This window comes from Vibrio sp. MA40-2 (assembly GCF_047302445.1).
Lineage (GTDB): Bacteria > Pseudomonadota > Gammaproteobacteria > Enterobacterales > Vibrionaceae > Vibrio.
Genome location: NZ_CP178628.1, coordinates 346027 through 461369 on the forward strand (window position 1 = coordinate 346027; position 115343 = coordinate 461369).

103 protein-coding genes, 4 tRNA genes, 3 rRNA genes and 1 other annotated feature (2 of these 111 only partly in view) are annotated in these 115343 nt (G+C 39.8%); of the genes, 32 read left to right on the forward strand and 78 right to left on the reverse strand.

Annotation, left to right across the window (positions count from 1 at the left end; all coding sequences use genetic code 11):
- Both ACLKML_RS09035 and ACLKML_RS09040 read left to right on the forward strand, forming a co-directional pair.
- On the forward strand, positions 1-552 hold the 3' portion of the coding sequence (locus ACLKML_RS09035; protein ID WP_413285058.1) for an MATE family efflux transporter. Its footprint begins 801 nt before the window's first position; 552 of the gene's 1353 nt are visible here — the last part of the coding sequence; its start codon lies beyond the left edge, outside the window; it ends in the stop codon at positions 550-552.
- 132 nt (positions 553-684) lie between these two features.
- A complete protein-coding gene (locus ACLKML_RS09040; protein ID WP_413285059.1) occupies positions 685-1632 on the forward strand; it encodes a LysR family transcriptional regulator in 948 nt (315 codons plus the stop codon).
- A gap of 168 nt (positions 1633-1800) precedes the next feature.
- Here ACLKML_RS09040 and ACLKML_RS09045 read toward each other — a convergent pair whose 3' ends face one another.
- On the reverse strand, positions 1801-2397 hold the full coding sequence (locus tag ACLKML_RS09045) for a DUF2913 family protein (protein ID WP_413285060.1): 597 nt from the start codon (positions 2395-2397) through the stop codon (positions 1801-1803).
- A gap of 367 nt (positions 2398-2764) precedes the next feature.
- Between ACLKML_RS09045 and ACLKML_RS09050 the strand changes: the two genes are divergently transcribed.
- On the forward strand, positions 2765-3289 hold the full coding sequence (locus tag ACLKML_RS09050; RefSeq protein WP_413285061.1) for a GGDEF domain-containing protein: 525 nt from the start codon (positions 2765-2767) through the stop codon (positions 3287-3289).
- A 339-nt stretch (positions 3290-3628) separates the two neighbouring features.
- Positions 3629-3838 carry a hypothetical protein gene (locus ACLKML_RS09055; RefSeq protein ID WP_413285062.1) on the forward strand — a complete coding sequence of 70 codons (210 nt, stop codon included), beginning with the start codon at positions 3629-3631 and terminating at the stop codon, positions 3836-3838.
- Between the two features lie 110 nt (positions 3839-3948).
- Here ACLKML_RS09055 and ACLKML_RS09060 read toward each other — a convergent pair whose 3' ends face one another.
- The 3 genes from ACLKML_RS09060 to ACLKML_RS09070 form a co-directional block, all read right to left on the reverse strand.
- The gene (locus ACLKML_RS09060; RefSeq protein ID WP_413285063.1) at positions 3949-4419 is read right to left on the reverse strand and encodes a GNAT family N-acetyltransferase; all 471 of its coding nucleotides are present in this window, start codon (positions 4417-4419) and stop codon (positions 3949-3951) included.
- Between the two features lie 102 nt (positions 4420-4521).
- The gene (locus ACLKML_RS09065; protein WP_413285064.1) at positions 4522-5142 is read right to left on the reverse strand and encodes a hypothetical protein; all 621 of its coding nucleotides are present in this window, start codon (positions 5140-5142) and stop codon (positions 4522-4524) included.
- A 189-nt stretch (positions 5143-5331) separates the two neighbouring features.
- A complete protein-coding gene (locus tag ACLKML_RS09070) occupies positions 5332-6414 on the reverse strand; it encodes an IS110 family transposase (protein ID WP_413282512.1) in 1083 nt (360 codons plus the stop codon).
- Between the two features lie 429 nt (positions 6415-6843).
- Between ACLKML_RS09070 and ACLKML_RS09075 the strand changes: the two genes are divergently transcribed.
- Positions 6844-7551, forward strand: a complete 708-nt coding sequence (locus tag ACLKML_RS09075) for a DNA/RNA non-specific endonuclease (protein ID WP_413285065.1) — start codon at positions 6844-6846, stop codon at positions 7549-7551.
- A gap of 120 nt (positions 7552-7671) precedes the next feature.
- On the opposite strand, the gene ACLKML_RS09080 is transcribed toward ACLKML_RS09075, so the two are convergent.
- Entirely contained in the window at positions 7672-8586 is a 915-nt protein-coding gene (locus tag ACLKML_RS09080; protein WP_413285066.1) for a dienelactone hydrolase family protein, read from the reverse strand.
- A gap of 128 nt (positions 8587-8714) precedes the next feature.
- Positions 8715-9125, reverse strand: coding sequence for a PaaI family thioesterase (locus ACLKML_RS09085; protein WP_413285067.1), 411 nt, complete (start codon positions 9123-9125; stop codon positions 8715-8717).
- 142 nt (positions 9126-9267) lie between these two features.
- Here ACLKML_RS09085 and ACLKML_RS09090 point away from each other — a divergent pair, with 142 nt between their 5' ends.
- The 3 genes from ACLKML_RS09090 to nqrM are packed head-to-tail and all read left to right on the forward strand — an operon-like array spanning position 9268 to position 10237.
- The gene (locus ACLKML_RS09090; protein ID WP_413285068.1) at positions 9268-9558 is read left to right on the forward strand and encodes a DUF134 domain-containing protein; all 291 of its coding nucleotides are present in this window, start codon (positions 9268-9270) and stop codon (positions 9556-9558) included.
- Positions 9555-10031, forward strand: a complete 477-nt coding sequence (locus tag ACLKML_RS09095) for a NifB/NifX family molybdenum-iron cluster-binding protein (RefSeq protein ID WP_413285069.1) — start codon at positions 9555-9557, stop codon at positions 10029-10031. The genes ACLKML_RS09090 and ACLKML_RS09095 overlap by 4 nt, the downstream gene beginning before the upstream one ends.
- Before the next feature lie 8 nt (positions 10032-10039).
- A complete protein-coding gene (nqrM, locus tag ACLKML_RS09100) occupies positions 10040-10237 on the forward strand; it encodes a (Na+)-NQR maturation NqrM (protein ID WP_413285070.1) in 198 nt (65 codons plus the stop codon).
- Between the two features lie 73 nt (positions 10238-10310).
- Here nqrM and ACLKML_RS09105 read toward each other — a convergent pair whose 3' ends face one another.
- The 3 genes from ACLKML_RS09105 to guaB form a co-directional block, all read right to left on the reverse strand.
- Entirely contained in the window at positions 10311-10919 is a 609-nt protein-coding gene (locus tag ACLKML_RS09105; RefSeq protein ID WP_413285071.1) for an acetate uptake transporter, read from the reverse strand.
- Positions 10920-11111: 192 nt separating this feature from the next.
- Positions 11112-12689 carry a glutamine-hydrolyzing GMP synthase gene (gene guaA / locus ACLKML_RS09110; protein WP_413285072.1) on the reverse strand — a complete coding sequence of 526 codons (1578 nt, stop codon included), beginning with the start codon at positions 12687-12689 and terminating at the stop codon, positions 11112-11114.
- A gap of 106 nt (positions 12690-12795) precedes the next feature.
- Positions 12796-14259 carry an IMP dehydrogenase gene (guaB, locus tag ACLKML_RS09115; protein WP_413285073.1) on the reverse strand — a complete coding sequence of 488 codons (1464 nt, stop codon included), beginning with the start codon at positions 14257-14259 and terminating at the stop codon, positions 12796-12798.
- Positions 14260-14490: 231 nt separating this feature from the next.
- Here guaB and xseA point away from each other — a divergent pair, with 231 nt between their 5' ends.
- Positions 14491-15822, forward strand: a complete 1332-nt coding sequence (gene xseA / locus ACLKML_RS09120) for an exodeoxyribonuclease VII large subunit (protein ID WP_413285074.1) — start codon at positions 14491-14493, stop codon at positions 15820-15822.
- A gap of 34 nt (positions 15823-15856) precedes the next feature.
- Here xseA and ACLKML_RS09125 read toward each other — a convergent pair whose 3' ends face one another.
- The 20 genes from ACLKML_RS09125 to trmJ all read right to left on the reverse strand — a co-directional run bounded on the left by ACLKML_RS09125 (position 15857) and on the right by trmJ (position 34089).
- Positions 15857-16087 carry a zinc ribbon domain-containing protein gene (locus ACLKML_RS09125; protein WP_413285075.1) on the reverse strand — a complete coding sequence of 77 codons (231 nt, stop codon included), beginning with the start codon at positions 16085-16087 and terminating at the stop codon, positions 15857-15859.
- Between the two features lie 371 nt (positions 16088-16458).
- Positions 16459-17946 carry a ribosome biogenesis GTPase Der gene (der, locus tag ACLKML_RS09130; protein WP_413285076.1) on the reverse strand — a complete coding sequence of 496 codons (1488 nt, stop codon included), beginning with the start codon at positions 17944-17946 and terminating at the stop codon, positions 16459-16461.
- Positions 17947-18156: 210 nt separating this feature from the next.
- Complete coding sequence (gene bamB, locus ACLKML_RS09135) at positions 18157-19314, reverse strand: outer membrane protein assembly factor BamB (protein WP_413285077.1); 1158 nt, start codon at positions 19312-19314, stop codon at positions 18157-18159.
- Between the two features lie 11 nt (positions 19315-19325).
- The gene (locus tag ACLKML_RS09140) at positions 19326-19940 is read right to left on the reverse strand and encodes a YfgM family protein (protein ID WP_413285078.1); all 615 of its coding nucleotides are present in this window, start codon (positions 19938-19940) and stop codon (positions 19326-19328) included.
- Positions 19941-19951: 11 nt separating this feature from the next.
- Positions 19952-21220 (reverse strand): histidine--tRNA ligase, encoded by a 1269-nt coding sequence (gene hisS, locus ACLKML_RS09145; RefSeq protein ID WP_413285079.1) that lies wholly within the window; start codon positions 21218-21220, stop codon positions 19952-19954.
- A gap of 25 nt (positions 21221-21245) precedes the next feature.
- A complete protein-coding gene (gene ispG / locus ACLKML_RS09150) occupies positions 21246-22370 on the reverse strand; it encodes a flavodoxin-dependent (E)-4-hydroxy-3-methylbut-2-enyl-diphosphate synthase (RefSeq protein WP_413285080.1) in 1125 nt (374 codons plus the stop codon).
- Position 22371: 1 nt separating this feature from the next.
- On the reverse strand, positions 22372-23361 hold the full coding sequence (gene rodZ, locus ACLKML_RS09155; RefSeq protein ID WP_413285081.1) for a cytoskeleton protein RodZ: 990 nt from the start codon (positions 23359-23361) through the stop codon (positions 22372-22374).
- A 13-nt stretch (positions 23362-23374) separates the two neighbouring features.
- Positions 23375-24106: a type IV pilus biogenesis/stability protein PilW gene (gene pilW / locus ACLKML_RS09160; protein WP_413285082.1), complete on the reverse strand. Its 732-nt coding sequence runs from the start codon at positions 24104-24106 to the stop codon at positions 23375-23377.
- A 59-nt stretch (positions 24107-24165) separates the two neighbouring features.
- Complete coding sequence (locus ACLKML_RS09165) at positions 24166-25284, reverse strand: bifunctional tRNA (adenosine(37)-C2)-methyltransferase TrmG/ribosomal RNA large subunit methyltransferase RlmN (protein ID WP_413285083.1); 1119 nt, start codon at positions 25282-25284, stop codon at positions 24166-24168.
- 177 nt (positions 25285-25461) lie between these two features.
- Positions 25462-25896, reverse strand: a complete 435-nt coding sequence (gene ndk / locus ACLKML_RS09170; protein WP_413285084.1) for a nucleoside-diphosphate kinase — start codon at positions 25894-25896, stop codon at positions 25462-25464.
- A 148-nt stretch (positions 25897-26044) separates the two neighbouring features.
- Positions 26045-27337: an aminopeptidase PepB gene (pepB, locus tag ACLKML_RS09175; RefSeq protein ID WP_413285085.1), complete on the reverse strand. Its 1293-nt coding sequence runs from the start codon at positions 27335-27337 to the stop codon at positions 26045-26047.
- Positions 27338-27606: 269 nt separating this feature from the next.
- Positions 27607-27801, reverse strand: a complete 195-nt coding sequence (iscX, locus tag ACLKML_RS09180; RefSeq protein ID WP_413285086.1) for a Fe-S cluster assembly protein IscX — start codon at positions 27799-27801, stop codon at positions 27607-27609.
- Between the two features lie 33 nt (positions 27802-27834).
- A complete protein-coding gene (gene fdx / locus ACLKML_RS09185) occupies positions 27835-28173 on the reverse strand; it encodes an ISC system 2Fe-2S type ferredoxin (protein WP_413285087.1) in 339 nt (112 codons plus the stop codon).
- 38 nt (positions 28174-28211) lie between these two features.
- Positions 28212-30062, reverse strand: a complete 1851-nt coding sequence (gene hscA / locus ACLKML_RS09190; protein WP_413285088.1) for a Fe-S protein assembly chaperone HscA — start codon at positions 30060-30062, stop codon at positions 28212-28214.
- Between the two features lie 26 nt (positions 30063-30088).
- Positions 30089-30592 carry a co-chaperone HscB gene (hscB, locus tag ACLKML_RS09195; RefSeq protein ID WP_413285089.1) on the reverse strand — a complete coding sequence of 168 codons (504 nt, stop codon included), beginning with the start codon at positions 30590-30592 and terminating at the stop codon, positions 30089-30091.
- Between the two features lie 47 nt (positions 30593-30639).
- Positions 30640-30963, reverse strand: coding sequence for an iron-sulfur cluster assembly protein IscA (iscA, locus tag ACLKML_RS09200; RefSeq protein ID WP_317717740.1), 324 nt, complete (start codon positions 30961-30963; stop codon positions 30640-30642).
- Positions 30964-31072: 109 nt separating this feature from the next.
- Positions 31073-31456: a Fe-S cluster assembly scaffold IscU gene (iscU, locus tag ACLKML_RS09205; RefSeq protein WP_413285090.1), complete on the reverse strand. Its 384-nt coding sequence runs from the start codon at positions 31454-31456 to the stop codon at positions 31073-31075.
- Between the two features lie 33 nt (positions 31457-31489).
- Complete coding sequence (locus ACLKML_RS09210; RefSeq protein WP_413285091.1) at positions 31490-32704, reverse strand: IscS subfamily cysteine desulfurase; 1215 nt, start codon at positions 32702-32704, stop codon at positions 31490-31492.
- Between the two features lie 25 nt (positions 32705-32729).
- Positions 32730-33239: a Fe-S cluster assembly transcriptional regulator IscR gene (gene iscR, locus ACLKML_RS09215; protein ID WP_413285092.1), complete on the reverse strand. Its 510-nt coding sequence runs from the start codon at positions 33237-33239 to the stop codon at positions 32730-32732.
- A gap of 121 nt (positions 33240-33360) precedes the next feature.
- Positions 33361-34089 (reverse strand): tRNA (cytosine(32)/uridine(32)-2'-O)-methyltransferase TrmJ, encoded by a 729-nt coding sequence (gene trmJ, locus ACLKML_RS09220; protein WP_413285093.1) that lies wholly within the window; start codon positions 34087-34089, stop codon positions 33361-33363.
- Positions 34090-34282: 193 nt separating this feature from the next.
- On the opposite strand from trmJ, the gene suhB reads away from it, so the two are divergent.
- Entirely contained in the window at positions 34283-35086 is an 804-nt protein-coding gene (gene suhB / locus ACLKML_RS09225; protein ID WP_413285094.1) for an inositol-1-monophosphatase, read from the forward strand.
- A gap of 459 nt (positions 35087-35545) precedes the next feature.
- The gene (locus tag ACLKML_RS09230) at positions 35546-35920 is read left to right on the forward strand and encodes a hypothetical protein (RefSeq protein ID WP_413285095.1); all 375 of its coding nucleotides are present in this window, start codon (positions 35546-35548) and stop codon (positions 35918-35920) included.
- A 98-nt stretch (positions 35921-36018) separates the two neighbouring features.
- Here the strand turns inward: ACLKML_RS09230 and secF are convergent, their stop codons facing one another.
- The 5 genes from secF to queA all read right to left on the reverse strand — a co-directional run bounded on the left by secF (position 36019) and on the right by queA (position 41611).
- Complete coding sequence (secF, locus tag ACLKML_RS09235; RefSeq protein WP_413285096.1) at positions 36019-36966, reverse strand: protein translocase subunit SecF; 948 nt, start codon at positions 36964-36966, stop codon at positions 36019-36021.
- Between the two features lie 9 nt (positions 36967-36975).
- Positions 36976-38832, reverse strand: coding sequence for a protein translocase subunit SecD (secD, locus tag ACLKML_RS09240; protein ID WP_413285097.1), 1857 nt, complete (start codon positions 38830-38832; stop codon positions 36976-36978).
- A gap of 21 nt (positions 38833-38853) precedes the next feature.
- Positions 38854-39189 carry a preprotein translocase subunit YajC gene (gene yajC / locus ACLKML_RS09245; protein ID WP_317717749.1) on the reverse strand — a complete coding sequence of 112 codons (336 nt, stop codon included), beginning with the start codon at positions 39187-39189 and terminating at the stop codon, positions 38854-38856.
- A gap of 167 nt (positions 39190-39356) precedes the next feature.
- A complete protein-coding gene (tgt, locus tag ACLKML_RS09250) occupies positions 39357-40481 on the reverse strand; it encodes a tRNA guanosine(34) transglycosylase Tgt (RefSeq protein ID WP_413285098.1) in 1125 nt (374 codons plus the stop codon).
- Between the two features lie 80 nt (positions 40482-40561).
- The gene (gene queA / locus ACLKML_RS09255) at positions 40562-41611 is read right to left on the reverse strand and encodes a tRNA preQ1(34) S-adenosylmethionine ribosyltransferase-isomerase QueA (RefSeq protein ID WP_413285099.1); all 1050 of its coding nucleotides are present in this window, start codon (positions 41609-41611) and stop codon (positions 40562-40564) included.
- Between the two features lie 288 nt (positions 41612-41899).
- Here queA and ACLKML_RS09260 point away from each other — a divergent pair, with 288 nt between their 5' ends.
- A complete protein-coding gene (locus ACLKML_RS09260) occupies positions 41900-42382 on the forward strand; it encodes a CBS domain-containing protein (protein ID WP_413285100.1) in 483 nt (160 codons plus the stop codon).
- Positions 42383-42469: 87 nt separating this feature from the next.
- Here ACLKML_RS09260 and ACLKML_RS09265 read toward each other — a convergent pair whose 3' ends face one another.
- Positions 42470-44698, reverse strand: coding sequence for a malate synthase G (locus tag ACLKML_RS09265; protein WP_413285101.1), 2229 nt, complete (start codon positions 44696-44698; stop codon positions 42470-42472).
- Positions 44699-44827: 129 nt separating this feature from the next.
- Complete coding sequence (locus ACLKML_RS09270) at positions 44828-45781, reverse strand: LysR family transcriptional regulator (RefSeq protein WP_413285102.1); 954 nt, start codon at positions 45779-45781, stop codon at positions 44828-44830.
- Between the two features lie 135 nt (positions 45782-45916).
- On the opposite strand from ACLKML_RS09270, the gene ACLKML_RS09275 reads away from it, so the two are divergent.
- Positions 45917-47515, forward strand: coding sequence for an isocitrate lyase (locus ACLKML_RS09275; RefSeq protein WP_413285103.1), 1599 nt, complete (start codon positions 45917-45919; stop codon positions 47513-47515).
- A 183-nt stretch (positions 47516-47698) separates the two neighbouring features.
- Complete coding sequence (locus ACLKML_RS09280) at positions 47699-48262, forward strand: hypothetical protein (RefSeq protein WP_413285104.1); 564 nt, start codon at positions 47699-47701, stop codon at positions 48260-48262.
- Positions 48263-48428: 166 nt separating this feature from the next.
- Here the strand turns inward: ACLKML_RS09280 and ACLKML_RS09285 are convergent, their stop codons facing one another.
- Positions 48429-49334 carry a hydrogen peroxide-inducible genes activator gene (locus tag ACLKML_RS09285; RefSeq protein WP_317717757.1) on the reverse strand — a complete coding sequence of 302 codons (906 nt, stop codon included), beginning with the start codon at positions 49332-49334 and terminating at the stop codon, positions 48429-48431.
- 218 nt (positions 49335-49552) lie between these two features.
- Here ACLKML_RS09285 and ACLKML_RS09290 point away from each other — a divergent pair, with 218 nt between their 5' ends.
- Positions 49553-50161 (forward strand): peroxiredoxin C, encoded by a 609-nt coding sequence (locus ACLKML_RS09290; RefSeq protein WP_317717758.1) that lies wholly within the window; start codon positions 49553-49555, stop codon positions 50159-50161.
- A gap of 223 nt (positions 50162-50384) precedes the next feature.
- Complete coding sequence (locus tag ACLKML_RS09295; protein ID WP_413285105.1) at positions 50385-51131, forward strand: copper homeostasis protein CutC; 747 nt, start codon at positions 50385-50387, stop codon at positions 51129-51131.
- Positions 51132-51159: 28 nt separating this feature from the next.
- Here the strand turns inward: ACLKML_RS09295 and ACLKML_RS09300 are convergent, their stop codons facing one another.
- The 11 genes from ACLKML_RS09300 to ACLKML_RS09350 all read right to left on the reverse strand — a co-directional run bounded on the left by ACLKML_RS09300 (position 51160) and on the right by ACLKML_RS09350 (position 62329).
- Entirely contained in the window at positions 51160-52326 is a 1167-nt protein-coding gene (locus ACLKML_RS09300; protein ID WP_413285106.1) for a glutathionylspermidine synthase family protein, read from the reverse strand.
- A gap of 3 nt (positions 52327-52329) precedes the next feature.
- Complete coding sequence (locus ACLKML_RS09305; RefSeq protein WP_317717762.1) at positions 52330-52950, reverse strand: DUF1190 family protein; 621 nt, start codon at positions 52948-52950, stop codon at positions 52330-52332.
- Between the two features lie 16 nt (positions 52951-52966).
- Positions 52967-53383, reverse strand: a complete 417-nt coding sequence (locus ACLKML_RS09310; protein WP_317717763.1) for a DUF350 domain-containing protein — start codon at positions 53381-53383, stop codon at positions 52967-52969.
- 38 nt (positions 53384-53421) lie between these two features.
- Positions 53422-54051, reverse strand: coding sequence for a YjfK family protein (locus tag ACLKML_RS09315; protein WP_413285107.1), 630 nt, complete (start codon positions 54049-54051; stop codon positions 53422-53424).
- Positions 54052-54059: 8 nt separating this feature from the next.
- Positions 54060-55088 (reverse strand): potassium channel family protein, encoded by a 1029-nt coding sequence (locus ACLKML_RS09320; RefSeq protein WP_413285108.1) that lies wholly within the window; start codon positions 55086-55088, stop codon positions 54060-54062.
- A 291-nt stretch (positions 55089-55379) separates the two neighbouring features.
- Entirely contained in the window at positions 55380-56063 is a 684-nt protein-coding gene (locus tag ACLKML_RS09325; protein WP_413285109.1) for a PspA/IM30 family protein, read from the reverse strand.
- Positions 56060-56461, reverse strand: a complete 402-nt coding sequence (locus ACLKML_RS09330; protein WP_413285110.1) for a DUF2170 family protein — start codon at positions 56459-56461, stop codon at positions 56060-56062. Before ACLKML_RS09330 ends, ACLKML_RS09325 begins: the two co-directional genes overlap by 4 nt.
- A 305-nt stretch (positions 56462-56766) precedes the next feature.
- The gene (gene phoU / locus ACLKML_RS09335; protein ID WP_413285111.1) at positions 56767-57465 is read right to left on the reverse strand and encodes a phosphate signaling complex protein PhoU; all 699 of its coding nucleotides are present in this window, start codon (positions 57463-57465) and stop codon (positions 56767-56769) included.
- A gap of 128 nt (positions 57466-57593) precedes the next feature.
- A complete protein-coding gene (gene pstB / locus ACLKML_RS09340) occupies positions 57594-58430 on the reverse strand; it encodes a phosphate ABC transporter ATP-binding protein PstB (RefSeq protein WP_413285112.1) in 837 nt (278 codons plus the stop codon).
- A gap of 2 nt (positions 58431-58432) precedes the next feature.
- Positions 58433-60079, reverse strand: coding sequence for a phosphate ABC transporter permease PstA (pstA, locus tag ACLKML_RS09345; RefSeq protein WP_413285113.1), 1647 nt, complete (start codon positions 60077-60079; stop codon positions 58433-58435).
- Between the two features lie 27 nt (positions 60080-60106).
- Positions 60107-62329 (reverse strand): ABC transporter permease subunit, encoded by a 2223-nt coding sequence (locus tag ACLKML_RS09350; RefSeq protein WP_413285114.1) that lies wholly within the window; start codon positions 62327-62329, stop codon positions 60107-60109.
- A gap of 216 nt (positions 62330-62545) precedes the next feature.
- Here ACLKML_RS09350 and ppk1 point away from each other — a divergent pair, with 216 nt between their 5' ends.
- Both ppk1 and ppx read left to right on the forward strand, forming a co-directional pair.
- Positions 62546-64648, forward strand: a complete 2103-nt coding sequence (gene ppk1, locus ACLKML_RS09355) for a polyphosphate kinase 1 (protein WP_413285115.1) — start codon at positions 62546-62548, stop codon at positions 64646-64648.
- A complete protein-coding gene (gene ppx, locus ACLKML_RS09360; RefSeq protein WP_317717773.1) occupies positions 64641-66152 on the forward strand; it encodes an exopolyphosphatase in 1512 nt (503 codons plus the stop codon). Before ppk1 ends, ppx begins: the two co-directional genes overlap by 8 nt.
- Positions 66153-66162: 10 nt before the next feature.
- Here the strand turns inward: ppx and ACLKML_RS09365 are convergent, their stop codons facing one another.
- Genes ACLKML_RS09365 through phoB form a run of 3 tightly spaced genes read right to left on the reverse strand, consistent with a single transcriptional unit; the run spans position 66163 to position 69157 of the window.
- On the reverse strand, positions 66163-67119 hold the full coding sequence (locus tag ACLKML_RS09365; RefSeq protein ID WP_413285116.1) for a PstS family phosphate ABC transporter substrate-binding protein: 957 nt from the start codon (positions 67117-67119) through the stop codon (positions 66163-66165).
- On the reverse strand, positions 67120-68433 hold the full coding sequence (gene phoR / locus ACLKML_RS09370; RefSeq protein WP_413285117.1) for a phosphate regulon sensor histidine kinase PhoR: 1314 nt from the start codon (positions 68431-68433) through the stop codon (positions 67120-67122).
- Positions 68434-68467: 34 nt separating this feature from the next.
- Entirely contained in the window at positions 68468-69157 is a 690-nt protein-coding gene (gene phoB, locus ACLKML_RS09375) for a phosphate regulon transcriptional regulator PhoB (RefSeq protein WP_317717776.1), read from the reverse strand.
- Positions 69158-69368: 211 nt separating this feature from the next.
- On the opposite strand from phoB, the gene rdgC reads away from it, so the two are divergent.
- The 4 genes from rdgC (at position 69369) to ACLKML_RS09395 (ending at position 72754) form a co-directional block, all read left to right on the forward strand.
- Positions 69369-70286 (forward strand): recombination-associated protein RdgC, encoded by a 918-nt coding sequence (rdgC, locus tag ACLKML_RS09380; protein WP_413285118.1) that lies wholly within the window; start codon positions 69369-69371, stop codon positions 70284-70286.
- A 270-nt stretch (positions 70287-70556) separates the two neighbouring features.
- A complete protein-coding gene (gene yegQ, locus ACLKML_RS09385) occupies positions 70557-71915 on the forward strand; it encodes a tRNA 5-hydroxyuridine modification protein YegQ (protein WP_413285119.1) in 1359 nt (452 codons plus the stop codon).
- A 187-nt stretch (positions 71916-72102) separates the two neighbouring features.
- Positions 72103-72339 carry a hypothetical protein gene (locus ACLKML_RS09390; RefSeq protein WP_317717779.1) on the forward strand — a complete coding sequence of 79 codons (237 nt, stop codon included), beginning with the start codon at positions 72103-72105 and terminating at the stop codon, positions 72337-72339.
- Positions 72340-72499: 160 nt separating this feature from the next.
- Positions 72500-72754, forward strand: coding sequence for a YfhL family 4Fe-4S dicluster ferredoxin (locus ACLKML_RS09395; protein WP_317717780.1), 255 nt, complete (start codon positions 72500-72502; stop codon positions 72752-72754).
- 350 nt (positions 72755-73104) lie between these two features.
- Here the strand turns inward: ACLKML_RS09395 and ACLKML_RS09400 are convergent, their stop codons facing one another.
- The 11 genes from ACLKML_RS09400 to rluD all read right to left on the reverse strand — a co-directional run bounded on the left by ACLKML_RS09400 (position 73105) and on the right by rluD (position 84622).
- Positions 73105-73455, reverse strand: a complete 351-nt coding sequence (locus tag ACLKML_RS09400; protein WP_413285120.1) for a putative quinol monooxygenase — start codon at positions 73453-73455, stop codon at positions 73105-73107.
- 96 nt (positions 73456-73551) lie between these two features.
- Positions 73552-73628 (reverse strand) — tRNA-Trp (locus ACLKML_RS09405).
- A 33-nt stretch (positions 73629-73661) separates the two neighbouring features.
- Positions 73662-73738: transfer RNA gene (locus tag ACLKML_RS09410), tRNA-Asp, on the reverse strand.
- 92 nt (positions 73739-73830) lie between these two features.
- A 5S ribosomal RNA gene (gene rrf, locus ACLKML_RS09415) occupies positions 73831-73946 on the reverse strand.
- A gap of 295 nt (positions 73947-74241) precedes the next feature.
- Positions 74242-77131 (reverse strand): 23S ribosomal RNA (locus ACLKML_RS09420).
- Between the two features lie 482 nt (positions 77132-77613).
- Positions 77614-77689 (reverse strand) — tRNA-Ala (locus tag ACLKML_RS09425).
- A gap of 119 nt (positions 77690-77808) precedes the next feature.
- Positions 77809-77885 (reverse strand) — tRNA-Ile (locus ACLKML_RS09430).
- Between the two features lie 103 nt (positions 77886-77988).
- A 16S ribosomal RNA gene (locus tag ACLKML_RS09435) occupies positions 77989-79529 on the reverse strand.
- The 16S, 23S and 5S rRNA genes sit together here with 4 tRNA genes alongside, the layout of an rRNA operon.
- A 688-nt stretch (positions 79530-80217) precedes the next feature.
- On the reverse strand, positions 80218-82791 hold the full coding sequence (gene clpB, locus ACLKML_RS09440; protein ID WP_413285121.1) for an ATP-dependent chaperone ClpB: 2574 nt from the start codon (positions 82789-82791) through the stop codon (positions 80218-80220).
- Positions 82792-82888: 97 nt separating this feature from the next.
- The gene (pgeF, locus tag ACLKML_RS09445) at positions 82889-83647 is read right to left on the reverse strand and encodes a peptidoglycan editing factor PgeF (RefSeq protein WP_413285122.1); all 759 of its coding nucleotides are present in this window, start codon (positions 83645-83647) and stop codon (positions 82889-82891) included.
- Positions 83648-84622 (reverse strand): 23S rRNA pseudouridine(1911/1915/1917) synthase RluD, encoded by a 975-nt coding sequence (gene rluD / locus ACLKML_RS09450; RefSeq protein ID WP_413285123.1) that lies wholly within the window; start codon positions 84620-84622, stop codon positions 83648-83650.
- Positions 84623-84827: 205 nt separating this feature from the next.
- On the opposite strand from rluD, the gene bamD reads away from it, so the two are divergent.
- The 4 genes from bamD to yjjX all read left to right on the forward strand — a co-directional run bounded on the left by bamD (position 84828) and on the right by yjjX (position 88281).
- Positions 84828-85553 (forward strand): outer membrane protein assembly factor BamD, encoded by a 726-nt coding sequence (bamD, locus tag ACLKML_RS09455; protein ID WP_413285124.1) that lies wholly within the window; start codon positions 84828-84830, stop codon positions 85551-85553.
- Positions 85554-85943: 390 nt separating this feature from the next.
- Complete coding sequence (gene hpf, locus ACLKML_RS09460; protein WP_413285125.1) at positions 85944-86288, forward strand: ribosome hibernation-promoting factor, HPF/YfiA family; 345 nt, start codon at positions 85944-85946, stop codon at positions 86286-86288.
- 118 nt (positions 86289-86406) lie between these two features.
- Positions 86407-86544 (forward strand) — a sequence feature (Phe leader region).
- 21 nt (positions 86545-86565) lie between these two features.
- A complete protein-coding gene (gene pheA, locus ACLKML_RS09465; RefSeq protein ID WP_413285126.1) occupies positions 86566-87744 on the forward strand; it encodes a prephenate dehydratase in 1179 nt (392 codons plus the stop codon).
- A gap of 9 nt (positions 87745-87753) precedes the next feature.
- Positions 87754-88281, forward strand: a complete 528-nt coding sequence (gene yjjX / locus ACLKML_RS09470; RefSeq protein ID WP_413285127.1) for an inosine/xanthosine triphosphatase — start codon at positions 87754-87756, stop codon at positions 88279-88281.
- Between the two features lie 127 nt (positions 88282-88408).
- Here the strand turns inward: yjjX and trpR are convergent, their stop codons facing one another.
- Both trpR and sltY read right to left on the reverse strand, forming a co-directional pair.
- Positions 88409-88729: a trp operon repressor gene (gene trpR, locus ACLKML_RS09475; protein WP_413285128.1), complete on the reverse strand. Its 321-nt coding sequence runs from the start codon at positions 88727-88729 to the stop codon at positions 88409-88411.
- A gap of 61 nt (positions 88730-88790) precedes the next feature.
- Complete coding sequence (gene sltY, locus ACLKML_RS09480; protein WP_413285129.1) at positions 88791-90740, reverse strand: murein transglycosylase; 1950 nt, start codon at positions 90738-90740, stop codon at positions 88791-88793.
- 218 nt (positions 90741-90958) lie between these two features.
- Between sltY and ettA the strand changes: the two genes are divergently transcribed.
- The 3 genes from ettA to ACLKML_RS09495 all read left to right on the forward strand — a co-directional run bounded on the left by ettA (position 90959) and on the right by ACLKML_RS09495 (position 94213).
- Positions 90959-92626, forward strand: coding sequence for an energy-dependent translational throttle protein EttA (gene ettA / locus ACLKML_RS09485; protein ID WP_413285130.1), 1668 nt, complete (start codon positions 90959-90961; stop codon positions 92624-92626).
- A 155-nt stretch (positions 92627-92781) separates the two neighbouring features.
- Positions 92782-93150, forward strand: coding sequence for a PilZ domain-containing protein (locus ACLKML_RS09490; RefSeq protein ID WP_413285131.1), 369 nt, complete (start codon positions 92782-92784; stop codon positions 93148-93150).
- Positions 93151-93154: 4 nt separating this feature from the next.
- A complete protein-coding gene (locus ACLKML_RS09495) occupies positions 93155-94213 on the forward strand; it encodes a peptidoglycan DD-metalloendopeptidase family protein (protein ID WP_413285132.1) in 1059 nt (352 codons plus the stop codon).
- Between the two features lie 67 nt (positions 94214-94280).
- On the opposite strand, the gene ACLKML_RS09500 is transcribed toward ACLKML_RS09495, so the two are convergent.
- The 3 genes from ACLKML_RS09500 to erpA form a co-directional block, all read right to left on the reverse strand.
- Complete coding sequence (locus ACLKML_RS09500; RefSeq protein WP_413285133.1) at positions 94281-97385, reverse strand: efflux RND transporter permease subunit; 3105 nt, start codon at positions 97383-97385, stop codon at positions 94281-94283.
- 15 nt (positions 97386-97400) lie between these two features.
- A complete protein-coding gene (locus tag ACLKML_RS09505) occupies positions 97401-98603 on the reverse strand; it encodes an efflux RND transporter periplasmic adaptor subunit (RefSeq protein WP_413285134.1) in 1203 nt (400 codons plus the stop codon).
- A 199-nt stretch (positions 98604-98802) separates the two neighbouring features.
- A complete protein-coding gene (gene erpA, locus ACLKML_RS09510; protein ID WP_317717668.1) occupies positions 98803-99144 on the reverse strand; it encodes an iron-sulfur cluster insertion protein ErpA in 342 nt (113 codons plus the stop codon).
- Positions 99145-99527: 383 nt separating this feature from the next.
- On the opposite strand from erpA, the gene hemL reads away from it, so the two are divergent.
- The 3 genes from hemL (at position 99528) to rsmC (ending at position 103311) form a co-directional block, all read left to right on the forward strand.
- Complete coding sequence (hemL, locus tag ACLKML_RS09515; RefSeq protein ID WP_413285135.1) at positions 99528-100811, forward strand: glutamate-1-semialdehyde 2,1-aminomutase; 1284 nt, start codon at positions 99528-99530, stop codon at positions 100809-100811.
- A 242-nt stretch (positions 100812-101053) separates the two neighbouring features.
- A complete protein-coding gene (locus tag ACLKML_RS09520) occupies positions 101054-102139 on the forward strand; it encodes an AI-2E family transporter (protein WP_413285136.1) in 1086 nt (361 codons plus the stop codon).
- A gap of 137 nt (positions 102140-102276) precedes the next feature.
- On the forward strand, positions 102277-103311 hold the full coding sequence (rsmC, locus tag ACLKML_RS09525; RefSeq protein ID WP_413285137.1) for a 16S rRNA (guanine(1207)-N(2))-methyltransferase RsmC: 1035 nt from the start codon (positions 102277-102279) through the stop codon (positions 103309-103311).
- Positions 103312-103458: 147 nt separating this feature from the next.
- Here rsmC and ACLKML_RS09530 read toward each other — a convergent pair whose 3' ends face one another.
- From ACLKML_RS09530 to ACLKML_RS09580, 11 genes are all read right to left on the reverse strand, one after another.
- Positions 103459-103740, reverse strand: coding sequence for a D-fructose-6-phosphate amidotransferase (locus ACLKML_RS09530; RefSeq protein ID WP_413285138.1), 282 nt, complete (start codon positions 103738-103740; stop codon positions 103459-103461).
- A 448-nt stretch (positions 103741-104188) separates the two neighbouring features.
- Positions 104189-105220 carry an ABC transporter ATP-binding protein gene (locus tag ACLKML_RS09535; protein WP_413285139.1) on the reverse strand — a complete coding sequence of 344 codons (1032 nt, stop codon included), beginning with the start codon at positions 105218-105220 and terminating at the stop codon, positions 104189-104191.
- Positions 105220-106845 carry an ABC transporter permease gene (locus ACLKML_RS09540; protein WP_413285140.1) on the reverse strand — a complete coding sequence of 542 codons (1626 nt, stop codon included), beginning with the start codon at positions 106843-106845 and terminating at the stop codon, positions 105220-105222. The genes ACLKML_RS09535 and ACLKML_RS09540 overlap by 1 nt, the downstream gene beginning before the upstream one ends.
- Positions 106846-106959: 114 nt before the next feature.
- A complete protein-coding gene (locus ACLKML_RS09545) occupies positions 106960-107973 on the reverse strand; it encodes a Fe(3+) ABC transporter substrate-binding protein (RefSeq protein WP_317717661.1) in 1014 nt (337 codons plus the stop codon).
- Positions 107974-108163: 190 nt separating this feature from the next.
- The gene (locus ACLKML_RS09550) at positions 108164-109393 is read right to left on the reverse strand and encodes an ammonium transporter (protein ID WP_317717660.1); all 1230 of its coding nucleotides are present in this window, start codon (positions 109391-109393) and stop codon (positions 108164-108166) included.
- An 18-nt stretch (positions 109394-109411) separates the two neighbouring features.
- Positions 109412-109750, reverse strand: coding sequence for a P-II family nitrogen regulator (gene glnK, locus ACLKML_RS09555; protein WP_317717659.1), 339 nt, complete (start codon positions 109748-109750; stop codon positions 109412-109414).
- 264 nt (positions 109751-110014) lie between these two features.
- A complete protein-coding gene (locus ACLKML_RS09560; RefSeq protein ID WP_413285141.1) occupies positions 110015-110383 on the reverse strand; it encodes a YacL family protein in 369 nt (122 codons plus the stop codon).
- Between the two features lie 142 nt (positions 110384-110525).
- Positions 110526-112040, reverse strand: coding sequence for a lysine--tRNA ligase (gene lysS, locus ACLKML_RS09565; RefSeq protein WP_413285142.1), 1515 nt, complete (start codon positions 112038-112040; stop codon positions 110526-110528).
- Between the two features lie 23 nt (positions 112041-112063).
- Positions 112064-113162 (reverse strand): peptide chain release factor 2 gene (gene prfB, locus ACLKML_RS09570; protein WP_413285143.1). Its coding sequence is split into 2 segments (ribosomal slippage): positions 112064-113086 and positions 113088-113162, totalling 1098 coding nucleotides; the frame shifts between segments, so codons are not numbered across the junction.
- 93 nt (positions 113163-113255) lie between these two features.
- Entirely contained in the window at positions 113256-114992 is a 1737-nt protein-coding gene (gene recJ / locus ACLKML_RS09575; RefSeq protein WP_413285144.1) for a single-stranded-DNA-specific exonuclease RecJ, read from the reverse strand.
- A gap of 104 nt (positions 114993-115096) precedes the next feature.
- A protein-coding gene (locus tag ACLKML_RS09580) for a thioredoxin fold domain-containing protein (protein WP_413285145.1) crosses the window boundary here: on the reverse strand, positions 115097-115343 show its 3' end. It continues 575 nt past the right edge of the window; the window shows 247 of its 822 coding nt (coding positions 576-822); its start codon lies off the right edge, out of view — the gene reads right to left on this strand; its stop codon occupies positions 115097-115099.

The window sequence follows — 115343 nt, forward strand, 5'->3', positions numbered from 1 at the left end:
ACCAGTGTTGCGTTTTGGACTTTACTCTCTCGTATAGAAATGTTCGCGCTGGTATTTTCGCTCTCTTTAACTATGTCGGTGCCACCTCTGGTTGGCCGTTACATTGGTGAAAATAAAATCGAAAAAGTCACACAACTGGTGTTTAGTTCCGCTGCTATTGTGGTTATTTATCACTTAATCATCGCGGTGATATTAGCTATTAGTGCACCTTATATCGCTAATCTTCTCACTACAGATACACGACTAAGTGACTCTTTATCCTATGCCTTAATTTTCGTACCCTTAAGCTACGGGCCGCTTGGACTCTGCATGCTTATTGTGTCGGTATTTAACGCATTGTGTGAACCTAGAAAAGCACTAGTTTTGTCTTCACTACGTTTATTTGTGTTTTATATTCCAGCAACATTTATTGGTGTGTCTATTGGTGGGATAGAAAACGTATTGTGGGCGGTATTTGTCGCTAACATTCTGGCGGGATCCACTGCGTGGTTTATGTTTTATCAACGCACAAACCAATTTAAAAAAACCGTTGAGTACTGTGTTACCAGTTGATTAGCGTACCACCAGTTAAGTGACGACTAGGTTATTCTTTTTAACTAACAAAAATTTCTACATTTGTTAGATCTTATTAAGCAAAACAAAGGTATCATAAGCCCATAGTATTCATTGCGCAGGGTCCTACTTATGGATATGGCAACTCGGTTAGGTTTATTTTTGGATGTTGTAAACCATGGTTCTTTTGCTAGAGCCGCAGATTTACGTAATCTCGATCGTTCCGTCTTATCGAAACAAATCAAAGTATTAGAAGATGATTTAGGAATTCGATTACTTAATCGTTCTACTCGTTCACTTTCATTAACCGATGCTGGGACTGAAATCCTTAAACAAGCAGAATCAGTACGAAATTTACTGTCTGATACGCAACGGATTGCCGAGTCATATCATTCTCAGCCAAAGGGACAAATAAAGATTACTGGCCCTACACCATTTGGGTACCTTTATTTAACTCAAGCGGTTAATAATTTTATGAAAAAATATCCAGATGTTCATATCAGTCTTCATTTAGACGATCGACGTTCCGATATTATTGGAGAACAATACGATATTGCATTTAGGGTAGGTGTTTTATCTGATTCCAATCTCATCGCTAAAAAAATCGCCAATAACCCTATCGCTATTTTGGCTTCTCAATCCTTTATCGAAAAATATGGCGAACCGAAAACGCCAGAAGAACTCATGCAACTTCCTGCGATTATTTATAATAATGGCGAAGTTACCCGCAATAAAATTGATTTTTGCCAATCTCCTGGTTGTGAAACCATGAGTACTTATACGATGAAAGGTAAATATAAAGTAAACCAAGCTAGAGCGATTTTATCGGCAGCTCAAGCTGGAGTGGGATATGCGGTTGTGCCATTATTTACTTTGGAAAAAAACATTAAAGAGCTAGGGCTTATCCCCTTACTTACACACTATAAAATGCCTAAAACTTATGGACAAATTCATGCGATTTATCCACATAGAAATCAAACACCTATCGTAAAATTATTCATCGAATCAGTACAAGAAATCATTGGAAAGCCTCCTATTTGGGAGAACTATATCGATGATTATACTTCCATGTACAAATAATCATGAACTCATGTACAAATAGCTCAATGAGATAAAAGTCACATAGGACTATAACGATTACTCTATTAGCGCTTTAAGAATATGCCAAAAACGGATTGTCATCGTAGACAATCCGTTTTTAACAACAGCCCAATTTTTGGCTACCATTCTATTTTCGGCAGCAATGAGTTACTTCACATAAAACTCTATACGAATATACTTATCATCTTCATAAAGTATCCGATAAGTAAAAATCGGAGAACTAAACACTCCTTCTAAGAAAGAAGAGCGCTTAGCTGTCGGTAGCCTAGCTAAAAACTCGATAGGTAATAAAAGCTTACCAGCATTCGAGAAGTGACTATTTAAATCGTTAGATAAAACGGCTATAAAAATTTCGCTGTAATCTAAATCCAACTCTTGTGCGCTGGAAAGCATAACGGTTAAGCCTAAATTACGCTCCATTCTTCTAATTAACAGAAGATACTCTTCTAGATGAGTAGGCAGTGAATCGGCTTGGTAATTGGCTAGTTCAGTGAAAATAGTCTCTAGATCGACTTGAGTTTTTTTGAACTGATTTAGCAACGTTTTTAACTTTTTCTTTAATCGTCTATAACGGCTATTTTTACTTTGCTTATTTAACCAAATTTGCAGCAAATCGTTTTTTTTCTGTGAAGAGAGCCGAACTTTAGCATCAAGTTGCTGAAATTCGATATAAAGAAGCGCACTCAGTGCGAGTTCTTTTACTAAAATTTTTGATTTATCTTCAGGTGATAGGAGTACTTTCAATGCTTATACTTATTCCTAGTCATGCCACAATAGTAGCAGCGGTTTTACTGGATCATAACGGTGGCTATAATAAAGATCTTGCTCACAATAAACAATCCTCATTATTATTTCTATAATTCATGTCATTCATCATAATTTAGCTATATCAGTCAACCCAGATTCGGATCCTAGAAAAATCAATTAATAAGCTCGCTGTAGCTTATACTCTAAATCGTTGACTCAACAGAAATAAATACTAACTTACATCGTTAGATATTGGTCAAAAATGAGAAATTAATGATTATTTTCAAATAATTAGTATTCAGGTGATTACATACTCTATTTTCTAGCTACTATTATAAATAGTATGCACAAAAGGATGAAACAAATGACAAAGATTAGTGACGCCTCTTCGGTAGACAGCAAGGTTCAATTATCAGGATTATATGACCCTTTAACCGAACTTTACAACAAACCTTTATTTATTCAGGTGATGGAATCATTGCTGCGCATATCGATACGTCAAAGGATGCCTGTTTCTCTTGTTATCGCCTGCATTGACCACTACTCAGAATTAAGAGAAAAATACGGTTTGCCGCAAGCACATCATTTAATAAAAAGTGGGGCTGATACAATAAAGTCGTTATCAAGAGATAGTGATATTCTTGCGCACTTTGAAGAAAACCAATTTGCTCTACTGCTATATAACTGCAACCAACATAATGCGATCAAAGTAACAGAAAGATTATGCTCTGAGATTGAAAGTAACTTATCAATTAATGACGAGAAAATAACATTCAATGTTGGCCTATCAACATTCGGTGAGACAAACGACGGTAACAATAAAACAGCAAAACAAATCGCTGAAGAACTCATTTCAGGTGCTTTACAGGACCTTAACGTTCAAGAATGAAGCAAGGCTATCATCAATAATCGGGTTGATTAATGCTGAACCGTAACTTGACGAAACAGCCAAGTATAACTATTGTTTTGTTAGTATCCTGATTTTAACAGTGTAATGGCTTTAACAGTATTATCGTTTAATGAGGACTGTCGTTTGGTTAACTACGCCAATCGTGTTTAGTTAGTAATGAGTGAAAAATCAACGAATTACTAATGTGTAGGCAATCAACTAATAAAGATATCAGTTCACAAGGATTCCGTCGAACACAAAATATTTATAATAGATCACTAAGTATTATTGATAACAAGTCAGTAGGTATTAAATTTCTTTGGAAGTGAGGTACTGGTTATGCTTAAGGATGTCATCGATCGAGTCAATCGAGCCCGAATAAAAGCTCAAAATAATTCACACTTTCAACATGCGGCCAAACAACATGCCAAGGCAATAGAGTCGCAAGAAGCCCCTCCAGTTTCACTAAAAACCACAAAGAATAAAAACAAACCTAAATCATTAGCGGATGTGTATAAACCTTATTTTGAGACCGACACGCAACATTAGACCTCCCCTTTGTCAGTCTGTGGGTTAGCATTTGTCTAGCCCATTTTTTTGCCTTTTAATCTTTTTCCTCTCTATTAATAGGACATTAAGGAGAGGGTTCCAAATTAATATTAGGGAAATGTTAGACACATAATGTGTTGTGGTCCAGCGCTACCTTCTAAATAAAGGCCTTCTTTTTCTATGAAACCGCCTTTAAGGTAGCAGTTTTTTGCGTTTGTATTTTTACAATTAACCGTTAAATACACATCTGATTTGTTTGGATAAGTTGATGGGAGATAATGACTTAAAGCCAAAATCGCAGCGCTTCCATAGCCCATTGCTTGAAAATTTTTCCCAATAAAATAGCCACGTAAGCCCAAACTATCGTGCTGAGCAAACTGATATTGTTCGCTGTAAACCGTATCAATCAAAAAGAAACCGACTACCCTTTCTTTAACTACGATCACGTGAGGATGAATCGAACCATTAACATTGGCTAGAATATCCTCTAAGCTGCCAACAAACTTCAATTGCTGTTCGGTAACACTAAGTGCATCAAGTTGTTCTGTATGTTCTAATTTCAGTTTTTCAATCGTGATCACAGGTACTATTTACCCTTAAATAGAAAAGTTATTTATTGTTGAGCATAACAATAATTTGATAAATATCCTCTTAATAAATTGAATTTTAAAGTGATTATTTTATCAAAGATGCTTGATATAACTTTTTTCTTGTTCATCCATCAATTCAAAACCAACCTTAAGTAAGTACTCTTCATGATTCGCTATAGTTGCATGAGCTTTTAGGGTTTTTACCCCTCTATTTTTGATGACTTCAGGGTTCGATTGATAATAATAATCTGCCAACTTAAAATCACGATACTCTGGTGTTACATAATCAACCAGAACCAGCAATTCTCCTTCCGTATTCAGATTTCCTACTAGCACACCCGCAATATTGTTATTTCTTAACATATAAAACGCAGTATCTGCCATTTTTAATTTTTCTAATGATGTTTGTTGCTCAATTTCATTCTTATAAGTAGAAATAAAGTAATCAAAATATTCCGAATTAACCACTGCACTAATTAAGGTAAATTGTTCTTTGGTTGTTTTTATTTTCCATAAAAAATAAACATTAATTCCAGCGATCCCTATGTTCATAAACATAGTTGGATAAGAATCTATAAAATATGCAAATAGTGCAAATAAGACGCAGCCTATAAAATTGATGACTCTGAGCTTGATAATCGACGTCATCGTCAACGAAACTAACACAACTAAAGAGGCTAAATAGCCAAACCATTCTATCCAGTCAAAATTCATTCTTATTTTCCATCCATCTGTTTTTTATAAGTATCGCTCTTTGTAAACATAGCATTTATAACCAACGTTAAGTTAACAACCTACTAGAGCAAAAGTGATAAGTGTAGCCAATATCATCAATTCAACAGGTTCTGTCTATCTTATGGTTGACCAACCAAGCTATAACTACCTTAGATGCCCTTCTAAGTGTCAAGAAGTAATTTGGACTGCATTAATCAACATATTTCTCTTTTTAAGAAGATAGTAAATTTCTCTTGCAATATATCTTTTCAAGCATCGCAACGCTTCCATTTTTGATAACCCGTCACCTACGCGCTTTTTAATATATTCTTGTGAACGCTTTTCGATACGAAGTCTGCCAATCGCAATTATATGAAGTGCACTGTTTGCCGCTCTATCTCCACCTCTATTCAATCGGTGTCGGTTAGTTTTACCTGATGAAGCAGGAATAGGGCTAACTCCACAGAGAGCAGCAAAACTCGATTCTGATCGCAGTCTCTCTGGGTTATCACCTAACGTGATCAGTAGCTGCGCCGCCGATTCATATCCCACTGCCGTTTGTTCAATTAATTGTGGTGCTAATGTTTCGACAATTGTTGCAATCATTTTATCTAAATCAGCAATCTCATCATGAAGTTCGATATATCTTCGAGCAAGAGATTTTAAAGTTATTCTATACGCAGTGCTAATGTCTCTGTAATTGGTTAAGTCAGGGCGGGTAGATGCAAGTGTACGGATTAAGCTCATTCGAGTCATATGCCTAAGGGTGTCACGTAACTCATCTGGAGCAGATACAATACTTGTTCTTATCATTTGTAAAGCTACTGTTCGAGCCGATACCGCACTTTTTCGACAACTTTTTAGGACTCTAAGAGATTCTACCATTCCATCTCTTGTTTTTGGTGTAACTGTTCTCAATTTGCTAAAAGCAGCATGTGCCGCATTTTCAGCATCTAATGAGTCATCTTTTCCTCGTTTACGACGGTCAGATTTGTCTGGTGCGGTAACCTCTAACACTTCAATCCCACTGCTTTGCATGTATCGTAGTAAACCAAGGCCATATGTACCTGAGCATTCAATTCCGATCCGTGAAACACGGCCAAATGATGACATCCACATAAGCATTTTTTTATATCCATGCCTAGTTGTTGGAAAGCTTTCGGTAGATAGTACTTGATTTAACTCATTTACAACGGCAGCGACATGTATATCCTTGTGAGTATCGACTCCCCCAACAATACATTCACGATCTATTTTGTTAATTTTATTCATGACTTCTCTCCATTGTTTCATTCGTTATGGACGAGAGCACTGAACCTAACATTTGGACATGACAGTAATGAGGTATTTAGCAGGCCCTTCTTGAGTCACAAATATAGGCGAGGTTGCCCTCACCAAGCAATGATATTAGACAATCGACAGATCCAAGGAATGACACATAATTGGTCGATCAGAGTGAGGGTCAGAAAGCCTAATACATTGTTGGTACCATGTTTCAAGCATGAACCATTAATGAATGATTGCCACCGTGAAACAAAGCAGTGACATTATTACTATCTGAGTGAAAATTACCATTGATACCGTACGAATAACCACTAAACTAATGAATATAATCTAACTCAGTAATTAATTTTTATAATGAATACCACCACTTTACTATTTTTAACTCTTTTATCTTTCTCTGCCGTTCAAGCGCATGCTATGACGAAAATAGAAAGTCCTCACTGTCCGGTAGGTTGTCCAGAAATTCAAATTGATGGTAATAGTATGATATTTGAACGTCTGTATGCTTTATCTCATAATCCTACAACTAAATTTGCAGATTGGGTCGCCTATGAAGTTGATGTGCAGAATTTTGGGACACACACCAATCGAAATTGGAGCAATCAACCTTTGTTATCCGAAGAGGAAAGACTAGAGGAAAAAGATTACAAAAACGCTTATAAGCAATTAAAAACCGATAGAGGGCATCAAGTTCCATTGGCTAGCTTTACGGGTAATAAGTATTGGTATACCTTAAATTACCTGAGCAATATAACACCGCAATCAAGCCTTCTAAACCAAAATGCATGGCAAGAGCTAGAATCGAGAGTGAGAGAAAAGGTGCAGTTTCGCGATTCATTATTTGTGATAAGTGGTCCTATTTATTCTGATGATTCAATGACTCTTCCAGCAGCCGATGAACCTCATAAGGTACCGTCTGCTTACTATAAAATAGTCTATAAACCGAATAAAAACTTAACTGAAGGAGCGGCAGCAGTGTTCGTTATGGCCCAAGATACGCCTAAAGATACCGATTTTTGTTCGACCAAAACTACGTTGAGTAATTTAAAACAGAAGCTGCCATATGCGCTACCAGAAACGCTAATCGATAGTAATAAAACAGCACAACGTTTGGGTTGCGATTGACGTATCACTGGCTTTATAAAATAGCTAACTTTTTGTAATATATATGGTTTTTAGATAAATCAAGCCATCAGTGTAACTGATGGCTTAAACAGTATCTATTTTACTAATGCAATAAAACCGTTACGCTAGATGTTCATTAAAGAATGCTAACGTTCTTTCCCACGCAAGCTCCGCTTCTTTTTCTACATATCGACCAGTGGAATCATTATGGAAACCATGATTGGCTCCAGTGTAGATATGAGCCATATAATCAGCTTTATTGGCCTTCAATACTTTCTCATATTCCGGCCAAGTAGCATTAACTCTTTTGTCGAGTTCTGCAAACTGCAGTAATAACGGACCTTTTACGTTCTCTTGAATAGTGTCTGCCGCGGGAGTGCCATAAAATGGCACGCCAGCATCGAGTTGTTCAGGAATGGTCGCAGCCAACATGTTAACGACATATCCACCATAGCAAAAACCAACCGCACCTAATTTACCAGAGCTAAGCTCATGCGACTTTAAAAATTGTGCTGCGGCAATAAAATCTTCTTCCAGTTTTCTTTTATCCATACTTTTTTGCATGACCCGACCGGCATCATCATTACCCGGATAACCCCCTAATGGATAAAGGCCATCTGGAGCAAAAGCAATAAAGCCCTTCGCCGCTAATCTTCGTGCTACATCTTCAATATATGGGTTAAGGCCACGATTTTCATGTATAACCAGCACTACCGGAGCCGTGCCTTCTAACCCTTTAGGTACAACAAGGTACCCTTGACAATCGCCGTGTCCTTTAGGAGAAGAAAAGTTAACATATGAACCAGTGATCAAGGGATCATTAAAAGAAATTTGTTCTGCATTTGCATAGTTAGGTAACAAAGCGCTGGTTAATACTGTCATAGTAAAGCCAAGTGCCACTAATCCTCCAAGACGAGACATAAACTCTCTACGGTCAATTAAGCCATGTGCATACTCGTCATACCAATCAAATGCTTCTTGAGGTATTGGTCTTGAAACAGTTTGATCATTTTTTACTGCATTTAATGTATCCATACTCACTTGTCTCCCTTTATGGAATATTGACTTAATTAACTGTAGTACGTTAATTAACACCCGATGGATCATTTTTTTAACAATTTTAGCTTACAATTAATATTATAATGAGAATTATTTACATTACTTTACATTTTGACGGTTAGAAATTTGGCATTAGCCCGAACAAGTTCATTGCCATTACAATAAATATGGCTCACTAATTTTTGCATACCTCTACGTTCAGAAAGAATAGAAGCATCAACCAGAAGTGTTTGATTTATAGGCACAGGGCGAATAAATCTAACCGTTAATTCAGCCGTCATAGCTTGTATATTTTGCGCAAATAAACATTGCGTCATAGCGCCATCGACTAAAGTACTAATAATTCCACCATGTAATTGATTTTCATATCCTTGATATGACTCACCCAGCTTTATTTCTGCTGAAACCCGGGTGTTTTCATGACGAATAAACTGCATTTTCAATGACATTGGATTCAAATTCGACTCACTACATACAATGCAATGGCGATGACTTTCTGGTTTGATAATTTTCATTTTCTGTCTTCATTATTGCTGTCTAATTAAAGGTAATTCCTTCCGTTATTTATAGCATATGCCAAAAACTTTAACCATAACATTATTGGCATATGCCAATAATTAAAGTATAGTGACCATGAAACTCAGTTAAGGAGACATTATGGCCAGACCCAAAAAATGCCGACGCATTTGTGGGCGACCAGCACACAGCTGCTTTAAACCCAATGGCATACCACTTAAAAACTTAAAAAAGGTTGAAATACTAGCTGAAGAGTTTGAAGCGATACGACTAGCTGACTACGAAAACATGAGTCAACAAGAAGCAGCAGACCAAATGGGAGTTTCAAGGCAGACTTTTGGCAACATCATTAATCGAGCAAGATTTAAAGTTGCTTCTGGTCTAATAGAAGGTAATGCACTTGTTCTTGATGATAAGGAGTCTGAACAATGATCTACGCCATTCCACACAGCAGAGATTGCGTCGCTAACCACTTTATGAAAGCGAAACAGTTTGTGTTTTTAAATGAACAAAGCCAATTTATCAAAAATATAGACAACCCTGCAGCAGAAGCAGGATGTTCTTGCCATGAAAAGAAGGCAACAATATCACGACTTAAAGAAATGCAGACTGATGCGATTATTGTACGAAATATTGGAGAACGAGCTCTAGGGAAATTACTAAAATCAGGGATTCGTGTTTTTAAGCTAACGCAAAAAACATCGATATCAATGGCGCTTAACAGCCCGATGATTGAGTTAACCAGCGCTTCTTCTGGTCGTCCATCCCAGAATCACTTGAAAAAAGGAAAGTGTTCTGGTCATTCTGGTCATTCTGGTCATTCTGGTGGATGCTGTGGTCAACATGAGAAGAAAGATACATTGATGGGCTCCATTTCATCACTTTCTCCACTCAAAAAACGCTAGGTGAGATAATGACCACTATATTTATTACTTTTGGTGTATTTCTTATTGTTATCTTGTTGATGGCAATAGGCGTTATTTTGAATAAAAAGACGATACAAGGAAGTTGCGGCGGTTTGAATAATGTCGGTGTGGAAAAAGTTTGTGACTGTGAAGAGGTATGTGACGAACATAAGCTATATCAGATTTCTGAGCCAAGTGAGAGATAGACTAGCATCAATAAAAAAGGCTTTAGTTAATAACTAAAGCCTTTAAAATACATTATATTTCTTAATCTTAGAATTAAGCTGTCGCTTGTTTACCAACAGGTGCTTCTTCTTTAGTTCGACCGATTAGAGGTTTTCCTACCGGCATCACTTCACGACCAAACTCTGCATTAAGAACTTGCGCCATAGCAAAGTAAATAGCGCTAGCGCCAACGAAAATACCTTCGAAACCAGCAATCGTTCCAATAAAATGGCTACCAGTAAAATCACGGAGTGCAAGTAGAGCAAATAGAATGGTTAATGATCCAAAAACTACTTGCTTAGCAGTAGGGTAACAAAGTGAACCAACAAACATAAAGCCAGTGAAGATAGCCCATAATGTTAGATACCATCCCATAAATCCTTCTGGGCTAGCCGTTAAACCCATTTCAGGCATTACAATCAAACCCACTAATGTAAGCCAAAATAGGCCATAAGAAGTGAATGCTGTCGTACCAAAAGTATCACCACGTTTGAAGCACATGATGCCAACGATTACTTGGCCAAGACCACCATAGAAAATACCCATAGCAAGGATCATTGAATCAATTGGGAAAAAACCTGCATTGTGGATATTCAATAGAATAGTTGTCATACCGAAGCCCATTAAACCTAATGGTGCTGGGTTAGCTAATTTTGTAGACATTTGGTCTTAACCTTATCAAAAATAGTTTAAAAAATTACAAATAGTTGAAGTCGGCGCATGTTAGATGAAATATTGTTCAGGTTCAACTGTTATTCGACTTAAAAACCAATAATGTCAATTATTCTGATAAAAAAAAGCCAGCATCTTCATGCTGACTTTAAGGTAGTCTATAAATTAGAAATAATTACGGTTTTATTCCCACTCTATTGTTGCTGGCGGTTTACCTGATATGTCATAAACAACACGAGATATACCATCCACTTCATTAATGATGCGGTTAGATACTTTACCTAAGAAATCGTAAGGTAAATGTGCCCAATGCGCGGTCATAAAGTCGATTGTTTCAACCGCTCGAAGCGAAACCACCCAGTCGTATTTACGTCCATCGCCCATAACACCAACAGAGCGTACAGGAAGAAAAACGGTAAAGGCTTGAGAAACTTTATGATAAAGATCCGCTTCATGAAGCTCTTCAATAAAGATAGCATCGGCACGGCGCAAAAGATCACAGTACTCTTTCTTAATTTCACCAAGCACACGAACACCTAAACCAGGTCCAGGGAAAGGATGACGGTATAGCATGTTGTATGGAAGACCAAGTTCTAAACCTATTTTACGTACTTCATCTTTAAACAACTCACGTAATGGTTCAACTAGGCCCATTTCCATATCATCAGGAAGGCCACCAACGTTATGATGCGATTTAATCACATGTGCTTTGCCAGTTTTAGAAGCGGCAGATTCAATAACATCAGGGTAAATAGTCCCTTGCGCTAGCCATTTCGCGTTTTTCAATTTCTTCGATTCTTCATCAAATACATTGATAAATTCGTGACCGATAATTTTGCGTTTTTTCTCAGGGTCAACTTCACCAGCTAACGCGCTAAGGAAGCGTTCTTCCGCTTCAATTTTGATGATATTTAATCCGAAATGATCACCAAACATGTCCATAACTTGCTGACCTTCATCCAAGCGTAGCAAACCATTATCAACAAACACACATGTTAACTTATCACCAACAGCACGTTGAACTAACATAGCAACAACAGAAGAATCGACTCCTCCGGATAATGCTAAGATGATTTCATCATCTCCAACTTGTTGCTTAATTTGTGCAACCGCATTATCGATAATAGATTGAGGTGTCCAAAGCTTTTCACAGCCACATATGTTAAGAACAAAATTCTCTAACATACGTAACCCTTGACGAGTGTGAGTGACTTCTGGATGAAACTGAACACCGTAGAACTTTTTCTCTTCGTTTGCCATTGCAGCAAATGGGCAGGTATCGGTTTCTGCTACTTTGCTAAAATCAGACGGAATAGCGACAACTTTATCACCGTGGCTCATCCATACGTCTAATAATGGCGCGCCATCTTCCGCAATCGCATCTTCAATATTTTTGAATAGCTCGCAGTCATCAATAACTTTAACTTGGGCATAACCAAACTCACGCTCATCGGAACCAGCAACGTTGCCACCTAATTGCTCAGACATGGTTTGCATACCGTAGCAAACACCAAATACTGGTACGCCAGCTTCAAACACATACTGAGGCGCTCTTGGAGAGTTTGCCTCTGTTACACTTTCTGGACCACCAGAAAGAATAATACCATTTGGAGCGAACTCACGGATATCCGCTTCATCCACATCCCAACTCCATAACTCACAGTAAACGCCAATTTCACGGATACGACGAGCAATAAGCTGTGTATATTGAGAACCAAAATCTAAGATCAAAATTCGTTGATCATGAATGTTTTTTGTCATTTTCTCTTCTCAAAATAGGTTAATGTAATAACTTATTGGTAAATCATTTGTCACACAACAACAATATGCTGAAAACACAATATTGTTGTTGATCATTCAGCAAAAATTAGCCTAAACGGTAATTTGGTGCTTCTTTAGTAATCTGTACATCATGAACATGAGATTCTTTCATTCCTGCGCCAGAAATTCGAACAAATTCAGCTTTGGTACGCATATCTTCAATCGTTGCAGAACCGGTTAAGCCCATACTTGAACGCAATCCACCCATTTGTTGATGGACTATCTCTTTTAAACGGCCTTTATAAGCTATGCGTCCTTCAATACCTTCTGGTACCAATTTATCGGCAGCGTTGTCTGTTTGGAAATAGCGGTCAGAGGAACCTTGTGACATCGCTCCTAATGAGCCCATGCCGCGATAGGATTTATATGAACGACCTTGATAAAGAATGATCTCGCCCGGCGCTTCTTCCGTTCCTGCCAACATCGACCCAACCATAACACAAGATGCGCCCGCAACAATCGCTTTACAAATATCACCAGAAAAACGAATACCACCATCAGCAATAACTGGAATACCATATTGATCGGCGACTTCAACCGCATCAGAAATAGCAGTAACCTGAGGAACCCCTACACCAGTAACAATACGGGTAGTACAAATTGAACCAGGGCCAATTCCTACTTTAACCGCACTAACACCAGCGTCGATAAGAGCTTTGGCACCTGCGCCTGTAGCAACATTACCACCTACAATTTCAAGGTCTGGATGAGCAGCACGTGTTTCACGAATACGCTCAAGTACTCCTTCTGAATGACCATGAGAGGAATCAATAAGAAGTACATCTACACCAGCTTCAACTAATGCAGCAACGCGTTCTTCATTACCGGCCCCTGCACCAATCGCTGCACCGACACGTAAACGACCTTTATCATCTTTACAAGCATTCGGTTTGCGTTCTGCTTTGTGAAAATCTTTAGCAGTAATCATTCCGGTTAACTGAAACGCATCATTTACGACTAATACTTTTTCGACCCGAGCTTTGTGCATTTGCTCTTGAACTTCTTCAGGAGACGCGCCCTCTTTTACCGTTGCTAGACGAGCTTTAGGTGTCATTACTTGGTCAACTGTTTTGGTTAAATCAGTAACAAAGCGAATGTCTCGTCCAGTAATAATACCAACTAATTCATTGTTATCTGCTACGACTGGGTAACCTGCAAAGCCGTTCTTTTCTGTTAGAGCAAGGACGTCAGCGATGGTATTGGTTGGTTTTACTGTAACTGGGTGAGAAACCACACCTGCTTCAAAGATTTTAACCAAACGAACTTGTTCAGCTTGCGCTTCAATAGACATATTTTTGTGGATGAAACCGATGCCGCCTTCTTGGGCTAAGGCTATAGCAAGCCGAGCTTCAGTAACGGTATCCATAGATGCCGATAGCATTGGAATATTCAGCGAAATATTTTTAGTTAACTTAGTGCGAAGGTCCGCTGTATTAGGAAGAACTGTTGAATGTGCAGGAACGAGTAATACATCGTCAAAGGTAAGTGCTTCTTTTGCTATTCGTAGCATTGCAATATCTCTCAACTATGGTTTAAAAACCGAGGTTAAAACGAAAAATTCACCCTTATCGTTTCGCATAATAAGGATGAATCAAATTTGTATCTAAATTGATATTGCAGACGGATTATACGCAGGACGCAATCGTTTCGCTACACATTTTTTCATTTTTTATTTGCATTAACCCCCTTGCTATGTATTATATTGGCGCTAATTTCCATAATCACGTTCTGTGGTATCACTTTGCCTTTACAAACTAACCAAAATATCTTCACCGTTTCCCGATTAAATGCAGAAGTTCGGCTATTGCTGGAAAATGAAATGGGCATCGTTTGGTTGGTTGGTGAAATTTCTAATTTTTCGGCACCCGTTTCGGGGCACTGGTACTTAACCCTTAAAGATTCTAGAGCACAAGTAAAATGTGCCATGTTTCGTGGTAATAATCGTCGCGTAATCTTCAAACCTTGCAACGGTAATCAAGTATTAGTTAAAGCTCGTCTATCGCTTTATGAACCTCGTGGTGATTATCAGCTAATCATCGAAAGTATGCAGCCTGAGGGTGATGGTAGACTACAGCAAGAATTTGAAAAATTGAAAATGCAGCTGGCAGCGGAAGGCTTATTTGCACAATCGTTGAAAAAGCCATTACCGGAGAACCCGAAGACCGTCGGTATCATTACGTCGAAAACCGGTGCCGCGCTATATGATATTCTTGATGTACTAAAACGTAGAGATCCAAATTTACCCGTTGTTGTTTATCCTACTACGGTTCAAGGTGAGTCTTCTGCATTTGAAATCGCTCAAGCAATAGGACGAGCGAATTCAAGAGAGGAATGTGACGTCTTGATAGTCGGTCGTGGCGGCGGTTCTTTAGAAGATCTTTGGTGCTTCAATCACGAAGTACTAGCCCGAACTATTGCCGCTAGTCACATTCCTATTATTAGTGCGGTAGGCCATGAGGTTGACGTTACCATTGCTGATTTTGTTGCAGATGTTCGTGCGCCAACCCCTTCCGCAGCGGCTGAATTAGTTAGTAGAGATCAAAGTCATAAACAACAGGCGATTTTATCTCGGACTAATCGCCTAATACACACAATGGAAACGGCATTGTCTAAACGACAATACCGATTACAGCAGCTAACACATGGGCTAGAAAAACAGCATCCTAACTATCATCTGCAGCTACAGAGTCAGCGATTAGATGATCTTGAATCTCGATTGATAAAAATAACTCAGCAGCAAGTTAGCGCTAAACGATATAAGGTTGATAACTTAAATTATCGATTACAACTGAATTCGCCGGATATTCAGTTGAGTAAGCAACGTCACTCGTTAGCTCAAGCCGAACAAAAACTTATTGATGCCATTAATAAAAAAATGATGATCTCTAAGCATAGTTTGGCTCTTTATGCCGAAAAACTAGATACGGTTAGCCCTCTTGCTACGCTTAAACGTGGTTATTCAATTAGTAAAGATGCATCAGGAAAAATAATCAACCATACTTCAGCGATTAAAAAAGGTGATCAAATGATTACTCAAGTTGTAGACGGAACTATCACTTCTACCGTTAATTGAGTATCGAATTTACTTGATATTAGTACAATGAAAACTAATTTTGTTGGTGAAATTCGATTCGAACCGCAGACTTAGATTTCATTTCATTACAAGTATTACAAAAATAACTCACTGAACCACACGCTTGTAATTTTTCCAACTCAGCCTCACAACTAGGGCAGAATGCGAGTTTACTATAGGTAATGTTGCATTCTGTGCATTGATAAGATCCAGCATCCCATTGCAATTCGCTATTACATGTTGGACATGAATTTTTAACAGTCATCTTGTTTACTCCCATTCTACAAATAACAATGCTCGATAATTCAATCTCTCAGATTAAAGATCATCGCCTGATCTTCCGCTTAATCAAATTTGATCAGCGATCTACCTAATTAAGAACATAAATATACACACAACCCGAAAGCATAAGTTACATATCCTGTTTTTGGATTTACTGCAGTTTAATATTCTGAACCATAACATTTAAACACCAAGATCTCAGCATTTTAAAAACCAGATCGGTTCAGAAGACTAATCCAAATTCATTAAACAGTAACTTAATATAAAACAGAATATTTTGCATTGTTCCGCTTATATTTAGTAATAAAATACCAATATTTGATAATAAAAAAGCGCCTTATTTGGCGCTTTTTCTTATCTCTTTCTATTTTTCATCATTCCAACAACGCGACTTCTTTTGCGTTCTTGTGATAATGTCATCTTATTTGTTTTGCCTTCAAACGGGTTATCACTATTTTGGAACTGGATGCGAATTGGTGTCCCCATAATCTCTAATGAACGACGATAGTAATTCATTAAATAACGTTTGTAAGAATCTGGTAACTCTTTAACTTGGTTGCCATGAATTACAACGATAGGTGGGTTGTAACCACCAGCATGGGCATATTTTAACTTAACTCGACGGCCACGAACTAAAGGTGGCTGGTGATCATCTGTTGCCATTTTCATAACACGGGTTAAAACCGATGTACCTACTCGCGTTGTGGCTGACTTATACGCTTCTTGAACGGATTCAAACAGATGACCAACACCAGTGCCGTGTAGCGCCGAAATAAAGTGAATACGAGCAAAATCCACAAAGCCTAAGCGGCGGTCCAACTCTTTTTTCACATGTTCTTTTATATCAGAGTCAAGGCCATCCCATTTATTGACTGCGATAACAATTGACCGTCCAGCATTAAGAGCAAAACCAAGTAAACTCAAATCTTGATCGGATATATTTTCACGTGCGTCTATAATCAGCAAGACAACATTAGCATCTTCAACTGCTTTTAACGTTTTAACCACAGAAAATTTTTCTACTGTTTCATTGATACGTTTACGACGACGAACACCTGCCGTGTCGATTAACACATACTCTCGTTCATCACGCTTCATAGGAATGTAGATAGAATCACGAGTCGTACCTGGCATGTCATAAACGACAACCCGCTCTTCACCTAAAATTCGATTAGTTAAGGTAGACTTACCGACATTAGGACGACCTATAATAGCCAATTTTATTGGTTGGTCTTGTAAACGCTTAAATTCTTGTTCTGCTTCTTCTTCGGTATATTCAAGTTTTTCTTCGTCGTCATCAACAACGTCAGTTAAATCTTCTATTTCACCTTTTTGAGTTTCTAGCAGTGCTTCGGCAAAAGGATTTAATGCGAGCTCAATTAAGCTGGTTACGCCTCGCCCATGTGAAGCGGCAATTTGATACATATGTTCCATACCAAGTTGCCAAAATTCTGCACTAGCAGCGTCTGCATCAACTCCATCCACTTTGTTTACAACCAACATAGCTGGTTTTTCTATTTTTCGTAGATGATGCGCAATAGCTTCATCTGAAACCGTTAACCCTGCGCGACCGTCAACCATAAATAGCACCACATCAGCTTCATCAATTGCTGCCAAAGATTGCTCTGCCATTTTGGTTTCAACACCTTCTTCAGTGCCGTCAATACCACCGGTATCAATAACGATGAATTCATGCTCTCCAAGTTTAGCTTGCCCATACTTTCTATCCCGAGTAAGCCCAGGAAAGTCAGCAACAAGCGCATCTCTTGTGCGTGTTAATCGATTAAACAAGGTAGACTTGCCTACATTTGGACGCCCAACAAGAGCAACAACAGGAATCATAACAACCTCTAGAAAAACATTTTATTATGTAGTTATAGGTAAATATTTCATCACTTACCTATAACTACACATAATAAAACAAAAAATATTTAAGGAAATACATACAACTATTTCATTAAATACACTATTTACTTCAACAAAACGGCTCCTAACCGCAAAGTCAGGAGCCGACTGTGAATTCTATCACACTTTTATAAATTCAGTTAAGAACTAGTCGATCTTTAACTTGCTCACTTTACCGTCACGAGTGGTAATCAAGTAACCGTCTTCTACCTCAATCGGCCCAACAGCAAAGCCACTATCGTCAACTAATTGCTGAGAAATAAACTCACCTGTGTCTGGATCTAACCAGTGTAAATAACCTTCAGAGTCACCAAAAACCAAATAGCCATTAATTATAGCTGGAGCAGTAAGCAATCGGTTTTCCAATAACTTATTGGTCCATATTTCTGTGCCACTGCGAGCATCAACTGCGGCAATATGATCGTTTTCAGTCACTAAAAATAGACGAACCCCATCCGTCGCCATATCTAAAGATGACGAGTAGTTTCTTTTCCACGTTGCGGATCCTGATCTTAAATCAATAGCAACAAGCTGACCATTAAATCCAACGGTATATAACATACCACCTAGAATTATAGGTGAAGAATCAACATCGACTAGTCTATCTATCTCTGTTGCGCCTTTCGGTATTCCAATCGGCTGCTGCCAAATAAGCTGACCTTTAGCAACAATGGCGGCTGCCAAACGTCCATTTGCCGTTCCCCAAAAAACCCCACCAGAAACGGTAGACGGAGAACTACTCCCTCTTAAGGTTAAATTCGGGACTTCGGTACTGATTGTCCAAACTTGTTCGCCAGTTTCAGCATCTAAAGCTTCCAACATACCTCTACTAGTATGAACAAGGACCATATTATCTTCTGTAGTGGGTTTCGAGAGCACTTCCCCTACTACCTCTTGACGCCATTTTACTTCACCCGTTTCTTCATCGAGTGCAATAACTTCACCGTTTTCTGAGCCAATAAAAAGCTGACCATAAGAAGCCGTCAATCCACCAGACAGGCGGGCAATGACATCACTTTCCAGATCGATTTTCCACACGGTGCTGCCACTGTTTGGATCAAGGGCTTTAACTTCACCATCACGACTTGCCACAAAAATTTTATCGTAAGCAAATACTGGTTGTAATTTAGAGAAATATTGCCCTGCTCCACTACCAATGCTAGAAGACCAATCACTAGCCGGTGTGAACTGGCTTGTGACCACTGGAACAGGTGCCATTATGACGGTATCTTCTTCACTAGAACATGCTGCAAGGCCAGCAAGAATAAATGAACTAAACACCACTCGGCTAAGCATCTTCTTCATAGCTTCAGCCCTTATTTGGCAAGATCATCCAGTTTAAATTGAATGTCTTGGCTAGCGTCACTTGCTTGTTGTGCTTGTGTATACGCACTGTAAGCGCCTTCTTTATCACCTTTAGTAAGAAGAATATCTCCTTTCAGTTCAGCGACTCTTCCTACCCATGCACTTGAATTTAACGTATCTAATGTAGAAATAGCATCGTCAAACTGTTCATTCTGTGCCTGAATACGAGCAATTCGGAAATTGATTAAAGGTGCGATAACGTTATCTTTTGTATTAGCTTTAGCCCATTGTAATTGCTGTAACGCTGGATCGAATTCTCCAGCATCAACTTGCACTTTGGCTAACTGTAACGCCGCTAGAACAGCATATTCTGTATCTGGGTTCGATTGAATAAATTGCTCAGCTTGCTGTGTAGCAGCTTGACCGTCAGTTGATAAAAGCTCGATAACCTGAGCATAATCATTGGATGCAGCTTCTTTTGCGTCAATGACTGAATCTTGATAAAAGCGCCAGCCAAATAACCCACCAAGACCGAGAACGCCTCCTAATATGACGGCTTTACCGTTGTCTCTCCACCAATCTTTAATGGCTAGAACTTGATCTTCTTCACTATCGTACAATTCCACTTTTTATCCTCTTAAACCAAATCTTTTAGTTGAGACGCGACGTCTGACTGGGAAACGGTAATTTGCTCTCCACCAGAGAGATTTTTTACCACTACGGTGTTTTCTGCTACTTCATTCTCACCTAACACCAACGCAATTGCAGCACCAACTTTATCTGCACGCTTGAATTGTTTCTTAAAATTACCCCCACCGAAGTGAGTCATAATGCGTAAACCAGGTACAACTTCTCGTAACTGTTCGGCTAATTTTATTCCGGCAACCATGGTACCTTCACCAGCGGTTACTAGGTAGACGTCTACACTACGGCGTACATCGGTTAAATTTAACGTATCGATAAGCAGAACAAGGCGTTCTAATCCCATCGCAAAACCCACACCAGGCGTAGGTTTTCCGCCTAATTGTTCGACTAGACCGTCATAGCGACCACCACCACAAACGGTACCTTGAGACCCTAGGCTCTCTGTCACCCATTCAAACACCGTGCGGTTATAGTAATCTAAACCTCGCACTAAACGTTCATTAACTTGGTATTCGATTCCCGCAGCATCGAGAAGTTCACATAAGCCAGAAAAATGTTGCACCGAATCGTCATCTAAGAATGAAGATAATTTAGGTGCATCACCTAATATGGCTTGTACTTCAGGATTTTTTGTATCCAAAACACGCAATGGGTTAGTGTACATACGACGTTTACAGTCGGCATCCAGCACATCTTCGTGCTGTTGTAGGTAGGCAACTAGTGCATCGCGATAGTTCGCTCTAGCATCAAGTGACCCAATTGAGTTCAATTCTAATCTAACATGCTCTGCAATACCTAACTCTCGCCAGAGACGCGCTGTCATCATGATCAACTCAGCATCAACATCGGGACCGTTAAGACCAAATACTTCAACGCCTACTTGATGAAATTGACGATAACGACCTTTTTGCGGGCGCTCATGCCTAAACATAGGTCCCATATACCAAAGGCGTTGCTCTTGGTTATATAGTAAACCGTTTTCAATACCGGCTCTGACACAACCAGCCGTTCCTTCTGGGCGTAAGGTTAAACTGTCACCATTTCTGTCTTCAAAGGTATACATCTCCTTTTCGACCACATCAGTCACTTCACCAATCGCTCGACTAAACAGATGTGTTTGCTCAACGATAGGCATTCGTACTTCGTTATAACCGTAAGCACTGATAACTTGTTTTACTGTCCCTTCTACTTTTTGCCAAAGTGGTGAGTCAGTTGGGAGGCAATCGTTCATACCTCTAATTGCTTGAATTGTTTTAGCCACTGTTTTTTACCGTAAATCGTTGAGGTTAATTGCTTTCAATATGTTGTACATCAATACGCTTATCTGCGTCTAAAATAGAGGCTTTGGCGCGGATCTTCGCTTCTAAATTATCGATAAGATCATTGTTGTCTATACGTTCTTTGGTTCGTTTGCCATCTTCATAGAAAGCACTTTTTCTTGAACTACCAGCTAAACCTAAATGAGAAACCTCGGCCTCTCCTGGCCCATTTACCACACAACCGATAAGAGAAACATCCATTGCGGTAGTTACATCTTCTAATCTTTGTTCAAGGGCATTAACCGTTGCAATAACGTCGAACTCTTGTCTAGAGCAAGTAGGACACGCAATAAAGTTAATTCCTCTGGAACGAATTCGTAAAGATTTCAGAATGTCGAAACCAACTTTGATTTCTTCTATTGGATCAGCGGCAAGTGATATACGTAACGTATCACCAATACCTTCAGAAAGTAGTAAACCTAACCCAACCGCTGACTTAACTGAACCAGCTCTGGCTCCACCGGCTTCTGTAATACCAAGGTGTAATGGCTGATCAATTTTCTTCGCGAGTAAACGATAGGAATCAACCGCTAAAAAAACATCTGATGCCTTTACACTCACTTTAAACTGATCAAAATTGAGTCTATCGAGAATATCAACGTGACGCATAGCCGATTCGACTAATGCTTCAGGGGTTGGCTCACGGTATTTCTCTTGAATATCTTTTTCAAGTGAACCGCCATTCACACCAATACGGATGGGTATATTCTTATCGCGTGCGCAATCCACCACGGAACGAATTCTATTTTCGTTGCCAATATTACCGGGATTAATGCGTAAACAATCGACGCCGTATTCGGCCACTTTAAGAGCGATTCGATAATCGAAATGAATGTCAGCGACGAGAGGAATAGAGACTTGCTGTTTTATTTGTTTAAACGCTTCAGCAGCCTCCATAGTTGGTACTGAGACACGAACAATGTCTGCGCCAACCGTTTTCAGCGCATTAATCTGAGCGACAGTCGCCTCGATATCAGTTGTTCGGGTGTTTGTCATCGACTGCACAGCAATAGGTGCACCGTCACCAATTGGGACGTTGCCCACGTATATTCTTGTCGATGAGCGACGTTTAATAGGAGATTCGTGTTGCATATTAGCTTCTAGGTAAAGTGAATTTTGCTACTCGACCTGTATTATACTCTGAAAGGTCGACGGATTCATTTTCAAATGTCATCGATACGCCTTCTGGCGCACCTAAAATAATTTTGTAAGGTGCTTCGCCGGCTAAATTGATGGTACTACCCGCTTTTTTTACACCCGTTGCTAGCGTTTTGCCTGCTACGTCTTTTATCTCCACCCAGCAATCTGATGAAAATGCTAAAAATAGTGCATTATCATGTTTTTCTACTGGTGCAGAATTTTCTTCAGTAATCACTATTTCACTTTCTACTGAATTAACTTGCTCATTATTAGCGATATTTAGCTCTGATTGTTCGGCTTCAAGAGAACTTTGTTCCGGAGTAGTCACAAAGGATTCCTCTTGAGCACTGGTATTTTCTGATTCAAGGACAGGAGTTAATGATTCAAATTGAGAGCGATCTGGTGAAGCAGGTTCGTTGTTACTAATACTGGTATCTAGACTAAGCGTATTTTCTTCAATATTAGACACTGTACTTTCCCCGACATCGCTTTGCGACATTTCAGTCAGAGTATCTTGCTGATTCTGATACCACCAAACAGAGGATATACCGATAATAATAACAAAAATAATCCACGTTAATTTCATTATTCGACTATCATGCTTGGCTTTTTTAGTTTGACGAGAAAAGCTTTGCATCTTTTGCTCGGAATGCTGAGCTTCCTTGAAGCCATCTAATGAGGAGAGTACTTTTTTTTCATCCAAATAGACGGCTCTTGCATAGGAGCGTAGATAACCACGAGTAAAAGTCGCCACTTGGTCGAATTCATAATTATTGTTATCGATACTTTGAATAATCGATAACCTTAGTCGTAAACGATCAGCTATTTCTTGTTGAGAAATGCCTAACTCTTTACGCTTGTTGCGCAGCATATCACCCGCTTGTACGGTGTGGACGTTTTCTGTTAACTCTTCAGTTACATTTAGGTCTTTTTCAGTAGTCATCAGTAATATTTATCTAATTTTTTGTAGAGCTCGGATAATTTAACTCAAGTGCTAAAGCATACTGTTGTGCTTGCTCTTTATTGCCTACTTTATTTTCTAATTTAATAAGCAGGTGTAAGCTACTTGATTGAAAACCAAACTTCTTGTGAAATTCAACTAGTCTGACCCTAGTTTCATCGTATTTTTCCCTTTCTAACATCAACTTGGATAACTGAATTAGAGAAAAATAACGCGCCGGGTCATAATCCAAACAACGTTTAAAATAAAATTCCGCATCTGCTCTATTACCGCTTTTAAGAGAGCATATTGCTGCATTTTCCAAACTATCAGCTATTTGATGGTTTGATGGTTGCTCAATCGCACGATTAAAAAACACATCGGCTTGTGCATATTGACCTAGCCGACATAAGAATGCACCGTAATTATTGAGCAATTCACTGTTATTTGGAGACTCCCACATTGCATGTTTATAAGCTTTATCGGCAAGTTCATCCTCACCGACCAATTGATAATAATAAGCAATTGAATTTAATGCACGATAATAATTAGGTGCGAATTTAAGAGCTAATTCAAGATTCTCTCTCGCTTTCTGCCTATTATCGGCATTTAAATAACTCAATCCAAGTACAATTCTTGCGTCTGCTGCTTTTATATTATCAAACGTACTAACCGAATCATGCTCAGTAACTGTAACACACCCCATCACGATGCAGGCAAGAAAAGTTACTACTATCCAATTAATCAATAGATGTTCCCCCTTTAAACAACAGCACGGGTCACATCTAATTAAAGCTTATAATGCTATCAGATTGATTTTACCGAGATTGGTTCCCCTAACTGAGCTTGTTTTGTTCTTTTTGTTCGATCTATCACATCACCAACTAACTGACCACACGCTGCATCAATATCATCACCACGCGTTTTACGTACTGTGACGGTATGTTCATACTCCATTAACGTTTTTTGAAAACGGTCAATACGTGAGTTACTTGGTTTTTTGTATGGTGACCCAGGATAAGGGTTAAATGGAATCAAATTGATTTTACACGGTGTACCTTTCATTAGTTCTGCGAGTTGTCTTGCATGTTGCATGTCATCATTTACATGATCTAGCAAAACATATTCGATGGTTACCTTACCTCTATTTGCATTTGACGAGGCAATATAACGGTGAACTGAAGCGAGTAAATCTTCAATGCTCCAACGATCATTGATTGGCATAATTTGGCTACGAAGTTCATCGGTAGGAGCATGCAAGGAAATAGCTAAAGCAACATCTATTACACCCGTCATTTGATCAAGACCAGAGACAACACCAGAAGTAGAAACCGTGACTCGGCGCTTAGAAAGGCCAAAACCTAAATCATCCAGCATTATTTCCAATGCAGGTATTAAGTTTTTCATATTCAATAACGGCTCCCCCATCCCCATCATCACCACATTGGTAATTGGACGTCGTCCGGTATCTTTTTGCAAGCCGACTTCTCTTGCTGCTCTCCATATTTGACCGATAATTTCAGATACTTTTAAGTTACGATTAAAACCTTGCTGGGCGGTTGAGCAGAACTTACATTCTAATGCACAACCTACTTGTGAAGAGACACACAGTGTTGCTCTGTCATCTTCTGGGATATAAACGGTTTCAACATCTTGGTCGCCAACACGCATTGCCCACTTTATAGTGCCATCTGAAGAGTGTTGTGCTTCAGCAACTTCAGGTGCTCGAACTTCGGCTACGCGCTGTAGTTTTTCACGCAGCTTTTTATTTATATTGTTCATTTGCTCAAAGTCATCGATGCCAAAATGGTAGATCCATTTCATCACCTGCTCTGCTCTGAAGGCTTTTTCGCCAAGTTCTTCGACAAAATATCGACGCAGTCCTTTACGATCAAAATCCATTAAATTGACTTTTGCAGTAGTCATGTGACCTCTCAACAAGATAGGGAGTAAACAAAATAAATAAGGGCGCGAATTGTACAGCGTTTAATCAGGTACAACAAGGGAAGATAGTGACTAGATAAGTAAGGTATTGATTGTCAGTATACAGAACAGTCAATACCTCTTAATACTTCAAGTTAAATTTGAATTACAAGTGATACCCTATGGCTCACTGCGAGGGCAAATTTCCGATTCTGGAAAGAAAAATTCAATTTCACGAGCCGCGGATGTAGGGCTATCTGAACCATGAACAGAGTTAAAGCGCATACTTAACGCATAATCGTTACGGATGGTTCCGCAGGCTGCATTTTCTGGATTAGTCGTCCCCATCAGCTCTCTATAACGCTCTATAGCATTTTCACCTTCTAACACTTGAACCATTACTGGGCCGGAAGTCATGAATTCTTTTAAGCTAGAGAAGAACTCTTTTCCTTCATGTTCCGCGTAAAAACCGCTTGCTTGTTCATCGGTTAAATGGAGCATTTTGGCTGCGATGATATTTAATCCTGCTTTTTCGATACGATTATAAATTTCACCAATTAAATTACGCTTCACTGCATCAGGCTTAACAATGGAGAATGTTCTTTCTAGAGCCATAAAAATTCCTTTATTCACTTGTGCATTGCTCACTTTATAGCGAGACAATGCAGATTACTGGATAACGTGATATTGAATATAATAAGTTATCTTATTATTTATATTTATTTCAGGTTACTTGCTATTTATAGAGACGTACTATTTTATATTAGTTGCTTTGTTCAACAAGAAATCCAGCAAGAGTACGAACCCCCATACCGGTTGCACCTGCAGACCATTTGTCACTAGCAGTTTTACGGTATGTGCCTGCGCAATCAAAGTGTAACCATCCTTTTTTGTGATCTTTCACAAAATAAGATAAAAATGCCGCCGCTGTGCTTGCTCCAGGAGAGTAATCACCACTGCTGATATTTGACAAGTCAGCAAAATTAGATGGCAACATCGTTCTATGAAAATCTGCTAAAGGCAGTGGCCATAAGCCTTCTTTTTCTTGCTTAGCGCTAATTAACGCTTTTTCTGCTAGTTCATCATCGAATGACAACAGTGCATGAAAATCATTACCTAATGCATTTTTGGCTGCACCAGTTAACGTGGCACAATCAATAATCACTTCTGGTTGCTGTTCGCTAGCATAGATAAGACCATCGGCTAAAACTAAACGTCCTTCCGCATCGGTATTCATTATCTCAACGGTGGTACCATTTTTATAAGTAACAATATCACCTAATTTTAAAGCACGACCTGACACCATATTCTCAGCACAACAGAGAATCAATTTAACGCGCTTGTTTAAACCACGAAGCATTGCTAAACCTAATCCACCAGTGATAGTACCCGCGCCTCCCATGTCGGCTTTCATTGACGTCATAAAGTTAGATGGCTTTAGACTATAGCCTCCAGAATCAAACGTAATGCCCTTACCAACCAAACAAGCAAATACCGGTGCATTTTCATCGCCAGTCGGGTTGTAATCGAGTTGTAGCATAGCCGACGTTCTTTCTGAACCTCGACCAACAGCAAAGATGCCTGTCCATCCTTCTGTTAGTAAATCTTTATCTTTGACAATACGGTAAGTGACATGTTCTGGCGCTAAAGATTTTATAAATTCACCCGCCATAGAAGCGAGTTGTCTTGGGGCAACCTCTTCTGCTGGTTTGTTAATAATATCACGCACCCAATCAGTGGTTTTGATTCGAGCGGCTAGTTCATTTTCTGATTGTTGCTCTAGCGCTGGCCATTCGATATCAGCTTTATTTTTTGCTGAACGAAACCCTTGATAAAAAGACCAAATTTCTTCCAATCCCCAACCTTCACCTGTCAATGCAACTGCTCTAATACCGTTGCCTTCAAGCTTTCTTGCTGCTTTTTGAATAACGCCAACATCGTGTGAATCATCGAGATGAATAAAAGCGCTATTTTCATTAAATGATACAAGCGCTTTTTCACCCCATTGGGCGGCCGCTTGTTGTTTTGATATCTCAACTTGCATCTGGGTAGACATAATTTCTCCTAGCTTTTCTTATTGCAGCTTTGTTTGCCTTTTTACTGCATTACTTTGATTGCTTGCACTTTATCTAAATCTGTCATTATTTTTAAACAACTACTAATCGTTTAACGGCAACAATTCAAAGCGAATTTGACACTATTAAAAACGAAATAGAAGGGCTGAGCCCTTCTATTAATGAAAATTTCATATGTGATGACTATCAATTATAAATGCTTATGGCAGTAAACTTAGCACAAATAATCAGATAATTATAAATGAAACGCTTAATCCATCTCATCCATCCAACATAGAATAACCGCTTCTAAGATTTTTTCATTTGAACGCTGTGGTTCATCATCAAACTCTTCTAAATTCGTTATCCATTGATGTAAGTCTGTAAAACGTACCGTTTTAGGGTCTACATCAGGGTATAAATCGCAAAGCTCTATGGCAATATCACGAGAGTCTGTCCATTTCATAACGATGTCCTTTTGGTTGCAATATTAAAGAGTTTAATGATCTTCTGAAGCATGATTTAGGGTATATTTCGGTATCTCAACCACTAAATCTTCATCTGCCATTTTAGCTTGACAACCTAAGCGTGATTCAGGCTCTAGCCCCCAAGCTTTATCGAGCATATCATCTTCCAGTTCATCACTCTCTTCAAGTGAATCAAAACCTTCACGAACAACAATATGGCATGTTGTACAAGCGCAAGATTTCTCACAAGCATGTTCAATAGCAATACCATTTTTCAGCGCGACATCTAGAACACTATCACCAGGATTTGCTTCAAGTACCGCGCCATCTGGGCAAAGGTCTTTATGGGGTAATACAACTATCTTAGGCATAAATTTTCCTACTTTTAAAACAATACAACCGTCTAGGGTTAGAGATTTTCAACAGATTGGCCAGCTAATGCTCGACGAATTGAGATATCCATTCGACGAGATGCAAAATCTTGACTTGCTTTGTCTGTATCCTTAATGCCTTGCTCAATTGCATCTGCATTATCACCATTTCGAAGCTCAATAAGCGCTTCAATAGCTTTGATTAATTCTTTACTTTCTTCATCGGTTAACAGCTCGTCACCATCGGCTTGCATAGCCGCAACTAAGCCTTCTATAACTCGGTCGGCTTCAACCTTTTGCTCTGCTAATGATCTCGCTTGCATATCATCACGAGCATGCGTCATAGAATCTCGCAGCATGTTAGCAATTTCATCATCACTTAACCCGTATGATGGCTTAACCTGTATTTCTGCTTGTACTCCGGTGCTCTTTTCCATTGCAGTAACGGATAACAGACCATCAGCGTCGACTTGATAAGTAACTCGAATGTGAGCAGCACCAGCGGCCATGGGCGGAATACCTTTCAGAGAAAACTTAGCTAAAGAACGGCAGTCATCAATCAATTCGCGTTCACCTTGCGTGACATGAACAATCATGCCCGTTTGGCCATCTTTAAAAGTGGTAAACTCTTGAGCTTTTGCTACCGGAATTGTGGTATTACGTGAAATAATTTTTTCAACTAATCCCCCCATCGTTTCTATACCTAACGAAAGAGGAATTACGTCCAATAACAACATTTCTGAATCAGGTTTATTGCCAACTAAAATATCGGCTTGAATCGCTGCACCAATGGCCACAACTTCATCTGGATTAATGCTGGTGAGTGGTGGTCGAGCAAAAAACTCACCTACCATTTCTCGGACGAATAAAGTACGAGTAGACCCTCCAACCATAACTACTTGTAGCACTTCATCTTGATCTACTTGAGCATCTTTGAGTGCTCGGCGACAAGAGAGTAAAGTTTTTTTAACGAGCGGTTGTATTAGAGAGTTAAATTTTTCTCGAGTTAACCGGCATTGTTGATTGAAAACGGTCAATTCGACAGATTCAATCTCGGATAAGGCAATTTTTGCTTCTGTCGCCGCATCAAGTAAGGTTCGATTCTGTTCAGCTGATAATGGTGATTCTAATCCGAGTGATTGTTGCAAGTAGTCAGCGACTAAATGGTCAAAATCATCACCGCCTAAGGCAGAATCGCCACCGGTGGCCAGCACTTCAAAAACACCTTTAGATAAACGTAAAATAGAGATATCAAAGGTACCGCCACCGAGATCATAAACCGCAATAATCCCTTCCTGACCAGAATCTAATCCGTAAGCGATGGCGGCCGCAGTAGGTTCATTTAATAACCTTAATACATTCATCCCAGCTAGTTGAGCTGCATCTTTTGTTCCTGCGCGTTGAGCATCGTCAAAATAAGCAGGGACCGTAATCACAACGCCTTCCAATTCGCCACCTAAGCTTTGTTCTGCTCTGGCTTTTAAGGCTTGTAAAATATCAGCAGATACTTGAATTGGATTTTTAACACCAGCCTCGGTTTTAATCTGTGGCAAACCATTGTCACTTGCTTGGAAGTTATATGGTAATGATGGGTAGCGTTGTTGTATATCATCTAATGAACGACCAATAAGACGTTTAATCGAAATAATCGTATTGGTAGGATCAGTTTGCGCATTCTTTCTCGCTTCGCTGCCAACTTGATGTCCTTGGCCATGATAATAAACCACTGATGGCAAAATATTATTGCCATTTTCATCTGGTAATGGAGCAGCATCGCCACTTCGAACTGAAGCAACAAGTGAATTAGTGGTGCCTAAATCAATACCGACGGCAAGCTTGCTTTCATGTGGCGCTGGGCTTTGTCCTGGTTCCGCAATTTGCAATAACATGGAGCTTTCCTTATTTGAGCGAACCGTTAACCGAGTAACTTGTCTTCGACACGCTCAATTTCATTCTTAAGTTTGGCTATAAATTTAAGTTTACGAACTCGATCGGTAGCTTGTTCCCATAGGGATTCATCCAATTCTTTTTTAACATCGAGTAAGTTTTTTTTGTACATTTTGCTGACCTTGCTATCGAAGTCAAATAGAGCGTCTTCTGACGTTATTTCTTCCAGTTCTTCACGGAGTTGCATTTGCTCCATTAAGAAATCAAGATCTTGCAATGTTGTTTGCTCATCTTTTATATCGATGCCATTTAGCAATAATATATATTCAGCTCGAGCAATTGGTTGTTTGAGTATTTGATAGGCATCGTTAATTTGCGCGGCTTTTTGTACCGCCAAAAGTTTATCTCTTTCGGAGCCATTAGCAAATTTATCTGGATGAGACTGACGCTGAAGATCTCTAAATTGAGAAGAAAGAAGGCTACCATCCAGATCATATTGGATAGGTAGCCCGAATAGTTCAAAATGATTCATTGAAATAGGTTCCATTTACCTAGGAAGGTGAGTCCTAGCAATAATAATTACACGGTAAAACTTTCACCACAACCACACTCATCTTTCACATTCGGGTTGTTAAATTGAAAACCTTCATTGAGGCCTTCTTTGACGAAATCTAACTCTGTACCATCTAAATAAACGAGGCTTTTAGGATCAATGATAATTTTTACATCATTCATCTCAAATACGCTATCTTCTTCATTTAACTGGTCAACAAATTCCAATACATACGCCATACCTGAACAGCCAGTTGTTTTCACTCCGAGACGTAACCCGATACCTTTACCTCGGTTATCTAGAAATGCTTTTACTCGACTTGATGCCGCTTCTGTCATGGAGATGGCCATACTTAAACCTTAAAATGTTTATTCTTAATTCAGGGAGGACGACGCCTCCCTTATTTCTAATAGAAACGCTCTACTATCACATAAAATAGAGAGTTCTCATTACTGTTACTTATGCTTCGTGCTTTTTCTTGTAATCAGAAACTGCTGCTTTAATAGCATCTTCAGCAAGAATAGAGCAGTGCACTTTTACAGGAGGAAGTTCTAATTCTTCAGCAATTTCTGAGTTTTTAATTGCTGCAGCTTCGTCAATGCTCTTTCCTTTAACCCATTCAGTAACTAATGAGCTAGACGCTATCGCAGAACCACAACCGTATGTTTTGAATTTCGCATCTTCAATAATGCCTTCCGGCGTTACTTTAATTTGCAGTTTCATCACATCGCCACACGCTGGTGCGCCTACCATACCACTACCAACATTAGGATCTTCTTTATCGAAAGAACCTACGTTACGTGGGTTTTCATAATGATCGATTACTTTTTCGCTATAAGCCATAATTTTTACCTCGAATCCTCTATTTAATGGAGATTAGTGATGGGCCCACTCAACTGAGCTCAAATCCACCCCTTCTTTATACATATCCCATAGAGGAGACATGTCTCGTAATTTACTTACTGCTACGCGAATTTGTTCAGCCGCGTAATCAATTTCTTCTTCGGTAGTAAAACGACCAAAAGAGAAACGCACAGAACTGTGTGCTAGTTCATCGTCAAGACCAAGAGCACGTAAAACATAAGATGGCTCAAGACTTGCTGACGTACAAGCAGAACCTGATGATACTGCAAGATCTTTCAACGCCATTAACAGTGATTCACCTTCAACAAAGGCAAAACTGATGTTTAAATTATTTGGTACACGTTGTTCTAGATCGCCGTTGATCGTCAACGCATCCATACCGTCAAGTGCTTTGAGTAATCGCTCTCTCATTGCCAGTGCATGGTCGAAATCTTGTTGCATTTCTAGCTTAGCAATACGGAATGCTTCACCCATACCAACAATTTGGTGTGTAGGAAGAGTACCTGAACGAAAACCACGCTCGTGACCTCCGCCGTGCATTTGTGCTTCTAGACGAATTCTAGGCTTACGTCGAACATACAAAGCGCCAATACCTTTCGGCCCATAAATTTTATGAGCAGAGAAAGAGATAAGATCCACTTTCATTTCTTTTACATCAATTGGCAATTTACCAGCTGATTGCGCTGCATCAACGTGGAATATGATTTTTCTTTCTCTACACATTTCACCAATTGAATTGATGTCTTGGATAACACCAATTTCATTGTTTACATGCATAATTGAAACTAAAACCGTATCTTCACGTAAGGCATCTTGGAATTTATTAAGATCGATAAGACCATTAGCTTCGGGTTCTAAATACGTTACATCATACCCTTCACGTTCTAGCTGACGACACGGATCCAGTACCGCTTTATGTTCGGTCTTACAGGTAATGATGTGCTTACCTTTTTTACCGTAGAAATGTGCAGCACCTTTAATTGCAAGGTTATCAGATTCAGTTGCGCCTGATGTGAAGACTATTTCTCTTGGATCCGCATTAATAAGATCAGCAATTTGATCTCGAGCAGTATCAACCGCTTCTTCTGCTTGCCAACCATAACGGTGCGAGCGTGAAGCTGGATTACCAAAGTTACCATCCATCGTCATACACTGAATCATTTTCTCAGCAACTCTAGGGTCGACGGGACAAGTAGCTGAATAGTCGAAATAAATAGGCAGTTTCATTTTTTACTCCAGTGAAAAAATTGCGCTATAAGCGAGCATTTGCACTAACGGGCTCAGCAGTATTTTTTGTTTTTTGTGAATACCCATTCTTAACCACCAAGCCAATTTCCTGGCGATCGGCAATTTCGAGTACTTCATTATCATTCATAAGCTGACCGAGAGTGATGTTATCTAAAAAGTCACTAATTCTATCGCTTAAATCACGCCAAAGAGTATGAGTTAAGCAGCGAGTACCACCTTGGCAACTCGCTTTTCCTGCACATTTTGTTGCATCTACAGACTCATCAACTGCGGAAATTATAGTTCCTATTGAGATATCAAACGCTTCTTTACCCAAACGATAACCACCGCCAGGACCACGTACACTAGCAACCAAACTCGCTTTGCGTAGTTTTGAAAACAGCTGCTCTAAATAGGAGAGAGATATACCTTGTCTCTCGGATATATCAGCTAGCGGTACAGGCCCGTCTTGGGAATGTAATGCAACATCTAGCATCGCAGTTACTGCATATCGTCCTTTAGATGTAAGTCTCATATCGCACTCTTTATATGTAAAACATAGCAAGAGTTTTTCATACCCGACTAAATTGGTCAAGTATTTATTTGACTAAAACAGTCAAGTATTTAACCTTTATTTAAATGTGGTTAAATTAACATCACTCTTTAGGAGGCAAGTGCTTTTCTACAGAGGTTAAAATACCTCTTAATATATTGATTTCTTGCGTCTCTGGTCGAGCACGACTAAACAAGCGTCTCAACTTATTCATAATCATATTGGGTTTATCTTCAGCTATAAACTGGGTGCCAGTGATCACTTTTTCAAGGTGTGTATAAAACATCTCGAGCTCTTTGTGACGAGGATACGCTTCTTGAGTTGATGAATTGGCGTTTTCTGTACGATTAAGATGTGCCATTCGTACTTCATAAGAGAGCGTTTGCACAGCCATTGCCAAATTTAATGAGCTATATTCAGGATTGGCAGGAATACAGACATGATAATGACACATTTGTAATTCATCATTAGTTAAACCGGTTCTTTCTCGACCAAAGATGAGTGCTACTGGGTACTGTTGACCTTCAATAGCAAATTTTTCACCGCACTCTCTAGGTTCTAACATCGGCCATTCTAGTGTACGCGAACGGGCGCTGGAACCCACCACTAAGCCACAGTCTGCAATGGCTTCTTGTAAGCTATCAACAATGATCGCATTTTCGGTAATATCGGCAGCTCCAGCCGCTAGGGCACGAGTTTGTGCATCTATCTCGCATTGTGGATCAACCAAAACCATTTGATTCAAACCCATCACTTTCATTGCTCGTGCAGCCGAACCAATGTTTCCGGGATGAGATGTCCCGACCAAAACTACTTTTACGTTATCTAACATGCTCAAAGGTGCTCTATTCTAAAAACGGTAGGATGTTAGCACAGCTAGGGTTATCGGGGAATATAACAAAGCCATGCTCTGTTTATATACTCTTGTTTTGTTGTAGCACAAAAAATAACCACTTCCTTTTTTTTATAGCTCTGTTATACTCGCGCCGCTTTCTGTTCTTTAACATCTGTTGGGTATAAATTTTATGCATCCTATGCTAAATATTGCTATTCGCGCTGCGCGAAAAGCCGGTAATCATATTGCCAAATCATTAGAAAACTCTGAAAAAATTGAAGCTACATTAAAAGGTAGCAATGACTACGTTACAAACGTAGATAAAGAAGCTGAATTTATCATAATTGATATCATTAAAGCCGCTTACCCTGATCACTGCATTGTGGCTGAAGAGTCTGGTGAGACTGAAGGTAAAGATAAAGCAGTACAATGGATCATTGACCCAATAGATGGCACTACTAACTTTGTGAAAGGCTTTCCTCAGTTTTCTGTTTCTATCGCTGTTCGTATGAACGGTAGAACAGAAGTTGCTTGTGTTTACGACCCAATGTTAAACGAACTTTTCACCGCTCAACGTGGTTCAGGTGCACAGCTCAATAACGCACGCATCCGTGTAAAACAACTCAAAGATCTTGAAGGTACTGTCCTTAGTACTGGTTTCCCATCTAAGCAGAAACAACATTCTGAAGCGTATTTTAAAATCATGACGGCATTGTTTACTGAATGTTCTGATTTCCGTCGTACTGGTTCCGCTGCATTAGATTTATGTTATGTTGCCGCTGGTCGTGTTGATGGTTTCTTTGAACTTGGCCTGAAACCATGGGATATGGCTGCAGGTGAGCTAATTGCTCGTGAAGCAGGTGCGATACTGACTGACTTTTCTGGTGGCACAAATTACATGAATTCAGGTAATATTGTGGCATCAAGTGCTCGAGGCACAAAGCATATCCTTAAACACATCCGTGAAAACGGTAATAGTGCCATTCTAAAATAATCATTGATTTTAGTTATTTAGTTTTTGGATTAATGACTAAAACAGTGCACTAAGTTTATCGTAAATATTACTTAGCCCTGCTCTTATGAGCAGGGCTTTTTTGTCTTATCTATTCATTCATATAATTTATCTATTTATAGCCGCAATAAAACTAATCAGATTAAATTTTTGACCAAAATGAGTCGGTATAACATAAGCTCTATAATCCATATTATAGGCTTATCGTACGGTAAAATAATCATCCATAACCTGATGTTTTATTATAAATAAATATCTTTTATTGGCATCCTGATCTCATTTTTTGAAATAAAATGCTAATAAATTAATTAAATCAGTCTACCATTATTATCTTGTTAAGCAGATGTTAAGTTTCTACTTAGGCATTGATGAATATATATCAGGTCTAAATAAACTTAATAGGAATAAATTATAAATAACGATGGATAGTAAAAGACAACAATGGATAATCAAATACGTTTAGCTTTAACGTTAATACTCTCACTTACCTCATCATTAAGTCATGCTAACGGTGGATCAATTACGTTTTATGGTCAAATTACAGAACCGACTTGTACTGTAACGAATTCAATAGAAAACACCAGGCTTGAGGTAACTGGCTGTCAAGGTTTGAACAATAAAATTAAAACCGGTTTAAGCATTCCTCTTTCTGATATTAGTAAACTAGTGGAAAATCATTCGGCTAGTGATGTGATATTAGATAATATGAATAAACTAGCACATCAACATAATATAAAAATCGACATAAGAAATGTATATTCAAAGAAGGCCAGTGATAAAACTAATAACTATATTGTTGAACTTGAATATTATTAACAACAAAAATTAAATGACTAACTTACATAAAAAATGCCGCTAACATAATGTTAGCGGCATTTTTATTATTCAAATTAATAAGCTACTTAACGTTTCCGCTATGGCATCTCATCAAATTCTTCACCTTCTTTATCAACTTGCGTTGGCATTAAGTGCTCTCGTTGAATACCTAATCTTAATGCTAGTGCCGATGCGACATAGATTGAAGAGTATGTACCAACAGTAATACCAAGAAGAAGTGCGAGTGCGAAACCATGGATTAATGCTCCACCCTGAGTAAACAGAGCAATAACAACAAATAGAGTGGTTGCTGAGGTAATCAACGTTCTACTCAATGTTTGTGTTATTGAATCATTCATAACTTGAGTTGGTTGACCGTTACGCATTTTACGGAAGTTTTCACGAATTCGGTCAAAAACGACAATGGTATCATTGAGTGAGTAACCTACTACGGTCAATAACGCCGCGACAATGGTTAAGTCAACTTCAACCTCGAGTAAAGAGAATATCCCTAACGTTATAATGACATCATGAGTCAATGCCAGTACAGCACCAGCGGCGAGACGCCACTCGAATCGCATTGAGACGTAAATCAAGATACAAATTAACGAAACAATAATTGCTAGACCACCCGCTTCGGTTAACTCATCTCCAACGTTTGGACCAACAAATTCAATCCGGCGCATCTCTACTTGCTCGCCCGTGCCTTGTTTTATCGCCGAAATAATCTGGTTACCCAACTGCTCACCAGATGCATTCTCACGAGGGCGAAGACGAACCATCACTTCACGAGCAGAACCAAAATTCTGCACGGTAGCATCACCAAATCCTTCCTCATTCAGGGCGGTACGGATTTGCTCGAGATTAGCTGGTTCAACAAACCCGACTTCAATTAATGTACCGCCGGTGAAATCGAGACCCCAGTTCAACCATTTGGTAGAAAGAGATCCAATAGCTGTAGCAATCATTAATAGAGAAAGAACAATCGCTACTTTTGACCAACGCATAAAGTCGATCGTTCTGTCTGATTTCATTATCTGAAACATAACTTTTCCTTAGATCGACAATTTATCAATGCGTTTTCCGCCATACATTAAGTTCACGACAGCGCGCGTTCCTATAATAGCGGTAAACATAGAGGTCAAAATACCGATAGATAACGTAACGGCAAAACCTTTAATGGCTCCTGTACCTACCGCAAACAAAATAATTGCAGTAATTAAGGTCGTAATGTTTGCATCAGCAATGGTACTAAAGGCATTAGCGTAACCTTGATGAATTGCTTGCTGAGGGCTCCGGCCATCTCGTAACTCTTCACGTATACGCTCAAATATCAGTACGTTTGCATCCACCGCCATACCAACAGTTAATACAATACCTGCGATACCCGGTAAGGTCATCGTTGCTCCTGGGATCATCGACATCACGCCGATAATAAGAACAAGGTTAGCCATTAGCGCCATATTGGCGATTAAGCCAAACTTACGGTAATAAACCAAAGTAAATAACATCACGGCAACCATACCCCAAATACAAGCTTGGATACCCATGTCGATATTTTGTTGGCCCATTGACGGCCCAATTGTCCTTTCTTCTACTATCGAAATAGGCGCAATTAACGCCCCTGCACGTAGTAACAAGGCTAAATTATGCGCTTCAGAAACGGAATCAATACCAGTAATGCGGAAGTTACGACCAAGCGCTGTTTGAATGGTTGCTTGGTTAATCACTTCTTCATGCTTAGACAAAATAACTTTGCCTTCAGCATTTTTTCGGCCACTGTCTTTATATTCTGTAAATATGGTTGCCATCAATTTGCCCACATTCTTTTTCGAGAATGTAGACATTTTGCTACCACCTTCACTGTCTAGTGAAATATTCACTTGAGGACGGCCATACTCATCGTTACTAGAACTAGCATCAGTAATGCTTTCACCACCAAGAATGACACGTTTTTTCAGAACAACGGGACGCCCATCACGATCGGTTTTGATTTCACTTCCAGCAGGAGCTCGACCACTCGCAGCCGCGGCCAGATCTGCAGTACTGTCTACTTCACGAAATTCTAGAGTTGCCGTAGCACCAAGAATTTCCTTGGCACGAGCGGTATCTTGAACACCAGGTAACTCAACTACGATACGGCTAGCGCCTTGACGTTGAACCAATGGTTCCGCAACACCAAGTTCATTAACACGATTTCGTAAAATTGTAATATTTTGCTCGACAGCATAATTACGAACTTCTGTTAAACGTGTTTCTAAAAATGTAGCAGTAAGAGTGAATTTACCGTTGGCTTGTGAGTCAGCAAAACTCATATCAACATGATTTGAAGTAAGTAATTGCTTCGCTTGAGCTAATTGCTCAGCATTGCGCAATACCACTTCTACTGATTCAGTGCCTTGTTTACGAATGGAACGATAACGAATTTTCTCTTCGCGTAGTTCACTACGGAAAGATTCTTCTTGTTGTTCGATAAGCTTAACCATCGCCGCATCCATATCCACTTCCATTAAAAAGTGAACACCACCACGAAGATCTAGACCAAGTTTCATTGGTGCAGCACCAACAGAATCAAGCCAACTAGGAGTTGCGGGAGCTAAGTTTAATGCAACAACAATATCGCTACCTAAAGCTTCACTTACAATATCACGCGAACTTATCTGAGTATCGGTATCGTTAAAACGAACAAGAATGGATCCATCTTCTAATGCAATGGATTTAATAGGAAGGCTCTTTTCATCGAGCGCTTTGGTGACAGTATCTAGCGTTGACATATTAACAGAGGCGCCACGCGCCCCTGTAATTTGAATAGCCGGATCTTCACCGTAAATATTTGGAAGGGCATACAGCGCACTGATAAGAAGCGCGAACACTACCATCAGATACTTCCATAAAGGATAACGGTTCAGCACAGCAAGGACCTTTTAGCTGAATTATAGAGACTTGAGCGTACCCTTTGGCAGCACTGCAGTAACATAATCTTTCTTGATTGTTACTTCATTGTTGTCATTAAGGGCAATCACAAGATAATCGTTGTCTTCAGCAATTTTGCTGATCTTACCAACAATACCACCATTGGTTAGCACTTCATCACCTTTGCCCATTGAGGCCATTAGGTTTTTATGCTCTTTTGCACGCTTAGCTTGCGGGCGATAAATCATAAAGTAAAAAATTGCTGCAAACATACCAAGCATGATGATCATCTCGAAACCACCACCTGGTGCCGCACCTTCAGCTGCTGCGTGAGCTTGAGAAATGAATAAACTCATTCAATAACGTCCTCTATTTTAAAGTTTTAATTGCTATAAGAAATTGGGGAGCAGTTTCCTTATTTCAAGGTCTGCTACAAAATATTGGCTTTTTGAAGCTCGATTTTTTGCTGTCTTAGCATAAAGTTAGTGATAACTATCTAAAATCGAGCATTCTAATTAGCCTTTTATTTACTTAAAGGCGGTACGTCTCTGTCACGACGTCCATAAAAATCTTGTACAAACTGTTCAAAACGATCTTCATCAATCGCCTTACGTATACTCGCCATCAAACGCTGATAATAACGCAAATTGTGGATAGTATTCAGCCTTGCACCTAAAATTTCGTTACAACGATCAAGATGATGCAAGTATGACTTGGAGTAATTCTGACAAGTGTAACAATCACATTCAGGATCAAGTGGTCCGGTATCGATTTTATGTTTCGCATTACGGATCTTGACCACACCACCGGTTACAAACAAGTGACCATTACGAGCATTTCGAGTTGGCATGACACAGTCAAACATGTCGATACCGCGACGAACACCCTCAACTAAATCTTCAGGTTTGCCAACGCCCATCAAGTAACGAGGCTTATCTTCTGGAAGTTGTGGACAAGTATGCTCTAGGACTCGATGCATATCTTCTTTAGGTTCACCAACGGCTAAGCCGCCAACAGCATAACCGTCAAAACCAATATCAGTAAGTCCTTTTACAGAAACATCCCGCAAGTCTTCAAATACGCCACCTTGCACAATACCAAATAATGCATTCGGATTCTGTAATTTATCAAAGTGATCGCGACTACGCTGAGCCCAACGTAACGACATTTCCATTGATTTTTTTGCTTCATCATGGGTCGCAGGATATGGAGTACATTCGTCGAAAATCATAACAACATCAGAACCCAAATCTTTCTGAATTTCCATAGATTTCTCTGCATCCATGAAAATTTTGTCGCCATTTACAGGGTTACGAAAGTGCACACCTTGCTCTGTGATTTTACGAATATCACCAAGACTAAACACTTGAAAACCACCTGAGTCAGTAAGAATAGGCCCTTTCCAATTCATAAAGTCATGCAAGTCACCATGCATTTTCATTACTTCCTGTCCCGGACGCAACCAAAGATGGAAAGTGTTACCCAGTAGAATTTCAGCGCCAGTGCCTTTCACTTCTTCTGGGGTCATGCCCTTAACGGTACCATAAGTACCAACGGGCATAAATGCGGGTGTTTCAACCGAACCACGTTCAAATTGAAGTTGACCACGACGGGCATTACCCTGCTTTTTAATTAGTTCGTATTTCACGAAACCTCCAATACGCCAGAGAAACAGTCTGACTTGTATGTCATATTTTAACGATGAAGTTATCGCTAAAACTAAAAATATTAATCTTGTTTATTAATAAACATCGCATCGCCGTAACTAAAGAAGCGATACTTTTCTTTTACAGCATGCTCGTATGCTGCCATTACATTGTCGTACCCTGCAAATGCACTCACTAACATAATTAATGTTGATTCAGGCAAATGAAAGTTAGTAATCAGACAATCTATAAGTTGGTATTGATAACCTGGATAAATAAAGATTTCGGTATCATCAAAAAATGGAACTAATTCTGTACCATTTTTTATTGCACTCTGAGCCGCACTTTCTAAAGAACGTACCGAAGTTGTGCCAACTGCAATCACTCTACCGCCTCGAGCTTTCGTTTGCTTAATCGCATCAACAACCTGTTGAGAAACCTCAACATACTCTGCATGCATATGATGCTCTAAAATATTATCGACTCTAACTGGTTGGAATGTTCCGGCACCAACATGCAAGGTTACATAAGCGAAAGAGACTCCTTTAGCTTCAATTTTAGCCAGAAGATCATTGTCAAAGTGAAGTCCAGCCGTAGGAGCTGCAACCGCTCCAGGCACTTGATTATAAACCGTTTGATAACGTTCTTTGTCGGCATCTTCATCTGGACGGTCAATATAAGGTGGTAATGGCATATGCCCCACCTCATTAAGTATCTCTAAAACCGCTTTATCAGATTTAAAACGAATTTCAAATAACGCATCATGGCGAGCAACCATTTCAGCTTCAAACTGGTCATTTTCACCCAAAAGCAATTGTGTACCAGGTTTAGGGGCTTTAGATGAACGAACATGAGCCAAAACCGAGTGTTCATCAATCATTCGTTCAACCAAGACTTCTATTTTTCCCCCAGAAGCTTTGCGACCAAACATTCGTGCCGGAATAACTCGAGTATTGTTAAAGACCAACAAATCCCCTTCTTCAACCAGCTCCAATACATCGGTAAATGTCCGATCTACCACTTTGCCAGACGTTCCATCAAGTTGTAGAAGTCGGCTAGAAGTACGCTCTACCATAGGGTAACGAGCAATCAATTCGTTGGGCAGCTCAAAGCTGAAATCAGAAACTTGCATAGTATTATTTTAAACTCTATTTAACGATTAAATTTACCGGACGCTAGTATAGGCTGCACACTAACAATAGCAAGGCTTGCTGATAATTTAACATGCAAAAAACACCATATATTGAGTAACCTTATCTTTTGCCAGAATTTGCGTGAATATTGCTTTGTAAAAGTTTGTAACAAACTCTAAAAACTGCTTTGGCTCTCAGTTAAATCTGTCTAAGACTTCTATAGTTAATGTAAGTAACCTGAACTCTGGATACCTAACAATTACCTATAACACCGACTGGAGGTCGAGATGATCAAAATTGAAGAAATGATGACTCGCAATCCTCATAAACTATTGCGTTCACACTCCTTAACCGATGCCAAACACCTGATGCAAGAACATGATATTCGGCACGTCCCTGTGGTTGACACAGAAAATAGATTGTTGGGTATCGTAACGGAAAGAGATGTTTTAGCCGCACAAGAATCGAGTCTGCAAAAGATCCCAGAACAGCAATCACATACATTAACTACCTCGCTAGAAATCGCTATGCGTAAAAATGTAATGAGTGTAGATCCACATGCGGGATTAAAGGAAAGTGCGTTGTATATGCAAAAACACAAAGTGGGGTGTTTACCGGTCGTCCAAAAACAAAAATTAGTCGGCATTATTACCGACAGTGATTTTGTCACGATTGCAATCCACCTACTTGAACTAGAGGAAGAAGTTGAACCGGATGATGACGATGAATTCAATCAATTAGAAAATGCAAATTACCAAGATGAAATTTGAAATAACTTTCTAGTTACGCACGTTTGCCCGTTAGGTAATGGCCGTTACGTACAACAGCAGAAAATTATCTCTAAATCAGCTGAGCCTTTATTTTGCTTTTAACTTCAAACGCATAGCGTGCAATACAGGCTCAGTATAACCACTTGGAAGAGTGGTTCCTTCAAAAACCAACTTACAGGCAGCTTGAAAAGCAATATTAGTTGTAAAATTAGGCGACATGTTACTATAATTTTTATCGTCGATATTTTGTTGGTCTACTTTTTTAGCCATTCGTTTCATGGTATCCATCACTTGTTCTCGGCTGCATATATTATGGTGTAGCCAATTGGCGATATGCTGGCTGGAGATACGCAGTGTGGCACGATCTTCCATTAAGCCAGTATCATTAATGTCTGGTACTTTTGAACAGCCTACGCCTTGATCTATCCAGCGAACTACATAGCCCAAAATTCCTTGGGCATTATTGTCTAACTCTTTTTGTATTTCTTCAGCGGTAAGAGTTTGTTCACCCAATAATGGAATGGTAAGAATGTCGTCGATATTACCTGATAAACGCCCACGTAACTGTTCTTGTCTATTGGGCACATTGACTTGATGATAATGCAATGCATGTAGCGTAGCCGCTGTAGGTGAAGGTACCCAGGCCGTATTAGCACCTGCTTGAGGATGAGCAATTTTTGCCTCCATCATTTTGGCCATATTATCCGGCTCGGGCCACATACCTTTACCTATCTGTGCTTTACCTTTTAGACCACATGCCAATCCAACATCCACATTTTGATCTTCATACGCAGAAATCCACTTCATACTTTTCAGTTGCGCTTTAGGTGCAAATGGTCCTGCTTCCATACTGGTATGAATTTCATCGCCAGTTCTATCTAAAAAGCCAGTATTAATAAACACAACCCGATCTTTAGCAGCTCTTATGCACTCCTTTAAATTGACAGAAGTACGCCGTTCTTCGTCCATAATGCCGACTTTTATAGTATTTGGGGCTAAATCTAATGCTGCCTCAATGCGAGTAAATAGCTCGTTAGTAAATGCCACTTCTTCTGGACCGTGCATTTTTGGCTTTACTATATTAATACTGCTAGCCGTGGAATTACGTAAACAACCGTTACTTTGTAGATCATGTATAGCGATCAATGAGGTGATCATTCCATCCATGATCCCTTCTGGGATTTCATTCCCATTGCTATCTAAAATTGCCGGTGTTGTCATTAAATGCCCAACGTTGCGAATAAATAGCATACTACGACCTTTTAACGACAGTTCGCTACCATTTAACCCTGTATAATATCGATCTTGCTGCATTATTCGCGTAATGGTTTGGCCGTTTTTAGCAAATGACTCTTGTAAGGTTCCCTTCATTAAACCAAGCCAATTCTGATAAGCCAACGCTTTATCTTTTCCATCAACCGCTGCAACCGAATCTTCACAATCCATGATCGTGGTTAAAGCCGATTCAATAACGACATCCTTTACCCCTGCCGTATCCAATTGACCTATCGGCGTGCTTGGATCAATTTGAATCTCAACATGTAAATTATTATGTTTAAAAAGGATTGAGCGAGGAGCAGATCTCTCCCCTTGATAACCAATCAGTTGAGTTTTATCTATCAGACAAACTTGCTCTCCATTAGCTAACGTTACCTTGAGCGTATCGTTGATGGAATATTGTGTCGCTTGGCGATGTGAACCGCTTTCTAGAGGAAGAATATTATCTAAAAAACCCCGCACGTACTGGACAACTTTCGCCCCACGCACTGGATTAAACTGCTTACTCGGTTGTGTATGATTAGGCGTAGAGTTGTTGCTTTGGTCTGCAATAGCATCATCGGAAATAGCATCGTTGGCATTAACATCGTCGCCAATAACATCAGTTCCATAAAGTGCATCATATAAGCTCCCCCAACGCGCATTAGCTGCATTCAAAGCAAAACGCGCATTCATAATAGGTACAACTAATTGAGGACCCGCTTGAATGGCAATTTCTGGTTCTACATTTTGCGTAGAAATTTGAAAATCCTCGCCTTGATTGACTAGATAACCAATATCAAATAAAAACGTTTTGTATTCCGTTAGATCAAATTCTTGTCCAGTTCTGTCCTTATGCCATTGGTCTATTTGGCGCTGTAAATCCTCTCGTTTTTTTAATAATGCTTTGTTTTTGGGAGTAAGATCATCCACTATGATTTCAAACGAAGACCAAAAATCGACCGCATTAATACCGGTACCAGGAATGATTTGTTGGTTAACTAATGCGTAGAGGGTGCTATCAATCTGTAAGCCGCCCTGTTGGATGCGATTGCTCATAATATTCTCTCTAGTTTTTACCGATTATAGTCTGTCTTCCATACTAGAGAGCTAAGTAAAATTTAGATAATTTATACTTGTTATACTCAGTATTTTTTTTGTGAATATTGATTTTGAGTATTTGATTGATTAAACCACATAGCCACTTTCAAGTTCATTCGCCACGTCTTTTATCAATCTTCGCATCCATTGATGACCAGGATTACATTGCAACAACGGACTCCAAGCCATTTTGAGTTCAAAAGGTGCGACAGGAAATGGTACCGCTTTAATCATTAATTTAGGATTATTCATCTGTAATAAAGCGGCTTTAGTCGGAATAGTAACAATTAAGTTTGTTTCTTCAGCCAATAAAACCGCGGCCAAATAGTGGCGAGTAAATACCGTAATGTCACGGGTTTTGCCCAATCGAATTAACTCCGCGTCCACCCAACCTAATTTTTGTGAATCACTAGGATTAACACCCACTCCAGTACCCATGCCGGTCTTACTTATCCAAACATGTTGCGCTTTTAAATAAGCATCGAGATCAAACTGTCGTGCTACAGGGTTATCTCGACTAAATAAACAGGAAAAAGTATCGTGCCATATGTTGGTTTGATGAAATGATTGTGGAATATGATCAAAACGATTAATCACGATATCCACTGTACCTTGCTCCACGTCTTGGTAGCTCACATCACTTGGCGTCATAATATCGAGGCGAACGTTAGGTGCAATAGTACTTAATCGTTTTAACAACGCTCGGATCAACGTGGACTCAGTATAGTCACTCGCCATAATACGAAATAGCCTATCACTGTCTTCAGCACAAAAATCGCTGGTCGGTTGAACCGCTTTTTCTACCTTTGCCAGTACATTTCTGATAATCGGCTGCAACGTCTTTGCTCGTTCTGTCGGCACCATCCCTTCACTTGTTCTAATCAATAATGGGTCGCCAAATAGATCACGAAGTCGTTTAAGTCCATTACTCATTGCAGGTTGTGTGATGCCAAGCTGACTTGCAGAACGAGTAACATTCCGCTCTCTAAGTAGAACATCTAAATATACCAATAAGTTAAGATCAATTCTGGAGATATTCATATAGAAAATACCGAATATAATGGCTATAAATTAGCTAAATCATCACACGACTGGTTAAACTTTGTCCATGCCTAACCGCTAGCAACCGGCCAGATATTTGGTCTACATCTCAACTTCATGGAACGAGGAATACCTATGTCACAAATTAATAGAGACATCGACACACTTGAAGCCGCAAAAAATGCAGCTGGTGCCCCGTGGGATGCAATTAGCTCAGAATCGGCCGCTCGTATGCGTGCGCAAAATAGGTTTAGAACCGGTTTAGATATTGCACAATACACGGCTAATATCATGCGTGCTGATATGGATGATTATGACAAAGATCACGCAAACTATACGCAATCGCTAGGTTGTTGGCATGGCTTTATTGGCCAACAAAAAATGATTTCAATTAAGAAGCATTTTTCTGGCAAAACAGACAAGCGCTATTTATATCTTTCTGGTTGGATGGTTGCAGCACTGCGCTCTGATTTTGGTCCACTGCCCGACCAATCAATGCACGAAAAAACTACCGTCGCGAATTTAGTTGAAGAACTCTACACTTTCTTACGTCAAGCTGATGCTCGTGAACTTGGTGGACTTTTCCGCGCTTTAGATGATGCAAGAGAAACCGGAGATCAAGCAGCTCAAGCTGATATTCAGCAACAAATAGACAATCACGTTACGCACGTTGTCCCTATCATCGCCGATATTGATGCTGGCTTTGGTAATGCCGAAGCTACATATTTAATGGCGAAACAGATGATTGAAGCTGGAGCATGTTGTTTACAAATAGAAAATCAAGTTGCAGACGAGAAACAGTGTGGTCATCAAGATGGAAAAGTAACCGTCCCACATGCTGATTTTCACGCCAAGTTACGTGCGCTTCGTTACGCTTTCTTAGAGTTAGGAATTGATAATGGAATTATTGTTGCTAGAACCGATTCACAAGGCGCAGGTTTAACCAAAGAGATCGCGGTCGTAAAACAACCCGGAGATCAAGGTGACGTTTATAATTCTTATCTCGATGTAGAAGAGATAAATGTTGCGGAGATGGCACAAGGCGATGTCTGCTTTAATCGTGATGGCAAATTGGTACGTCCGAAAAGACTACCTTCTGGTTTGTATCAATTCCGCCCAGGTACTGGTGAAGAACGCTGTGTATTTGATTGTATTGAGGCAATTAATGCAGGCGCTGACTTACTATGGATTGAAACAGAAAAGCCACATATAGGCCAAATTAAACAAATGATGGATGGTGTTCGTGCTGTTCATCCTAATGCCAAGTTGGTTTACAACAATTCGCCTTCGTTTAATTGGACACTCAACTTCCGTCAGCAAGCGTATGACTCTATGCTTGAAGCCGGTGAGGATGTTTCTGCCTATGATCGTGATAATTTGATGAGTGTTGATTATGATGAGACCGAGTTATCCAACCGAGCTGATGATAAAATTCGTTCATTTCAAGCCGATGCCTCGCGTGAAGCAGGTATCTTCCATCACTTGATTACTTTACCAACCTATCACACTGCTGCTCTGTCGACGGATAATTTAGCCAAAACGTATTTTGGTGACCAAGCGATGCTCGGTTATGTAAAAGGTGTACAACGGCAAGAAATTCGTCAAGGTATTGCCTGCGTTAAACACCAAAATATGTCAGGTTCTGACATAGGAGATGACCATAAAGAGTATTTCGCTGGCGAAAATGCACTAAAAGCAGGTGGCGCACTCAATACGTCAAATCAGTTTAACTAATTGTGCTTTACTGGCTAACGAAAACTGAATTGAAGTAATTAACAATTAAAAAATAATCAATATCAATTAATTATAAAAAACAGTTAATTAATTATACAACTAGCCGTCTCGTTGTCCTCGCTCAAAAGATAAAAAGAGCTAACGTGGATAACGAGATCGCCTAGCAATATAAGGATTATTAGTATGATTAACATTCCTTCTTGCCTTCAAGATGCGCAAACACTATTAACACCAGACGGCTTTGAAATAAGAGATATTTGGTATCACGGTACTTCTTCTACTCTGCTACCATCAATTAAGAAACAAGGACTAAAACGCTCAGGGGATAAAGCCTTAAATCAAGCGGCTAAAAATACTATGAGTACTATTGGCAATAATTTTACGCCTGTCGTAGAGCCGGTTTTCTTAACACAAAGTAAAGAACTGGCTTATTATTGGGCCGAGCAAGCTGCACGCAGCCGTAGTTCACGATTAGGAACCAATGAAGAACCAATTGTGTTGGCAGTCAATCTACCAGAAAACCAACGTAATCAAATTAAACCTGACGTTGGGGCAACAAGCCTATTATTAATAAAAACCGGCGAACAATTTATGGCACATTTAGGCTCTATTTATGAACGATGTGGCTACGCTTGTCCTGACATAGATTTAATCAAAGCGGATCGTATGGCTTTCTTGAATAAACTTGGCATGGCCTATCTCGATCAAGACATTCACGCTACGTGTGTGAATTCAGCGACTGAATAAAGCCGACGCATTCTGCAGCATTAATTACTCAGTTTAAGTAAATAAATAGATGAACAAATAAATAACAACAGCAAGTAACGTGACACTATTTTGCATTGGAAGGCTAGCCCAACTTCCAATGCCTTTTTAATCTATCATCTAGAAAAACTAACGCATAAAACAACATTTAAAATAATTCTGAAACCACTTCCGCCAGCTGTTCGAAAGTTTCATGTCGTGATGAGCTTGGTCTCCAAACTAAACCTATTTCTCTATAAGCTTGTTGACCAGGAGGATCAATCACAATTAAATTTTGATTTTCTAATAAACCGTGCTCGATAGCCATTTGCGGGATAAATGTTGTACCTAAACCGTTGGCAACCATTTGCACTAATGTATGCAAACTGGTCGCTGTAAATGGATTGATTTTTTCTTTATCGGTTAACTTGCATGCCGAAACAGCATGTTCGGTTAAGCAATGTTCATTCTCTAATAGAAATACCGACTCATTGGGCAATTCGTCATATCGAATCGGTACTTTAATTTCATCCGCTTGATTGCGGCTAATCACCATTCTAAAAGGATCTTGCCCCACTACTTTGCTGTGCATATTACCGATATCAACAGGTAAAGCTAAAATCAATACATCCATCTGACCATGTTTTAATGCTTCTAATAAATTTGAGGTGGTATCTTCTCTGAGTAGTAAATTCAATTTTGGAAAACGTTGATTCACCTCTTGAACCAAATCGCATAATAAAAAGGGAGCAATAGTTGGAATACAACCGACTCGCAGTTGCCCTTGCATTGTGCCGCTTTGGCAAAGTTTGCCTAACTCGATAAGATCTTGTCCTTTAGCTAATAATTCCCGACCTTGAGCAACAACTAATTCACCCGCTTGAGTGAAGACTAGCGGACTCTTCTTATCTTTTTTTTCATAGAGCGGACAACCTATCATCTCTTCTAGGTTTTGAACGCCTTTGCTTAAAGTTGATTGGCTGACAAAACATTTTTGTGCAGCATCACTAAAATGTCGCGTTTCATGCAACATAACAAGATAATGCAGCTGTTTTAGACTCGGCCATTTATTCATATTTTTTACCAACACTCATTCGTTATACTCATTGTTCAATCTCACCGCAATACGGTTAACGCTCTTATTTAGGCACAGATAACCTTATCGCTTTTTTCGATTAAATCAATCTATTTAATTCGCTTTTTTAGATGTATGTTTTTGTACTATAGTGTCTGTGTTGAACACAAAATTCAAACCACAAGGTTTGAAGAACATATTTAATTAGGAGCAAGAAAATGGTACTAGTTGGTCGTCAAGCCCCAGATTTTACTTCTTCAGCTGTTTTAGGTAACGGCGAAATCGTTGATAACTTCAACTTCGCAGAATTCACTAAAGGTAAAAAAGCTGTTGTATTCTTTTACCCACTAGATTTCACTTTTGTTTGCCCATCTGAGCTAATCGCTTTTGACAAGCGTTTCCAAGATTTCCAAGACAAGGGTGTTGAAGTAATTGGTGTTTCTATCGATTCTCAATTCTCTCACAATGCATGGCGTAACACTGCTATCGCAGATGGTGGTATTGGTAAAGTTAAATACCCACTAGCAGCAGACGTTAAACACGAAATCTGTCAAGCATACGGTATCGAGCATCCAGAAGCAGGCGTTGCTTTCCGTGCATCGTTCTTAATCGATGACGAAGGCGTTGTTCGTCACCAAGTAGTTAACGATCTTCCTTTAGGTCGTAACATCGATGAAATGCTACGTATGGTTGATGCTCTAAACTTCCACCTAGAACATGGTGAAGTTTGTCCAGCACAATGGGAAGAAGGTAAAGCAGGTATGGATGCAACTCCAACAGGTGTTGCTGCATTCTTGTCTGAGCACGAAAGTGATTTAAACAAGTAATGACTTATACGCCTGTACTCAACACAGGTGATGGTTGGAAAAATATAAAAGCGTAAAACGCACGCCAATCAGTTATAAAGTAATAAATCAGCCCAAGATCAAAGCCCAAGCAAATTGCTTGGGCTTTTTATTTATCTCTGACCACTACTGGCAAATAAAATAGATCCAATCCATGTGCACAAAGCTCTATACTGAATAACATGACTGTTAACTGAATACCTTTATGTCTTATCAAATTGAAGTATGTATCGATAATTTAGAATCAATGCATAATGCTATCACTGGCGGAGCAACTCGCATTGAATTATGCTCAGCTTTGGCACTAGGTGGTTTAACACCAAGTTTTGGGTTTATGCAAAAAGCAGCGCAACTTTCTACTGTCCCTATCTACGCTATGATTCGACCTCGACAAGGTGATTTTTTGTACGATAGCGATGACATTGAAGCAATGTTGCAAGATATTTATGTTGCGAAACAAGCAGGACTTCAAGGCGTAGTGTTTGGCGTATTGAATAAGTTTGCAGAAATAGATATGGATAGTTGTGATCAATTAATGAAAGCCGCCACTGGTTTGGACGTAACTTTTCATAGAGCTATAGATCAATGTGCCGATTATCAGTTGGCCATTGAGAATATTATTCGACTCGGCTGTAAGCGAATACTTACTTCAGGTTTAGCTGCCAATGCTTATGAAGGTAGAGAAGTAATAGCGTCTATGGTTAAACAGGCGAATGGTCAGCTCGCAATTATGGCAGGAGCGGGAGTTTCCGCAGCTAATGTTGCTGACATAATTAAAGTGACTGGAGTTAAAAACCTTCATTTATCAGGTAAATCAAGTCGAATATCTAGAATGCATACCGTTTCAAACCAAGTGAAAATGGGTTCTGACCAAATTAATGACAACTTAATCCCTATTACTGATCCGAAAAAAATTCAAGCCATCATCGATGCTATAAAGGCGATGAAATAGGCATGCTAATTGTTTAGACCATTAAAAACTAATCTAAAATTATATGAGGAATATAACGCGAAAGATCTTGGGTAACTCTAGAAACATCTTCTCGAATAGACATTCCGGCCGGCTTGTCGTTGATTAGCCAACTGCCTATTAAAGTGTAATTATCACCAAATTTAGGTAAGGGATGGTAGGCTTGATAAATAACGCCTTCTTCTCCATAAGGACCATCAGTTTGTAAGGTTTTTTTGCCTTTTTCTACAATCGAAATATTGGCGCCTTCACGCGCAAAAAGCGGTTTAATAACATAATCTCTCAGCGTGTTAGCCTGCTTATCATCAGGGAAAAATGCGGGGATTAAATTGGGATGATTAGGGAACATTTTCCACAGTAGCGGTAATAATGCTTTATTGCTCAAAATTGACTTCCACATCGGTTCAAGCCAGTTAACTTTCGCTTCTTTCAAGTTAGCCGCATACTGCTCCCTAAACATGAATTCCCAAGGATAAAGTTTAAACATCCAGCGAATAGCATTGTCATTTAGATCAACAAATTCTTGTTTATTATTAAGGCCAATATCTTCAGTAAAAACAAAAGAAGTTGATAATCCGGCTTCTAATGCACAATCTTCAATATATTGTACTGTGCCACGATCTTCTTCTGTATCTTTACAGCAGCTAAAATGCAGTGTTTGGCCTGGCTGTTGAAGCGCAATTTCTTGGAAACGCTCTATCAACAGCTCTTGTAGTAAATTAAACTGATCAGCATCACGGCGAATTTGTTGGTTATCGACCATATCTTCTAACCATAGCCACTGCCAAAAACCTGTCTCGTATAAAGAGGTAGGTGTATCAGCATTATTCTCGTACAATTTTGCTGCACCTTTACCATCGTAGGCAAAATCAAGCCGAGAATATAGCGACGACTCTTTTTGTTTCCATGAAGTTAATACGTTATCCCACATGGCTTCTGGAATCTGAAATTTTCGTAACCAGTAATCATCTGAGACCACTTTATCCACCACGTGCAAACACATTTGATGGATCTCTTCTGTTGGATCTTCAATATCCTTTTCTATCTGCTTAAGGGTAAATTGATAATAGGCACTTTCATCCCAATATGGGTCTTCATTAACTGAGTGAAAACCAAAACCATATTCTTTTGCTAACGCTTTCCAGTGCTTTCTTTCTTTTGCATTTACCCTAAGCATAACTTAGCCACCCCAACCTTTCGATGAAGAGGACGACTTACTGCTGCCCCAACTTGATTTAGCCGATACAGTGGAACCAAACCCCCCTCGAGACATGGTTTTAGTGACGGTTGGTTTTGGCTTCATCTGATCTCGTCCAACCTTCACGCTCGAATTTTTATAGCGACTTGAACCATAATCGTATCCGTCAGAAGTAACCCATCGGTCATAAAAAATACTTCCAGGATAACGTGATGAGTACATTGGTTGAGAATAATATGGTCGATTATTGCTCATCATTCGGGCAAACATATAACCTGTCATTGCTGGCATAAACCAATTAGAACTTGGTGCCTGAACACAAGCATTCTGACCAAACTCTTGAGTACATTCGTTCTGCGTAGCATATTTAGGACCAGTACGAGCCGACTCTTCAAGAGCATACTCATACGCAGCTTTACATTGCTCGGCAAAATCTGGATTATCGCTAACACAATCCTCAACACCTTGGTAAATATGTGCTTCTTCTGAATCACCACACCCTGCTAACACTGCCGAAACAACAGCAACCGAAAGAGGTTTTGGTGCGAATGGACGCCATGATTTACGCATTCGTTGTAAAGATATTTGTTTGGTTTTTTTCATCCTCACAATCTCCTAATCAGTAAGTCATACACGCTGCATTCAATAAACCAACTGCAACTGATGTGGCCGCCATAACAATACCAGCAGGAATTTCGCCTTGTTCAATTCGTTCCGATATCTTAGGCATAAACGCAATCCGTACAATAAAGAAAGCGGCAATTTGCGCCAGTAATGCAATACCACCCCAAACAGCAAAATCGACAATATTAACCGAATTACTTGCTGCGCCAGAAATAGCCAAACTGTAGCCCAATATCGATCCAGCCAGAGCTATAGCCGCGGATATATTATTACCATCTTTAATCAGTGCCCATTCATCGTATGGCGTCACTCGTACGTAAACCACTTTAAATAGCAGTAAAAAAGCCAATGAAACAATAAAATACAGTAAAAATGCGCCAACATTTCCAATGGAATCTATAAGTATTTGCATGCTAGTTCCTTTATATAATTAATTATTTAACCTGTTTCTTAGCCAACAATGTTAAAGTCTGTTGGAGATACATCTACGCTGGTGCTAAAAACAACGCTTCTTTGCAGTTGGTTATTTTCGAGTTTTTCTTCAGCGATAAGTTGTAACCCTTCAAATAACTCGGCATTAATTTCTCTCTCATAGACCATGACAAATTGGTCGGTTTCGCTCACGCTTCCATCTTCAAACCATGTTTTTTCTGTCATAGCAACGGGACGTTCATTATCCCAAGCCTTATAGAATTCTTGCCCATCAAGCATTTGATTAGCTAAAAGCAACTCTGTTGCTAGCCAGTTTTCCCATTGCTGTTCCGTATCAATTGGTTTCGTTTGATAAAAATAAACCAATTTTACTTCCATCACATCGGCATCAGTTGTGCCATTTTGTAACACCTGAAAATAGCCATCATCATCGGTATAAAAACGTAACAATCGAGTTTGTTGATCAAGTTCAACTTGCCCAACGGCTTTAATTAGCTGAGTTCGAGCGGCGCCTTCTATCGTTAGATCAGGTTCAATTAAGCGAAATTTAAGATCATCTAGCTCAACAGCGCCTCCCAATCTAAAACCTAGAACTTCTGGTGAACGCACTGGTTCTGCTTGTTGCTTCTTCTTAAACCAATCAAACATAGTGGCTCCTATTTAGGCCAATTAATATTCACAACACGTTCATCTGAGATATAGAAAAGCGTCATCCCTTCTGCTACTTCGCAGCTTAGATTAGGATTAATTTTCAATCCATCACCATTATCCACAGCGATAAGTATAGCGTCGTGTTGCTTTTTAAATGAATGGAACAGAATTTCAAACGTGGTGGTGGGATATCCGCTAGGATACACGACTGAATATTGTGTCATCCCTGTTGTTGTGCTTAATAACTCTTGATGAAGGCCACTTGAACCAGGATCAATCGCAGATTTTGCAAGCATTTCGATCGAAACAGAAGGAATACATTCAACATTAGGGCAGTGCGCTTTAAGCAAATGACTTAATTCTTCGTTATTAAAGTAAGCGAGAATATGCGCATTGGCATTTTTTCCACTCACAAACAGTGCCGCACTTAATGTCACGTCATCTTCAGGTGTATCGATAATAATAACACTCGCTTGCGATATTCCAGCACGCGCCATTTCTACACTATCAACATAACTTGATACTGAAACAAATTCGATAATACCCGGTAGTGGGTTTTCCATTTCAACGCAAGCGCACAATACAATAGGTCGACTATTTTTTTCTTCATGCAATAACATGTCTAACATATTTAAGGTACGTTTCTCATTCCACCCAAGCACTAAGATATGATCGTTCATTTTAAGGCTCCGCTTACCCATAATTCCTTTACGCCAAGATTCCACCAGTAAACTAGCAACTTGACCAACTACTATCGCAAATAACCCCAACCCAACTGGGATAATAAATAATGATGTTACCCACTTACCCAGTTCACTGGCAGGTGAATAATCGCCGTAACCAACTGTCGATGCGGTGACAACTAAATAATAAATAAAGACGCTCAGTGAGTTAGTAAGATCCAACTCTCCAGCAAAATGAAGTAGTATCCAGCTTATTAAGATATAGCCAAATAATAAGAAAAAAAGATTTCTTCCTGTGAGTTGACCTAAGTGACGAACCGTCCATTGGCGCAGCACCAACCATAACGACATCTTCGTTCCCTCTTGTTTTAATTATTACAATGTAAAAGCGAGATTATTGATCAATCATCCTTTCACTGAAGGCAGAAACAGTGTTGATTTGAATATACTTTGAGCGAGAAAATAGTGACTCAGGTTCAATAACTTAGTTGTCTAAATTGAATATAGAATCCATTGCTAGATCTAGAGTCAACCAATATGTTGCTAACCAAAATCCGCTATAAAATTCAATATGATACTAATAAAAATAACCATCCAGAAAAAATAAAAGCATCTTTCGATGCTTATATTTTTCTATTGCGATTATTTACCAAGAATACGAGCTAATTCATCTTCTGCTGACGAATTATTGGCGGTAATTCCTGCTTCTGCTAATTTTTTATCTAAAGAACTTCCCGAAGCTTCATCGGCCAATTCTGCTGCAGCTTCAAGTTGTGCTGATTTTTCAAGTTGGCGCTTTTTGATTCTATCCAATGACTCTACTGCTGTATGCATTTTAGCATTGGCACCGACGTTTGTAGCGGAAACAGCTGACTGAGCTTTTTGCACTGCTTCATTAGCTTTCACCACATCAACCTGCTGCTCTAATTGACGTAATTTATCTTTTGCTTGAGCAATATTAGTACTCATCGTCTGTGCTGAAGATTTAAATTGCTCTAAATACACATTTTCGGCTTGTTGTTCATTTTTCAAGTTCGCCACTTTTTGAGCACATTCTAAGGCTAATTCTTGTTGGCCCTTTTCCATCGCAACACGAGTATGGTTCTCGTATTCGGTAATACTTTGCTCAAAGGCATCCACTTTATTTTGTGACATTTTCCGTTTGGCAATAATACTCACCAAAGCTTCATCAGAACGACGTAATTCTACTTTTGCCTCTCTAATTTCCTGATCCAAAATACGCAACGCTTGATTGTCCGCTATCGACTCTGCCGCTTCATTTGCGCCACCTTTTACCGCTGAGAATAATTTTTTCCAAACACTCATTGTTCACTCTCCGTTAAGTATTCTTGATATAGATCGATAAATGCTTCGACATTGCGGAACAAGGTAGCCACTTCAATGATAATACTTTCTAATTTAGATTGAGAGGAAAGTGATCCGAAAGCCACGTAATACTCTTCACCACCAATCTCATTGATTCCCACGGTAGTTAGCGGGAACATTTTGTGAGTTTTTAACACGTAATCATTTAGTTGTTGCGCGTTTTTAACTTGGTTTTTACTGAAGAGGATTACCTCAACAAGAATTTGCTCTCCAGAAATAGCGAGAAAAGCATCAATGTTGTCTTCATTGGTAATAACTACTGTACTTTCATTTTCTTTAACAACCCAACCATCATGCTCACTGAGCGCTGAGATTAAGCTTGGAGATTGACAAATCATAGTGGCACCATATCAATTAAGAAAAACCGTATACTATTGAAATAATATATGTATTTACGGAAAAACCTCGTCAGTCTACGTATCGACAATGAGCATGTCTATAGCATATACCCGGGGTTACTCGCGTTTTTTATGCTTAGTACTAGGTTAATAAGACCTTAGTTAGCGCTATATTCTCCATTTATTTACATAAAAGGTTTCTAACCTTTTGCTATAGAAAAAACAGTCATAAAACTAAACCTTTCAGAATTGCCTACTTAATGCTTAGCCTCGTTAAAATCAGCACAAGACGATTCAGATTGGGTTTATTTTATATGTTGATCGATATCGTCTTCACCCAGATGACGGACATCTTTCCCTTTAACAAAATAAATAATGTATTCACAAATATTTTGGCAACGATCCCCCACTCGTTCAATTGCTCTTGCAGACCACATTACTTGTAGAATACTTGGAATATGTTGAGGGGTATCCATCATACTGGTGGTTAATTGAGCAATGACTTTGTTGTACTCTTCATCCAATTTATCATCTAGTTTATATACCTCTGCAGCTGCATCCACATCCATTCTAGCGAACGAATCAAGCACTTGATGCAACATCACAATTGCCTGCCGACATAGAGGCTCTAACGAGACATGAAAGTGTTGATTCTTAGTGGATGGTGTTTCTATGGCAACACGTGCAATGCGGGTCGCAACGTCGCCAATTCTTTCCAGATCGGTAATAGTTTTCACTATCGCCATAACAAGGCGCAGGTCTTTGGCTGTTGGCTGGCGCTTTGCAATAATAAGTGTGCACGCTTCATCAATTGCCATTTCCATAGCATTGACTTTATGATCATCACGCACCACTTGATGGGCCAGCTCCATATCCTCTTTATTCAGAGCCTGCATAGAAAATGATAATTGCTGCTCAACCAACCCGCCCATAGTAAGCACATGGGTACGAATCGATTCTAATTCAACGTTGAACTGCCCTGAAATGTGACGACCAAAATGCATTATTTACCTATTTGTTTAAGTAATTAGGGTATTATTTTTTTGAATGTTCTGTATTTTTTAAGTTATATCTACATCAATTTTCAGTAATATCTAGCCAATAACGGAAAGATACGTGTGAGTAACCGACCTCAACCATATCGACCGGTAATATAATCTTCCGTGCGTTTTTTTACTGGTGAAGTAAAAATAGAATCGGTATCACTGTACTCGATCAATTTTCCAAGATGAATAAACGCAGTGTGATCACTCACCCTTGCTGCTTGTTGCATATTATGAGTGACGATGACAACGGTGTACTTCGTTTTCAGTTCATTAACCAATTCTTCTATTGTTAAAGTTGAGATGGGATCTAAAGCAGAAGTCGGTTCATCTAATAGTAACACTTCTGGCTCAATCGCTATCGCTCTAGCAATAACCAAGCGTTGCTGTTGTCCACCTGATAGACCAAAAGCATTTTCATGTAATCGATCTTTCACTTCGTCCCATAACGCTGCCGCTTTTAAAGAACGCTCAACAGCATCATCTAAAACTCTTGCTGTTTTAATGCCTTTAAGACGTAAACCATAAATGACATTTTCATAAATAGATTTAGGAAAAGGGTTCGGTCTTTGAAAAACCATTCCCACTCGTCGGCGTAGAGTAGCGACATCAACATTCTCATCATAAACATTTTTACCATGAAGATAGATGCTACCTTCGACTTTACAGCCTTCAACCAAATCGTTCATTCTATTGATACAACGTAATAAGGTCGATTTACCACAACCAGACGGACCAATAAATGCCGTAACCTTGCCTTTCGGTATTCGCATTGAGATATCACTCAAAGCCTGTCCATTTTTATAGTATAGATTAAGATTTTCGATCGATATCGCGGTATCTTCATCAGATAAATTTTGCACATCTAATGGCACGTCATAACCCAACGTTGAACTGACTGAAAAAGTTGAACTCGCTGAAAACATAGTTAATCTTGTCCTAAGGCTCGATATTTTTCTCGTAAATTATTACGAATATTGATTGCGGTTAAATTCAGCCCAACCACCACCACCACCAGTAAAAAAGAGGTGGCATAGACTAAAGGCCGAGCGGCTTCTATATTGGGCGTTTGAAAACCCACATCATAAATATGATAACCAAGATGCATGAATTTACGTTCAAGATGCACATAAGGATAATGGCTATCAACAGGCAAACTTGGCGCTAACTTGGCGACACCAACCAACATAAGAGGTGCAACCTCACCAGCAGCCCGAGCAATAGCAAGTATTAAACCGGTAATAATTGCGGGGCTAGCCATCGGTAAAACAATACGCCATAAGGTTTCAAACTGCGTAGCACCTAAAGCATAAGATCCATTTCGAACTGAAGTAGGAATACGACCTAAGCCTTCTTCTGTTGATACAATAACAACAGGTAAAGTTAACAACGCTAAGGTCAATGCCGACCATAATATACCTGGGGTGCCAAAAGTGGGTGTAGGAAGTTTGTCTGCATAAAAGATCTCATCAATTGAGCCACCAATGCTATAAACAAAAAAACCTAAACCGAAGACTCCATAGACAATAGAAGGCACGCCAGCTAAATTTATCACCGCCACTCGAATCATTCGTGTCAGGGCATTATTTTCGGCATATTCGTACAAATACACAGCAGCAATAACGCCTAGCGGAGTCACTAATATAGACATCATGAACACCAGAAAAACGGTACCGAAAATAGCAGGGAATACCCCGCCTTCTGAATTGGCTTCACGCGGATTTTCTAGTACAAAACGCTTAACCTGTTTTGCCCAATGAAAAAACTTATCAACGTAAGTCATATCATTGGGGTACCATGCATCTAAAATATGACTGAGTGATAACTTATGTACAGCTCCGGACATATCTTCAATAACAACATATTCTTGATCTAATTTAGTTCTAATTTGCGTTAATTTTTCTTCTGCACTGGCAAGCAGTAATTCTAATGCTTTTTTACTCTCGTCATACTGATTCAAATACTCAGTTGTCAGCTTGCCTTCAAATTCCAATTTTTGTTTGTTTAATCTAAGTTGGCTTAACTTCCAACCAATATCTCTTACTTCATCATTTAAAATACGATCAATCTCTAATCGTAACGAACGAGCAGAGTCAACGCCGTATTTTAGATGACTTTTTACGTCAAAAGTATAGCGTCCATAGTTGGTTACATAAGCAATTGGTTTACCGAAAAAGTCGCCATCGATAGAACGTTCAAGCACCGCCCAATCAACCGGAAACTCGGCTGCTGTTAAAGTAGGTTCTAATACAGCAATAAAATCGAGTGGATAAAGTTCTCTATTCGCGATCTTAATACTCAGTCGTTGAACGCTGCCATCGTCTAGTATTTCTTGGGGCAGTTTTTGCTGTTCGCTTTCAAGCCGAGAAATAGGAACGGATGTACGTTGATAAACTTGGCCAACTATTTTATCGCCATTTTCATTGGTCCAAACGGATAAAGGCATTGGCCAAAAATAGGTTAACCCTTGCCAACCTATCAGCAATAGCAGGCCAAAAACAGAAATCAGACTAATACTGACTGCTCCACCTGTTAACCATATCCAAGGTTTTCCTGACTTAATCCAATGACCCAATATTCTTCCTACCCTACTCTATTATCACTACATTGAGCTGTATCTGTCTTTCAGTCGCTGTCTTACAATCTCAGCCAGTGAATTGACAATAAATGTAAAAATAAACAGCAATAATGCAGCTAAAAATAATACTCTGTAATGCGTATCCCCCACTTCCGTTTCTGGCATTTCTACTGCGATCGTAGCTGACAGACTTCTCATCCCTTCAAAAACACTAAAATCCATAATAGGTGTGTTACCTGTTGCCATCAGCACGATCATCGTCTCACCAACGGCTCTACCTAAGCCAATCATTACTGCCGAAAAAATGCCAGGACTGGCAGTTAATAACACAACATATAACAAAGTTTGCCAACGCGTGGCTCCTAAAGCTAAAGAACCGTCGGAAAGATGTTGTGGCACAGAAAATATAGCATCTTCAGCAATAGTGAAAATTGTTGGTATAACAGCAAACCCCATAGCAAGGCCAACCACCAACGCATTTCGTTGATCATAACTTATGCCGTATTCAGCTAAAAACAGCCTTACGTCACCATTAAACAGCCAGCGTTCAAGATCAACCGAATAGTGAATACTTAAATAACTCACTATGATAATAACCGGAACGAGTATAAGCACATGCCAACCATTCGGTAATGTTCTAATCACTGCTTTTGGTAGTAAAGCCCAAAAAAAACTGACTATTAACATAGATATAGGCAGTAAGAGAATTAATGCCATCACTCCTGTTAAATAGGTTTCTATGATTGGAGCTAGCCACAATCCAGCTAAAAACCCAAGAATAACGGTAGGCAACGCTTCCATTATTTCAATTGATGGCTTCACTACTTTTCTCATCGAAGAAGGCATAAAATAAGCAGTATAAATAGCCCCTAAAATCGCTAAAGGAACCGAGAACAACATGGCATAAAACGTCGCTTTTAATGTACCGAATGCAATAGGAACTAGACTAAACTTAGCTTCAAAATCATCACTTGCCGATGTAGATTGCCATACATATTGTGGCTCAGGGTAGCTTTCATACCATACGGCTCGCCAAATAGATGAGAATGTCACTTCTGGGTGATTGTTGATCAAGTTATGTACTGTGATTTGGTGACTATCTAAACCAACTAGATAACTTTCATTATTGGATAAAGCAACAATGCTTGGTAATTCTGAGTAAATTTTGCCACTAAAAAGTTCATTTTCGCTAGTCGAGTAAAAACTCTCCATGTTTCCATTTTCTGAAAAGCTATAAAACCCCTTACGATAGGTGTCGGTTAGTAAAAATTGACTGGGTTCTTTTAAATTAAACGTTCGTATTTTAGTAAAAATACGCTCGCCACTTTTCAATACATCAAACCACTGAGAAACACTGTTATCTTGATGCATAACGAGAATCGAATGTGCCCCAGACAAGACCTCGATCTGCTTTACCGATTTATTGACATCACCATAAGATAAATCAACAAACTCTCTCACCAGATATTGATCGCCTTTTAATTGAGCAATCATCAATCCACTCCCGGACAATACAAATAATTGTTCTCCATTTGGCGATATTTTTAATTGATCAATCGGGGCAGGAAAATCAGGTACAGAAAGTGATTTAATAGACCAAATATCAGCTGGTTTCGTTGCACTAGCATTCTTCAAGACTCGAACCGCATCGATCTCACCAGCTTCAGTCACTCCAACAAAAGTTCCTGTATCTTGTTCTATAGCAAAGACCAACTGCTTTATTGGCTGATGTTGTTGGTTAAGTAAGAGAAAGCTATCATCTTTGTAAACTTTAAGATCTGGCGTGAGAACTCTTCCCTCAGCTGAAAATGAAACCGTAAAGTCAGGCTGAATCGCAATCACTTCACCATTGTTATTCGCATAAGCATACCACCCTTGAGATTGAGGGCTTTTAGCAAAAACACTTGGCTGCTTAATAATAGATGTAGTTAATAATTCCTTGGCTTTTCCTTGCTCAAAGCCGATATAAATCAAATTACCTTTGTCATCAAAAATAAAAGCATTTTCACCATAATCTCCAACCCCCATTCCGACCGCAGGATTTTGTTGTTCATAACGATAGCTTTGTTGCAAATTAACTTCTGCTCGAGAAAAGATTGGCAACACCATAGAAATTAGGTAAAAGAAGATAAGTAAGATTGCAGCAAGAACACCGATACCACCACTTCTAACAATAAAAGCAACGAGGCGATCTTTTAAGTATCTGATTTTATCTCGTTCTTTCAATGAAAATTCGGCATCGGCCATGGTGGTATTAATCCTTTTAAACAGGGCATCAATAATATTTCGTTTACGTGACAGTTACATTACAATAAATGAGTAACAACTGAAAATTGTCATCAATACCCAAAGTAGGCCAGACTGAAATAATTATGTAACAAAAACAGCCTACCTTTCACTATCTATTTCTCCCTATTTTGTGGAGAAACCGAGAAACACCGTTAATATTTGTCGGAAGGTATCATGAGTGCAGAAAAGCTATATATAGATAAAGAGTTAAGTTGGTTGTCCTTTAATGAGCGTGTATTACAAGAAGCCGCTGATAAAACGGTGCCACTGATAGAACGCATTCGCTTTTTAGGTATTTACTCAAATAATTTTGATGAATTTTACAAAGTTCGTTTTGCTAATGTAAAACGACGTATTCTTATTGCTCAAGAAAGAGGTGATCAAGATGACGGTAAAAACCTACTGGCAAAAATGCAATCTAAAGCTGCACAGCTAGAAAAAAACTTTGATGAATTATATACCGAGTTGTTACTGGAAATGGCACGTCGCCGCATATTTTTAGTTAACGAAACACAGCTAAGTGAAACGCAAGAAAAATGGATAAAAAAATATTTTAGAAAAGAAGTATTGCCGCACATTTCTCCTTTAATAGTAACCGAAGATATTGACGTATTGTCTTTTTTAAAAGATGAATACGCCTATCTTACTATTGAAATGAGAAAGAAAAAGAAAAAAGAAAAGTCTCAGTACGCCCTTATAGAAATACCAACAGACCAGTTGCCTCGCTTTGTAATGGTGCCAGAGCAGAAGGGAAAACGTCGTAAAACTATCATATTATTAGATAATATCATCCGTTATTGTTTAGACGATATCTTTAACGGTTTCTTTGAGTATGAATCTCTACATTGTTATTCAATGAAAATGACCCGTGACGCCGAATATGACCTAGGCTTTGAGGTAGAACACAGTTTATTGGAACAGATGTCTGAAGGTGTCGCGCAACGGTTAACGGCCATGCCAGTTCGCTTTGTATATGAACGAGAAATGCCAAAAGAGATGTTACATTTCTTATGTGAGACGTTAAAAATATCGAATTACGATAATTTAATTGCAAGCGGTCGCTACCATAATTTCAAAGACTTTATTGGCTTCCCCAATGTCGGACGTGACTACTTAGAAAACAAACCGTTACCTCCTCTTACCTGTGCCGATTTTTCAGGTTATAACAACAGTTTTGAAGCAATAAAAGCCAACGATATCTTGCTGCATTACCCCTATCACACGTTTGATCATGTTGCAGAGTTGGTAAGGCAAGCCTCGTTCGACCCTAAAGTACGCGGCATTAAAATTAATATTTACCGAGTCGCTAAAAACTCAAAATTGATGAACTCTCTCATTGATGCCGTTCATGGCGGTAAAGATGTGACGGTAGTAGTCGAACTGCAAGCTCGATTTGATGAAGAAGCCAATATTGAATGGTCAAAAGTATTAACGGATGCGGGGGTACATGTGCAATTTGGTACTCCGGGCCTTAAGATTCACTCTAAATTATTGCTAATATCTCGCCGAGAAGAAGGCGAGATTGTGCGTTATGCTCATGTCGGAACGGGTAACTTCCATGAGAAAACGGCTCGTATCTATACCGACTTCGCACTATTAACCGCCGACCAAGACATTGTTGAAGAAGTGAGAAACGTATTCGGCTATATCGAAAATCCTTATCGACCAGTGAAGTTTAATCATCTAATTGTCTCTCCTCGCAATTCGAGAAGTCGATTATACAAACTCATCGATAATGAAATATCACATGCTCGCTCTGGAGAAAAAGCAGCTATCACACTAAAAATCAATAATTTAGTTGATAAAGGGCTGATCAATAAGCTTTACGGAGCCAGTGCGGCTGGTGTGAAAATAAAGATGATCATTCGAGGCATGTGCTCACTCGTTCCTGGTGTAGAAGGCATTAGCGACAATATAGAAATCATCAGTATTGTCGATCGCTTTTTAGAGCACCCTCGTGTCATTATTTGTGAGAATGGAGGTAATCCTACCGTTCACATCTCATCTGCTGATTGGATGACACGGAATATTGATTATAGGATCGAAGTTACTGTTCCTATTCGTAGTGAAAGACTCAAACAAAGAATTATAGATATTATTAATATTCAATTTACTGACACAATGAAAGCACGGGTCATTGATGGTGAAATGAGTAATAATTATGTTCGCCGTGGTAATCGCAAAAAAATTCGATCACAACTTGCAATATATGACTATATCAAGCAAGTTGAGAGACAAACCCAAAAAGACAACGAAAAAGTACTAGAAGATGAATGACAAGATAGACCTTCAAAGACGCAAAGTAGCCGCTATTGATTTGGGTTCAAACAGTTTCCATATGGTGGTGGCACATATCGTTGGCGAAGACCTACAACTAGTCAGTCGTCATAAACAAAGGGTACGGCTGGCAGCAGGGTTAAACCGTAAAGACCGCTTACTTGATGAAGCATCAATGTTACGAGGATTAGAATGCCTTGAGATGTTTGCTGAGCGGCTACAAGGATTTGAACCAGACAATGTCAGAATTGCTGCAACTCATACTTTAAGACAAGCTCGTAATGCTAGTATTTTTATGCGCAGAGCCAGAGAAGTCTTGCCTTTCCCTATCGAAATTATTGCTGGTGTAGAAGAAGCTCGCTTAATTTATTTAGGGGTCGCCCACACACAACCCGAATCTAAAAGTAAGTTAGTGATAGATATTGGTGGCGGCAGCACTGAAATGATCATTGGTCAAGAGTTTGAACCAGAATTAGTCAACAGCACCTTAATGGGCTGTGTCAGCTTTACCAATAAATTTTTTGCCAATGGTAAGCTGTCTCACCACAACTTTGCACTAGCCAGTATTGCCAGCCAACAACGGTTTGAATCTTTAGCCAAACCTTACCGTAAAAAAGGTTGGGATGTTGCCATCGGTTCTTCTGGAACCATTAAAGCCATACGCGAAGTCCTAATAGGGCTAGGCTTTGAAGACGGCATAATTACTCAAAAACGCATCAAAAAACTAATTGATAGCTTATGTGCATTCAACTCAATTGATGACATTGATTTTAAAGGGCTAAGCATAGAGCGAAAGCCAGTTTTTGCGGGTGGAGTGGCTATTTTAGATGCCATAATGACTGGTCTTAGCATTAAAGAACTGCATTTTTCCGATGGTGCATTACGTGAAGGATTGCTATATGAAATGGAAGAACGATTTCAACGTTCCGATATTCGTATGCGCACCACCGAATACTTAGCACGAAAACATATTGTCGATTTACAACACGCAGAAAGAGTACGCAAGCAAGCTAAACACTTTCTGACTCAAACATCATCAGTAACCGGTATAAAAAAAACTGGCGAACTAGCTTCGTTACTTGGCTGGGGAGCACTTTTACATGAAGTTGGTTTAAGCATTAGTTATCAAGGCCTACATCGCCATTCAAGCTATATTTTACAGCACACCACTATGCCTGGATTCAACCAAGAGCAGCAATTGGTATTGGCAACATTGGCGAGGTTTCAACGTAAAGCTCTGAAACTTCAAGAAATGCAAGAGTTCAACTTATTTAAGAAGAAACACATCATTCAACTCATTCGTATTTTACGTTTATCTATCGTATTAAATGGTCAACGCAATGAAGATGGTCTTCCAGAATTAGATCTCAATATAAAAGATGACGATCATTGGCAAATAGAATGCCATGATAAAAACTGGCTAGAGCACAATAAACTACTCTTTGCCGATTTAGAAACAGAGCAAGGTTACTGGCAAAAAGCTGGATGGTTGCTTGAATTTTAATATAGATCAATCATAGGCCTATTTTATCCAATTCCTTTTTAGCCAAATCACTAGAAATGGATAAATATCCGTCTTTTTCTACCGCTAACTGCCCCTGCTTGGAATAAATAAAACGAATAAACTCCGTTTCAAGTAAAGAAAGAGGCTTAGATGGATGTTTATTTATATAAACGTAGAGGAAACGCGAGAGCGGATATTGCCCACTCAAAATAGTTTGTCGAGTTGCTTGGATATACTCTTTCCCATCAATGGAAATAGGCAGTAATTTTGCTCCGGAAACACTGTAGCCAACCCCTGAATAACCAATAGTATTAATCCCGGAAGCAACCGCCTGTACCACAGAAGATGATCCGGGTAATTCATTTACATTGCGCTTAAAATCACCATTACACAAAGCTGCTCTCTTGAAGTAGCCATAAGTCCCTGAAACTGAATTCCGACCAAATAATTGAATACGCCGTTTTGCCCAATCGTTTTTAATCCCTAATTCAGACCAAGATTCGATAGGAATATTACTACCACACCGCATGGTGGAAGAAAAAATACTGTCAATTTGCTCAAAAGATAATCCTTGAATCGGGTTGTCTTTATGTACAAAAAGCCCAATCGCATCAATTGCTACTTTTAGCTCCGTTGGTTTATAACCATGCTCTCTTTCAAACGATTGCAACTCTTTTAACCGCATTGGTCGACTCATCGGCCCGAACTGTGCCGTACCTTCTGTCAAAGCCGGAGAGGCAGTTGAAGAACCGGACGCTTGTACTTGAACATTAACGTTAGGATAGTAAGTTTTAAATGCTTGTCCCCAAAGGGACAACATACTCGCCAATGTATCAGAGCCAACTGATGTCAAATTGCCAGAAACGCCAGACACCTTATTATAATCTGGTAGCTCTTTAGCCAAAAGCGTAAAACTGACGCTCAATAGGCTCGCGGTAATCAATATTACATTGGCAAACAGTTTCATTTACTGAACTGACTCCGATCTCACAATCAGTCGTTTAGGCAATACAAACGAAAACTGACTCCCTACTCCAACTTCACTGCGAATATCTAAAATAGAATCATGATGACTTAATGCATGTTTAACAATAGCAAGGCCTAAACCGCTTCCTCCAGTATCCCGAGAACGCGCTTTATCCACTCGATAGAATCGCTCGGTCAATCGCACTATATGTTGAGGTTCAATTCCTTCACCGCTGTCCTCTACATCTAGATGAGCGCCCATTGCTGTTTCATACCATCGAACATGAATATTGGCACCGGCAGGCGTATATTTAACAGCGTTATAAACCAAATTAGAAATAGCGCTCCTTAAATGGTCTTCATCGCCAAGTACTGTGAGTGATGAATCAATATCAAAACGCAATTTATGCTCATTATCGCCACTTAAAGCAATAGCTTCTTTTTCCAACACTTCAAGCATGGCTGGTACATTAACGGTTTCATCTAAATCATGCATTGGTGCTGCTTCTATTTTAGATAAAGTTAACAGCTGATTCACTAAGGCATTCATGCGATTCAATTGTTCTGTCATAACACCGTGAGCTTTAGGCCACATTGGTCCTAAAAACACATCTGGGTCTTCAGTCATTTCAAGATAGCCTTGTAACACGGTCATCGGTGTACGCAGCTCATGTGACACATTAGCAAAAAAGTTGCGACGCATACCTTCTAATTGATTCAATTGAGTGACATCACGAACTACCATTAAATGCTCGCCTTGAGTATACGGTACAATACGCAACTCTAACATGCGCTCAATATTCAAAGGTGAACGCATTTCTAGCGGCTCAGAGAAGTCATTTTTACTTAAATATTTGATAAAATCAGGTGTTCGCACTAAATTCGAAATAGGTTGCCCAGAATCGTCTGGCCAATGAAAACCTAACAAATGTTGCGCCAGTTTATTACACCAAACAATATTACCTTCACTACGAAATACAACCACTGCATCAGGTAACGATTCAGCACCGTTTCTAAACCGACGAATAAGATTAGTCAGGTCTTTCCGCTTTCTTCTTTGTCTTTGACCTAAACGGTAGATACCGTTGAAGAGCCCTTCCCAGTGCCCGGTGCCGGAAGGAGGTGTTAAACGCTTTTCATCCCATAACCAAGCAGAAAGTCGAATTTGATTATGAAAGTGCCATAAAAGCTGAATAGCCGTAGCAGCCAAAAGCAACCACGGCATATAACCAAATAACCAGCCTATCATTACCCATGGGGTATAAAAAAAAGCCAATGACCAAATTAGCTTCTTCCAGGTTAACCTTTCTACCATTTAATCATCCGAACACATCTCATATAACACCCGATTACGCTTTGGTCGAAAATCGATAACCAGCACCACGTACCGTTTGTACTAATCGATCATGGCCTTCTACTTCTAAAGCTTTACGCAGTCGACGGATATGCACATCCACTGTCCTATCTTCCACGTAAACATTGGTTCCCCAGACGTTATTTAATAACTGCTCACGACTATAGACTCGTTCCTGATGCGTCATAAAGAAATGCAACATTTTAAACTCGGTTGGTCCCATATCAACAGCTTGATCATTAATCGACACACGATGGGAAACAGGATCAAGCTTTAACCCTTGAACATCAATAACATCTTCAAGCGCTGTTGGAGAAACTCGTCGAATAACCGCTTTTAATCGAGCAACCAGCTCTTTGGGAGAAAAAGGCTTGGTGATATAATCATCGGCACCGACTTCCAAACCACGAACTTTATCTTCCTCTTCTCCTCTTGCCGTTAACATAACAACAGGGATATTGCGAGTTAGCTCTTCGCGTTTCAAATGCTTAATTAGATTAATACCTGACCCTCCAGGCAGCATCCAATCGAGCAATATTAGATCTGGATATGGTTCACACAGCTTACTTAGTGCCACATCATAATCTTCTGCTTCTACTGCTTGATATCCCTTTTGCTCAAGAACAAAACACAACATTTCTCGAATTGGTGCTTCATCTTCAACAACTAGAATCCTTCTAGACATAATTGAACAACCTTTAAGTTTTAATCAACGCTATGCATTATCTTCACTAAGTATGACACTTTTGTGACCTTTGAAAACTATTTTTCACATAACTGTCTTCTGATGTTCATACAGTTTTGAACAACGACACAAGTTCTTAAGATAAAGCACTCAACAAAATGCATTTATTCGCCTATTATGTGTCGCCTAAATCTAAGATAAGAGAATGATTATGTGGTTTAAAAACTGTCTGGTATACCGATTCAATCGTGAAATTCAATTTGATGTAGAGCAACTTGAAAAACAGTTAGAAGAGTTCCGCTTCACTCCTTGTAACAGCCAAGATAAAAGCAAATTTGGCTGGAGCAATGTTATGGGAAAATTCGGCGATGCACTCACTCATGTATCAGAAAATCGTATTCTTATCTGCGCAAAAAAAGAAGACAAAATGCTACCAGCTTCGGTTATCAACGATTCGATAGCAGAAAAAATTGAAACCTTGGAGCAGCAAGAAGGTCGTCCATTAAAGAAAAAAGAGAAAGATAATTTAAAAGAAGAAGTTGTTATCGATTTACTACCAAGAGCATTTAGCAAGAGCCAATTTACCAACGTTCTAATTTTGCCAGATGAAGAACTTATCATCGTTGACGCAAGTAGTTTTAATAAGGCCGAGGATGTTCTTGCCTTACTACGTAAATCTATCGGTAGTTTACCCGTTGTTCCCGCAATTCCCGAACAACCACTAGAAAGTTTAATGACCGAATGGGTAAAAACAGGTCAGACGCCACAAGGTTTAACCATGTTGGATGAAGCCGAACTACAGTCACAACAAGAAGACGGTGGCATAATCCGTTGTAAAAAACAGCAACTTACGTCTGAGGAAATACTCAACCATATTGAAGCAAATAAAGTAGTCACTAAGCTTGCACTCAACTGGCAAGAACATATCGACTTTATTTTAGCTAATGATTTTAGTATTAAGCGTCTAAAATTTAATGAAGAATTGAAAGACCAAAATGAAGACATTCCTAAAGAAGATAGAGCAGCGCGATTTGATGCGGATTTTTCTTTAATGAGTTCCGAATTGGCGACTTTTTTACCTAATTTGTACACAGAACTAGGTGGTCTAAGTAACAATACCCCATCTTAATTTTTTCCTTGAATAGGCACTCACGTGATTAGCATTCAGCTGAAAACACCCACACTGAGTGCCTACATCTAATACTCTGTCTTGACAATATCGCTTAGTAAAATAAACGTTATAAAACGTCAATGTATCTAAAGCATCAAAATTGTTTAATCAAGATAAAAACCCAATTATCTATGATTTTGTGCCATTTTCGCGTAATATTCGCGCTCCCAATAATTGCGCTATTTAGTAGCTCGATTCTGACTTGTAATCAGACTAGAGGATAAAATCATGTTTAAACCAGAACTTCTGTCGCCTGCAGGCAGCCTCAAAAATATGCGTTATGCTTTTGCTTATGGCGCAGATGCGGTATATGCAGGACAACCTCGATATAGCCTTCGAGTTCGTAATAACGAATTCAATCATGAAAACCTAAAAATAGGCATTGATGAAGCTCATGAGCAAGGCAAAAAATTGTATGTGGTCTGTAATATTCAACCGCACAATTCAAAACTAAAAACCTTTATTCGAGATCTAAAACCAATCGTAGAAATGGGTCCTGACGCACTAATCATGTCTGATCCTGGTTTAATCATGATGGTACGTGAAGCCTTTCCTGATATGGCAATTCACTTATCTGTTCAAGCTAACGCTGTAAACTGGGCCACCGTTAAGTTTTGGGCCTCTCAAGGTGTGGAACGAGTGATCTTATCTCGAGAGCTTTCTTTAGAAGAAATTGAAGAAATACGAGAGAACTGCCCTGAAACGCAATTAGAGATATTTGTCCACGGTGCGCTGTGTATGGCTTATTCTGGACGCTGTTTACTGTCCGGTTACATGAACAAGCGAGATCCAAACCAAGGAACATGCACTAATGCTTGCCGTTGGGAATACAAGGTAGAAAAAGCAGAAGAAAGTGATTCTGGACAAATTGTAGAAATCCAAGAAGCAACAGATCGTCCAGAAAACACACTTGGATTAGGTAAACCAATTGATGATGTCGTTTTATTATCTGAAAGTCACCGACCAGAAGAAAAAATGGCAGCATTCGAAGATGAGCATGGCACTTATATAATGAATTCAAAAGATTTACGTGCCGTTCAACATGTTGAGCGTTTAACTAAAATGGGTGTACATTCTTTGAAAATAGAAGGAAGAACCAAATCTTTCTACTACTGCGCAAGAACAGCTCAAGTTTATCGTAAAGCCATTGATGATGCCGTTGATGGGAAACCGTTTGATGAAAGCTTGCTTGGAACACTAGAAAGCTTAGCTCACCGAGGCTATACAGAAGGTTTTTTACGTCGTCACACTCACGATGCGTATCAAAACTATGAATACGGTTACTCTGTTTCAGATAGTCAGCAATTTGTCGGTGAATTTACTGGTAAACGACGCGATGGATTTGCTGAAGTCGAAGTCAAAAACAAATTTATCGTTGGGGATGACCTCGAATTAATGACTCCTAATGGAAACGTTACCTTTAAATTAGAAGTGATGCAGAACAAACGATCAGAGTCCATTGATGATGCAAAAGGTAATGGTCACTTTGTCTTTATCCCCGTACCAACTGATCTAGACCTAGATTTTGCACTGCTAATGAGAAACCTAGCACCTGGCACAGATACCAGAAATCCGACAGGGAAATGATTTTTTGTATACGTTATCACAAATTAGGACTTCAATTGGTTTGAAACCCTAATTTGTCATACAAAAACAATATTTTTCTATTGTCAATTGCCTATAAATTATGCATATTAATAAGCTCGCTAAATGATTAGCGACTATTACATTCAATGAAAAGTAACTTTTACTATTAAAATCATAAAATATTGCTATGAATAATATCTATAAAATAGAAGCTTATTGTGAAGCAAGTATCAAACAACTTGCTGATTTTATTGCAAAGTCTGGAAGTAAATGTGTGGTTAGGGGATGGGCTGTCATCACTGATCATGTGTTCACAGAAACAGAAACAGATCAAGCATTGCACTTAGTTGCTCGAATTAGTGACAATTTAACTGATGATGATTTATATTATTGGTCAATGAATGATAATAAACAAGCAGCCTAACAGGCTGCTCGTTATTCTCACTTCCTATATCGCCATCACCGTACTCTAATGATGTTTACACGTTCGGTGATATGGTACACTTCGCATAATTTCAAATAGTTTTATATTAAAGAGTACATACGAAATGTTATGTGCTCTTTTTCATTATCAAGGTACGCTCATGGCTCTGCTTATTAAAGACACATGTATCAACTGCGATATGTGCGAACCCGAATGCCCAAACTCAGCGATATCTATGGGCGCCGAAATTTATGAAATAGATCCTGCGCTTTGTACTGAGTGCAAGGGACACTACGATACACCAACTTGCCAATCAGTTTGTCCGATAACTAAATGCATAATTACTGATCCACTGCATATTGAAACTGAGAATGAGCTGCTAGAAAAATTTGTTGTCATACAAGGCTTGGCCTAGAAAATTGCTGAAAAAATGGTTCACAAAATTCACCATTCTAACTCTGATCGTTTTTACAGATTAAAACTCATACCAATCTAAGTAACAATATGATCTGATCGAAGCTTTCCAATTCAATGCAATGTCACAGTGGATAGCTTCGATAACGTCAACTTCAAAAAACTGACCAGACAACAAAAATCCATCTTTTGAAAACTACGAAGACATCGTTTCGCAAATATGTATGACGTGGTATAGGTTTCTAGGGAAATCCCAAAAGGTCTCGAAGATATATTGCGAAGATATGTTGCGAAGACTAAATGTAAGAAGGCCGCTAAATTGAAGCGGCCTTCTTTATAAACTAAACTCTACTACTCGAATATCGGAGCATCATAGTTCTCTGCTTCATCCGTATAAGCCGTCACTATCGCATCATCAACTAGGCCTGTCTCAGCTACAACCTGAGTGTCGAAAAAGTTTTGTATTTGCTTTCTACGTCCGTGCGCCGCCCAACACTCAGAATCTTTCCAAACCTCATTAAAGACGATTGTGTATTCATTTCTTGTTGCACTCGGGTGAGATATTTGACGAGTCAAAAGATATTGGACACAACCTTCTTCTCTATTCGCATCTGGTTCAAGAGCCTTAAGTACTTCAAACAATTCCGCTTCTTTATTTTCTTTGGGTTTAAATTGGGCTAAAACGTAAACTCGACTTGTCATAATACTGCCTCTAAAAATGTCATATTTTATAGCGTTAAATACAAAAAGGCCACTCAAAGAGTGGCCTTTCTTATTTGCATAAATATGCAATTGTAATGGCAGGGGTGGAGAGATTCGAACTCCCAACACGCGGATTTGGAATCCGCTGCTCTGCCAATTGGAGCTACACCCCTAAAACTGTTTTAACTATCTTCTTCAAGAAGAAGTGGCGGAGTGGACGGGACTCGAACCCGCGACCCCCGGCGTGACAGGCCGGTATTCTAACCAACTGAACTACCACTCCACATGGTATTGGTAACACTTAATAAAGTCTTATTGGTACGCTTTATTAATGTTTGCCTTCATCTTCTCTAAAAAAGATAAAAGCGAATTAGAGCCTGGCGATGTCCTACTCTCACATGGGGAAACCCCACACTACCATCGGCGCTATTGCGTTTCACTTCTGAGTTCGGCATGGGTTCAGGTGGGTCCACAATGCTATGGTCGCCAAGCAAAATTTGGTATCAAACCTCCCGCTTGTGATAAAACTCGCTGGACTGCGTTAACTTGTTCACTCTTTCAGTTACTTACCAATGTAAGCGCCTTCAATCGTTACTCAAGTTGCCTTGCCAGCAAACTTTATCCCTGCGCTACCTAGAGCACTTGGAAAGTCTAAAAAACTTGGAAAGCTAATTATAAAAGTCTCTACACATTCAATGTTCTCTATCTGAGTCCACGACCTACACGGATGTAGGAAGTGCAGTAAATTGTCTGGAACAATTTCTGCCAAAACCCCTTGGGTGTTGTATGGTTAAGCCTCACGGGCAATTAGTACAGGTTAGCTCAATGCCTCGCAGCACTTACACACCCTGCCTATCAACGTTCTAGTCTTGAACAACCCTTTAGGACACGTAAAGTGCCAGGGAAGACTCATCTCAGGGCTCGCTTCGCGCTTAGATGCTTTCAGCGCTTATCGATTCCGAACTTAGCTACCGGGCAATGCCATTGGCATGACAACCCGAACACCAGAGGTTCGTCCACTCCGGTCCTCTCGTACTAGGAGCAGCCCCCTTCAATCTTCCAACGCCCACGGCAGATAGGGACCGAACTGTCTCACGACGTTCTAAACCCAGCTCGCGTACCACTTTAAATGGCGAACAGCCATACCCTTGGGACCGACTTCAGCCCCAGGATGTGATGAGCCGACATCGAGGTGCCAAACACCGCCGTCGATATGAACTCTTGGGCGGTATCAGCCTGTTATCCCCGGAGTACCTTTTATCCGTTGAGCGATGGCCCTTCCATTCAGAACCACCGGATCACTATGACCTGCTTTCGCACCTGCTCGAATTGTCATTCTCGCAGTCAAGCGGGCTTATGCCATTGCACTAACCACACGATGTCCAACCGTGTTTAGCCCACCTTCGTGCTCCTCCGTTACTCTTTGGGAGGAGACCGCCCCAGTCAAACTACCCACCAGGCACTGTCCTCATCCCCGATTAGGGGACTAAGTTAGAACATCAAGCATACAAGGGTGGTATTTCAAGGTTGACTCCACTCCATCTAGCGACGAAGTTTCATAGTCTCCCACCTATCCTACACATGTAGGGTCAATGTTCAGTGCCAAGCTGTAGTAAAGGTTCACGGGGTCTTTCCGTCTAGCCGCGGGTACACTGCATCTTCACAGCGATTTCAATTTCACTGAGTCTCGGGTGGAGACAGCGTGGCCATCATTACGCCATTCGTGCAGGTCGGAACTTACCCGACAAGGAATTTCGCTACCTTAGGACCGTTATAGTTACGGCCGCCGTTTACCGGGGCTTCGATCAAGAGCTTCGTCCTAAGACTAACCCCATCAATTAACCTTCCGGCACCGGGCAGGCGTCACACCGTATACGTCATCTTACGATTTTGCACAGTGCTGTGTTTTTAATAAACAGTTGCAGCCACCTGGTATCTGCGACTCCCAATAGCTCCATCCGCTAGGGATTTCACCGTCAAGAGCGTACCTTCTCCCGAAGTTACGGTACCATTTTGCCTAGTTCCTTCACCCGAGTTCTCTCAAGCGCCTTGGTATTCTCTACCCGACCACCTGTGTCGGTTTGGGGTACGATTCCTTATAATCTGAAGCTTAGAGGCTTTTCCTGGAAGTATGGCATCAATGACTTCATCACCGTAGTGACTCGACATCGGGTCTCAGCCTAATAATTTCCCGGATTTACCTAAGAAATTAGCCTACACCCTTGAACCTGGACTACCATCGCCAGGCCCACCTAGCCTTCTCCGTCCCCCCATCGCAATTATAAGAAGTACGGGAATATTAACCCGTTTCCCATCGACTACGCTTTTCAGCCTCGCCTTAGGGGTCGACTTACCCTGCCCCGATTAACGTTGGACAGGAACCCTTGGTCTTCCGGCGTGGGGGTTTTTCACCCCCATTATCGTTACTCATGTCAGCATTCGCACTTCTGATACCTCCAGCAAACCTTACAGTTCACCTTCAACGGCTTACAGAACGCTCCCCTACCCAATGAAGTAAACTTCATTGCCGCAGCTTCGGTGTATAGCTTAGCCCCGTTACATCTTCCGCGCAGGCCGACTCGACCAGTGAGCTATTACGCTTTCTTTAAATGATGGCTGCTTCTAAGCCAACATCCTGGCTGTCTGAGCCTTCCCACATCGTTTCCCACTTAGCTATACTTTGGGACCTTAGCTGGCGGTCTGGGTTGTTTCCCTCTCCACGACGGACGTTAGCACCCGCCGTGTGTCTCCCGGATAGTACTTACTGGTATTCGGAGTTTGCAAAGGGTTGGTAAGTCGGGATGACCCCCTAGCCTTAACAGTGCTCTACCCCCAGTAGTATTCGTCCGAGGCGCTACCTAAATAGCTTTCGGGGAGAACCAGCTATCTCCAGGTTTGATTGGCCTTTCACCCCTAGCCACAAGTCATCCGCTAATTTTTCAACATTAGTCGGTTCGGTCCTCCAGTTGATGTTACTCAACCTTCAACCTGCCCATGGCTAGATCACCTGGTTTCGGGTCTATACCTAGCAACTCGACGCCCAGTTAAGACTCGGTTTCCCTACGGCTCCCCTATTCGGTTAACCTTGCTACTAAATATAAGTCGCTGACCCATTATACAAAAGGTACGCAGTCACACCAAAAAGGTGCTCCTACTGCTTGTACGTACACGGTTTCAGGTTCTATTTCACTCCCCTCACAGGGGTTCTTTTCGCCTTTCCCTCACGGTACTGGTTCACTATCGGTCAGTCAGTAGTATTTAGCCTTGGAGGATGGTCCCCCCATATTCAAACAGGATATCACGTGTCCCGCCTTACTCGTTTTCACTTAAAATGATGTGTCGGTTACGGGGCTATCACCCTGTATCGCGATACTTTCCAGAATCTTCACCTGCATCATTAAAAGCTTAAGGGCTAGTCCAATTTCGCTCGCCGCTACTTTCGGAATCTCGGTTGATTTCTACTCCTCCGGGTACTTAGATGTTTCAGTTCCCCGGGTTTGCCTTATTAACCTATGTATTCAGTTAATAATACTAGCTTATGCTAGTGGGTTTCCCCATTCAGAAATCCCAGACTCAAATGGTTATTACTACCTAATCTGGGCTTATCGCAAGTTATTACGTCTTTCATCGCCTCTGACTGCCAAGGCATCCACCGTGTACGCTTAGTCACTTAACCATACAACCCCAAAGGGTTTCGCTTGGTCTTTTCTCTTTTTGCGTCGTTGCCTGCAAAATTGACTCGGTTACAACCAGACGGTTGCGCCCTTCGTTCAATTTTTTAGCGCCTTGCTAAAAGAAAAAATCCACGTCGCGAAATAGCATAATAAGTTATTTTCATAAGCCTATTATTGTTATTGTAATAGCAACCAAGGTGTTTATTGTTGTCTCATTATTTGAATGAGCGAGACAACGTTCGATTTTGCCGGACTCAAATATAAACAGCTTTCGCTGTTTCCAAGAACACTTGAATGTGTGTTGGTACCTATCACTCATAATGAGTCATAGGATTTGAGAACTTTTATTTGAATAACAACCAATCAAAGTTGTTATTCGTCAGCTTTCCAAATTGTTAAAGAGCAAAGATTTTATACTTATTTAAAATAAGCCAAAACCATTTTTAAATATTCTCATCTGATACAGAGTAAAAACACTTAAAGATGGTGGAGCTATGCGGGATCGAACCGCAGACCTCCTGCGTGCAAGGCAGGCGCTCTCCCAGCTGAGCTATAACCCCATCAGTGGGTGTGGCTTGTGATAACTCATTTAGGATGAAATATTCTTTAGACAAGGCAAGTTGTAAGGCTGTGTACTTTAAGCACACAACGCGCAACTTAACGCAGCATAAAGGCAATTTGGTGGGTCTGAGTGGACTTGAACCACCGACCTCCCGCTTATCAGGCGAGCGCTCTAACCAGCTGAGCTACAGACCCATACTTGCTTTGGGCTTTTCAATAACCGAGATTGAGTTATCTCTCTTTACTTTCTAAACCTAATCAATCTGTGTGAACACTCATCAATCACAATCTTATCGTTTAAGGAGGTGATCCAGCCCCAGGTTCCCCTAGGGCTACCTTGTTACGACTTCACCCCAGTCATGAACCACAAAGTGGTAAGCGTCCCCCCGAAGGTTAAACTACCTACTTCTTTTGCAGCCCACTCCCATGGTGTGACGGGCGGTGTGTACAAGGCCCGGGAACGTATTCACCGTAGCATTCTGATCTACGATTACTAGCGATTCCGACTTCATGGAGTCGAGTTGCAGACTCCAATCCGGACTACGACGCACTTTTTGGGATTCGCACACTATTGCTAGTTAGCTGCCCTCTGTATGCGCCATTGTAGCACGTGTGTAGCCCTACTCGTAAGGGCCATGATGACTTGACGTCGTCCCCACCTTCCTCCGGTTTATCACCGGCAGTCTCCCCAAAGTTCCCGACATAACTCGCTGGCAATTAAGGATAAGGGTTGCGCTCGTTGCGGGACTTAACCCAACATTTCACAACACGAGCTGACGACAGCCATGCAGCACCTGTCTCTCAGTTCCCGAAGGCACAAGAAAATCTCTTTTCTCTTCTGAGGATGTCAAGAGTAGGTAAGGTTCTTCGCGTTGCATCGAATTAAACCACATGCTCCACCGCTTGTGCGGGCCCCCGTCAATTCATTTGAGTTTTAATCTTGCGACCGTACTCCCCAGGCGGTCTACTTAACGCGTTAGCTCCGAAAGCCACAGTTCAAGACCGCAACCTCCAAGTAGACATCGTTTACGGCGTGGACTACCAGGGTATCTAATCCTGTTTGCTCCCCACGCTTTCGCATCTGAGTGTCAGTATCTGTCCAGGGGGCCGCCTTCGCCACTGGTATTCCTTCAGATCTCTACGCATTTCACCGCTACACCTGAAATTCTACCCCCCTCTACAGTACTCTAGTTTGCCAGTTTCAAATGACCTTCCGGGGTTGAGCCCCGGGCTTTCACATCTGACTTAACAAACCACCTGCATGCGCTTTACGCCCAGTAATTCCGATTAACGCTCGCACCCTCCGTATTACCGCGGCTGCTGGCACGGAGTTAGCCGGTGCTTCTTCTGTCGCTAACGTCAAATGTTGCACGTATTAAGTACAACACCTTCCTCACGACTGAAAGTACTTTACAACCCGAAGGCCTTCTTCATACACGCGGCATGGCTGCATCAGGCTTTCGCCCATTGTGCAATATTCCCCACTGCTGCCTCCCGTAGGAGTCTGGACCGTGTCTCAGTTCCAGTGTGGCTGATCATCCTCTCAGACCAGCTAGAGATCGTCGCCTTGGTGAGCCATTACCCCACCAACTAGCTAATCTCACTTAGGCTTATCCAATCGCGGAAGGCCCGAAGGTCCCCTCCTTTCCCCCGTAGGGCGTATGCGGTATTAGCCATCGTTTCCAATGGTTATCCCCCTCAACTGGGCAAATTCCTAAGCATTACTCACCCGTCCGCCGCTCGACGCCAAATAGCAAGCTATTTTCGTTTCCGCTCGACTTGCATGTGTTAAGCCTGCCGCCAGCGTTCAATCTGAGCCATGATCAAACTCTTCAATTTAAGATTTTGATGTGTTTCTCTTTCCTAAGAAAGAAAAACGGGTCTCAATGAATACTGACTTCAAATTGCCTTTACTTCTTAGTAATAACCAAGTAGTAAATGGTATTTAAAGTTCCTATCATTCCAACAGAATGATAGATAAATAACTGTGCTTGATACTTAAGACACGTTAACTTAAAAAGCTAAAATATCTATCATCAAATTAGGTCACTGGTTCATTGATACCGTTGTGATTGTATATCCTAAGATACAAAATCGTGTCGATTATCATCAACAAGTGCCCACACAGATTGATATAGGTTTAAATTGTTAAAGAGCGTTGCCGTTAGGCTGCTTGTGAGCTATCTCTCAAGCGGACGGCCATTTTAGCGATATAGCTTCTGGTGTCAAACACTTTTTGCTATTTATTTTCTTTCAAATTACTTTTTACTTTTTTAAGTGATCTGAAACAAATAAAGAGAAATAATTTTCTCTACAACTACTTAATAGTACCGACATTATCAGTTCGTTTAGTTAGTAACTATTCCCTGACAACGGAGGCGCATTATAGGGAGAATTTACAATAGCACAATAGCTACTGAGTGTTTTTTGCAAAAAAAACTATCGTTCGATTATTTTTCAATCAAAACGAATAAAAAAGGGACAAAGTCCCTTTTTTATCATCTTAAATAGACTCTCATTACTCGCTTTACTGGTACGCAATGATGCGATCTTTGTCTACTCGCAGTTGAACTTTCTTATCTGGATCTATTTTTCCAGCTAATATCGCTTTAGCGAGTGGATTTTCTACACTTTGCTGTATCGCTCTTTTGAGAGGTCTTGCTCCATAGACAGGATCAAACCCAACATGAGCAATTAATTCCAAAGCTTTTTCTGATACATCTAACTCATAACCGCTATCCGCCATACGATTCGCTAGCCTGTCTAATTGTATCCTAGCAATAGATTTGATGTGCTCTTGTTTCAACGGATGGAAAACAACAATTTCATCGACTCTATTTAAAAACTCAGGTCTGAAGTGCTGTGTCACTTCATTCATTACTTCTTGTTTGATCCCTTTATAATCTAAGATACTAAAATTATCTTGGATTCTGTCGGAACCCAGGTTAGATGTCATTATCACGACAGTGTTTCGGAAATCTACTGTTCTACCCTGCCCGTCAGTTAAGCGACCATCGTCAAGAACTTGTAGAAGAATATTGAACACGTCAGGATGCGCTTTTTCCACTTCATCAAGTAAAATAACAGAATACGGTTTTCTTCTTACTGCTTCGGTTAAATAACCACCTTCTTCATACCCAACGTAACCAGGAGGAGCACCAACGAGGCGAGCAACAGAATGTTTCTCCATAAATTCGGACATGTCTATCCTAACGATGGCGTCTTCACTATCAAACATAAAGTTAGCGAGTGTTTTACATAGTTCTGTCTTACCTACCCCGGTTGGTCCCAAAAATAGGAAAGAACCAATAGGACGATTAGCATCAGATAAACCAGCTCTACTTCGGCGAATAGCGTCGGATACGACATTAACCGCTTCTTCTTGCCCAATGACTCTGTTATGCAATACATCTTCCATGGAAAGCAGTTTACTTCGCTCGGCCTCTAGCATTTTTGATACTGGTATACCTGTTTGTCTCGAAAGTACTTCGGCTATCTCTTCATCCGTTACCTTATTTTTGAGTAAGGTCATTTCTTGCATTTCTGCTTGTGCGGCAAGATCAAGCTGTTTTTCTAATTCTGGAATGCGGCCATATTGAAGTTCAGACATTCGGTTTAAGTCCCCAGCTCGTCGAGCAAAGTCCATATCCATTCTTGCCTGTTCTAATTCAGTTTTAATATGTTGAGTACCGGACAGCGCTGCTTTTTCTGCATTCCATACTTCTTCTAGTTCTGCGTATTCTCTTTCTTTTACGTCCAGCTCTTCGTTTATTGCTTTTAAGCGTTTTGAACTGGCTTCATCTATTTCGTTATTCAGTGCTTGTTGTTCTATTTTTAATTGAATTATTTTTCGCTCAAGTTTATCCAAGGATTCAGGTTTTGAATCTATTTGCATTCGTATGCTCGACGCTGCTTCATCGATTAAATCAATGGCTTTATCCGGGAGTTGTCTATCTGAAACATAACGATGTGATAACCTAGCCGCTGCGACAATAGCAGGATCCGTAATTTCGACATGATGATGAAGTTCATAACGCTCTTTTAAACCGCGCAAGATAGCAATAGTGTCTTCAACTGTTGGTTCGTCTACTAATACTTTTTGGAAACGACGCTCTAAAGCAGGATCTTTTTCTAGATATTGACGATATTCATCAAGTGTTGTGGCACCAACACAATGAAGCTCACCTCTCGCCAATGCAGGTTTTAACATATTACCTGCATCCATAGATCCTTCTCCTTTACCCGCTCCAACCATAGTATGAAGCTCATCAATAAAGAGGATTATATTGCCTTCTTCTTTTGATAGTTCGCTAAGAACCGATTTAAGCCGTTCTTCAAACTCACCTCTATATTTAGCGCCTGCCACTAAAGACCCCATATCTAGGGATAGAACTCTACGTCCTCGCAAACCTTCTGGCACTTCATTATTAATGATTCGCTGGGCTAGTCCTTCTACAATTGCCGTTTTACCTACTCCAGGCTCACCTATAATAACTGGGTTGTTTTTAGTTCGGCGTTGTAATACTTGAATTGTTCGACGTATTTCATCATCACGGCCGATAACAGGATCGAGTTTGCCTTGTTCAGCTCGCTCTGTTAAATCAATGGTGAATTTTTCTAAAGCTTGTCTCTTTTCTTCTGCGTCGGGATCATCCACTTTTTGCCCTCCGCGAATTTTTTCAATAGCAGTCGATAACGCTTTTTCGGTAATACCTAATTCTTTAAGGAGTTGACCTAATGGTCCTTTATCTTCCAGAGCAGCGAGAAGAAAGACTTCGGATGAGATATAAGCATCTTGTCGTTTTTGTGCAATTTTGTCACACAAGTTAAATAAAAAGCCCATGCTATTAGACAACTGCACATCGCCACCAATACCACTAACTTTGGGCAAGCGTTCCATCATTTCAGATAATTTTGAACGCAATCGAACAATATCGACATCGATCATGGTAAGTAATGGGCGAATCGCACTGCCTTCTTGGTTCAGAAGTGAAACCATAAGGTGTACTGGTTCGATGTATTGGTGATCTCGTCCAAGGGCTAATGATTGAGCATCAGATATCGCGACTTGAAATTTGCTGGTGAATCTATCTAAACGCATAGCAGCCTCCAAAAAATAAATTCTCTACGCTAACAAGATGGATACAAGGAGGGCTTTTTTCAAGGGAGAGGAACGATGATAATGGAGAAAAATAAACTTATTCAATCCAAATAAACGTAGCTTGACGGCCAGTTACGCCATCTCTGCGATATGAATAGAATTTATCGCTATTTGCAAACGTGCACATATTGCTGCTGTAAATACTCTCAACACCAACACTATTGAGTCGCTGTTTCGCTAACCTATTCATGTCCGCTAGATATTTTTCATCACCTTTGATTCTGAAGGCTTCACTGGCAATAGGATCATGAGTAACAAAAACATCATATACATCTTGCCCGACTTCAAATGCATTGGCACCAATTGCTGGTCCTAACCATGCGATCACCGGTTTAGTAAACTGTGTCACTGCATTTTCTAAAATACCATTTGCCAAACCTCGCCAGCCTGCATGAACGGCGGCAACTGTCGAACCCTCAGTATCGGTCAACAACACAGGTAAGCAATCAGCCGTCATCACGGTGCAAACAACATTGGACTGAGATGTCATGGCACCATCAGCATCTACAATATCGGTGGTCGAATCATCTAACGCGGTATTTTTATCTAAAGTTGAGAAGGCATCAAAATCTGCCACATAACTAGAATGAGTCTGATTGAGCCATATTTGCTTACTGGGAATAGCAGCATGTTTATGTAGAAACTGACGATTCTTTGTAACAAGTAAAGGATCATCAGCGACATGCATACCTAAATTCAGCCCACGGTATGCACCGGTTGAAATTCCCCCCAAACGAGTAGAGCTGTAAGCACGAATATTGTCAGGCACTATCCAGTTTGGGGTTATCAATTCCATTTATATATCGTACTCTTGGTTCTCTTTCATATCCGCTCGTAATGCTTCAGTCATAACAACCATATCCGTAGGGATCGGTGCATGAAACTCCATTTGTTCTTTGGTTACGGGGTGATCAAAACGTAGCATAGCGGCATGAAGTGCTTGACGATCAAATCCTCGAATCATTTGGGTGAGTTCTTCTGACGCGCCTTTAGGAATTCGCGCTCTGCCACCATAAGCAACATCGCCTAACAACGGATGTTGAAGATAAGACATGTGAACACGGATCTGATGAGTTCGCCCTGTTTCTAAACGAAGACGCAATCGCGTGTGCTCACGAAAACGTTCCGCGACTCGGTAATGAGTAACCGCAGGTTTGCCCAATTCGGCAACTGCCATTAAGGTACGCTTAGTTGAATGACGTCCGATCGGTTTCTCAACCATACCGCCAGCCGTCATTTTACCAATCGCAATCGCTTCATATTCACGAGTAATTTTACGTTTTTGCAAAGCTCTAACTAAACGGGTTTGTGAAGGAACCGTTTTCGCCACTACCATCAAACCTGTTGTATCTTTATCTAAACGATGAACGATACCGGCTCTTGGTACTTGTGCAATATCAGGAAAGTGAAATAGCAAGGCATTTAAAATAGTGCCATCAGGAGTACCTGCTCCTGGATGAACAACCAAATCACGAGGTTTATTGATAACAATAATGTCATCATCTTCATAAACAATATTTAGTGGTATATCTTGGGCATGCCAACGTTCTTCATCTTCAAGTTCACCTTGAATTATAATTTCTTCTCCTCCCATCACTTTGATGCGAGGTTTAGTTACCACTTCACCATTTACTTGAACTTTGCCATTCATCACCCATTCCTTTAAACGAGAACGAGAGAAATCAGAAAATAATTCTGCTATGGCTTGGTCCAATCGTTGACCAAGTTGGCTATCTTTTACTGTATCGGTTAATTCTATCTGCTGAGCCATATCGAACTTTTTTAAAAACTATGAGACTAATGCTCATGACTGTGAAAAAATGCGCTACTGCGTTCTACTGTATTTTGTAGTCAACTTATTATATAACGCTCAAATTTGGAAATATTCATCTGTTATAGTCATCATTCTATCCGTTATAGGATAAGAAGTAACGGAAGCAACCGTTTTTTTTAATTTAAGGAAAGAAAATCCTGACATGAATTACCGTACTTTATCGAGTTTACTGGCATTATCACTCCTTTTTGGCTGCTCAAGTAGTGACGAAATTGTTCCTGATGTACCGGCATCAGAACTCTACATTGATGCACAAAGCTCTCTTCAGAGTGGCAACTGGCTAACTTCTATAGAAAAACTTGAGGCATTGGACTCAAGGTATCCATTTGGACCGTACTCAGAACAAGTTCAACTCGATTTAATCTTTGCTTATTACAAAAACAATGACTTACCTTTAGCTCTTGCTACTATCGAAAGATTCACTCGTTTAAATCCGACGCATAATCGCATGGACTGGATACTGTATATGCGAGGGCTTTCTCATATGGCACAAGATCAAAACTATATGCATAGTATTTTGAACATTGACCGTTCAGATCGAGATCCGGAACCAGTTAAAGCGGCTTTCACTGATTTTAAAAGATTATTGCAACGCTACCCGAACAGTGCTTTTTCTGCTGATGCTCAAAAACGAATGTATGCTCTTAAAAATAGACTCGCGAACTATGATTTAGCCAGTGCCGACTTTTATTTACGCAAAGAAGCATGGATTGCAGCAATTAATCGCTGCCAAGAGTTACAAAAAACCTACCCTGATACCAAAGCGGCCAGACAATCGCTAGAGATTCAATTAGAGGCGTACCAGCAACTCGGGCTTACCGAGTCAGTAGAAAGGACAAAACAGTTAATGGAACTAAATCCAGTATAAAAAAGACATAGTTTAAAAAAGACATAGTTTAAAAAGCCGCTGAATAAAGCGGTTTTTTAAACTTCAATTTTTACTCTCCTGATCATTAACAACAAGCCTCGTATCAGGTCACATTTTAATATTGAACACAAATCCACCAGCAGTGGCATACAGTTGAGCTAAAGCCCTAAAAATGTGTTTATTTCTAGTATGTTACTTCTTCCCACGTTATCGATTTTTTATAACATCACAAGTTTTATTATAGAATATTTGAGTTATATTTGTAGCAGATCACATTTAATGATCAATCATCAATACACTCTATTTACAGTGATCTAAATCACAATATTTTCTTACTAACAAGGTACTCTGAAATCATCCCATAAGGGAAGTTTCAGAGGAACATACTATATGAAAGTTAATATTACCGCTAAAAACCTAGAAATCACCTCTGCAATCCGTACGCATATAGAGTCCAAGTTTGAGAAACTTGAAAAATGGCAAGTAGATATTATTAGTTGCCAGACAGTAATAAGCGAACAACCGAACAAACAGATGAAATTTGAAGCCAGTATTACCGTCCCGAAAGGAAAACTAATCGCGTCTTCAAACAATGAAGATTTATATAAAGCTATTATCGAAGTAGAGCAAAAACTAGAACGGCAACTCAATAAATTGCGCCACAAACCCGAAGCTCGCAGAGCAAGCCATGCAGAAAAACTAGCAGAGCAAATTGAACCAAGTGAAGCGGATTAAATGAGGGCTTTTAAAATATCAATAGTATAGCGCCTTAATGGCGCTATTTTTTTCTTGACGGGTTTGTATACCTTGCTTATTGTGTCGGTACAATAAATAGGATTCGTAATCTAAATATGGCTCTATATCCGCTATTCTTTTTTGACTTTTTTTCATCTCTCTTTTTTTTCGATCTTAATTGTAGAGGCTGATATCGTTTTAAGAAAAATAAGTTAAAAACGAATAGGAAGCCTCCCAGACGGGGGGCTTTTTTATAACTTAAATGGACTCACTTAGCATGACAGATAGTAAATATTCTCTTGATGAGATTCGAATTCGCCTAAATGATCTAGATGACCAACTTTTACAGTTGCTTTCAGAAAGGCGAACTCTGAGCATTGAAGTAGCAAAAAGTAAAATCGAAACATCAAAACCAGTAAGAGACGCTAAGAGAGAACAACAACTATTAGTTAAATTGATTGAAAATGGTAAAAACAAATACAACTTAGATGCTCAATATATTACTAAGCTGTTTCATAGCATTATTGAAGATTCGGTCCTACTCCAACAGTCTTATTTACAAAACCTAGCTAACCCGTCTCAAAGCCGAAAACCTCTTGCTAGAGTGGCTTTTTTAGGGTCAAAGGGCTCTTATTCACACTTGGCAAGTCGTGAATATTTTAGTCGTAAGAATACGGAATTGGTCGAGCTAAGTTGTGAACACTTTAAAGAAGTGACTAAAACAGTGGAATCAGGTCATGCTGATTTTGGAATGCTGCCAATTGAAAATACTAGCTCAGGCTCTATCAATGAAGTTTATGATCTTCTTCAGCATACTACACTCTACATTGTTGGCGAGATAACCTTACCGATTGAGCACTGTATTTTAGCCAACTCTGATATTAATATAGAAGATATTGAGACTCTTTATTCACACCCTCAGCCCCACCAGCAATGCAGTGAATTTTTAAGTCACTTAAAAGGTGTAACATTAGAGTCTTGCGCTAGTACTGCTGACGCAATGTTGAAAGTGAAAGAAATTGGAGACAATAATGTTGCAGCGATCGGTAATGCTTCTAGCGGTAAATTATATGGATTACAGCCGATAAAAAATAACATTGCTAACCAAACTGAAAACCATACTCGTTTTATATTGGTCGCCAGAAAACCAGTAGAAGTATCAACTCAGATACCAGCAAAAACCACGTTAATCATGTCGACGTCACAAACAGCTGGTTCATTAGTTGAAACGTTATTAGTACTACAACGTTATGGTATCAACATGACCAAGCTAGAAAATAGGCCAATCATGGGTAACCCTTGGGAAGAGATGTTTTATGTCGATTTAGAAGCACATTTAGAATCTACTGAGCTGCAGCAAGCAATTAGCGAATTAATCAAAATAACTCAACACCTTAAAGTTCTTGGTTGCTACCCGACTGAAAATGTAAAACCAACTCACATAAAACTCACATAAGAATATGTCATGAAAAAAGTTATCGTAGCTTCTCTTAATCCAGCAAAAATAAAGGCCGTACAAGCGGCTTTTAAGGATGTTTTTCCAGAAGAAGCCTTTCAATTTGAAGGTGTTAGTGTTGATAGTGAAGTGCCAGATCAACCGATGTCTGATCCTGAAACAAAATTGGGCGCCTTAAATCGAGTAAAAAATGCCAAGATCGCTATTGCACATGCGGATTTTTATGTCGGTTTAGAAGCAGGAAATGAAGCTGAATTTACTTTTGCTTGGATGATTATTGAATCATCTAGTCAAAGAGGTGAATCTCGTTCCGCTAGTTTAATGCTACCTCCCGTAGTATTGGATCAACTACAAACAGGCAAAGAATTGGGACACGTTATGGATGCGGTTTTTTGTACTGAAAACATAAAACAAAAAGGGGGCGCAATAGGGTTGTTAACAAATCACTTACTTACCAGAAGTTCTGTTTATCATCAATCACTTATCCTTGCCTTAATTCCTTTTATGAATGAAGAACACTTCCCTAGGAACCTTTAATTTTTGTTGTCATTTATCCCTTTAAGACAAGGTTAAAAAGCGGGTTAGGTTTCCTGTTAAACGGTGCAATTAAAAACGACGATTATTCTGTTACATCAAAATAATCGTCGTCGCCAAAACACATAATTTACTTAGTTGAAATATTGTCGCTATCTAATGAATTTAACAACTCAAATAATACTTTTCTTTGTTGTTCTGAGTGGGCTTTTAACTCATTAGAACCTCGGGTAATAGTTGCTAAACCAACCCCTAACATTTGACTTATTTGACGTTGCGATATTTCACCTTTTAAAAGCTCATTCACAATGTTCACTCTCGCTATCAATGCTTCTCGTTCATCGGCTGTCATAAGAATGGTTAACAACATGTCATGTTGATCAGTCTCAGCAGCCGATTTAACTAATTTCATTACATGTTGCCAATCAGGTATATCCGAAGTTAACGACATTTATACATACTCAAGTTGCAAAACAGAACCGTCATTGTAAAGAGTTCTACGTTAGATTGAATTAATATTTAATAGAAAGCTCGTTAGAATGTAAAAAACTCCCCTCTACGTTCAAAATATTTCGATAATATGTCTCAAACATCAAAATATTCTGGACATAACCTCGCGTTTCTCTAAATGGAATAGCTTCGATAAAAGCAAAAACATCAAGCTGTTGATTGGCTCTTTTTCGCCATAATTTAACCCTATTAGGTCCAGCATTATAAGCGGCAAAGGCAAATATACGGTTATTATCATACTGTTCTAGAAGTCCGTTTAAGTAATGACTACCTATTTCAATATTTTTACCTACATCGTATAACTGACCACTTCCATTATAGGCTATCTTATATTTTTTGGCGGTATATTTAGCTGTAGTTGGCATTATTTGCATTATTCCTCTAGCACCGACTGGCGACCGAGCTTGTACATCTAAAGCACTCTCTTGTCTAGCTATAGACATTAGCGTGATAGGATCTATATTGTGCTTTTTAGCATAAAAATTAAACCACCATTGATGGGCAAGTGGAAAACGCAGCTCAGTGTTATCCCACATTTTGGCAGCAATGGTGGCTTTAACCGATAAATGATGCCAATTGTTATTTGCAGCATAAACCGCAAGCGCTTGTTTCTCTTCCTCATCAACTTGCAAAAGTAACCAATTCCACTCACTTTTCGCTGCTGTAATTTTATCTACATCTATTAGTTCATTTATTCGAATCAAACTAGATTGGTAAGGTTTCAGAATAGTGGTGTCTGCTTTTTGTTTACTGACTTGATAACGCACAGGGGTATCTAATATTTGTGCCGCAGCGACACTATAAAAATTTCGCTGACCCAAAATAGATTGGAGTCTTGCAATACCTTTATTTCTTGCGCCTAACTCTAGTTCCGTTCGCCCAAGCCAAAACTGCCAACGCAAAGAGTCCATTTCTTCCTCTGGTAATTGCTCAATCCATTCAGATATTGCAGGCCAATTTGCTTCGCGGATAGCTAAACGTATCCTCTGTTCTATCGCAGACACATTAGTGGATTTCTTCAATACTTTATCTCGCCAAGCGGCTAAATATTGTTGATCCGTATTCATCAGACGAACTGCTAGGTAGTCAGAAATACTTTGTTGTTCAAGCGGAGAAAATTGTTGAGCTTTAAAAACAATCGGTAATGCACGCTGTGCCAGTTCTATGTCTTTTCTGGCTAATTTTTTCAAGGCAATTGCAGATTTTTTACGGTTAAATTCTGAGGCTGGATATTTCTGTGAGAATTCAATAACATTCTCTGGTCCCTTAGCCAACATCTTAATTTCATTGGCTTGTTTAACACTGTCTTGTTTAGATGGTATTTTGGCCAAATAGTTAAGCAAACGAATACTATTTTTTTCGTAACTTAGTAACATTCTTCTTAATACTAGGTCATCGGTTCTTAATCCTGCTTGTTGCCATTCTTGGAACAACATATTGCAATTATCCGATACACTCTTGCCACTTAACCAAAGCTTAGCTGCACCTTGGAAAGCTTGCTCCTTCTGTCCATTTTTTAGCTGCGCATAGTGGTAACTGCATCGGTACTTCTCCATTCGAGGTTCTTCAGGCTGAAATTGATAGAAGTTAGTCCAGTCTTGCTTGTCAATTAATGCATCTAAATACTTGGCTCTAATTCGATTAGAAAATGGGAGTTCATGATACTGATGAATAAAATCTTCGACTTGTAACGGAGTTTTCTGGCCAATCTCAAGCAAAAATTGCCGGTAATCGACATAAGGAGTTAAAGGGTAATCGACTATTTGATCACGAATTTTTAAGTACTCATTTATCTTTTTCTGATCTAAATAATCTTGTGCTTGTTGATAAATAATGCGCTGTTGATCGAGAGAAGCTAACACAGCTTGAACGCTAGAAGAAAAACTCACTAAAGTGAATCCAACAGACACAAGAGGTAGCACAGCAAAAACAAGCTTTTTGAACTTATGCATTTGATTTACACATCCTTATTGTAAAATAATCCGATCCATAAATAACGAGTACGGTAAGCAACAACATTGATTAACGCGAAAATTGTGTAATGCTCATGTTAGAGAACTATCAAGGATTTAAGCAAGCTTTAATTTGTTAAATTATCTATCATTCTCAGAGGTAGAAAATTAAGTTAAAATACTCGCCAAACTTTCTAAAACTGTAGGTAATATCGGCAATGGCTGAATACGTTTATACTATGTCACGGGTGAGTAAAGTTGTCCCACCTAAACGCACAATATTAAAAGATATCTCTCTTAGTTTTTTTCCAGGTGCAAAAATCGGTGTTCTAGGTCTGAATGGCGCAGGTAAATCCACTTTACTCCGGATCATGGCAGGTATCGATACCGATATTGATGGAGAAGCCCGTGCTCAACCAGGATTGAATGTTGGCTACTTACCTCAAGAACCTAAGTTAGATGAGTCTAAAACCGTAAGAGAAGTGGTTGAAGAAGCGGTATCTGATGTAGCCGATGCGCTTAAACGCATTGACCAAGTTTATGCTGCTTACGCTGAACCCGATGCCGATTTTGATGCTTTAGCGAAAGAACAAGGTGAATTGGAAGCATTAATACAAGCTAAAGATGGTCACAACCTAGAAAACGCACTTGAACGTGCTGCTGATGCTCTGCGTTTACCTGAATGGGATGCAAAAATTGAATTTCTGTCTGGTGGTGAAAGGCGTCGTGTTGCTATTTGCCGACTTTTATTAGAAAAACCAGATATGTTGCTACTTGATGAACCAACCAACCACTTAGATGCCGAATCGGTAGGATGGTTAGAACGTTTCTTGGTCGATTATAATGGAACCGTTGTGGCTATTACCCACGACCGTTACTTCCTCGACAATGCGGCTGGCTGGATACTCGAGCTTGACCGTGGAGAAGGTATCCCTTGGGAAGGTAACTATACCTCATGGTTAGAACAAAAAGATGAGCGTCTGAAGCAAGAATCAGCTCAAGAAAATGCTCGTCAAAAAACCATTGAAAAAGAATTAGAATGGGTTCGTCAAAACCCTAAAGGCCGTCAAGCAAAATCAAAAGCTAGAATGGCACGTTTTGAAGAGTTGAATAATACCGATCACCAAAAACGTAACGAGACCAATGAACTGTTCATCCCACCTGGCGAACGTTTAGGTGATAAAGTTATTGAGGTGAAGAATCTAACCAAATCTTTTGCTGATCGAGTGCTTATCGACGATCTCTCCTTTAGTATGCCCAAAGGCGCTATTTTAGGCATCGTCGGGGCTAATGGTGCAGGTAAATCAACACTGTTTAAAATGCTAAGTGGTACTGAACAACCTGATTCAGGCAGTATTGAGCTTGGTGACACCGTTCATTTAGCCTCTGTTGATCAATTCCGAGATAGTATGGACGACAAAAAAACCGTATTCCAAGAGATCTCTGAAGGTGCGGATATTATTAAGATCAACAACTTTGAAATTCCAGCACGCGCTTACTGCTCACGCTTTAATTTTAAAGGTAATGATCAACAAAAAATCATCGGTGAATTATCTGGTGGTGAGCGAAACCGTGTTCACTTAGCTAAGCTATTGAAAACTGGCGGTAATGTATTATTACTCGATGAACCAACCAATGACCTTGATGTTGAAACGCTACGAGCGTTAGAAGAGGCCTTATTAGAATTCCCTGGTTGTGCCATGGTAATTTCGCATGACCGTTGGTTCTTAGACCGTATTGCAACACATATCCTTGATTACCGTGATGAAGGACAGGTCAACTTTTATGAAGGTAACTATACTGAATATACCGAATGGTTAAAACAGACTCTAGGCGCTCAAGCGGCAGAACCACATCGGATCAAATACAAGCGCATTACTAAATAGCGAATTTGTATTTTAGTACCAAGTAGCCTCCATTAGCATAGATTAACTATGCTAATGGAGAAATCAAAGCCGTCGATCAACAAGCTGCACCAAGCATGACGGGTTATAACCACTATATACTCATTAATAATCTACATGAACATAAGAGAGCAAGTATGGATGAACGTCGACGTTTTTCTCGAGTAATTTATAATGTGCCTGCAAAGTTGCAGCAAGATCAGTGTAGTATAAACGGTTCAATCATCGATCTTTCGCTACATGGGTTACTGCTAAACACATTAACTGGATCAATTAATTCCTCACAACCTGTTGATATTACCTTTCATTTACCAGACAGTGATGTCGATATTTCTCTTCAGGCACAGGTAGTGGAAACCACCAATAGTTTCACCAGAGTCAGCATTGAACATATTGACATAGATAGTATTAGTCATCTTAAACGTTTAGTGGCGCTCAATGTAGGTGATGATCAACTTCTAAATAGAGAGATTGAACAGTTATCTGACTTAGGTGTTCATTCTTAAAAATATGTCAAAAAAAATTACGATAACCATCCCGACTTCTGGTGGGACAGAAACTTTTTTTATCGGTAAAAAAACGACTGTTACCCTTTTATCTGTTTTAATAGCTACGCCACTTTTACTTGGCCTTTCGATTAATAACCATAAAATAACGCGCAACAATGCCCAACTCGCAGCGCTCCAGACACAATCTCAAATACAACACCTTAGTTCAGAACTGAATGTCGCTAACCGAACAATTGAGCAAATTGATTTATCGATTCAAGAAAAATCGTTAGCACTTCTTCAACTCGAATCGACTAATCACTTACTCAATCAAGAATTAACAGAGAAAAGCAATCAGTTAACAACATTGAGCCAACGTATCTATGATGTTGAATCTGTCCTTGGTCTGAGTGGTACAAATGCAGAAACAGACAACTTAGACTTAGCACAAAGAGTGGATGTTGCTGCGGTAAACTCCGCAGTACGAGCGACCATGTTCCGCCTTATACCGAATGATGCCCCATTGTCTTACAAACGTATTTCTTCTCAATATGGTAGTAGATTAAACCCGATAACAGGTAAGCACCAAAAACATACTGGGATTGATTTAACTTGTAATATTGGAGAGAAAATCATTGCTCCAGCCGACGGTGTGGTGGAAACCGTAAGACCAAGTAAAAAAGGATTTGGTAATTTCCTTATCGTGAGACATTCTTTTGGTTTTATGAGTTCTTATGCTCATTTACACAAGTTTAACGTAAAAAGTGGCCAGTTTATAAGTAAAGGCGAAACTATCGCAACATGCGGGAACTCAGGCCATTCGACTGGACCGCATTTACATTACGAAGTGCGTTTCCTTGGCCGCTCTCTCAATCCTAAATACTTGATGGAATGGACACCTGAAAATTTTGACTCTTTATTTGAACAAGAAAGCAAAATAAAATGGGCACCGTTAGTTAACATTATTGATAACGTAGTACGTTTACAAGTACAACTGACTAATTCTGTCGACACTGAAAATGGACTGAACACCGCTCAAAGTGATTCATTACCAATGACTACTTCCCCTCAAATACATTGATACATAAATGCCATCGCTGACAATTTTCAGTAATGGCATTTATCGCTCCGCTTTCATTAATACATTGCTATATTTCGCTTGGTTTACCCGCCGACTTTTTGCCTCGGCCAAGCATTAGTAAACAAGGAGTTAACACTAGAGTCAGCACTGTGGCAAAGGCTAATCCACCTGCAACCGCTGTCGCTAATTGAGACCACCATTGAGTACTTGGCGCGCCAAATTCAATTTTTTGGTTAATAAGATCAATGTTCATTTCCAGTACCATAGGCAATAAACCTAAAATCGTTGTCACTGTGGTTAACATAACCGGTCTAAGGCGTTGTACTCCTGTTCTTAGTATGGCATCTTTACGACTCAAACCTCGGCTAACCAGTTGATTAAAAGTATCAATCAATACGATATTATTATTCACAACAATACCAGCCAATGCGATCACACCAATACCTGACATCACAATACCAAAAGGTTTCTGAAAGATAAGTAAGCCAGCAAACACCCCTACCGTTGAAAATAATACCGCACTAAGAATTAGAAATGCTTGATAAAAACTATTAAATTGAGTAATCAAAATCAAAGCCATCACGGCTAAAGCCACCATAAATGCTTTGACCAGAAATTCTGATGATTTTTGCTGATCTTCATTTGTACCACGAAGTGTAAACTCTACGCCATTAAGTCCCAATTGTTTTAATTGTGACTCTATCTTGGGTAATTCTAAGGCTAAGTTGTAACCTTGTTTAATATCAGCTTTAACTTCGAGTACTCGCTGCCCATCAATACGTTGAATAGTATCTTGTTTCGGCTGAGGTTTAATCTGAGCAAAATTGGTTAGTGGAATCAACCCATTCGGTGTTTTAACTCTTAATTGATCGAACTTACCGATATCGCGCTTATCTTGAGGAAAACGCACCAAAATATCCACTTCTTCTGATGCATCATCGGGCAAGTAATCGCCAATTTTTAAACCATTAGTCACTAATTGAACCGTATTGCCAACTAAAGTGGCATCCGCGGCAAAACGTCCTGCATCGTCACGCTTAATATCTATTTGCCAATCAATACCAGGTTTTGCCGATGTATCACTCAAATTAATAAATGCTGGATAAGTGTCAGCCCAATTTCTCACAATCACAGCCGCATTATTAAGCTTATCGAATTCAAGCGCAGACAACTGAATAACCAAATCATGCTCACTGGGAGGCCCGGCTTGAGGCTCTTTGATTTCAATTTCAACTCCTGAAAACTCAGATGTTCGCTGTTGTAATTCTGCAATGATCTCTTTCACAGGCCGCCGGAGCTGCCAATCTACTGGCGTTATTTGTATCTGACCAATAGCGTCATCATCTCCTCCAGTCTTTGTATAGACACTTTGAAACTCTTTGCCTCCTAGAACTACTGATTCGACTTCTCGCATCAACTTGTCTTTTTCATCGATGGAAAGATCACCATAAGAACGAACTTTAATCGTGAACGATGGAGGATCAACTTCAGGAAAAAATTCAGCACCTAAACCAGCTTTCGCATAAGTAATTCCAACACCAATAGAGAGTAAAATTGCACTCAGCAATATCTTCCATGGGTGATTAACCGCTATCGCTAGTGTTCGATAATATAATTTAGTCAGCCCTGTAGCCTTAGAAAAATCGCCATTTTGTAGTGCCACCATCTCTTGTTTACGCTGAGGGTTAATATACTGTGCTTTACCAATTAAACTGCCTAAAACAGGCACAAAAAGTAACGCCATAACGAGCGATGCTGACAAGGTTGCAATCAGAGTGATGGGTAGATATTTCATAAACTCGCCAGTCACATCTGGCCAAAATAATAAGGGAGCGAACGCCGCTAAAGTTGTTGCTGTTGAAGCAATAATTGGCCAAGCCATTCTTTTTGCCGCCTCTTGATAAGCCGTCGCTCGAGGCATTCCTTCATGCATTCGTCTGTCGGCAAATTCAGTTACCACAATGGCACCATCAACCAACATTCCTACTGCCATAATCAGGCCAAATAACACCATGATATTAATCGTTAGTCCGAATACGGCGAGAACTAAGATACCCGTCAAAAACGAACCAGGGATAGACACGCCAACTAATAATGCGGTACGGACACCTAAGATGGCAATGATGACAATGACCACCAGAATAATCGCTGAAAGGATATTGTTCTGTAAATCACTAAGCATCAACTTCACATCGTTAGATTCATCCCAAGTATATTCAACCATCAAATTGTCCGGCCAGCTGTCTAGCTCTTGAGCGCCAACGATAACCTGTTTAACCAATTCAACCGTTTCTATTATATTTTCACCCGCTCGCTTTTTTACATCTAAAACAATTGCAGATTCACCATCTAAACGAGCATAACTTTCTGGGTCTCGAAACGAACGTCTAACTGTCGCAATATCTCCAAAGGTAATCACTTGTTTGCCTTCAATCTTAATGGGCATTTCGAGTACGTCTTTCAAAGACTCAAATACAGAAGGGACTTTGACCGAGAATCGTCCATAACCTGTATCGACAAATCCTGCGGCAACAACACGATTATTTAATGCAATGAGATTGTAAATATCACTCTGATCTAAATTGTAACTTTCCATCAGTAGAGGATCGACGATGATCTCAACGATGTCTTCTCTGTCTCCTGCTATATCGACTTCTAATACTTGCTTATAACTTTCTAACTTGTCACTCAATTGTCTGGCTATCTGTACTATCGATCGCTCTGGAACGGTGCCATAAAGAACAACCGAGAGTACGGGCTGAAACGAAGCTAGAGTCACTTCATTTACCGATGGCTCATCACTATCGGCTGGCAACCTGGGCTTAGCTTGATCGACCGCATCTCTAACATCTGCCATAGCTTTATCTAGATCGGTACCGATATTGAATTCTAGGGTGACTGAAGCATGCCCTTCAGATGCGCTAGAACTCATCTCTTTAACCCCTTCAATGGAACGTAATTCTTGTTCCACAGGGCGAACCAATAATCGTTCGGCATCAGCAGGAGAAATGCCTTCATGAGAAAGGCTGACATAGATAACAGGGATGGTGATATCTGGACTGGATTCTTTAGGAATGGAAAGATAAGTGATTGTGCCTGCAACTAATATTAACAGTAACAGTGTAAGCATGGTTCGAGAACGAGATAAAGCCGCGTTAATAATCGCTAACATAGTGTGTCTCCGACTCTAATTATGTTCTGCTGCACGTTTGCTATTAATATCAAAAGCGGTCTCAGTATCAGAAGTGGCTTCAACAGACGTCGCAATAACCGCATCCCCTTCCCGAACAAAACCTTGACCAACGGTAATAATATTCGCACTCTGCCCTAAACCGGTTAGCCAAATCCCATCTTGTTCAGCTTTAACTAATTGAATAGGCGTGAATTTAACCGTATCATCTTCCACTGTTTTTACACCTAAGTTGCCACTTTCATCCAAAGCTAACATAGCTGGAGATATTTTAATTGCCTGACTTATACCTAACTCAAGCTCAACCTCAGCACTCACTCCTGCTGAAATTTTCTTCTCTGGATTGGCTATCTCTATTTCTATCGGAAACGTATTTGTTGCAGGTGAAGATAGCCTCGATATATATCTGAGTATCCCTTCAATTTTGTCACCATCAAGTAAGCGAATGTTTGCTTTTTGATTCAACTTCAGGCTTTGTATATGACGTTCACTCACATCGGCTTCAATCAACAAAACATCCAAATCAATGACCGTTGCGACTGGGTCGCCAATACTCACGAAATCGCCTAATTCAATCGCCAAATCGTCAACAAAACCATCAAAAGGTGCAGTAATTTGTGTATTACGAAGATTTAATTGCGCTTTTTTAACTAACGCTTTCGCTTCGACAAGATTAGCTTGCGCAGTGCTATAAGCCACTTCACCTTGTAATCCTTTCTTTTTTAAAGATTGCGATGCTTTGAATTCTTTATCACGAACAGACAGATTAGCTTTCGCTCGCTCTAATTGAATTTCTAGGTCGGCTTGATCTATTTGTGCAATCGGTTGGTTCTTCTTTACTTGATCGCCTTTTTGTACCATCAAAGTAACAACACGACCCGCTACTTCAGCACTCAACTGAGCTTGTCTATTGGGGGCGGTTCTTCCATAAAGATCAATTTTTTTTGCCGTAAGCACAGCCGAAAAAGTTTGGTAACGCACTTTTGCTAAAGGGATAGCAAGCTTTTCTGAAGAATGTGTATCGTTAGACGGGCTGCTATTTTCGGATTGTACACTGCTATTTTGAGACTGAAGGTGACCTTGAGATTCGTCAGCATTAAGCATTCCTATTGCTAGCCAAAAAGACAAACAGATAAGAAGTAGTAATGATATTAGCCATGGGCGTTGTGAAAAAAATCGACTTGTGCGAGCAAATGCCATAACTGAGTTCCTTTTAGTCACCCAATTAAGGCATCTGATAATCTAATCTTATTATCTTAACGCATAGAGACTTGGGTAAGAGAAATAATATACACCTGATGTAACAGATTAAAACATAAGGCTTTGCTTTCAATTTTATACAAGACTATAACTGATTTTTAAAATAATACTGATTTTTAAAATATTACTGTGGTTTAGATCAAACGCTAAACGATGCTCCGCAACCGCATGTTGTAGTTGCATTCGGGTTATTCACAAAAAAACGAGCCCCTTCTAATCCTTCGGTATAATCAACAATTCCGCCGATCAAATACTGTAAGCTCATAGGATCAACAACCAGTGTTACGTCATTATTGACAATAGTTGTATCGCCATCATTTACTTTTTCGTCAAAGGTGAAGCCATATTGGAAGCCGCTACAACCACCGCCAGTAATATAGACTCTTAACTTAAGCTCGGAATTTTCTTCTTCTTCGATCAGCGTTTTAACTCGAGTTGCTGCCGCATCAGAAAAAGACAATGGTACGTTTACTTCACTCACAAGGACCTCTCTTTTTCGTATCGTATCGGCTCTTTAATTATTGTTCATCTTATATGAGGCGATGCGTGTTATTTCAATATTTAGTAATTATCCAATACCCGACTAAATCATTCAAGTATTCTTCTCTGTCGAACGTCATTATTGTAAGCTTTTATATTTATAAGATAGATGACTATGTAAAGCAAAAAGAAACTGTATTACTAAAAAACTCATTATGAGAAAAAACATATCGCCAGTAAAACAGCACATTCTTATAACGACTGGATAATTTGGGTATTAACTTAATTATTTGACCAATTTAGACAATTTTATAAACCTATCCTGCCCAAGTTAGTTACAATGCATAGCTATTGCTTCAAGTTAGAATAACGAGGATAACATTGATGACCAGATCAGCCGAACTTTATCAAAAGGCGCAACAAACAATTCCAGGAGGCGTGAACTCTCCCGTTCGCGCATTTAATGGTGTCGGTGGCACACCTATCTTCATTCAAAATGCCGATGGCCCTATGATAATTGATGCCGATGGAAAATCTTACATTGACTATGTTGGTTCGTGGGGACCTATGATTCTGGGCCATAACCACCCGGTCATTCGTGATGCGGTTATTGAAGCGGCACACAGAGGCTTAAGTTTTGGCGCGCCAACAGAAGTAGAAGTCGAAATGGCAGAATTAGTGTCATCTATCGTACCGTCAATGGAACAACTTCGCATGGTAAACTCAGGTACTGAAGCTACAATGAGTGCAATACGTTTAGCTCGTGGCTTTACTGGTCGGGATAAAATAGTGAAGTTCGAAGGTTGTTATCATGGCCATGCAGATAGCTTACTAGTAAAAGCTGGTTCTGGTGCATTAACCCTAGGTCAACCTAGTTCACCGGGTGTTCCTGCTGATTTTGCAAAATATACGCTAACGGCCACCTTTAATAATCTAGAATCCGTTCAAGCACTTTTTGATGCTAACAAAGGTGATATTGCCTGTATTATTGTGGAACCGGTTGCCGGAAATATGAACTGTATCCCGCCTATTGACGGCTTTCATGAAGGACTGCGTGAAATCTGTGATAAAGAAGGCGCTCTACTAATATTTGATGAAGTCATGACAGGGTTTCGTGTAGCACAAGGTTGCGCCCAAGCTTATTACAACATCAAACCCGATCTAACTTGCTTAGGTAAAGTGATTGGTGGTGGCATGCCTGTTGGTGCATTTGGTGGTCGAAAAGAGGTAATGCAGCATGTTGCTCCTACTGGTCCAGTTTACCAAGCCGGTACTCTTTCTGGTAATCCAATAGCAATGGCAGCTGGCTTAGCTTGTTTAAAAACACTCATCGCTGAAGGTAATGAAGCGGCATTAGCCAGTAAAACCCAAAAATTGGCAGAAGGTTTGAAACAACGCGCGGATAAACATAATATCCCACTGCTTGTTTCTCAAGTGGGTGGTATGTTTGGTTTCTTCTTTACAGATCAAGAAAAAGTAACCTGTTACGAAGAAGTCGCCAAATGTGATGTAGAACGTTTTAAAGCCTTTTTCCATCTAATGCTTGAAGAAGGTATCTATTTAGCACCATCTGCATTTGAAGCTAGCTTTACATCTCTTGCTCATGGCGATAAAGAGATTGAAGCAACATTAGCAGCGGCAGAAAAATGTTTTGCAAAGTTAGCTTAATCGCACAACGAAACAGAGCCAATCATAGTAAGCAACAAACGACTCGATAGAAGCAAGGTAACTCATCATAAAGGGCGATATTCATCGCCCTTTAAAATACAATTTATTTGTAATAAAGACCGTTAAGCCCCATTATAAATAATCAACTCGTGACAGCCATGTAATCGCGAGGAGCTCATTAATCACCAAGTTATAACTAATCGAGAAGTGCTAATCAATCTGACATAAAAAGGAACGCCCTAATGCCAGAAAAACTTAAAATATCATCAAGTCACTGGGTATTAATTGCCGCGCTCACTGGCGCTGGTTATGCTTGTTTTCTATTACTCGAGCCTTATATTAACTCTATTGTAATGGCGTTTATTATTTCATTACTCATGTTTCCTTTACATGAATGGATCGATAAAAAAATCCCCAAACACAACAACCTCGCCTCCGTTTTATCTTGTGTTACTTTAACGTTTATTATTGTTATTCCTTTATTAGCAGTATTCGCAGCCATTGTTCAACAAGGCTCCGTTGCGACACAACAGATTTATCAGTGGGTAACGGGGGGAGGAATACAGGACTTTTTCCAACTTCCTTTAGTGGTAAAAGTGCTTTCATTAGCGAATGAATACTTACCATTCGATACCATCGAACCACAACAAATTGCAGAAAGAATAGGAAAATTCGCCACCACCTTTGGCAGTAACCTAGTAGCAATAAGCGCTAAAATTTTAGGTGATGCGACCAATTTCCTAATGGATTTCATGCTGATGCTTTTCGTTCTTTTTTTCCTTTTAAGAGATCACGACAAAATTATTCTTGCGCTACGTCATATCTTGCCATTGTCGCGTAGCCAAGAAGATAGGTTATTAGAAGAAGTCGAAAAAGTCGCAAAATCGGCGGTGTTAGGTTCGTTTCTGACGGCTATCGCGCAAGGTATTGCTGGTGGTATTGGGATGTGGATTTGCGGTTTCCCTGGCTTGTTCTGGGGAACCATGTTTGGCTTTGCCTCCTTTATCCCTATTGTTGGCACTGCCCTTATTTGGATACCGGCTGCCTTTTATTTATTTGTCACCGGTGATAGCAATTGGGCTATTTTCCTTGCTGTATGGTCGATTGGCTTTGTTGGCTCCATCGACAATATTTTACGACCCTTGCTCATGCAAGGCAGTTCAGGAATGAACACCTTAATGATCTTTTTCTCATTACTAGGCGGTATTCAGTTATTCGGCTTAATAGGCTTAATATATGGACCAATTATCTTTGCCATTTCTATTGTACTTTTCAATATTTATGAAGAAGAGTTCCATGGCTTTCTGCGCGACCAAGATCAAAGTTAGAACCTTATAAATCACTTCATCCCGTGGGCAGATTGTGCGAAAATCTGCCCTCTTTACTGCTCACGACAGCATTCTGATGGTTTCATTCGAATTCATGATGATAACTTACTGTATTTTAAACACTATTGAGAAAATTTATGTCTTATATTGCCCCTAGCCAAATAGCACAACGTCAACTCGCTTACTTTAAAGGTAAGCACGTTTTGGTTGCAGGAGAAGTTGAAGACCAATTTCCTATAGAGTTAACCAAGCATTGCGAATCGGTTTGCGTGTTTACATCCAATTACAGTTATCACCGAACTTTACAATCCAGTTCAACCATTACCAGTTACTTTGGTACAGAATTCAAACAAGAAACTCCAGTGGATATGATTTTACTTTACTGGCCAAAAGCAAAAGCTGAAGCTGAGTATCTACTTGCCATGTTGCTCGCGCATTTGGGCACGGGAACCGAAATTGTTGTTGTTGGTGAGAATCGGTCAGGAGTAAAAAGCATAGAGAAAATGTTTGCTCAATACGGTCCTATTAGCAAATATGATTCAGCTCGTCGTTGCTCTTTTTATTGGGGACGATGCGACCACCTTGCCGAACCTTTTGATATTCAACAATGGTATAAAACGTACACCTTAACGTTATTCGGTAAAGACTTAATAGTGAAAAGTTTACCCGGTGTATTTAGTCACGGTCAATTTGATGATGGGAGTAAACTATTACTTGCTTCATTGCCAAAAATGAAAGGTAAAGTAGTCGACTTTGGCTGTGGTGCGGGTGTGATTGGGGCTACTCTCGCTTTAATCAATCCAGATATTGAATTACAAATGTGTGACATAAATGCTTTTGCTATTGCCTCTTCAATACAAACCTTACAAGCAAACGGATTAACAGGTAAAGTCTTCGCTTCGGACGTTTATTCAGACACAGACAATAATTACGATTTTATTGTCAGTAATCCTCCTTTTCATTCTGGACTAGAAACCAGCTACAACGTGACTGAATCTCTACTAGCCAATGCTCCGCAGTTTTTAACAAAACGAGGCGAGCTTTTTATTGTAGCGAACAGTTTTTTAAAATACCCACCTATCATTGAGCAGGCATTTTCTAACTGTGCAACCATAAATAAAACCACTAAGTTTGCTATATATCATGCTAAAAAACGGATGAGGAAGCTTTAATCATCGTTTCTGCAACAAAAAAACTCATAGTGCAATTTATTAATATATAAAGCTCCTCAACATTTAAAGCTTATTAGCACTATGAGGTTGAAAGACTTACTACTAATGTGATTAGAGTCATTTTTTTACCACGTTATTTCATCCTTATTACAGACGATCACTTAAATTTTTAGCCGCATTCAAGCGATAATTTTTTACCGCTTCGACCCATTCTGGACGATTGATATATTTGGCGATAGCAATGGCTGGAATAACAAACAGAAACAGCGGTAGAGATTCATGGAAGAAAGTACTAGAAATCATATCTTCATGTGAAAAATGCGTCAGTACGGCCAGTACATCAAGCAACACAGCAATAGTCACTGAAATAGAAGATAGAATTAAAATTAGCCCTAAAAGATCTCTTAAGAATATTTTTGATTTGCTCATCTCTACACTCCCCAACTCACCTTTAAAAATGATACCAAGTAAACCGACTCTCGGCGCAAAATGAATTCGATACTATGTACTCTTCTATGGACCTTGTTTGCAAAGATAAGACCGTTTGCACGCACAACATCCTTTGCACTGAGGGCATTGCTTGTATGAATAGTAAATATTCATACAATCGACTCTTTTTTACTGAGCGATTATCCACCAACATACTCTTTAGGAACCAATAAAAACAGGTTCAAAACACTCAATAACAGCGAAAAATTAAATTGCAAAAATGGTGAATCAGAAAAAGTTAGTGAATGGTGTTAGATAAAAGATCTCTGGGAAATAGAACGAAAAAACAGATAAGAAAGGCATTTTATATTCAAAATATTCTATAAAATCAATAGTAAGGGTTAGTATGATCTTTTAGCTCACACTAACCCGAAAGCAAAGTTTTATTTTACTTAAATGCTAATAAACCCTGTTTTTCTATCGTGATCTCGACTGGATCACCAATGCTAAGCAACTCATCGGCAGTAGCAATCAATTTAGTTTCATCAGCCTGAATAACGTAGCGACACTGATCGCCCATAAACAAGCGTTCAATCACCTTATTGGAACAGGTAATATCTTGTTTAATTCGTATATGCTGAGGACGCATCAATAATTGGCAGCGTTCACCCACTTGTATTTGATTTTTAGATTGAGCTAACACTTTGCCAAACATGGTACTAAATTCCGACTCATTCAATTTCTTGGCAGGTAAATAGCTACCGCCACCAAGGAAGTTGGCTACAAATTGACTAGAAGGTTGATTATAAAGTTCAGCAGCTTCACCAAATTGTTCAATTACACCGTTATTCATTACGGCCATCTTATCGGAAAAAGCAAAAGCCTCTTCACGACTATGAGTAACAAAGATTGCCGTAACACCCTGTTGCTTAAATATCTTACGAATTTGCAAAATAAGATCATGTCTAACTTGGGTATCAATATTAGAGAATGGTTCATCTAACAAGAGCAGACTCGGTTTGTAAGCAAGAGAACGAGCAATCGCAATGCGTTGTTGTTGCCCGCCAGAAAGTTGATGCGGATAACGAGTTTCATAATCAGCAAGATGTACTAGCGCTAACATCTCTTCAACTATGTGTTTTTTTTCAATGGCTGTTTTATTCTGTAAGCCAAAAGCAATATTTTCTGCAACGGTTAAATGTGGAAACAGCGCGTAGTCTTGAAAAATCATACCTATATTGCGCTGTTCAGGCGGTACCCACGTTACGCCATCATCAAGTAAGCGTTGATTCAAACTCAATTGACCATGACTCAATGGCAATAAACCAGCAATCGCTTTTAAAAGCGTTGTTTTACCGCACCCACTTGCACCAAGCAAACAAACAATTTCACCTTGTTCTACTTCAAGAGAAAGTGACTCCAATACATTTTGGTTATCATATTGGCAGGTCAAGTTTTGGATGGTTAAAGTACTACTCATTAATGTGACTGCTCCAAAGAACGGTTGATAACAATAAGGGGAATTAAACCAACTAGAATAAGTAATATGGCAGGAAGCGCACCCAGCTCAAGGTGCTCATCAGAAACAAAGTTATAAACATAAGTCGCCAACGTTTCAAAGTTAAACGGCCTTAATAACAAAGCGGCATTTAACTCTTTCATTGATTCAATGAACACTAAAAGTCCCGCAACTAAGATTCCCCTTCTCACTAGTGGAAAATGGACTCTTTTCAACATCTGATTTGGATTACATCCCATGGTTCTGCTGGCCATATCCATTGACGGAGAAATTTTATTTAAACTACTCTCAATACTGCCTATTGCTACCGCAGAAAAACGAACCACCATCGCAAAAATCATTGCAAACATAGAACCAGATAACACCAGTCCGGGACGTCCCCAATCCATCATTTTAGCCAGATCATTAATCCAATGGTCCATGGTTAACACTGGAGCCATAACACCTATTGCTAATACCGTTCCCGGTACGGCATATCCTAAAGAAGCCAAACGCAAAAAGCTGATACTTAAACGATTACTCTGCAACCTATGATGAAAATTGACGGTTAGCGCAACTAAAATCGCGATTAAAGCCGCACTTATAGACACCTGTAAGCTGTTTAGCGCATATTGTCTAAATTCTTCAGTCCAACTTTGTGAAAAATACTTGTAAGCATAAATAAGTAATTGACCAATAGGTAAAATGAAAGCAATAGAAACTAACCCCCAACACCAGATCAGCGCAGCGTATTTTTTCCAGCCAACTAACTGATATTTCATATCCTCATGGCTATTAAAACTACTTTGGAATAATTTTTGTTTTCTACGACTGTATCGTTCAGTACTGAGTAATAAAATCACCACTAACAACATAATGGCAGAAATTTTTGCTGCGGCATTTAAATTAGAATACCCGAGCCACGTGTCATAAACCGCGGTGGTGAGCGTATTGACAGCAAAGTAGCTTACTGTTCCAAAATCGCCTATTGTTTCCATAGCAACAAGAGATAAGCCAACCGCAATTGAAGGCCGAGCAAGTGGCAAGGAAATTCTTCTGAAACTTTGAAATGGCGAACAACGCAGCAGTCTTGCTGATTGTAATAAACTGGCATTCTGCTCCATAAATGCGGCTCGTGCCATTAAATAAACGTATGGATAAAAAACCAAAGCAAGTACTACGGTTGCCCCACCAAGAGTGCGCATATCAGGAAACCAATACTCGCCTCCTGACCATCCCGTCAAATCTCGAATTAGCACTTGTATTGGGCCGGCAAAATCAAACCAATCGGTAAAAATATAACCTGCAATATAACCAGGCATCGCTAAGGGCAGCACTAACATCCATTGCAATATTTTTTCACCCGGCACGCGACACATTGCCATCAACCATGCACTTGGTACGCCAAATAACAGCGACAGTATCAATACACCGATAACTAAAACAACTGTATTATAAATATAGGTAGGCATAACCGTTGATAGCAGGTGCTCGAATAAATCACCAGAATCGCCCAAGGCTAAATAAAAAATAGCTAAGATCGGCAAAACCAGCAGCAAAGCTAAGCTTCCACTACTGGTTTTCCAGATTTGGTTTTTTTCTTTCATTAATACAACATATAAAATTAATGCACGTTATTTATGCCATTGCCATTACTAAGAAAACGAGAATCTTATTAGCTAAGATCTCGTTTTCAAAAAAGTAATAAGTCTACCGTTTAATTACAGGTCGAATTTAACTTCATCCAGCAATTCTACTGCTTTACTGTGGTTGGCGGCTATATCTTCTAATGCAAGTTCATCCGCTTTAAATTCACCCCAAGAAGCAACAAGCTCTGAAGGTTTCGCGTCGACTTTAACTGGGTATTCAAAGTTTACCTCAGCATATAATTGCTGGGCAACATCATCAGTTAAAAACTCCATAAGTTTCATTGCATTGTCTTTATTTGGAGAGTACTTAGCCATAGCCATGCCACTTACGTTAACATGCGTACCAACCGAATTTTGGTTAGGGAAGTTAATATAAACAGCTTCAGCCCACGCTTTTTGCTCTTCATCATTTAGCATTTTACCAAGGTAATAACTGTTACCAAGTGAAACGTCACAAAGACCTTCTTTAATTGCCTTAACTTGTGCGCGGTCATTACCTTGTGGTTTACGAGCTAAGTTAGCTTTAACGCCTTCTAACCATGCTTTAGTTTCGGCTTCGCCTTTATGGCTAATCATAGAAGAAACAAGAGAAACATTATATGGGTGTTTTCCTGAGCGTGTACAAATTTTGCCTTTATACTTTGGTAAAGCAAGATCAGCATAGTTAAAGTCGTCACCAAGTTTTCCAACTCTGTCACGAGACGAGTAAACATTACGCGCACGTAATGTTAAAGCAAACCATTCACCATTACTGTCTCTATATTGACTAGGTACATTTTGTTCAATAGTTTCACTTTGTACTGGTTGAACAACGCCTTTATCAACCAACTCTGCTAATCGACTAATATCGGTAGTCAAAATAACATCTGCAGGGCTATATTCACCTTCTTGCTTGAGTTTTTCAGCTAACCCTTTATTGGCAAATTTAACGTTTACTTTAATACCCGTTTCCTTGGTAAATTCTGTAAACATAGGCTCAACAAGGAATGGTTGACGGTACGAATAGACATTCACTTCTTCTGCGGCAAAAGAAGTAGAACTGATAGACGCCAAAGCAAGCATTGATAGAGATAGCACTTTTTTCATTATATGTCCTTAAATATAGATGCAAATGATAATAGTTATCGTTCGTTATTATATTGAAATACAACGTTTGTGCAATGGTTAATGTTACCTAAAAGCATAAAAAAACCCGCTCAATGAGCGGGTTTAGACAGATATATGTAACTAAATGTTATTGAGTATCTATTAGTTAAGACAACTCATCTGACATCGGTTACTTAGAAGAAACAAACTCTGGGTAAGCGGCTACACCACAATCGTGCATATCCATACCTTCCATTTCTTCATCTTCAGAAACTCGGATGCCTGCTGTTGCTTTCAATACAGCCCATACTGCTAGGCTTGCTGCAAACACCCATGCAAAGATAACTGCTGCACCAAGAAGCTGAGCACCAAATGATGCATCGCTGTTACATACTGGAACAACCATTAGACCGAAGAAACCACACACACCGTGTACAGAGATAGCACCTACTGGATCATCAACCTTGATTTTATCCATACCGATGATAGCGAATACAACTAGTACGCCAGCAACAGCACCGATAATAACGGCAGCAACTGGTGATGGAGATAGTGGATCAGCTGTGATAGCAACTAAGCCAGCCAACGCGCCATTTAATACCATAGTAAGGTCACCTTTACCCCAAGTGGTCTTACATACGATTAGAGAAGCAATAGCACCTGCTGCTGCTGCTGCGTTAGTATTTAGGAAGATTTGACCAACAGCTGTTGCGTTTTCAAAATCTGAAACCATTAGCTGAGAACCACCGTTGAAGCCGAACCAACCAAACCAAAGGATAAACGTACCTAATGTAGCAAGTGGCATGTTTGAACCTGGAATCGGGTGAACTTCACCGTTTTTACCATATTTACCCTTACGAGCACCAAGCAATAAAACACCTGCTAAAGCTGCAGCTGCACCAGCCATATGCACAATACCTGAGCCAGCAAAATCACTGAAACCAGCTTCTGCAAGGAAACCGCCACCCCAAGTCCAATAACCTTCAACTGGGTAGATAACGCCTGTTAATACAACGGCAAAGATTAAGAATGCCCAAAGTTTCATACGCTCAGCAACCGCACCAGATACAACTGACATTGCTGTTGCTACGAATACTACTTGGAAGAAGAAATCAGATTCTAGTGAGTGGTCTGCGCCTTCACCTTGTGAACCAATTAATGCGCCAATAGAAGGGATAATACCGCCTTCAGCATTGTCTACATACATGATGTTATAACCAATCAACAAGTACATAGTACAAGCGATAGCATAAAGTACGAAGTTCTTAGTTAAGATTTCTGTTGTGTTTTTCGAGCGAACAAGTCCCGCTTCTAACATGGCAAAACCTGCTGCCATCCACATTACCAACGCACCTGAAATTAGGAAGAAAAAAGTATCTAGTGCGTAACGTAATTCTGTTACTGTTGTTAATAGTTCCATTATATGTTCTCCAATCCCTTAAAGTGCTTCGTTATCCATTTCACCAGTACGAATACGTACAACTTGGCTTAAATCATAAACAAATATTTTTCCGTCACCGATTTTGCCTGTATGTGCAGCTTTACTTATAGCTTCAATAACGCGATCAACATTTTCAGCTTGCGTTGCAATTTCAAGTTTCACTTTAGGTAAAAAATCTACTTGGTATTCTGCACCGCGATAAAGTTCAGTGTGACCTTTTTGACGTCCAAAGCCTTTTACTTCAGCAACAGTCATACCTTCAATGCCAACATCCGATAGAGCTTCACGAACATCGTCTAGTTTAAATGGTTTAATAATGGCGTTAATAAGTTTCATTGCATCCTCTCTGAGCATATATTCCTTTAACAGGGAAATAACAATCAAGAGCCATGCCAATTTTATAACCGTTTGTTTTTAATGTACTTTAGAAAGAAATGTTAACTAAAATTAAAATTAAAGCACCATAATAGTGCATTGCGATCACTAAAATGAAGCGAAAAACAACAAAGCCCCAAGATTGTGCAATAAGGAAAAATGACATGAAAAAAGAAGAGAATAAAGACGAACGATTATCTTAAACAAGATACTAAAGCCGATAAACTACTTATAACCGATAAAAGCACACCAAGAATGAATTAATTGTTCGAAATCTTCAAACCCACAACCTGAATCACTTTCACAATCATAAAAATCAAATTCACTCTCTTGCAACGAATCATCTGCATAATTTAATGAATTTTCTTGGATAACCACATCATCGCGTCTTATTGAAATACTGATTTCTTTACCGACCAAAGAATACTCTTGAGATTGTTCTGTTTTTATCTGTTCAATGGCGGTTAATATAGCCTTAATACGTTGCTTATCGGTGTATATTTCTTGCTCTAACCAACGACCAACAACTTCATGTCCCATACTACACTTGATGCGATATTCACCAGTGATACTTTTAACAAATTGATATTCCATTTTTTATTCTCAGTAGCAATAATTAGTCTAAGTTATTCGTTTCTCAATAACGATTGCTTTCTCAATAACAACACATTAGCCATACACAAAAAATAAGACCACCGCCTTAGCGATGGTCTTATTAAGTAATATGCTGCGCTGACTAGGCTTGTGGACGCATAGCAGGGAACAAGATAACGTCACGGATAGTATGTGTGTTAGTAAACAGCATAGCTAAACGATCAATACCAATCCCTTGTCCTGCGGTTGGCGGTAAGCCATGCTCAAGAGCAGTAATGTAATCGGCGTCATAGTACATCGCTTCATCATCACCGGCATCTTTAGCATCAACTTGAGCTTTAAAGCGTGCATCTTGATCTTCTGCATCATTCAACTCAGAGAAACCATTCGCTACTTCACGGCCACCAATAAAGAACTCAAATCGATCAGTAATGAAATCATTATCATCATTACGACGAGCTAATGGCGAAATATCCGCTGGATATTCGGTAATAAAGGTTGGCTGAATTAATTTTGGTTCAGCGGTTTCACCGAAGATCTCTTCGAGTAATTGACCACAGGTCCAAAATGGTTCGACATTAATATGTAAAGATTTAGCAATGCCGACCATAAAGTCACGATCTTGAACATGCTCATAAGTCATCGCTTGAATATCTTCACGATCAGGATTGTATTGTTTAATTGCATCTAACATGCTTAAACGTGGATAACGACCGCCAAATTCAACCGTCTCTTCACCGTAAGGCATAGAGCTTGAGCCAAGCACTTCAATCGCGACCGTACGTAACATCTCTTCGGTCAAATCCATCAAGTCATTATAATCCGCGTAAGCCATATAAAATTCCATCATGGTAAACTCAGGATTATGGCGAGGTGAAAGTCCTTCGTTTCGGAAGTTACGGTTCACTTCAAATACACGATCAAACCCACCTACCACTAAACGTTTTAAGTAAAGCTCAGGGGCGACTCGCAAATACATGTCAATGTCTAAAGCATTATGATGAGTAATAAATGGACGCGCCGTTGCGCCACCAGGAATAACATGCATCATTGGAGTTTCTACTTCCATGAATTGCTTAGAAACCATGAAATTACGGATAGCAGTAACCAATTTAGAACGAATAATAAAAGCGTTGCGTGAATCTTCATTCACAATAAGATCAACATAACGTTGACGATAACGCATTTCCTGATCGGTTAAACCATGGAATTTTTCTGGTAACGGACGAAGTGCTTTAGTTAGCAATACGTACTCTTCCATATTCACGTAAAGATCGCCTTTACCTGATTTATGCAAAGCACCTTTAACACCAATAATATCGCCGATATCTAGACCTTGGTATTTTTCTTTCAATTCATTTTGTACTGGCTTAGCTGCGTACGCTTGAATACGGCCAGAAGTTTCTTGAATAACTAAGAAAGGACCACGTTTCGCCATGATGCGACCTGCAATAGCAACGATGTGGTTCAACTCTTCTAATTCTTGTTTGGTTTTCTCACCGAACTGCGCCTGAAGATCACCGGCTAAACTATCACGACGAAAATCATTAGGATGACCATTTGCCTTACAATTGGCGCGAATATTCTCTAATTTCGCACGACGTTCAGCAATCAGCTTATTTTCTTCTGCATTTGGCTGTTGTACCTGTTCAGTCATTTTATTTGCCCTTTATAGTACGCTTACAAACCTGATTTCAGGCTGGCTTCGATAAATTTGTCTAAATCACCGTCAAGAACCGCTTGAGTATTACGGTTTTCAATGCCGGTACGTAAATCTTTTATACGTGAATCATCTAATACGTATGAGCGAATTTGACTTCCCCAGCCGATATCAGATTTTAAATCTTCACTCGCTTGTTTCTCTGCATTTTGTTTTTGCAACTCAAGCTCAAACAGTTTCGCTTTCAACTGCTTCATCGCTTGATCTTTATTTTTATGCTGTGAGCGATCGTTTTGACACTGAACAACTGTATTGGTTGGCAAGTGAGTAATACGTACCGCTGATTCAGTGGTGTTAACGTGCTGACCACCCGCGCCAGAGGCACGATATACGTCAATACGTAATTCTGCTGGATTAATATCGATAGCAATATTGTCATCAATCTCTGGATAAATAAATGCAGAAGCAAATGAAGTGTGGCGACGACCACCTGAATCAAATGGCGACTTACGAACCAAGCGATGTACGCCAGTTTCTGTTCGCAACCAACCATAAGCGTATTCACCTGAAACACGTATCGTGGCAGATTTTAATCCAGCAACGTCGCCTTCAGAAACTTCGATAACTTCGGTTTTAAAACCTTTCGATTCAGCCCAACGAAGATACATTCTCAGCAACATGGAAGTCCAATCTTGCGCTTCTGTACCACCGGAACCTGACTGAAGATCAATATAACAATCGGAGCTATCATGATCACCAGAGAACATACGGCGAAACTCAAGTTTTTCTAACTTAGCTTCCAACTCGGCAAGTTCAGGTTCAATTTCATCAAACGTTTCTTGATCTTCTGCTTCAACGGCAAGCTCTAGTAAGCCTTCTACGTCATCCACGCCTTGGTCAAGAATATCGATAGTTTCAACAACCGCTTCTAACGCAGAACGCTCTTTACCAAACGCTTGTGCACGTTCAGGTTCGTTCCAAATATCGGGTTGTTCTAGTTCTGCATTAACTTCTTCTAGACGCTCTTTCTTGGCGTCATAGTCAAAGGTACCCCCTCAGGATATTCGTGCGTTGTGTCACGTCCTGCAAGCGGTTTTTAATTGGATTGATTTCAAACATGTTTGCTCAACATTTATGAGTAGAATTTAACCGAGGAATTCTACTCAAAAATGTGATGAAGATACAGGAAAAAATACAACTAAAAGCGCGCTATTAGCTATCAATATGATCGATCATCAGTTGCAATGATTGATTTCCTCTAAACTCATTTATATCCAGCTTAAACGCTAACTTCACCGTTTTTGCTGCGGCATCTGGCCAACGACGCAAATCGACATTAAATGCGATTGCATCTAATAAGATATTAGTTGGATGGCCTTTGAACAATGGCTCCACCATCATTTTCAAATGCTTTTCTCCAACCAATTTTTGATGTAATAACTTAAATTCACCGTCAAAAATAGGTTCTGGGAAATTTTGTCCCCACGGCCCGCCATCTCTCAGCTCAATGGCAGTATGCATGGAAAACTGCTCTGGTTGCAGTTCTCCATCAGACAAAATGACCCCTTGTAAAGCCGATTCATCTAATTGGTCACGTACAAGCTGATCAAATAAAGCCGCGAAAGTCTCAAAATCACCTTCTTTAATCGTCAAGCCTGCCGCCATGGCGTGACCACCAAACTTAAGGATCAGACCAGGATTTCGAGTATCTAATAAATCAAGTGTATCGCGAATATGTAGCCCTGGAATGGAGCGACATGAACCTTTTATATAACCATCACCACCATCTGCAAAAGCAATCACAGGCCGATGAAATTGATCTTTAATACGTGAAGCGACAATACCAATCACACCTTGGTGCCAATCACGTTGAAATAAAGCAAGACCATAAGGTAACTGAGCATTTTCACCAAACTTTAACCGCTCACAAAAAGCCATGGCCTCTTGCTTCATGCCATCTTCTATTTCTCTTCGAGTCTGATTAAGGCTATCAAGTTCACTGGCCATTCTTCTTGCCGCATGAATATTGTTACTCATCAACAATTCAACACCAAACGACATGTCGTCTAAACGCCCTGCTGCATTGATTCTAGGCCCTAAAGCAAACCCAAAATCAGAGGCGACTAAACGCTTAGCATCGCGTTTAGATACTTCAATTAATGCTTGAATTCCGGGCCGAACTTTACCGGCTCGGATTCTCTGTAACCCTTGGTGAACCAAAATTCTATTGTTCTCATCCAATGCCACTACATCGGCAACGGTGCCCAGTGCGACTAAATCCAATAACTCCGCTAAATTCGGTTCTAACAAATTATTGGCTGCAAACCAATTACGCTCTCGCATAAATGCTCTAAGCGCTAACATAAGGTAAAATGCGACTCCAACGCCAGCAAGAACTTTGGAAGGAAATTGGCAAGATTCTAAATTAGGATTCACCATAGCATCAGCTTGCGGAAGTTGATTACCCGGTAAATGATGATCGGTTACGATAACCTGAAGATCATGTTGTTTAGCAAATTGAACACCCTCAATAGACGACACTCCATTATCAACCGTCATAATGACTTCGGCTTGCAATTCAATAGCTTGTTTAACCACATCTGGACTTAAGCCGTAACCATCTTCAAAGCGATTTGGCACTAAATAATCGACATTTCGACAACCAAGAGAACGGAGTGCTAATACCGACAATGCAGAACTGGTGGCGCCATCAACATCAAAATCTCCTACGATAATTATTCGTTTGCCTTGCTCAATAGCCGCGAATAAAAGCTCGACTGCTTTATCGATTCCAGCTAACGATTGATAAGAATGCAATCCTTTAGCGGCTTTCTCTAACTGACTAATATTATCGATACCGCGATTAATATAAATACGCCGAAGCAATTCTGGAATGGTGTCAGGTAGAATAGATAGATTAACTTGGGGACGACGTTTAATTTCAATCATGGTAATACTGAAGGTCCAATGCTAGCGAATGACGTTTGGTAACGGTATGTAAATAAACCTGCTTGCTATAAAGCAGGTTTATTATTTAGTAGCGAATATAAAGACTAATTAGCCATCTCTTGTTCTATACGCTGAAGCATACCGGCTGGAGGCATATAACCTGCCAATAGCGCACCATTTGGAAGAAAGACTGCTGGAGTCCCTTGTATCCCTAACTCGCGCCCAAGACTATATTGCTCGACTATTTTTTGCATACATTGCTCTAAATTATCAACGTGTTTATTAAACGTTTGACCCGATTTAGCTGTTGTCATCGCTTTGGCAGGATCATCGGAACACCAAACTTGTGCC

Excerpts from the sequence above, each read along its gene's own strand:
- ACLKML_RS09040 (WP_413285059.1), top strand. The coding sequence starts at position 685 with ATGGATATGGCAACTCGGTTAGGTTTATTTTTGGATGTTGTAAACCAT.
- ACLKML_RS09050 (WP_413285061.1), top strand. The coding sequence starts at position 2,765 with ATGACAAAGATTAGTGACGCCTCTTCGGTAGACAGCAAGGTTCAATTA.
- ACLKML_RS09055 (WP_413285062.1), top strand. The coding sequence starts at position 3,629 with ATGCTTAAGGATGTCATCGATCGAGTCAATCGAGCCCGAATAAAAGCT.
- ACLKML_RS09065 (WP_413285064.1), bottom strand. The coding sequence starts at position 5,142 with ATGAATTTTGACTGGATAGAATGGTTTGGCTATTTAGCCTCTTTAGTT.
- ACLKML_RS09070 (WP_413282512.1), bottom strand. The coding sequence starts at position 6,414 with ATGAATAAAATTAACAAAATAGATCGTGAATGTATTGTTGGGGGAGTC.
- ACLKML_RS09075 (WP_413285065.1), top strand. The coding sequence starts at position 6,844 with ATGACGAAAATAGAAAGTCCTCACTGTCCGGTAGGTTGTCCAGAAATT.
- ACLKML_RS09080 (WP_413285066.1), bottom strand. The coding sequence starts at position 8,586 with ATGGATACATTAAATGCAGTAAAAAATGATCAAACTGTTTCAAGACCA.
- ACLKML_RS09085 (WP_413285067.1), bottom strand. The coding sequence starts at position 9,125 with ATGAAAATTATCAAACCAGAAAGTCATCGCCATTGCATTGTATGTAGT.
- ACLKML_RS09090 (WP_413285068.1), top strand. The coding sequence starts at position 9,268 with ATGGCCAGACCCAAAAAATGCCGACGCATTTGTGGGCGACCAGCACAC.
- ACLKML_RS09095 (WP_413285069.1), top strand. The coding sequence starts at position 9,555 with ATGATCTACGCCATTCCACACAGCAGAGATTGCGTCGCTAACCACTTT.
- nqrM (WP_413285070.1), top strand. The coding sequence starts at position 10,040 with ATGACCACTATATTTATTACTTTTGGTGTATTTCTTATTGTTATCTTG.
- ACLKML_RS09105 (WP_413285071.1), bottom strand. The coding sequence starts at position 10,919 with ATGTCTACAAAATTAGCTAACCCAGCACCATTAGGTTTAATGGGCTTC.
- guaA (WP_413285072.1), bottom strand. The coding sequence starts at position 12,689 with ATGACAAAAAACATTCATGATCAACGAATTTTGATCTTAGATTTTGGT.
- guaB (WP_413285073.1), bottom strand. The coding sequence starts at position 14,259 with ATGCTACGAATAGCAAAAGAAGCACTTACCTTTGACGATGTATTACTC.
- ACLKML_RS09125 (WP_413285075.1), bottom strand. The coding sequence starts at position 16,087 with ATGACTGTTAAAAATTCATGTCCAACATGTAATAGCGAATTGCAATGG.
- der (WP_413285076.1), bottom strand. The coding sequence starts at position 17,946 with ATGATTCCTGTTGTTGCTCTTGTTGGGCGTCCAAATGTAGGCAAGTCT.
- bamB (WP_413285077.1), bottom strand. The coding sequence starts at position 19,314 with ATGAAGAAGATGCTTAGCCGAGTGGTGTTTAGTTCATTTATTCTTGCT.
- ispG (WP_413285080.1), bottom strand. The coding sequence starts at position 22,370 with ATGCAACACGAATCTCCTATTAAACGTCGCTCATCGACAAGAATATAC.
- rodZ (WP_413285081.1), bottom strand. The coding sequence starts at position 23,361 with ATGACTACTGAAAAAGACCTAAATGTAACTGAAGAGTTAACAGAAAAC.
- ACLKML_RS09165 (WP_413285083.1), bottom strand. The coding sequence starts at position 25,284 with ATGACTACTGCAAAAGTCAATTTAATGGATTTTGATCGTAAAGGACTG.
- ndk (WP_413285084.1), bottom strand. The coding sequence starts at position 25,896 with ATGGCTCTAGAAAGAACATTCTCCATTGTTAAGCCTGATGCAGTGAAG.
- pepB (WP_413285085.1), bottom strand. The coding sequence starts at position 27,337 with ATGTCTACCCAGATGCAAGTTGAGATATCAAAACAACAAGCGGCCGCC.
- iscX (WP_413285086.1), bottom strand. The coding sequence starts at position 27,801 with ATGAAATGGACAGACTCTCGTGATATTGCCATAGAGCTTTGCGATTTA.
- fdx (WP_413285087.1), bottom strand. The coding sequence starts at position 28,173 with ATGCCTAAGATAGTTGTATTACCCCATAAAGACCTTTGCCCAGATGGC.
- hscA (WP_413285088.1), bottom strand. The coding sequence starts at position 30,062 with ATGTTATTGCAAATTGCGGAACCAGGACAAAGCCCAGCGCCACATGAA.
- hscB (WP_413285089.1), bottom strand. The coding sequence starts at position 30,592 with ATGAATCATTTTGAACTATTCGGGCTACCTATCCAATATGATCTGGAT.
- iscA (WP_317717740.1), bottom strand. The coding sequence starts at position 30,963 with ATGGCCATCTCCATGACAGAAGCGGCATCAAGTCGAGTAAAAGCATTT.
- iscU (WP_413285090.1), bottom strand. The coding sequence starts at position 31,456 with ATGGCTTATAGCGAAAAAGTAATCGATCATTATGAAAACCCACGTAAC.
- ACLKML_RS09210 (WP_413285091.1), bottom strand. The coding sequence starts at position 32,704 with ATGAAACTGCCTATTTATTTCGACTATTCAGCTACTTGTCCCGTCGAC.
- iscR (WP_413285092.1), bottom strand. The coding sequence starts at position 33,239 with ATGAGACTTACATCTAAAGGACGATATGCAGTAACTGCGATGCTAGAT.
- trmJ (WP_413285093.1), bottom strand. The coding sequence starts at position 34,089 with ATGTTAGATAACGTAAAAGTAGTTTTGGTCGGGACATCTCATCCCGGA.
- suhB (WP_413285094.1), top strand. The coding sequence starts at position 34,283 with ATGCATCCTATGCTAAATATTGCTATTCGCGCTGCGCGAAAAGCCGGT.
- ACLKML_RS09230 (WP_413285095.1), top strand. The coding sequence starts at position 35,546 with ATGGATAATCAAATACGTTTAGCTTTAACGTTAATACTCTCACTTACC.
- secF (WP_413285096.1), bottom strand. The coding sequence starts at position 36,966 with ATGTTTCAGATAATGAAATCAGACAGAACGATCGACTTTATGCGTTGG.
- yajC (WP_317717749.1), bottom strand. The coding sequence starts at position 39,189 with ATGAGTTTATTCATTTCTCAAGCTCACGCAGCAGCTGAAGGTGCGGCA.
- queA (WP_413285099.1), bottom strand. The coding sequence starts at position 41,611 with ATGCAAGTTTCTGATTTCAGCTTTGAGCTGCCCAACGAATTGATTGCT.
- ACLKML_RS09260 (WP_413285100.1), top strand. The coding sequence starts at position 41,900 with ATGATCAAAATTGAAGAAATGATGACTCGCAATCCTCATAAACTATTG.
- ACLKML_RS09265 (WP_413285101.1), bottom strand. The coding sequence starts at position 44,698 with ATGAGCAATCGCATCCAACAGGGCGGCTTACAGATTGATAGCACCCTC.
- ACLKML_RS09270 (WP_413285102.1), bottom strand. The coding sequence starts at position 45,781 with ATGAATATCTCCAGAATTGATCTTAACTTATTGGTATATTTAGATGTT.
- ACLKML_RS09275 (WP_413285103.1), top strand. The coding sequence starts at position 45,917 with ATGTCACAAATTAATAGAGACATCGACACACTTGAAGCCGCAAAAAAT.
- ACLKML_RS09280 (WP_413285104.1), top strand. The coding sequence starts at position 47,699 with ATGATTAACATTCCTTCTTGCCTTCAAGATGCGCAAACACTATTAACA.
- ACLKML_RS09285 (WP_317717757.1), bottom strand. The coding sequence starts at position 49,334 with ATGAATAAATGGCCGAGTCTAAAACAGCTGCATTATCTTGTTATGTTG.
- ACLKML_RS09290 (WP_317717758.1), top strand. The coding sequence starts at position 49,553 with ATGGTACTAGTTGGTCGTCAAGCCCCAGATTTTACTTCTTCAGCTGTT.
- ACLKML_RS09295 (WP_413285105.1), top strand. The coding sequence starts at position 50,385 with ATGTCTTATCAAATTGAAGTATGTATCGATAATTTAGAATCAATGCAT.
- ACLKML_RS09300 (WP_413285106.1), bottom strand. The coding sequence starts at position 52,326 with ATGCTTAGGGTAAATGCAAAAGAAAGAAAGCACTGGAAAGCGTTAGCA.
- ACLKML_RS09305 (WP_317717762.1), bottom strand. The coding sequence starts at position 52,950 with ATGAAAAAAACCAAACAAATATCTTTACAACGAATGCGTAAATCATGG.
- ACLKML_RS09310 (WP_317717763.1), bottom strand. The coding sequence starts at position 53,383 with ATGCAAATACTTATAGATTCCATTGGAAATGTTGGCGCATTTTTACTG.
- ACLKML_RS09315 (WP_413285107.1), bottom strand. The coding sequence starts at position 54,051 with ATGTTTGATTGGTTTAAGAAGAAGCAACAAGCAGAACCAGTGCGTTCA.
- ACLKML_RS09320 (WP_413285108.1), bottom strand. The coding sequence starts at position 55,088 with ATGTCGTTATGGTTGGTGCTGCGCCAATGGACGGTTCGTCACTTAGGT.
- ACLKML_RS09325 (WP_413285109.1), bottom strand. The coding sequence starts at position 56,063 with ATGAGTGTTTGGAAAAAATTATTCTCAGCGGTAAAAGGTGGCGCAAAT.
- ACLKML_RS09330 (WP_413285110.1), bottom strand. The coding sequence starts at position 56,461 with ATGATTTGTCAATCTCCAAGCTTAATCTCAGCGCTCAGTGAGCATGAT.
- phoU (WP_413285111.1), bottom strand. The coding sequence starts at position 57,465 with ATGCATTTTGGTCGTCACATTTCAGGGCAGTTCAACGTTGAATTAGAA.
- pstB (WP_413285112.1), bottom strand. The coding sequence starts at position 58,430 with ATGTTTTCAGCGAGTTCAACTTTTTCAGTCAGTTCAACGTTGGGTTAT.
- ACLKML_RS09350 (WP_413285114.1), bottom strand. The coding sequence starts at position 62,329 with ATGGCCGATGCCGAATTTTCATTGAAAGAACGAGATAAAATCAGATAC.
- ppk1 (WP_413285115.1), top strand. The coding sequence starts at position 62,546 with ATGAGTGCAGAAAAGCTATATATAGATAAAGAGTTAAGTTGGTTGTCC.
- ppx (WP_317717773.1), top strand. The coding sequence starts at position 64,641 with ATGAATGACAAGATAGACCTTCAAAGACGCAAAGTAGCCGCTATTGAT.
- ACLKML_RS09365 (WP_413285116.1), bottom strand. The coding sequence starts at position 67,119 with ATGAAACTGTTTGCCAATGTAATATTGATTACCGCGAGCCTATTGAGC.
- phoR (WP_413285117.1), bottom strand. The coding sequence starts at position 68,433 with ATGGTAGAAAGGTTAACCTGGAAGAAGCTAATTTGGTCATTGGCTTTT.
- phoB (WP_317717776.1), bottom strand. The coding sequence starts at position 69,157 with ATGTCTAGAAGGATTCTAGTTGTTGAAGATGAAGCACCAATTCGAGAA.
- rdgC (WP_413285118.1), top strand. The coding sequence starts at position 69,369 with ATGTGGTTTAAAAACTGTCTGGTATACCGATTCAATCGTGAAATTCAA.
- yegQ (WP_413285119.1), top strand. The coding sequence starts at position 70,557 with ATGTTTAAACCAGAACTTCTGTCGCCTGCAGGCAGCCTCAAAAATATG.
- ACLKML_RS09390 (WP_317717779.1), top strand. The coding sequence starts at position 72,103 with ATGAATAATATCTATAAAATAGAAGCTTATTGTGAAGCAAGTATCAAA.
- ACLKML_RS09395 (WP_317717780.1), top strand. The coding sequence starts at position 72,500 with ATGGCTCTGCTTATTAAAGACACATGTATCAACTGCGATATGTGCGAA.
- ACLKML_RS09400 (WP_413285120.1), bottom strand. The coding sequence starts at position 73,455 with ATGACAAGTCGAGTTTACGTTTTAGCCCAATTTAAACCCAAAGAAAAT.
- clpB (WP_413285121.1), bottom strand. The coding sequence starts at position 82,791 with ATGCGTTTAGATAGATTCACCAGCAAATTTCAAGTCGCGATATCTGAT.
- pgeF (WP_413285122.1), bottom strand. The coding sequence starts at position 83,647 with ATGGAATTGATAACCCCAAACTGGATAGTGCCTGACAATATTCGTGCT.
- rluD (WP_413285123.1), bottom strand. The coding sequence starts at position 84,622 with ATGGCTCAGCAGATAGAATTAACCGATACAGTAAAAGATAGCCAACTT.
- bamD (WP_413285124.1), top strand. The coding sequence starts at position 84,828 with ATGAATTACCGTACTTTATCGAGTTTACTGGCATTATCACTCCTTTTT.
- hpf (WP_413285125.1), top strand. The coding sequence starts at position 85,944 with ATGAAAGTTAATATTACCGCTAAAAACCTAGAAATCACCTCTGCAATC.
- pheA (WP_413285126.1), top strand. The coding sequence starts at position 86,566 with ATGACAGATAGTAAATATTCTCTTGATGAGATTCGAATTCGCCTAAAT.
- yjjX (WP_413285127.1), top strand. The coding sequence starts at position 87,754 with ATGAAAAAAGTTATCGTAGCTTCTCTTAATCCAGCAAAAATAAAGGCC.
- trpR (WP_413285128.1), bottom strand. The coding sequence starts at position 88,729 with ATGTCGTTAACTTCGGATATACCTGATTGGCAACATGTAATGAAATTA.
- sltY (WP_413285129.1), bottom strand. The coding sequence starts at position 90,740 with ATGCATAAGTTCAAAAAGCTTGTTTTTGCTGTGCTACCTCTTGTGTCT.
- ettA (WP_413285130.1), top strand. The coding sequence starts at position 90,959 with ATGGCTGAATACGTTTATACTATGTCACGGGTGAGTAAAGTTGTCCCA.
- ACLKML_RS09490 (WP_413285131.1), top strand. The coding sequence starts at position 92,782 with ATGGATGAACGTCGACGTTTTTCTCGAGTAATTTATAATGTGCCTGCA.
- ACLKML_RS09495 (WP_413285132.1), top strand. The coding sequence starts at position 93,155 with ATGTCAAAAAAAATTACGATAACCATCCCGACTTCTGGTGGGACAGAA.
- ACLKML_RS09500 (WP_413285133.1), bottom strand. The coding sequence starts at position 97,385 with ATGTTAGCGATTATTAACGCGGCTTTATCTCGTTCTCGAACCATGCTT.
- ACLKML_RS09505 (WP_413285134.1), bottom strand. The coding sequence starts at position 98,603 with ATGGCATTTGCTCGCACAAGTCGATTTTTTTCACAACGCCCATGGCTA.
- hemL (WP_413285135.1), top strand. The coding sequence starts at position 99,528 with ATGACCAGATCAGCCGAACTTTATCAAAAGGCGCAACAAACAATTCCA.
- ACLKML_RS09520 (WP_413285136.1), top strand. The coding sequence starts at position 101,054 with ATGCCAGAAAAACTTAAAATATCATCAAGTCACTGGGTATTAATTGCC.
- rsmC (WP_413285137.1), top strand. The coding sequence starts at position 102,277 with ATGTCTTATATTGCCCCTAGCCAAATAGCACAACGTCAACTCGCTTAC.
- ACLKML_RS09530 (WP_413285138.1), bottom strand. The coding sequence starts at position 103,740 with ATGAGCAAATCAAAAATATTCTTAAGAGATCTTTTAGGGCTAATTTTA.
- ACLKML_RS09535 (WP_413285139.1), bottom strand. The coding sequence starts at position 105,220 with ATGAGTAGTACTTTAACCATCCAAAACTTGACCTGCCAATATGATAAC.
- ACLKML_RS09540 (WP_413285140.1), bottom strand. The coding sequence starts at position 106,845 with ATGAAAGAAAAAAACCAAATCTGGAAAACCAGTAGTGGAAGCTTAGCT.
- ACLKML_RS09545 (WP_317717661.1), bottom strand. The coding sequence starts at position 107,973 with ATGAAAAAAGTGCTATCTCTATCAATGCTTGCTTTGGCGTCTATCAGT.
- ACLKML_RS09550 (WP_317717660.1), bottom strand. The coding sequence starts at position 109,393 with ATGGAACTATTAACAACAGTAACAGAATTACGTTACGCACTAGATACT.
- glnK (WP_317717659.1), bottom strand. The coding sequence starts at position 109,750 with ATGAAACTTATTAACGCCATTATTAAACCATTTAAACTAGACGATGTT.
- ACLKML_RS09560 (WP_413285141.1), bottom strand. The coding sequence starts at position 110,383 with ATGGAATATCAATTTGTTAAAAGTATCACTGGTGAATATCGCATCAAG.
- lysS (WP_413285142.1), bottom strand. The coding sequence starts at position 112,040 with ATGACTGAACAGGTACAACAGCCAAATGCAGAAGAAAATAAGCTGATT.
- recJ (WP_413285144.1), bottom strand. The coding sequence starts at position 114,992 with ATGATTGAAATTAAACGTCGTCCCCAAGTTAATCTATCTATTCTACCT.